Annotated in this window: 117 protein-coding genes, 1 tRNA gene and 2 pseudogenes (2 of these 120 running past the window's edge); 45 read left to right on the forward strand and 75 right to left on the reverse strand. The window is 59.5% G+C overall.

From position 1 onward, the window contains the following. The 6 genes from Q8M73_09015 to Q8M73_09040 all read right to left on the reverse strand — a co-directional run. Positions 1-459, reverse strand: the 5' portion of a protein-coding gene (locus Q8M73_09015; protein MDP2288687.1) for a DUF4097 family beta strand repeat-containing protein. It extends 396 nt beyond the left edge of the window; 459 of the gene's 855 nt are visible here — the first part of the coding sequence; it begins with the start codon at positions 457-459; the stop codon falls past the left edge of the window. A gap of 35 nt (positions 460-494) precedes the next feature. Beyond that, positions 495-1001, reverse strand: coding sequence for a hypothetical protein (locus tag Q8M73_09020; protein ID MDP2288688.1), 507 nt, complete (start codon positions 999-1001; stop codon positions 495-497). 199 nt (positions 1002-1200) lie between these two features. Further along, positions 1201-1608, reverse strand: a complete 408-nt coding sequence (locus tag Q8M73_09025) for a hypothetical protein (GenBank protein MDP2288689.1) — start codon at positions 1606-1608, stop codon at positions 1201-1203. A 23-nt stretch (positions 1609-1631) separates the two neighbouring features. Next, positions 1632-2060, reverse strand: coding sequence for an alternative ribosome rescue aminoacyl-tRNA hydrolase ArfB (gene arfB / locus Q8M73_09030; protein ID MDP2288690.1), 429 nt, complete (start codon positions 2058-2060; stop codon positions 1632-1634). Between the two features lie 34 nt (positions 2061-2094). Next, entirely contained in the window at positions 2095-2664 is a 570-nt protein-coding gene (locus tag Q8M73_09035) for a TIGR03086 family metal-binding protein (protein MDP2288691.1), read from the reverse strand. Between the two features lie 69 nt (positions 2665-2733). Further along, a complete protein-coding gene (locus tag Q8M73_09040; GenBank protein MDP2288692.1) occupies positions 2734-3294 on the reverse strand; it encodes a DUF1697 domain-containing protein in 561 nt (186 codons plus the stop codon). 93 nt (positions 3295-3387) lie between these two features. On the opposite strand from Q8M73_09040, the gene Q8M73_09045 reads away from it, so the two are divergent. Continuing rightward, positions 3388-4137 (forward strand): VOC family protein, encoded by a 750-nt coding sequence (locus tag Q8M73_09045; protein ID MDP2288693.1) that lies wholly within the window; start codon positions 3388-3390, stop codon positions 4135-4137. Position 4138: 1 nt separating this feature from the next. Here the strand turns inward: Q8M73_09045 and Q8M73_09050 are convergent, their stop codons facing one another. Beyond that, positions 4139-4684: an NUDIX domain-containing protein gene (locus tag Q8M73_09050; protein ID MDP2288694.1), complete on the reverse strand. Its 546-nt coding sequence runs from the start codon at positions 4682-4684 to the stop codon at positions 4139-4141. Positions 4685-4744: 60 nt separating this feature from the next. On the opposite strand from Q8M73_09050, the gene Q8M73_09055 reads away from it, so the two are divergent. Next, positions 4745-4948: a hypothetical protein gene (locus Q8M73_09055; GenBank protein MDP2288695.1), complete on the forward strand. Its 204-nt coding sequence runs from the start codon at positions 4745-4747 to the stop codon at positions 4946-4948. A gap of 158 nt (positions 4949-5106) precedes the next feature. Further along, the gene (locus Q8M73_09060; protein MDP2288696.1) at positions 5107-5472 is read left to right on the forward strand and encodes an RNA polymerase-binding protein RbpA; all 366 of its coding nucleotides are present in this window, start codon (positions 5107-5109) and stop codon (positions 5470-5472) included. On the opposite strand, the gene Q8M73_09065 is transcribed toward Q8M73_09060, so the two are convergent. The 4 genes from Q8M73_09065 to Q8M73_09080 form a co-directional block, all read right to left on the reverse strand. Next, a complete protein-coding gene (locus tag Q8M73_09065) occupies positions 5469-5921 on the reverse strand; it encodes an FxsA family protein (protein ID MDP2288697.1) in 453 nt (150 codons plus the stop codon). The two genes, Q8M73_09060 and Q8M73_09065, sit on opposite strands and share 4 nt — an antisense overlap. Continuing rightward, entirely contained in the window at positions 5921-6697 is a 777-nt protein-coding gene (locus tag Q8M73_09070; protein MDP2288698.1) for a polyprenol monophosphomannose synthase, read from the reverse strand. The genes Q8M73_09065 and Q8M73_09070 overlap by 1 nt, the downstream gene beginning before the upstream one ends. After that, positions 6694-8211 (reverse strand): apolipoprotein N-acyltransferase, encoded by a 1518-nt coding sequence (gene lnt, locus Q8M73_09075; GenBank protein ID MDP2288699.1) that lies wholly within the window; start codon positions 8209-8211, stop codon positions 6694-6696. The genes Q8M73_09070 and lnt overlap by 4 nt, the downstream gene beginning before the upstream one ends. Positions 8212-8272: 61 nt before the next feature. Beyond that, positions 8273-9391 carry a Xaa-Pro peptidase family protein gene (locus tag Q8M73_09080; GenBank protein MDP2288700.1) on the reverse strand — a complete coding sequence of 373 codons (1119 nt, stop codon included), beginning with the start codon at positions 9389-9391 and terminating at the stop codon, positions 8273-8275. Between the two features lie 39 nt (positions 9392-9430). On the opposite strand from Q8M73_09080, the gene Q8M73_09085 reads away from it, so the two are divergent. After that, positions 9431-10348, forward strand: a complete 918-nt coding sequence (locus Q8M73_09085; protein MDP2288701.1) for a 5'-3' exonuclease — start codon at positions 9431-9433, stop codon at positions 10346-10348. Here the strand turns inward: Q8M73_09085 and Q8M73_09090 are convergent. The 14 genes and pseudogenes from Q8M73_09090 to Q8M73_09155 form a co-directional block, all read right to left on the reverse strand. Next, positions 10345-13053 (reverse strand): DEAD/DEAH box helicase, encoded by a 2709-nt coding sequence (locus Q8M73_09090; GenBank protein MDP2288702.1) that lies wholly within the window; start codon positions 13051-13053, stop codon positions 10345-10347. The genes Q8M73_09085 and Q8M73_09090 overlap by 4 nt on opposite strands. Further along, positions 13037-13870 (reverse strand): twin-arginine translocase subunit TatC, encoded by an 834-nt coding sequence (gene tatC, locus Q8M73_09095; GenBank protein MDP2288703.1) that lies wholly within the window; start codon positions 13868-13870, stop codon positions 13037-13039. The genes Q8M73_09090 and tatC overlap by 17 nt, the downstream gene beginning before the upstream one ends. 8 nt (positions 13871-13878) lie before the next feature. Then, on the reverse strand, positions 13879-14076 hold the full coding sequence (gene tatA / locus Q8M73_09100; protein MDP2288704.1) for a Sec-independent protein translocase subunit TatA: 198 nt from the start codon (positions 14074-14076) through the stop codon (positions 13879-13881). A 27-nt stretch (positions 14077-14103) separates the two neighbouring features. Further along, positions 14104-15021: a WYL domain-containing protein gene (locus tag Q8M73_09105; GenBank protein ID MDP2288705.1), complete on the reverse strand. Its 918-nt coding sequence runs from the start codon at positions 15019-15021 to the stop codon at positions 14104-14106. Next, entirely contained in the window at positions 15018-15980 is a 963-nt protein-coding gene (locus tag Q8M73_09110) for a WYL domain-containing protein (protein ID MDP2288706.1), read from the reverse strand. Before Q8M73_09110 ends, Q8M73_09105 begins: the two co-directional genes overlap by 4 nt. Positions 15981-15986: 6 nt before the next feature. Next, a complete protein-coding gene (locus Q8M73_09115) occupies positions 15987-16346 on the reverse strand; it encodes an FKBP-type peptidyl-prolyl cis-trans isomerase (GenBank protein MDP2288707.1) in 360 nt (119 codons plus the stop codon). Positions 16347-16355: 9 nt separating this feature from the next. Beyond that, positions 16356-16943, reverse strand: coding sequence for an FKBP-type peptidyl-prolyl cis-trans isomerase (locus Q8M73_09120; GenBank protein MDP2288708.1), 588 nt, complete (start codon positions 16941-16943; stop codon positions 16356-16358). Positions 16944-16983: 40 nt separating this feature from the next. Continuing rightward, on the reverse strand, positions 16984-18348 hold the full coding sequence (pafA, locus tag Q8M73_09125) for a Pup--protein ligase (protein ID MDP2288709.1): 1365 nt from the start codon (positions 18346-18348) through the stop codon (positions 16984-16986). 9 nt (positions 18349-18357) lie between these two features. Beyond that, entirely contained in the window at positions 18358-19047 is a 690-nt protein-coding gene (gene prcA, locus Q8M73_09130; protein ID MDP2288710.1) for a proteasome subunit alpha, read from the reverse strand. Beyond that, the gene (gene prcB / locus Q8M73_09135; protein MDP2288711.1) at positions 19044-19892 is read right to left on the reverse strand and encodes a proteasome subunit beta; all 849 of its coding nucleotides are present in this window, start codon (positions 19890-19892) and stop codon (positions 19044-19046) included. Before prcB ends, prcA begins: the two co-directional genes overlap by 4 nt. After that, entirely contained in the window at positions 19889-20095 is a 207-nt protein-coding gene (locus Q8M73_09140) for a ubiquitin-like protein Pup (GenBank protein ID MDP2288712.1), read from the reverse strand. The genes prcB and Q8M73_09140 overlap by 4 nt, the downstream gene beginning before the upstream one ends. A 25-nt stretch (positions 20096-20120) precedes the next feature. Then, positions 20121-21638 (reverse strand): depupylase/deamidase Dop, encoded by a 1518-nt coding sequence (gene dop, locus Q8M73_09145; protein MDP2288713.1) that lies wholly within the window; start codon positions 21636-21638, stop codon positions 20121-20123. Between the two features lie 24 nt (positions 21639-21662). Then, positions 21663-23264: pseudogene (gene arc / locus Q8M73_09150) on the reverse strand (proteasome ATPase). A gap of 87 nt (positions 23265-23351) precedes the next feature. After that, a complete protein-coding gene (locus Q8M73_09155; GenBank protein MDP2288714.1) occupies positions 23352-24272 on the reverse strand; it encodes a tRNA (adenine-N1)-methyltransferase in 921 nt (306 codons plus the stop codon). Between the two features lie 41 nt (positions 24273-24313). On the opposite strand from Q8M73_09155, the gene Q8M73_09160 reads away from it, so the two are divergent. Next, the gene (locus Q8M73_09160) at positions 24314-25189 is read left to right on the forward strand and encodes a PD-(D/E)XK nuclease family protein (GenBank protein MDP2288715.1); all 876 of its coding nucleotides are present in this window, start codon (positions 24314-24316) and stop codon (positions 25187-25189) included. Here Q8M73_09160 and Q8M73_09165 read toward each other — a convergent pair. Next, positions 25186-25845, reverse strand: coding sequence for an HAD family hydrolase (locus tag Q8M73_09165; GenBank protein ID MDP2288716.1), 660 nt, complete (start codon positions 25843-25845; stop codon positions 25186-25188). The two genes, Q8M73_09160 and Q8M73_09165, sit on opposite strands and share 4 nt — an antisense overlap. Positions 25846-26027: 182 nt before the next feature. Between Q8M73_09165 and Q8M73_09170 the strand changes: the two are divergent. Further along, positions 26028-26861 (forward strand): annotated as a pseudogene (locus Q8M73_09170) (PAC2 family protein). A 14-nt stretch (positions 26862-26875) separates the two neighbouring features. On the opposite strand, the gene pgi reads toward Q8M73_09170, so the two are convergent. After that, positions 26876-28507: a glucose-6-phosphate isomerase gene (gene pgi, locus Q8M73_09175; GenBank protein ID MDP2288717.1), complete on the reverse strand. Its 1632-nt coding sequence runs from the start codon at positions 28505-28507 to the stop codon at positions 26876-26878. Positions 28508-28580: 73 nt separating this feature from the next. Here pgi and gnd point away from each other — a divergent pair, with 73 nt between their 5' ends. Next, positions 28581-29615 carry a decarboxylating 6-phosphogluconate dehydrogenase gene (gene gnd, locus Q8M73_09180; protein ID MDP2288718.1) on the forward strand — a complete coding sequence of 345 codons (1035 nt, stop codon included), beginning with the start codon at positions 28581-28583 and terminating at the stop codon, positions 29613-29615. Here the strand turns inward: gnd and mshC are convergent, their stop codons facing one another. From mshC to Q8M73_09200, 4 genes are read right to left on the reverse strand one after another with little or no spacing between them, the layout of a single operon-like run. Next, positions 29616-30842 carry a cysteine--1-D-myo-inosityl 2-amino-2-deoxy-alpha-D-glucopyranoside ligase gene (gene mshC, locus Q8M73_09185; protein MDP2288719.1) on the reverse strand — a complete coding sequence of 409 codons (1227 nt, stop codon included), beginning with the start codon at positions 30840-30842 and terminating at the stop codon, positions 29616-29618. It lies immediately after the preceding gene. Positions 30843-30875: 33 nt separating this feature from the next. Beyond that, positions 30876-31658, reverse strand: a complete 783-nt coding sequence (locus Q8M73_09190) for an SCO1664 family protein (protein ID MDP2288720.1) — start codon at positions 31656-31658, stop codon at positions 30876-30878. After that, positions 31658-32194, reverse strand: a complete 537-nt coding sequence (locus Q8M73_09195; protein MDP2288721.1) for a DUF3090 domain-containing protein — start codon at positions 32192-32194, stop codon at positions 31658-31660. Before Q8M73_09195 ends, Q8M73_09190 begins: the two co-directional genes overlap by 1 nt. Positions 32195-32229: 35 nt before the next feature. Further along, positions 32230-32913 (reverse strand): histidine phosphatase family protein, encoded by a 684-nt coding sequence (locus Q8M73_09200; GenBank protein MDP2288722.1) that lies wholly within the window; start codon positions 32911-32913, stop codon positions 32230-32232. Between the two features lie 37 nt (positions 32914-32950). Here Q8M73_09200 and Q8M73_09205 point away from each other — a divergent pair, with 37 nt between their 5' ends. After that, positions 32951-33973, forward strand: a complete 1023-nt coding sequence (locus tag Q8M73_09205) for a magnesium and cobalt transport protein CorA (GenBank protein MDP2288723.1) — start codon at positions 32951-32953, stop codon at positions 33971-33973. Here the strand turns inward: Q8M73_09205 and Q8M73_09210 are convergent. Both Q8M73_09210 and Q8M73_09215 read right to left on the reverse strand, forming a co-directional pair. Continuing rightward, complete coding sequence (locus Q8M73_09210; protein MDP2288724.1) at positions 33970-34800, reverse strand: undecaprenyl-diphosphate phosphatase; 831 nt, start codon at positions 34798-34800, stop codon at positions 33970-33972. The two genes, Q8M73_09205 and Q8M73_09210, sit on opposite strands and share 4 nt — an antisense overlap. Continuing rightward, positions 34797-35846, reverse strand: a complete 1050-nt coding sequence (locus tag Q8M73_09215; protein ID MDP2288725.1) for an LLM class F420-dependent oxidoreductase — start codon at positions 35844-35846, stop codon at positions 34797-34799. Before Q8M73_09215 ends, Q8M73_09210 begins: the two co-directional genes overlap by 4 nt. Before the next feature lie 79 nt (positions 35847-35925). Between Q8M73_09215 and Q8M73_09220 the strand changes: the two genes are divergently transcribed. Together Q8M73_09220 and Q8M73_09225 are read left to right on the forward strand one after the other, a co-directional pair. Then, positions 35926-36909 (forward strand): aldo/keto reductase, encoded by a 984-nt coding sequence (locus Q8M73_09220; protein MDP2288726.1) that lies wholly within the window; start codon positions 35926-35928, stop codon positions 36907-36909. Positions 36910-36918: 9 nt separating this feature from the next. Next, a complete protein-coding gene (locus Q8M73_09225) occupies positions 36919-37125 on the forward strand; it encodes a DUF5703 family protein (protein MDP2288727.1) in 207 nt (68 codons plus the stop codon). A 166-nt stretch (positions 37126-37291) separates the two neighbouring features. On the opposite strand, the gene Q8M73_09230 is transcribed toward Q8M73_09225, so the two are convergent. Then, positions 37292-38599, reverse strand: coding sequence for a M20/M25/M40 family metallo-hydrolase (locus Q8M73_09230; GenBank protein MDP2288728.1), 1308 nt, complete (start codon positions 38597-38599; stop codon positions 37292-37294). A gap of 89 nt (positions 38600-38688) precedes the next feature. Here Q8M73_09230 and Q8M73_09235 point away from each other — a divergent pair. Continuing rightward, positions 38689-38774 (forward strand) — tRNA-Leu (locus Q8M73_09235). A 91-nt stretch (positions 38775-38865) separates the two neighbouring features. Here Q8M73_09235 and Q8M73_09240 read toward each other — a convergent pair. Continuing rightward, a complete protein-coding gene (locus Q8M73_09240; protein MDP2288729.1) occupies positions 38866-39195 on the reverse strand; it encodes a hypothetical protein in 330 nt (109 codons plus the stop codon). A gap of 262 nt (positions 39196-39457) precedes the next feature. Between Q8M73_09240 and Q8M73_09245 the strand changes: the two genes are divergently transcribed. Further along, a complete protein-coding gene (locus tag Q8M73_09245; protein MDP2288730.1) occupies positions 39458-39901 on the forward strand; it encodes a hypothetical protein in 444 nt (147 codons plus the stop codon). A gap of 50 nt (positions 39902-39951) precedes the next feature. On the opposite strand, the gene Q8M73_09250 is transcribed toward Q8M73_09245, so the two are convergent. Continuing rightward, positions 39952-40926, reverse strand: a complete 975-nt coding sequence (locus tag Q8M73_09250; protein ID MDP2288731.1) for an NAD(P)-dependent alcohol dehydrogenase — start codon at positions 40924-40926, stop codon at positions 39952-39954. A 226-nt stretch (positions 40927-41152) separates the two neighbouring features. On the opposite strand from Q8M73_09250, the gene metH reads away from it, so the two are divergent. Next, positions 41153-44884, forward strand: a complete 3732-nt coding sequence (gene metH, locus Q8M73_09255) for a methionine synthase (GenBank protein MDP2288732.1) — start codon at positions 41153-41155, stop codon at positions 44882-44884. A 98-nt stretch (positions 44885-44982) separates the two neighbouring features. Here metH and Q8M73_09260 read toward each other — a convergent pair whose 3' ends face one another. Beyond that, entirely contained in the window at positions 44983-45987 is a 1005-nt protein-coding gene (locus Q8M73_09260; GenBank protein MDP2288733.1) for a DUF2889 domain-containing protein, read from the reverse strand. 81 nt (positions 45988-46068) lie between these two features. Between Q8M73_09260 and Q8M73_09265 the strand changes: the two genes are divergently transcribed. The 5 genes from Q8M73_09265 to Q8M73_09285 all read left to right on the forward strand — a co-directional run bounded on the left by Q8M73_09265 (position 46069) and on the right by Q8M73_09285 (position 53421). Continuing rightward, complete coding sequence (locus tag Q8M73_09265) at positions 46069-47193, forward strand: GntG family PLP-dependent aldolase (protein MDP2288734.1); 1125 nt, start codon at positions 46069-46071, stop codon at positions 47191-47193. Between the two features lie 172 nt (positions 47194-47365). After that, positions 47366-47761 carry a hypothetical protein gene (locus Q8M73_09270; GenBank protein ID MDP2288735.1) on the forward strand — a complete coding sequence of 132 codons (396 nt, stop codon included), beginning with the start codon at positions 47366-47368 and terminating at the stop codon, positions 47759-47761. A 41-nt stretch (positions 47762-47802) separates the two neighbouring features. Continuing rightward, a complete protein-coding gene (locus Q8M73_09275) occupies positions 47803-48507 on the forward strand; it encodes an SOS response-associated peptidase (protein MDP2288736.1) in 705 nt (234 codons plus the stop codon). A gap of 262 nt (positions 48508-48769) precedes the next feature. Next, a complete protein-coding gene (gene dnaE / locus Q8M73_09280) occupies positions 48770-52258 on the forward strand; it encodes a DNA polymerase III subunit alpha (protein ID MDP2288737.1) in 3489 nt (1162 codons plus the stop codon). 98 nt (positions 52259-52356) lie between these two features. Next, positions 52357-53421, forward strand: coding sequence for a diguanylate cyclase (locus Q8M73_09285; protein MDP2288738.1), 1065 nt, complete (start codon positions 52357-52359; stop codon positions 53419-53421). On the opposite strand, the gene Q8M73_09290 is transcribed toward Q8M73_09285, so the two are convergent. Further along, positions 53418-53879: a hypothetical protein gene (locus tag Q8M73_09290; GenBank protein ID MDP2288739.1), complete on the reverse strand. Its 462-nt coding sequence runs from the start codon at positions 53877-53879 to the stop codon at positions 53418-53420. The two genes, Q8M73_09285 and Q8M73_09290, sit on opposite strands and share 4 nt — an antisense overlap. A 220-nt stretch (positions 53880-54099) precedes the next feature. Here Q8M73_09290 and Q8M73_09295 point away from each other — a divergent pair, with 220 nt between their 5' ends. Further along, positions 54100-54783, forward strand: coding sequence for a helix-turn-helix domain-containing protein (locus tag Q8M73_09295; GenBank protein MDP2288740.1), 684 nt, complete (start codon positions 54100-54102; stop codon positions 54781-54783). Between the two features lie 17 nt (positions 54784-54800). Here Q8M73_09295 and Q8M73_09300 read toward each other — a convergent pair whose 3' ends face one another. Genes Q8M73_09300 through Q8M73_09315 form a run of 4 tightly spaced genes read right to left on the reverse strand, consistent with a single transcriptional unit; the run spans position 54801 to position 58085 of the window. Continuing rightward, positions 54801-55301 (reverse strand): hypothetical protein, encoded by a 501-nt coding sequence (locus Q8M73_09300; GenBank protein ID MDP2288741.1) that lies wholly within the window; start codon positions 55299-55301, stop codon positions 54801-54803. Positions 55302-55335: 34 nt separating this feature from the next. Further along, positions 55336-55668, reverse strand: a complete 333-nt coding sequence (locus Q8M73_09305) for a cupin domain-containing protein (GenBank protein MDP2288742.1) — start codon at positions 55666-55668, stop codon at positions 55336-55338. Between the two features lie 26 nt (positions 55669-55694). Beyond that, complete coding sequence (locus Q8M73_09310; GenBank protein MDP2288743.1) at positions 55695-56912, reverse strand: CoA transferase; 1218 nt, start codon at positions 56910-56912, stop codon at positions 55695-55697. A 15-nt stretch (positions 56913-56927) separates the two neighbouring features. After that, positions 56928-58085: a CoA transferase gene (locus Q8M73_09315; protein ID MDP2288744.1), complete on the reverse strand. Its 1158-nt coding sequence runs from the start codon at positions 58083-58085 to the stop codon at positions 56928-56930. A gap of 375 nt (positions 58086-58460) precedes the next feature. Between Q8M73_09315 and Q8M73_09320 the strand changes: the two genes are divergently transcribed. After that, complete coding sequence (locus Q8M73_09320; GenBank protein ID MDP2288745.1) at positions 58461-58664, forward strand: cold-shock protein; 204 nt, start codon at positions 58461-58463, stop codon at positions 58662-58664. Between the two features lie 73 nt (positions 58665-58737). On the opposite strand, the gene Q8M73_09325 is transcribed toward Q8M73_09320, so the two are convergent. Further along, positions 58738-61395, reverse strand: coding sequence for a glucosidase (locus tag Q8M73_09325; GenBank protein MDP2288746.1), 2658 nt, complete (start codon positions 61393-61395; stop codon positions 58738-58740). A 142-nt stretch (positions 61396-61537) separates the two neighbouring features. Between Q8M73_09325 and Q8M73_09330 the strand changes: the two genes are divergently transcribed. Next, positions 61538-62335, forward strand: coding sequence for a glutamate--tRNA ligase family protein (locus Q8M73_09330; GenBank protein MDP2288747.1), 798 nt, complete (start codon positions 61538-61540; stop codon positions 62333-62335). On the opposite strand, the gene Q8M73_09335 is transcribed toward Q8M73_09330, so the two are convergent. Then, a complete protein-coding gene (locus Q8M73_09335) occupies positions 62322-62732 on the reverse strand; it encodes a protease inhibitor I42 family protein (protein MDP2288748.1) in 411 nt (136 codons plus the stop codon). The genes Q8M73_09330 and Q8M73_09335 overlap by 14 nt on opposite strands. Before the next feature lie 126 nt (positions 62733-62858). On the opposite strand from Q8M73_09335, the gene Q8M73_09340 reads away from it, so the two are divergent. Then, positions 62859-63236, forward strand: a complete 378-nt coding sequence (locus Q8M73_09340) for a hypothetical protein (protein MDP2288749.1) — start codon at positions 62859-62861, stop codon at positions 63234-63236. 11 nt (positions 63237-63247) lie between these two features. On the opposite strand, the gene Q8M73_09345 is transcribed toward Q8M73_09340, so the two are convergent. Together Q8M73_09345 and Q8M73_09350 are read right to left on the reverse strand one after the other, a co-directional pair. After that, entirely contained in the window at positions 63248-63493 is a 246-nt protein-coding gene (locus Q8M73_09345) for a LapA family protein (GenBank protein MDP2288750.1), read from the reverse strand. A gap of 9 nt (positions 63494-63502) precedes the next feature. Then, positions 63503-64030, reverse strand: coding sequence for a DUF4916 domain-containing protein (locus Q8M73_09350; GenBank protein MDP2288751.1), 528 nt, complete (start codon positions 64028-64030; stop codon positions 63503-63505). A 79-nt stretch (positions 64031-64109) separates the two neighbouring features. Between Q8M73_09350 and msrB the strand changes: the two genes are divergently transcribed. From msrB to Q8M73_09365, 3 genes are read left to right on the forward strand one after another with little or no spacing between them, the layout of a single operon-like run. Next, positions 64110-64550, forward strand: coding sequence for a peptide-methionine (R)-S-oxide reductase MsrB (gene msrB / locus Q8M73_09355; GenBank protein MDP2288752.1), 441 nt, complete (start codon positions 64110-64112; stop codon positions 64548-64550). A gap of 58 nt (positions 64551-64608) precedes the next feature. Beyond that, the gene (locus Q8M73_09360; GenBank protein ID MDP2288753.1) at positions 64609-65202 is read left to right on the forward strand and encodes a DUF3000 domain-containing protein; all 594 of its coding nucleotides are present in this window, start codon (positions 64609-64611) and stop codon (positions 65200-65202) included. Then, positions 65202-66428 (forward strand): ribonuclease D, encoded by a 1227-nt coding sequence (locus Q8M73_09365; protein ID MDP2288754.1) that lies wholly within the window; start codon positions 65202-65204, stop codon positions 66426-66428. Before Q8M73_09360 ends, Q8M73_09365 begins: the two co-directional genes overlap by 1 nt. Here the strand turns inward: Q8M73_09365 and dxs are convergent. From dxs to Q8M73_09390, 5 genes are read right to left on the reverse strand one after another with little or no spacing between them, the layout of a single operon-like run. Beyond that, complete coding sequence (gene dxs, locus Q8M73_09370) at positions 66418-68331, reverse strand: 1-deoxy-D-xylulose-5-phosphate synthase (protein MDP2288755.1); 1914 nt, start codon at positions 68329-68331, stop codon at positions 66418-66420. The two genes, Q8M73_09365 and dxs, sit on opposite strands and share 11 nt — an antisense overlap. Then, positions 68328-68696, reverse strand: a complete 369-nt coding sequence (locus Q8M73_09375) for a hypothetical protein (GenBank protein ID MDP2288756.1) — start codon at positions 68694-68696, stop codon at positions 68328-68330. The genes dxs and Q8M73_09375 overlap by 4 nt, the downstream gene beginning before the upstream one ends. 2 nt (positions 68697-68698) lie before the next feature. Further along, positions 68699-71356: an aconitate hydratase AcnA gene (gene acnA / locus Q8M73_09380; GenBank protein ID MDP2288757.1), complete on the reverse strand. Its 2658-nt coding sequence runs from the start codon at positions 71354-71356 to the stop codon at positions 68699-68701. A gap of 21 nt (positions 71357-71377) precedes the next feature. Then, entirely contained in the window at positions 71378-72619 is a 1242-nt protein-coding gene (locus Q8M73_09385) for a TRAM domain-containing protein (GenBank protein ID MDP2288758.1), read from the reverse strand. Position 72620: 1 nt separating this feature from the next. Then, positions 72621-74558 (reverse strand): APC family permease, encoded by a 1938-nt coding sequence (locus tag Q8M73_09390; GenBank protein ID MDP2288759.1) that lies wholly within the window; start codon positions 74556-74558, stop codon positions 72621-72623. 37 nt (positions 74559-74595) lie between these two features. Here Q8M73_09390 and Q8M73_09395 point away from each other — a divergent pair, with 37 nt between their 5' ends. After that, on the forward strand, positions 74596-75258 hold the full coding sequence (locus Q8M73_09395; protein MDP2288760.1) for a TrkA family potassium uptake protein: 663 nt from the start codon (positions 74596-74598) through the stop codon (positions 75256-75258). Beyond that, the gene (locus tag Q8M73_09400) at positions 75259-75918 is read left to right on the forward strand and encodes a TrkA family potassium uptake protein (protein MDP2288761.1); all 660 of its coding nucleotides are present in this window, start codon (positions 75259-75261) and stop codon (positions 75916-75918) included. An 8-nt stretch (positions 75919-75926) separates the two neighbouring features. Here the strand turns inward: Q8M73_09400 and Q8M73_09405 are convergent, their stop codons facing one another. The 4 genes from Q8M73_09405 to dut are packed head-to-tail and all read right to left on the reverse strand — an operon-like array spanning position 75927 to position 78026. Next, positions 75927-76595 carry a DUF3159 domain-containing protein gene (locus tag Q8M73_09405; GenBank protein MDP2288762.1) on the reverse strand — a complete coding sequence of 223 codons (669 nt, stop codon included), beginning with the start codon at positions 76593-76595 and terminating at the stop codon, positions 75927-75929. Continuing rightward, a complete protein-coding gene (locus Q8M73_09410; GenBank protein ID MDP2288763.1) occupies positions 76595-76960 on the reverse strand; it encodes a DNA-binding protein in 366 nt (121 codons plus the stop codon). Before Q8M73_09410 ends, Q8M73_09405 begins: the two co-directional genes overlap by 1 nt. After that, on the reverse strand, positions 76960-77571 hold the full coding sequence (locus tag Q8M73_09415) for a DUF3710 domain-containing protein (protein MDP2288764.1): 612 nt from the start codon (positions 77569-77571) through the stop codon (positions 76960-76962). The genes Q8M73_09410 and Q8M73_09415 overlap by 1 nt, the downstream gene beginning before the upstream one ends. After that, positions 77568-78026: a dUTP diphosphatase gene (gene dut, locus Q8M73_09420; protein MDP2288765.1), complete on the reverse strand. Its 459-nt coding sequence runs from the start codon at positions 78024-78026 to the stop codon at positions 77568-77570. The genes Q8M73_09415 and dut overlap by 4 nt, the downstream gene beginning before the upstream one ends. Positions 78027-78082: 56 nt before the next feature. On the opposite strand from dut, the gene Q8M73_09425 reads away from it, so the two are divergent. Both Q8M73_09425 and Q8M73_09430 read left to right on the forward strand, forming a co-directional pair. Next, complete coding sequence (locus tag Q8M73_09425; protein MDP2288766.1) at positions 78083-78538, forward strand: DUF3093 domain-containing protein; 456 nt, start codon at positions 78083-78085, stop codon at positions 78536-78538. A gap of 29 nt (positions 78539-78567) precedes the next feature. After that, a complete protein-coding gene (locus Q8M73_09430; GenBank protein ID MDP2288767.1) occupies positions 78568-78840 on the forward strand; it encodes a DUF4235 domain-containing protein in 273 nt (90 codons plus the stop codon). Here Q8M73_09430 and Q8M73_09435 read toward each other — a convergent pair. Continuing rightward, positions 78837-79133, reverse strand: a complete 297-nt coding sequence (locus tag Q8M73_09435) for a DUF4193 domain-containing protein (GenBank protein ID MDP2288768.1) — start codon at positions 79131-79133, stop codon at positions 78837-78839. The genes Q8M73_09430 and Q8M73_09435 overlap by 4 nt on opposite strands. Before the next feature lie 85 nt (positions 79134-79218). Here Q8M73_09435 and Q8M73_09440 point away from each other — a divergent pair, with 85 nt between their 5' ends. Continuing rightward, positions 79219-79770, forward strand: coding sequence for a gamma carbonic anhydrase family protein (locus Q8M73_09440; protein MDP2288769.1), 552 nt, complete (start codon positions 79219-79221; stop codon positions 79768-79770). A 12-nt stretch (positions 79771-79782) separates the two neighbouring features. Here Q8M73_09440 and Q8M73_09445 read toward each other — a convergent pair whose 3' ends face one another. Further along, positions 79783-80610 carry an inositol monophosphatase family protein gene (locus Q8M73_09445; GenBank protein MDP2288770.1) on the reverse strand — a complete coding sequence of 276 codons (828 nt, stop codon included), beginning with the start codon at positions 80608-80610 and terminating at the stop codon, positions 79783-79785. A 65-nt stretch (positions 80611-80675) separates the two neighbouring features. Here Q8M73_09445 and Q8M73_09450 point away from each other — a divergent pair, with 65 nt between their 5' ends. Beyond that, positions 80676-81860, forward strand: coding sequence for an MFS transporter (locus tag Q8M73_09450; protein ID MDP2288771.1), 1185 nt, complete (start codon positions 80676-80678; stop codon positions 81858-81860). Then, on the forward strand, positions 81817-82599 hold the full coding sequence (sepH, locus tag Q8M73_09455) for a septation protein SepH (GenBank protein ID MDP2288772.1): 783 nt from the start codon (positions 81817-81819) through the stop codon (positions 82597-82599). Before Q8M73_09450 ends, sepH begins: the two co-directional genes overlap by 44 nt. A 24-nt stretch (positions 82600-82623) precedes the next feature. Here sepH and Q8M73_09460 read toward each other — a convergent pair whose 3' ends face one another. From Q8M73_09460 to Q8M73_09470, 3 genes are read right to left on the reverse strand one after another with little or no spacing between them, the layout of a single operon-like run. Then, positions 82624-83733: an alkaline phosphatase family protein gene (locus Q8M73_09460; GenBank protein ID MDP2288773.1), complete on the reverse strand. Its 1110-nt coding sequence runs from the start codon at positions 83731-83733 to the stop codon at positions 82624-82626. Then, on the reverse strand, positions 83730-84308 hold the full coding sequence (locus Q8M73_09465; protein MDP2288774.1) for a DUF5998 family protein: 579 nt from the start codon (positions 84306-84308) through the stop codon (positions 83730-83732). The genes Q8M73_09460 and Q8M73_09465 overlap by 4 nt, the downstream gene beginning before the upstream one ends. Before the next feature lie 4 nt (positions 84309-84312). Then, complete coding sequence (locus tag Q8M73_09470) at positions 84313-86703, reverse strand: GNAT family N-acetyltransferase (GenBank protein ID MDP2288775.1); 2391 nt, start codon at positions 86701-86703, stop codon at positions 84313-84315. A 144-nt stretch (positions 86704-86847) separates the two neighbouring features. On the opposite strand from Q8M73_09470, the gene Q8M73_09475 reads away from it, so the two are divergent. Both Q8M73_09475 and Q8M73_09480 read left to right on the forward strand, forming a co-directional pair. After that, positions 86848-89292: a DNA topoisomerase IV subunit A gene (locus Q8M73_09475; GenBank protein MDP2288776.1), complete on the forward strand. Its 2445-nt coding sequence runs from the start codon at positions 86848-86850 to the stop codon at positions 89290-89292. After that, positions 89289-90251 carry a sucrase ferredoxin gene (locus Q8M73_09480; GenBank protein ID MDP2288777.1) on the forward strand — a complete coding sequence of 321 codons (963 nt, stop codon included), beginning with the start codon at positions 89289-89291 and terminating at the stop codon, positions 90249-90251. Before Q8M73_09475 ends, Q8M73_09480 begins: the two co-directional genes overlap by 4 nt. Before the next feature lie 14 nt (positions 90252-90265). Here Q8M73_09480 and Q8M73_09485 read toward each other — a convergent pair whose 3' ends face one another. Then, on the reverse strand, positions 90266-91585 hold the full coding sequence (locus tag Q8M73_09485) for an FAD-dependent oxidoreductase (GenBank protein MDP2288778.1): 1320 nt from the start codon (positions 91583-91585) through the stop codon (positions 90266-90268). On the opposite strand from Q8M73_09485, the gene Q8M73_09490 reads away from it, so the two are divergent. Beyond that, the gene (locus tag Q8M73_09490; protein ID MDP2288779.1) at positions 91584-91838 is read left to right on the forward strand and encodes a 4-oxalocrotonate tautomerase family protein; all 255 of its coding nucleotides are present in this window, start codon (positions 91584-91586) and stop codon (positions 91836-91838) included. The two genes, Q8M73_09485 and Q8M73_09490, sit on opposite strands and share 2 nt — an antisense overlap. On the opposite strand, the gene Q8M73_09495 is transcribed toward Q8M73_09490, so the two are convergent. After that, the gene (locus Q8M73_09495) at positions 91835-92371 is read right to left on the reverse strand and encodes a carbonic anhydrase (GenBank protein MDP2288780.1); all 537 of its coding nucleotides are present in this window, start codon (positions 92369-92371) and stop codon (positions 91835-91837) included. The genes Q8M73_09490 and Q8M73_09495 overlap by 4 nt on opposite strands. Positions 92372-92387: 16 nt before the next feature. Further along, entirely contained in the window at positions 92388-94448 is a 2061-nt protein-coding gene (locus tag Q8M73_09500) for a DNA topoisomerase IV subunit B (GenBank protein MDP2288781.1), read from the reverse strand. A gap of 209 nt (positions 94449-94657) precedes the next feature. Here Q8M73_09500 and Q8M73_09505 point away from each other — a divergent pair, with 209 nt between their 5' ends. Beyond that, a complete protein-coding gene (locus Q8M73_09505; protein MDP2288782.1) occupies positions 94658-94879 on the forward strand; it encodes a hypothetical protein in 222 nt (73 codons plus the stop codon). A gap of 188 nt (positions 94880-95067) precedes the next feature. Continuing rightward, complete coding sequence (locus Q8M73_09510; protein ID MDP2288783.1) at positions 95068-95403, forward strand: hypothetical protein; 336 nt, start codon at positions 95068-95070, stop codon at positions 95401-95403. On the opposite strand, the gene Q8M73_09515 is transcribed toward Q8M73_09510, so the two are convergent. The 6 genes from Q8M73_09515 to Q8M73_09540 all read right to left on the reverse strand — a co-directional run bounded on the left by Q8M73_09515 (position 95351) and on the right by Q8M73_09540 (position 100902). Then, positions 95351-95695: a hypothetical protein gene (locus tag Q8M73_09515; GenBank protein MDP2288784.1), complete on the reverse strand. Its 345-nt coding sequence runs from the start codon at positions 95693-95695 to the stop codon at positions 95351-95353. The two genes, Q8M73_09510 and Q8M73_09515, sit on opposite strands and share 53 nt — an antisense overlap. A 64-nt stretch (positions 95696-95759) precedes the next feature. Then, complete coding sequence (locus Q8M73_09520; GenBank protein ID MDP2288785.1) at positions 95760-96032, reverse strand: hypothetical protein; 273 nt, start codon at positions 96030-96032, stop codon at positions 95760-95762. Positions 96033-96145: 113 nt separating this feature from the next. Continuing rightward, on the reverse strand, positions 96146-97621 hold the full coding sequence (locus tag Q8M73_09525; GenBank protein MDP2288786.1) for an RNA polymerase sigma factor: 1476 nt from the start codon (positions 97619-97621) through the stop codon (positions 96146-96148). Positions 97622-97747: 126 nt separating this feature from the next. Next, the gene (locus Q8M73_09530; GenBank protein ID MDP2288787.1) at positions 97748-98542 is read right to left on the reverse strand and encodes a PKD domain-containing protein; all 795 of its coding nucleotides are present in this window, start codon (positions 98540-98542) and stop codon (positions 97748-97750) included. 63 nt (positions 98543-98605) lie between these two features. Continuing rightward, positions 98606-99628: a DUF4192 domain-containing protein gene (locus Q8M73_09535; GenBank protein MDP2288788.1), complete on the reverse strand. Its 1023-nt coding sequence runs from the start codon at positions 99626-99628 to the stop codon at positions 98606-98608. A gap of 209 nt (positions 99629-99837) precedes the next feature. Then, positions 99838-100902, reverse strand: a complete 1065-nt coding sequence (locus Q8M73_09540; protein ID MDP2288789.1) for a YbhN family protein — start codon at positions 100900-100902, stop codon at positions 99838-99840. 75 nt (positions 100903-100977) lie between these two features. On the opposite strand from Q8M73_09540, the gene Q8M73_09545 reads away from it, so the two are divergent. Together Q8M73_09545 and Q8M73_09550 are read left to right on the forward strand one after the other, a co-directional pair. Beyond that, positions 100978-101613 carry a VOC family protein gene (locus tag Q8M73_09545; protein ID MDP2288790.1) on the forward strand — a complete coding sequence of 212 codons (636 nt, stop codon included), beginning with the start codon at positions 100978-100980 and terminating at the stop codon, positions 101611-101613. A 69-nt stretch (positions 101614-101682) separates the two neighbouring features. After that, positions 101683-102771 (forward strand): AI-2E family transporter, encoded by a 1089-nt coding sequence (locus Q8M73_09550; protein MDP2288791.1) that lies wholly within the window; start codon positions 101683-101685, stop codon positions 102769-102771. Here Q8M73_09550 and Q8M73_09555 read toward each other — a convergent pair. Continuing rightward, positions 102768-103175, reverse strand: a complete 408-nt coding sequence (locus tag Q8M73_09555; protein ID MDP2288792.1) for a DUF3293 domain-containing protein — start codon at positions 103173-103175, stop codon at positions 102768-102770. The two genes, Q8M73_09550 and Q8M73_09555, sit on opposite strands and share 4 nt — an antisense overlap. A 154-nt stretch (positions 103176-103329) precedes the next feature. On the opposite strand from Q8M73_09555, the gene Q8M73_09560 reads away from it, so the two are divergent. Next, complete coding sequence (locus tag Q8M73_09560) at positions 103330-105474, forward strand: hypothetical protein (GenBank protein ID MDP2288793.1); 2145 nt, start codon at positions 103330-103332, stop codon at positions 105472-105474. On the opposite strand, the gene Q8M73_09565 is transcribed toward Q8M73_09560, so the two are convergent. The 4 genes from Q8M73_09565 to Q8M73_09580 all read right to left on the reverse strand — a co-directional run bounded on the left by Q8M73_09565 (position 105471) and on the right by Q8M73_09580 (position 109324). After that, positions 105471-106427 carry an alpha/beta hydrolase gene (locus Q8M73_09565; GenBank protein ID MDP2288794.1) on the reverse strand — a complete coding sequence of 319 codons (957 nt, stop codon included), beginning with the start codon at positions 106425-106427 and terminating at the stop codon, positions 105471-105473. The two genes, Q8M73_09560 and Q8M73_09565, sit on opposite strands and share 4 nt — an antisense overlap. A gap of 52 nt (positions 106428-106479) precedes the next feature. Continuing rightward, positions 106480-107514: an aldo/keto reductase gene (locus Q8M73_09570; GenBank protein ID MDP2288795.1), complete on the reverse strand. Its 1035-nt coding sequence runs from the start codon at positions 107512-107514 to the stop codon at positions 106480-106482. Between the two features lie 65 nt (positions 107515-107579). After that, the gene (locus tag Q8M73_09575; protein ID MDP2288796.1) at positions 107580-108413 is read right to left on the reverse strand and encodes an ABC transporter permease; all 834 of its coding nucleotides are present in this window, start codon (positions 108411-108413) and stop codon (positions 107580-107582) included. Then, positions 108410-109324, reverse strand: a complete 915-nt coding sequence (locus tag Q8M73_09580; protein MDP2288797.1) for an ABC transporter ATP-binding protein — start codon at positions 109322-109324, stop codon at positions 108410-108412. Before Q8M73_09580 ends, Q8M73_09575 begins: the two co-directional genes overlap by 4 nt. Before the next feature lie 157 nt (positions 109325-109481). Here Q8M73_09580 and Q8M73_09585 point away from each other — a divergent pair, with 157 nt between their 5' ends. From Q8M73_09585 to Q8M73_09605, 5 genes are read left to right on the forward strand one after another with little or no spacing between them, the layout of a single operon-like run. Next, positions 109482-111173 carry an efflux RND transporter periplasmic adaptor subunit gene (locus tag Q8M73_09585; protein MDP2288798.1) on the forward strand — a complete coding sequence of 564 codons (1692 nt, stop codon included), beginning with the start codon at positions 109482-109484 and terminating at the stop codon, positions 111171-111173. Continuing rightward, entirely contained in the window at positions 111170-111880 is a 711-nt protein-coding gene (locus Q8M73_09590; GenBank protein MDP2288799.1) for an ABC transporter ATP-binding protein, read from the forward strand. The genes Q8M73_09585 and Q8M73_09590 overlap by 4 nt, the downstream gene beginning before the upstream one ends. Beyond that, positions 111877-113088 (forward strand): ABC transporter permease, encoded by a 1212-nt coding sequence (locus tag Q8M73_09595; GenBank protein ID MDP2288800.1) that lies wholly within the window; start codon positions 111877-111879, stop codon positions 113086-113088. The genes Q8M73_09590 and Q8M73_09595 overlap by 4 nt, the downstream gene beginning before the upstream one ends. Further along, positions 113081-113635, forward strand: coding sequence for a hypothetical protein (locus Q8M73_09600; GenBank protein MDP2288801.1), 555 nt, complete (start codon positions 113081-113083; stop codon positions 113633-113635). Before Q8M73_09595 ends, Q8M73_09600 begins: the two co-directional genes overlap by 8 nt. Then, on the forward strand, positions 113632-114231 hold the full coding sequence (locus tag Q8M73_09605) for a hypothetical protein (protein ID MDP2288802.1): 600 nt from the start codon (positions 113632-113634) through the stop codon (positions 114229-114231). The genes Q8M73_09600 and Q8M73_09605 overlap by 4 nt, the downstream gene beginning before the upstream one ends. A gap of 13 nt (positions 114232-114244) precedes the next feature. On the opposite strand, the gene Q8M73_09610 is transcribed toward Q8M73_09605, so the two are convergent. Then, positions 114245-114246: a 2-nt sliver of a thiolase family protein gene (locus Q8M73_09610; protein ID MDP2288803.1), read on the reverse strand. It continues 1135 nt past the right edge of the window; a 2-nt sliver of its 1137-nt coding sequence is all that appears in the window; its start codon lies off the right edge, out of view; its stop codon straddles the right edge of the window (only 2 of its three bases are visible, at positions 114245-114246).

A 114246-nucleotide genomic window follows, 5' to 3' on the forward strand; every position in this document is an offset into this window, starting at 1 on the left:
CACGCCGGTCCCCGTGGAGACCTTTGCGTCTCCGACGATGTGATCTGCGAACACATCACCCATACCGGACTTCACGATGAGTGAGCCGACATGATCAATGCGAACCTCGCCCATCCCAGTTCTGATCTCAGTGCCAGTGAGTTGGCCCTCGCAATGCACGGCGCCCATTCCAGTGACGGCTTTGAGCGAGGATCCACTTGGCAGTTGGATCTCCACGATGAGCGCCCCATCGTTCTTGCTGGTGAATCGGCGCCAAGTCTTGACGGCGCGCACTGTCAATGCCGAACCGGCATATTCGACGGTCGCGTCCCTAGCGGCCTGCACATCCGCAGGCCGAGATTCGTCTCGGGGATGAACCAGGACCACGGTGTCGAATCGATCGCTGGCTGTGATGGTGATGTCCCCCATTCCTACTTCAATGTTTGCAGAGATCGGATTGGGTGTCTGGAATGTTGGCATGCTGCTACCTCTTCCTGGATGTTGATGGTGGGCCACTAGCGGACCCATCCGGTGAAGGACTGTCCGGAACTTGCCGGCGCTATCGCTGGGCGAGGTGACCCGCTGCTTGCATTTGTGATCACTCGAACAAGCCAGGCGTTGACCGAAAGGGTCTCGCGGCCGGCTGCCTCCTCAATGCGCTGCTTGAGCTGTTCAGACAGCCGCAGAGTCACGCGCGCTGGAGTGCCGTCCTCGCTGTCACCTGCCAGAGCCATTTCGCCGGCGGCAGATTCAGAATGTGGAGACCACGATTGGGCAGGAGCCGGCACCATCACGGTGAACTCGGGCTCGCGGCCCCGCAATCGCACCTCAACGGAACCTGGCGCCAGATCGATCGTGATCTCCTGAGCCGCCGCGCTCAGCACCTCCAGCAGCATCAGATGAACGGCCGAATCAATACCGGCGGTCATTCGTTCAGCAACAGCCCGGCCGTCAGGCCCGCTGAGTTCTGCTGAGGTCAGCAGCTGATCCCGAAGCTCGTCTATGAAGGGTTGAAGATGCATGACGTCATTATGACACTATAGTGATGTCATTGTCAACAACATTGACGTCACTCCCCCTGTGATATCTCCAATAAGGAGTCTCCATTGGATTCCCTGAGCCTGCAGTCCACGCATCATGGCCTGGGAATGTGCAGCGGCCAGGCTGCGCGAGCGCGCCCGTGCTGGGTGCAGGATTCTTCTCTTGCGCAGGAGGTCATTGCTAGGACTTGGCTCGCACTCGGTTGTTGCGGGGATTGTGCTCGAGCTCGACTAGCCCCAACTCCTCGAGCAAGGGTGGCAAGTACATGCCAAAGCGACCGCGATAGCCCTTGCGCAATCCATACCAGCCGCCCACTGGATTGTCGGCTGATCGACCCCACGCCTCAACTGTTCCCTCTGCAGCCTCCTTGTTCTCGTCGGCCGCACCCAAGGCGATCCAATCGCCATGTGCAAGCAGCATCGCGTGCAGATCCGCAATTGCGCTCGCCTGGTACTTCAAGGTTGTCGATCCGACCACGCACACCAGTTCGGCAGGGTCAACTGAGTCGTCGCGGTACATCGTGTAGGCAGAAGATCCAGGCGCGGTCGTCAGCTGCCAAGGATCCTGCGCAGTGCCTGTTCCCGTCACGGTGCACACCTCTCCGCAAGGATCTAATCGCGCTCCCCGACGTTGCGCAGCCTTTTGGTCTGACCGCGGTTCTTCTTGGCACTGATGCGTCGCTCCTGTGAGGCACGTGTTGGTCGTGTTGCGCGCCGCGCCTTGGGATCTGGAGCTACCGCCGCAGCCATTGTCGACACCAGGCGTTCCTCTGCGAGGCGTCGATTCTGCAACTGTGATCGTTGTTCTGACGCAGCGATTACCAGGCAGCCGTCAGTCAGGCGAGACGCGAGGCGTCGCACAGCGCGAGTGCGCATGAATGGCGACAGGCTGCGCGAATTCGCAACATCAAAGATCAACTGCACTCGCGAATCTGTGGTGTTGACACTCTGCCCTCCCGGGCCCGAAGACCGAGAGAACTTCCAGGACAACTCGGCCCGGGGAATCGAGAGATTCACGTTGATGAAGAGTTCGTCGTCCACTCAGCAAGCATTGCGCATGCTGTGTGAAGTGGCGCTACGGGCGGCGCCCAAGCATGTCCAGGAGCCGCATCTGCAAGGGCGCATCCTCGGCAACCGCCCCGCTGGGGCCTTCACCGAATACGCCGGTGGCAACGAGATGCCCAGCGGTCGGCGACAGGGTTTCCCAGAGACTGGAAACAATCATCGGGTTGAGTTCGAGCTCGCCGCCAGTTGCCCGGGCAAGGTCCCAGGCGTGGATGGTGAGATCTACCAAGCGGAATCCGAACAACCGCGCGCCAGGCAGATCACCCGCGGGGTGCGGAACAATCTTCTCGAATGCTCCGGGCGCCGCAAACGCTCCCCGTTGCGCAGCTGCGCTCTCGTCGAATGCCTTCAGTGGGTCTGTGTCAGCCTCCGAAGCTGCCATCGCTGCGATGCCCTCTTCCCGGGATCCTCCGCCCAGCAGCACCACCGACATCCGATTGGCGCCGATGACGTGATCGATCAGCGCTCGCACAGACCAATCCCCAAGATCGGTGGGCAACTCCCACTGAGCGGGAGTGATGGGCGCCAAACGCGCACGAAACTCAAGGCTGGCTGCGTCAAGGGGGGCAAGTTGATCCATGCGTTGACACTAATCAGTCATCCGCCCGGAATATGAGGATTCATGAGTTCTGTCATCCCTTGCGTGCGACTAGCTCCCATTGCTGGCCATCTCCAGCAGGGTGTTCGCCGTATTCCAGTTACGCGCAGTGCCACCGATCTTCGGGCTGGATATTTGCCGCGCAAATTTGCTCGTGCCAATACCGTCGGGCGTGTACAGGTAGATGAAACGTCCCATCACCTCCGCGAAATCCTCGCAGCCGGTGGTTTGCGCCTCAGCGACCGCAGCATCGATCTGCGCTATCCGCTGTGCCTCGACATTCTTCTCGAACACGATGCAGTGCAGCGCTTTGGCAGGTGCACCCTGTGGAACGGGCCATTGGTTGATCGCTCGAGCCAACTCCTCAGTAGAGAGCGCAACTGTCGGCACCTTGAGGCCGAACTCCGATGCGATGGTCTCTTCCACGAGGGAGGCGACCTTGGCTGGGCTCAGTTTGGACTTGCAGATCACATTGCCAGACTGGATGTACGTGCGGACGTCCTTGAGTCCGGCTTCAGTCAGGACCTCGCGCAATGAAGCCATGGGTAATTTGTTGCTGCCTGCGACATTGACGGCCCGTAGCAGCACAATCACCACACCCTCAGCAGCCACTTGAGCACCTCTCTTAGCGTCAATCTCGGTGTGCAATTCGCCCCGCAGATGGCGGGCTCGGTGACACACTTGCTCCCTCTCGAAGGAGCTTGCATGTCTGTCTACACGATTTCGCACATCAACATCAATGTGGCCGATCTTGATGCCTCTGTGCACTTCTATATTGATGATCTCGGACTCAATCTCGTGCGTCGCGTGGGTGCGCCCTCGGAGAGCAAGGACGTTCCGAGCAGCGAAACCGCAATCATCAACACCGGCGAGCGAGGAGTCAGCCTTGAGAACATTCAATATGACCTCGGCGCTCTTGAATCCTCGGTTCCGCCCACGGCGCCATCACTGGGAGTCATCGGCTTGCATCTGGAGTTGACCAGACGCGAGCTTGATGGATCCCAACTGGTGGATCCCGATGGCGTGCTCGTTGGGGTCAGCGCGTCTGATCGCAACCGCATTGCAGGGGTCGATCTGCTCGTGGCGAATGTGGACGAGACAAGACGACACTGGAAGCAGTCACTTGATCTGCAGTTTCTGGATGCGCCCGAAGGCAGCGACTACGACGCATTTGTCGAAGTACGCAGTTCGCAGGATCAATTCCGGATCACGATCAAGCAAGCCGACCTCCCGGCCGAGCACACGTCGGGCTATCAGCTGGGAGCTCGGAGGTTGGCCTTCACTGTCGATGATGTCGAGCAGTCATACTCGCGCGCGATGGCTGATGGCGCTCGATCAGAGTCCGCTCCTGCTCAATTTGAACTGGGCCCAGTCAAAATGATCGCCGGACTGTGGTTTGACCCCAATGGCGTGGTGCTGCAAGGCCTGCAATTCATCAAGGAACCGAAGGTCTGAGTCAGGACAGCTCGTCGATGATGGCGAACAACTGTGGAAGCACTTCGGCGAAGGCCTCGTATGTGGCCAACTCAGCAATCTCCTCGCGCGTGAACCAGCCGGCGGCCTGATTCTCCCAATGCAGTTCCGACGGCGGTGAGAACTTCTCTCGCACCTCAACTACCACGGTTGTATACGCCCAGGTCTCGTGCACGTGCTGCGCGTGGTCTCCCAGCACGATGATGTCGATGTCCAGTTCTATCTCTTCCTGAAATTCGCGCAGGGCACCTTGAACAGGGGTCTCCCCCGCTTCCAGCGCTCCCCCTGGCAGAGCCCACTGGCTGCGTCCGCCTTCGACGTTGTCGCCCCGTTGGGCCAGGAAGAATGACTCGTAACCATCGGCATCCACGTGCCGAATGAAGATCCCCGACGCTCCGTGGAGCCCCCAACGGCGCTGTCCATCGGGGAAGAAGACAAAGCCATCCCCGCTGCCGCCCCATGGGACCGGCACATAGACCGGTGTGTCCTTTTGCACTGCCTCGGCAGCAAACTGCTGGTGCCAATCCACGACAGGAGCCTAGGACCTGGGCAGGCCGTTTGTGTCAGGCTCAGACGATACGGTTCATGCATGGCTGCCCGTCGCTCCCGGAGTCTGGTGCTGGCCTTTGTCGCAACAAGCATTCTTTTGGTCTGGAATCTGTTTCACGACCGTTTTCTCGGATCCTTGGTAGCAACTCTTGTGTGCTTCGCCTTGGCGGGGTCCTTTGGGGCGCAAGCTATTCGTCTTGCCTGGCTCTCTCCCAAAGCTGAGGCTGCCACTCCTCGTTTGTAACGATTTCTTGATCGTTTCTTTACGTAATCGTGATGGTCTTATCGCACGTCGCGCGGAATATTGAGAGTGCGCAGATGTTGAACTCAATTGGAACCAATGCAGTGGCATCTGCGTCAGATGCTCAACAGTTTGGGCCATGAGAGCGAAGGAGCACGACGATGAACGAGACTTCAATGCGCGGTTCGCGAATTGGTGCGCTGAGCTATGAAAACGACCTCCATGTCGTTCCACCTGCAACGACTCCGCTGCAGTACGTATGCCCAGAGGGACACATCACCGTCGTTCCATTCTCGATCGAAGCCGAGGATATCCCCCGCACGTGGGGTTGCCGTTGCGGCCGGGAAGCGACAGCTTCCAGTGAGCTGGACAACATGGCCTCAACGGACGTCAAGGAAGCACGTTATGTGCGCACCCATTGGGACATGCTGCTTGAGCGTCGTTCTATAGCCGAACTGGAAGAACTTCTCAACGAGCGTCTTGCTCTTCTGCACGGACACGAGATACCGGTTCTGAAATCTGCTTAGCCGTCTCGCTCAACTGAGCGGGTATTGAAGGGGTCGTCATTCTCATGAATGACGACCCCTTCAACGATGTCACCACTGCCACCCCAGCTACGAACACGCCAATTCATTCCACCTGATGGCGTATTGAGATTGGTGAATGGTGCCGCAAGACGTGCTTGCACTCCGGGCACGAACAGCAGCAGGGCAGCGATATCGGTCCAAAATCCGGGGATCATGAACAGCACTCCACTCAGCATGCGGAAGGTGATGGCCCGGCTTGGCGCCGCACTCCTTTTGGCTGCAGCCAGCGCAGCTCGTCCCGCGTTGCGAAAGACCATCCAGCCGATCGGTATGCCGATGAAGGAGATGAACAGTGCCCATCCCCAGCCAAACCAAGTGACGAAGAAGAAGAAGGTGACGATCTCCAGCAATGGATAGCCGAAGATCACCAGGCGACGCAGGAAGGCCATTACTTCCCTCGTTCAGCGGCCGCACGCCTTCGCTGGGCCTTACGTCGCAAGCGCGTCACGCGATCATCGAAACCCCAGACAGTTACCCGCCAAAGCGCTTCAACCACGATGCGCTGACTCATCTTGCTGGTGCCTGCCGTGCGTTCCACAAAGGTGATGGGCACCTCTTTGACTCGGAGCTTTCGCTGGGTCGCTCGCCAGGCGAGGTCTACCTGGAAGCAATAGCCCTGAGAGGCGACTTCATGGAGATCCAGTTGGCGTAGCGCGTCAGCCCGGAAGGCTCGATAGCCACCGGTGGTGTCATGAATTGGGATCCCCAAGAGGATGCGCGAATACAGACTGCCGCCACGCGAGAGCAATTCGCGGCCCTTTGACCAATTCTCAACCTCGCCCCCATCAACCCAGCGTGAACCAAGAACCAGGTCGGCATCTTGCAAGGCATCCAGGAGGTCTGGCAGCTGTTCAGGCTGATGCGAACCGTCAGCGTCCATCTCCACCACGACGTCGAATCCCTCTTGCAGGGCCCATGCAAAGCCAGCCAGATAGGCAGCGCCGAGGCCTTCCTTGCCAAGCCGGTGCATGACATGGACCTGCGCGTCCAACGAGGCAATCTCTTGGGCGAGTTCACCGGTGCCATCGGGCGAATTGTCATCCACGATCAGGATTTCCGCGCTCGCAACACTTGCACGAACGCGAGCCACGATGGGCCTGACAGTGTCGATCTCATTGAAGGTGGGGATGATGACCAGAATGCGGCCAAGGTCCTCGATGCTCATTCCGCCAGCCTATGTCGGCTTTGAACCCGCAGTCTGCCGACCCGCACCATCAGGAAAAGCGCCAAGATCACACTCGCCCAAGCCCAGACGGCGGCCAGCGGACGACCGATCGCAGCGCTTGGGTTCTGAGTCCCGCGCAGTGCCACCTCCTGTACGGCTGAACCCACCTCACCTTCACCAATCTGCGTAGTGATGCTTCCATCTGGAGCTATGAACGCACTCACGCCGGTGGTAGCAGCAACCACAACACTTCGGCCAGTTTCCAGGGCTCGAAAGCGTTCGATCTGCAATTGCTGAATCGGCTGCGAAGTGCCTTCGTATGTCGCGTTGTTGGTCTGGACCGTCAAGACACGAGCACCACCATCGATGAGCGGATCGATGACAGTGTTGTAAGCGATCTCAAAGCAGATCACGTCGCCTATCTGCAGGCCATTGATGTCGAACAGTCCAGGCGTGCTGCCAGCAGCAAAATCCCTCGTGATGCGTGCAAAGCGATCAAAGAGATGAGCAATTGTTGAGCGGAAGGGAATGTACTCGCCAAAGGGCACGGGGTGCGTCTTGCTGTACGCCTGCCCCGGTCCGGTCAGTGGATCCCAGAGGATGCCCTGGTTCCAAACAGAAGTCGGATCTCCGGGCACATTCACGATCGCTCCCACGAGTACGGGCGTATCGATTGCGCGCACACTTGTGCCAATTGCCGCGGCCGCGGCCATGTCCACATACGGGTCAAGGTCAGACGCATTCTCAGGCCACAGCACGAAGTCGGGCTTCTCCTGCACCCCAAGGGCCACGTCTCTTGCCAGCAGCATCGTCTGCCGCACGTGATTGTCGAGCACTGCCCTGCGGACGTCCATCGCGCCAAGCCCGCTCTGCGGGGTTCCGCCCTGCACCACGGCAATGCGCGCAGTGGCCGGGCCACCAACACGGTCACCTTGGGTAGGCGGAGTGAGCAGTAGCGGAAGCATCACGATGGCTACCGCGAGACCACCCCAGCCAAGAGCGCCTTTCAGATCTCCGCGGTGAATACCCAATGCGAGCGCAACGACTGCACTGGCGCACAACACGATCGCGCCACTTGTGCCCAGTGCGCCAGTGATCATCGAGAGTCGGCCAAAGCTGGTGTCCACCTGCGCGAATGCAAGATTTCCCCAGGGAAAGCCTCCAAAGGGAAAGGTGCCACGAAGCCACTCCTGAGCAACCCACATGCCTGCCACCCAGAGCGGCCAGGCCGGCAGCCTGCTGAGCAAAGCGATACCCGCGCCCATCAGCGCGAAGTAGCTGGCGCAGACAAGTGACAGCAATATCCAGGCATCAATGCCCACAATGGTGAGCCAGTGCAAGAGCATGAGGAAGAAGACGCTCGCGGAGATGAAAGCCAGCACGGCTGCTCGCACGGGGCTCGAGCCCACCAAGACTCCTACGAGCACTGCTACTGCCGGTAGCGCCATCCAGCCCACGGCCATGGGCGGGAATGCCAAACTCAGCGCTGCGCCACTGATGACGGCCAGTAGCACACGAGTGGCGAAGTCGAGATGCTTGTGTGAGCGGTGATCTAGCGCAACTTGCGAGGCTTGACTAGTCGACAATGACGAGTTCGCGTGTCTGATTGTTCATCGATTCCACACCGCTTTCCGTGCACACGACGATGTCTTCAATGCGTGCGCCAAATCGACCTTGGTCGTAGAAACCTGGCTCGATACTGAAGGCCATGCCTGGTTCGAGTGCCAGCGAATTGCCCTGCATGATGTAAGGCTCCTCGTGCGTCTGCATGCCGATGCCGTGACCCGTGCGATGGATGAATTGTTCGCCCAGACCAGCTTCCGACAGTCGATCGCGGGCTGCGCTGTCGATCTGTGCGCACGTCACTCCGGGAGCTGCCAGGGACGATGCTTGATGTTGCGCTTGGAACAGCTGTGCGTACTTCTCCAGGTATTCGGTCCCCGGATCGCCCACCGAGTACATGCGGGTGCAGTCGCTGCAGTATCCGTCGGGCATAGTGCCGCCGATATCGACCACCACCGAATCGCCATGCTCAATAACCCGGTCGGAAAGCTCATGGTGTGGGCTGGCTCCATTGGGACCCGCCGCGACAATGACAAAGTCCACACTGACATGTCCGACGGCGATGATGAGCTCGGCTATGTCACGCCCCACTTCACGTTCGGTACGGCCAGCCCGCAAGAGGCTTGGCACACGCGCATGAACGAGATCGATTGCTGCACCGGCTCGTCGCAGAGCGTCAATCTCACGGGAGTCCTTGCGCATCCTGATGGGCTCAATCAGCGGTCCGGCAGCGGTCTGTGCTGCATCGGGCATTGCATCGCGCATGCGCAGGACCTTGGAAGCCCACATATGGTCATCGATGGCAACGCGTCTCGCCGACGGAATGAGATCTGCTACCCGGGCGTAGGAGTTCTCCATCTCATTGCACCCGATGATCGGGATCCCCATCGTGCCGATCGGGCTCACTAATGCTGCGGGCACTTCAAGAGATGGCACGACGATGACTGGATCGCCATCGGCCGGCAGCACCAGGCATGTCAGTCGTTCGAGCGCTTTGGCGTCGTAACCGGTGAGATAGCGAAGATCGGCACCCGGCGTCACAAGTACGGCGTCGATGCCAGCCTGTCGTGCGGCCGTTCGAACGCGATCCATGCGCGAGATGAAGTCGGCGGGACCGAAGCTTGCTTCCATCAGCACAATCTAAGGCATACCTGCTGCCAAGATGCTGTCATGCGCACTGGTCCGGTCCTGCTGCTTGACTCAGCCTCCCTGTACTACCGAAGCTTCTACGCTTTGCCTGACTCCATGAAGGCGCCGGACGGACGTCCGCATCAGGCGCTACGCGGCTTCTTGTCCATGCTGAACGCTTTTCATGAGCAATTCTCGCCTTCAGGCATCGTGGCCTGTTGGGATGCCGACTGGCGACCTGAGTGGCGGGTTGAGTTGATGCCCTCGTACAAGGCCCACCGAGTGGCGCGAGTGATGCCGGATGGCAGCTGGCAGGAAGAAGAGCCTGATGAGCTGACTCCCCAAGCACAGGCACTGGCTGAACTGCTGGACGCTGCGGGAATCGCCCGCGTAGGCCTCGCTGACTATGAGGCCGACGATGTGCTGGCCAGTCTCGCCTCATCGATTCCAGGACCGATCGTTGTCATCTCAGGTGATCGCGACCTGGTGCAGCTTGTCGACGACGCTGCAAAGACACAGGTGTTCCTCGCCGTGAACGGTGGTATGCCCAAATGGCCCTTGCTTGATGCGCAAGGTGTGGTCGCTCGCTATGGAGTGCGGGCCGACCAGTACGTCGACCTGGCCATCATGCGCGGAGATCCGTCCGACGGTATCCCTGGAGTGCCGGGTATCGGCCAGAAGACAGCTTCGGCTCTGCTGCATGAATACGGGAGCCTTGACGGGATTCTCGACGCTGCCAAGGGCCCAGCAAAATCACCTCTGACTCCTCGCATCCAAGGTCTGCTGCTGGAGCATGCTGACGAGGTGCGCACTGCACGAACAGTGGCTACTGCTGTCCGCGATCTCCACGTGCAAGTTGATCCTGCGGTTCCCGAACGAGCCAGGGATGGCGTCGGAGTTGCAAGGATCGTTGAGCAGTGGGGACTGCAACGATTCATCCCCGACTGGTTCCCGGCTTAGACCTTTGCGACCGAGGCAACGACCCCCCGATTGACCAGATCTGCAGCTTTTGCAGCAGTGAATCGAAGTGGATGATCAGTTGGCACGGCCTGAGAGATTTGACCCAGCAGGTCGATGACCTGACGAGACCAGCGAACGAAGTCGCCGGCTGTCAGATCCTCGCGAGTCAGGATTGAATACAAACTGTTGCCCTGACACCAGCGGTAGACCGGCCACACAAAGCCGGAATCCATCATTCTCGTGGCGTGCAGGCCGTGCCCGGCTTCAATCTCATGGATGTCGGACCACATGCTCTGCATCTCTTCAAAAGCCGAGCGGATCGGACCATTGGGGACCTTGGGCGCATCGTCCTCTGAACTGCGCGCCTCGAAGACCAATGTTGAGCACACAGCTGCCAGCTCGGCGGGGGTGAGCTGATCCCATGTGCCTGAGCGAAGACACATGGCGGTCAGGAGGTCTGCCTCGGTGTACAAGCCCATCAAGAGTTGTCCCTCTTCAGTGACTTTGGCCTGGTCGTCCGCTGAGGTCAGGTAGTCAAGTTCCACGAGCACTTCACAGATTCGATCGAAGTGGCGCGCGATTGAATTTGTGCGACCTTCAACTCGGCGCTCCAGCTCGTGGATCTCTCGCTGCGCGCGGTGGTAGCGCTCTGCCCAGCGCGCGTGCTGCTCGCGGTCATTGCATCCGTGACATTCGTGCTGACGCAATTGAGAACGTAGCTGTGTCACCAGCTCGTCCTCATTGCGCACATGCTTGTGCTTGGCCCCTCCAGCGCGATCGCCAGCAATTTCTCGCAGCGAAGAGGCAAGATCGCGTCGCGACTGGGCATTGCGAGCCGAGAAGGTCTTGGGGATGCGGAGTCTGCCGACGATTTCAAACAGCGGATTGACTTCAAGGCTGGAGATTCTCAGCACCTGTCGTTCTGAAGTCAGCACCAATGGCCGCGGATCGGATGCATTGCCGTCAAAACCGGTATCCAGTACTACTGCCGGCCCGGCTCGCCTTCCGGCGGGAATGATGATCACATCCCCTGGCTTCAGTGATCGCAGAATGTCGCTGGCGCTCTCGCGGCGCTGCGCTGCAGCTGATCGGTTGACATCTTTTTCGCGCCGCGAGATCTGCTCCCGCAAGGCGGAGTACTCGACAAAGTCGCCCAGGTGGCAAGCCATCGCATCGCGGTAGCCGTCCAGACCTTCCTCCAGACGACGAATCTGAGTAGCAAGTCCGACAACAGAACGATCAGCCTGGAACTGCGAGAAGGATGTTTCCAGTACCTCTCTGGCCGTGTGGCGTCCTAGACGCGAGACAAGATTGACAGCCATGTTGTACGAGGGCTGAAAGGAGGATCGCAAGGGATAGGTACGTGTGGATGCCAGACCGGCTACTGCCCGAGGGTCAAGGCCCTCCTGCCACAGCACTACTCCATGGCCCTCAATATCGATGCCACGTCTACCTGCGCGACCGGTGAGTTGGGTGTACTCCCCCGGGGTCAGCTCAACGTGGGTCTCGCCATTCCACTTGACCAATTTCTCCAAGACCACGGAGCGCGCGGGCATGTTGATACCCAAGGCCAGAGTCTCAGTTGCGAACACCACCTTGATGTAGCCCCGTTGGAACAGCGTCTCAACAACTTCCTTGAATGCAGGGAGCAGACCGGCGTGGTGCTCGGCAATGCCTCGCTCCAGTCCGTCCAGCCAGTCATCAAAACCCAAGGCCAAGAGATCGTCATCAGGAAGATGTCGCGTTGCCTCAAGTGCATACTCGCGCACTTCATCGCGCTCATGCTTGGAGTTCAATCGCAATCCCGCGGCTAGACATTGCTGAACCGCATCATCACAACCCTTGCGACTGAACAGGAAGTAGATAGCCGGGAGCAGTCCGGCGCCCTCCAATTGCGAGACAACATCACTTCGATACGGCGTCAAACCGTTGCGTCTGCGTGCATTGCGATCGGGCCGTCCGCCTTTGCGTCCGGGATCCCGACCCAGCCGCTCGAGTTCAGGATTGACTACTTCTTGCGCATCGTCGACGAAGAGGTCGTACATCCGGTGCCCAGCGATCACGTGCTGCCACAAGGGAACCGGGCGATGCTCTTCAACAATGATGTCGGTTTCGCCTCGGACGGTGGAAAGCCAGGCGCCAAACTCCTCAGCGTTGCTCACTGTGGCAGACAGCGCGGCAATGCTTACTGACTGAGGGAGGTGAATCATCACCTCCTCCCAGACTGCACCACGAAAGCGATCAGCCAGATAGTGCACTTCGTCCATCACCACGTAAGAGAGGTTGTTCAGGGTGCTGGATTGCGCGTAGAGCATGTTGCGGAGAACTTCCGTGGTCATCACAACAATCGACGCTTCACTGTTGATCGACGTGTCGCCGGTCAACAGACCGATGTGCTCAGTGCCGAAATGATCGACCAGGTCGTGGTACTTCTGATTTGAGAGCGCCTTGATTGGCGTGGTGTAGAAGCACTTGCGGCCTGCCTGAAGCGCCAGATAGACAGCGAATTCACCGACTACGGTCTTGCCAGCGCCGGTTGGCGCTGCGACCAGCACGCTGCGTCCGCGCTCCAAGCTCGCGCATGCTTCCCGTTGGAAATCGTCGAGACCAAATGAGTAGTCCGCTGCAAAGGCCTGCATGAGTGGTGTCCGGGCACGTTCGCGCGAGGCGGCATATCGCTCTGCAGGACTACTCGTCATTGTCATCCAGATTCAGCGGTGAGATCTCATCATCGCCCAAGTCGGAGAAATCGCCATTGCGGGCGCGCTTGCGCGCGCGCCTTTTGTCATTCAGAAGCGAGAAGCAGATCGCAAACGTCACCAACAGCAGAATTGGGCCCGCAAGCAGACTCATGTTGATCGGATCTCCGGTGGGCGTGGCAACTGCCGCGAAGATGAAAATAATGAAAATGATCCAACGCCACCAGCCCAACAGGCGCTTGCCGGTGAGGATTCCGGCCATGTTCAAGGCAATCAGCACCAAGGGGGCCAAGAAGCCCACGCAGAAGACGAGCACCATGCGTAAGAAGAATGACAAGTAGCGATCCACGGACACGATGTTGGCGACGCCATCGGGCGTGAAGCCAAACAGGAGGTCCAAGCCAATTGGCAACACCGAATACGCGACGAAGACTCCCGCTAGGACAAGCGGAAATGCGACCGCCACGAAGCCAAGCGCCCAGCGGCGCTCATGCTTGTGCAATCCGGGGGTGATGAAGCGCCACAGTTGGTAGAGCCACACGGGTGCGCTCAGCAGCAGACCTGCGACCGCGGCAACCTGCAGCTGGAGCACGAAGGGGTCGGCTACCCCCGTCAAAGCCAAAGTGATCTCTCGACCCTGTTCCTTTGCTTCGGCAACGACGTCGTTGAAAGGCGCGCTGATCCAGGCAAACAACTGGGGATAGAAAAACCAGCCAATGACCATGCCAATGATCACGGCAATTGCTGACTTCACCGTGCGCGAACGCAGTTCGCGAAGGTGCTCCGTCAGCGGCATTGCCACTGATCGGTCGGTACGGGACATCCAGGCGGCTACTCGTCAGTCGTCTTCTTGACTGCAGCATCCTCAGGGGTCGGGTCAGATTCGGTGAGGCCCTTTGTTTCAGCCTTGAAGATGCGCAGGGAGCGGCCAAGTCCACGAGCTGCATCGGGAAGGCGCTTAGCCCCAAACAGCAAGGCGATGACCAAGACGATGATCAGGATCTCAGGTGCGCCAAAACTCTTGAACATCAACCAGTCCTTCGTAGGGGAATATGGTCAAGAGTACGACGAGAGGGCCGCGAGTGCTGCATCCGCCACCCACTGTCTGGCTTCTTGAGGGGAGATGACCTGCATCTGCCCCGCAAGTGACAGTACGACCCGGTTGAGCCATTCCAGGTCCTGATACGCCAGTTCAGCCTCAAAGCGCCCGTCGGTCAACTCCACGACGTTCGTCAAGGGATAGATGTCCAAGGCCCAGCGACTGCTGGGAGCAATGCGTACCTGCGCTGTGAGTACTTTGGCCGAAGCAGTGGTGCCGGGGCTTTCAGAGGTGTCGGACTCCCCCAGTTCGGCGGACAAAATGCGATCGACCCTGAATGTTCGTATCGCCTCAGCCCGCTGGCAGTAGGCCTCGAGATAGAGCCGGCCTTCAGTGGTGACGATCTGTTTGGGGTGCACGACTCGCTCGGTCACCGCGTCGTCTGTTCGCGCCGCGTACACGATGTGAAGGGTCCGCTTGTCTGTCAGGGCAGTATCAATGGCATCGAGCACTGCTGTTGTCACACCGCTTTCCACCATGACGCCAGCTGAAGCAGCCGGAGCGCCCAAGGCCACTTCCAGGCGAGAGATCACCTTGTGCAAGGTGGCTCTATCATGCGTTCCCGGAACCTGGAGCAGCAGTCGCAGCGCCACAAGCAGGGACATGATCTCGTCACCGCTCAAGCGCAGCGGACGATCCAACGTCTGCGGATCGATGACATGAATGCGACCGTCATCCCAGAACTGGATGTCAACCAGTTGATCTGGTCCGTGACCCGGAAGTCCACACACGACCAAGAGCCACAGGTCCTTCTCGCACTGTTCAACTGAGATGCCAAAGTGCTCAGCGGCTTCCTTGATACTGACGCCGTCGTGAGCGACCAGCCACGGAACCATGGTCATCAAGCGTGACAGGCGCGAACCGGAATCGCTCATGCGTTCGCCCCCGCGTGGGATTCCACGACAGTCATCAGTGCCTGCATGACCTTGGTGCGGACGTCGGGCGGTTCAAGGACTGCAACGCCTGCCCCTGCCGCACACAGTTGCGAGATCAGGACATCCTCAGAGATTGCCGTGACCAAGAGCTCAACATCCTGAAAGGGATCGCCTGAGAAGTCATTTGCTGCCCGCAATTGAGCTCCCTGGCCCGCCTTGATCAGCACTCGTGCCCGCGCGGGATTCTCGGCTTCAGCGCCTCGCACAATCTCTGCCAGATCAATGCCATTGGGCCGGCCATGCTCGATTGGGCGAGCTGTGAGCGTGACGGATCCGCTGATGCGTGAGACCCGAAACGTGCGTCGCTCATCTCGATCCAGGTCGTGCCCCACGAGATACCACTGGCCGTCGTGGGCAATGACTCCCCAAGGGTCCAAGCTGCGCAGAACCGCTTGCTCATCTTGCCTACCGCGGTAGTCAAACGTCACAACCCTCTGCTCACGCAGTGCAGCCATAAGCGGAAGCAGGGCCGCATCGGTTGCTGTCATGCGGACGTCATTGAATTCGCGCAATTCAGGGGCATCGCCCGAAATTGACTCAATCTTGCGAAGGGCCGTGATGGCTGGGGCTTCAAGCACGGCTGCCTGCCAGGTGGCAGCCGCCAGCGCAATGACAGCAAGCTCATCAGCATCGAAGGTGAGCTCTTCATTCGTCAATTGGCGACGGATGACATAGCCCTCAACATCACCACTGGCATCCAGCACCGTCTCAACGGGAATGCCCATGCTGCGCAGCGCATCCTTGTCGCGCTCGAACATGCGTTCAAAGGCCACTTCTGATGCATCACCGCTATACCCGGCCACGGCGCGCCGGATCTCGGATCTGGGCACTGGCCTCGGCGATCCGAGCAAGCAGAACACCACATTGAGCAAACGCTCAGTGCGATCGACACGAGCCAAGGGTGCCTAGCCGACGTTCAGCAGGTCGATGACGAAGACCAGAGTCTGGCCAGCCAGGCGATGTCCGCCTGATTCGCCGTAGGCAAGAGCCGGTGGAATGACCAACTGGCGGCGTCCCCCGACTTTCATTCCGGGGATGCCTTCCTGCCAGCCCGCAATCAGACCGTTCAGGGGAAAGGTGATCGACTCGCCACGATCCCAGGAGGAGTCAAACTGCTCTCCGGAGGTGAATTCCACCCCCAGATAGTGCACTTCTACTCGACCACCGGGGACAGCCTCTGCGCCATCACCGACAATCAGATCAGTGATGACCAAGGTCGTGGGCGCGGGCCCTTCAATGAAGTCAATTTCCGGCTTCTGCGTCATGCCTCAACCCTAGTTCTCGATGGAGATCAACTGGACAACAAAGGCCAGCGATTCATCAGGCAGGATGCCACTGCCCGCTGGTGGGTTGGATCCATATCCGGCGGCGCCCGGAATGATCAGCAGGCGCTCCTCCCCCAGCTTCATGCCGGGCATGCCCTGTCCCCAGCCGGGAATCAATTGACTCAGTGGGTACGTGATCGGAGCACCATTGGCCCATGAGGAATCGAACTGCTGCTGGCTGACCAGACCAACGCCGCAGTAATTGAAGGTGATGGTGTCGGTGGCTGTCATGGCCTGCCCCTTGCCGGAACTCAGAGTCTTGGCGATGACCTCGGTGGCTGCCGGAAGTGCCGGTGCCACAGTGATGACTGGTGCGAGATCAGTGTCTTCAACAGTGACGCCCGCAACAGTGGTGCCACGCGTTGGCGCAGACTCTGAATCAACTGGGCTGCCACCAGTGATCGCGCACTGAGAGGTCACGTAGCTGCTGCCGCTGACTGGTGCTGCTGGACTGGAAGCATCTGACGGGCTGGCTTCTTGAGAAGAACAGGCCGCCAATAGGAGCCCCGCGGCCAGAAGGATCGCATATTTACGCATGGCGTGAGCCTAGTATGACGACTGGACTGCTCACCGTGCCCTACATCAAAGCGATGAGCCTCTCAACACGTTCATCTACGGCTGTGAACGGGTCTTTGCACAGCACCGTCCGTTGCGCTTGGTCATTGAGCTTCAGGTGAACCCAGTCAACGGTGTAGTCCCGATGATTTTCCTGCGCACTCTTGATGAAGTCGCCCCGCAATTTTGCTCTCGTGTTCTGCGGAGGAATCGACTTGGCTTCAAAGACTTCCAAATCCTTGGAGATCCGGTTGACCATCCCGCGCCGTTCGAGCAGGTAGAACAGTCCTCGATTGCGGGTGATGTCGTGATAGGCCAAATCGATCTGCGCAATGCGTGGGGAGTCAAGGCCCAGATCATGCTTATCCATATAGCGATCGATCAGTTTCTTCTTGATGACCCAATCCACATCACGATCCAGAGCATCAAGATCGCCCGCTTCCAAAGCGATGAGCGACTTTTCCCACAGAGCGAGCACCTGACGATGTATTGGATCCTCACGCAAGCCACGGCTGTCTGCGAAGTCGCTGGCCTTCTCGTAGTACTCCGATTGAATCTGGATAGCTGTGAGATCCCTGCCGGTGCTGAGTTTCACCTCCGTCTTGCAAGTGGAGTCGTGGCTGATCTCGCGGATCGATCGAATGGGGTTTTCAAGGCTCATGTCGCGCATCACCACGCCACCTTCAAGCATGCGCAAGACCAGGTCCACGATGCCGACCTTGAGCATTGTGGTCATCTCACTCATGTTGGAATCACCGACGATTACGTGCAGGCGTCGATAAAGCTCTGCGTCAGCGTGCGGCTCGTCTCTGGTATTGATGATTGGCCGCGAGCGCGTGGTGGCGCTGGAAAGGCCCTCCCAGATGTGATCGGCACGCTGGCTCAGCGCATAGATCGGGCCGCGCGGAGTCTGTAGCACTTTGCCTGCCCCGGTAACGATCTGGCGAGTGATGAAGAAGGGAATCAGACGCTCAGCAAGCCTGGCAAAATCACCATGACGCTCCACGAGGTAGTTCTCATGGCAGCCGTAGGAGTTGCCGCCGGAGTCAGTGTTGTTCTTGAACAGGTAGATGTCTCCATTGATGCCTTCGGCGCGAAGACGCTCCTCGCCGTCGTAGACAAGGCCCTCAAGAATGCGATCACCTGCGCGGTCATGAGTGATGAGCAGTGGAACGCTGTCGCACTCAGGTGTTGCGTATTCAGGGTGACTGCCGACATCCAGATAGAGCCGAGAGCCGTTGCGCAAGAAGACATTGCTGCTGCGGCCCCATGAGACAACTCGACGAAACAGGTAGCGGGCCACTTCGTCAGGGCTGAGTCGACGCTGTCCTTGAAAAGTGCAGGTCACTCCGAATTCGGTCTCTAGTCCGAAGATCCTGCGGTTCATCTGCCCACACTAGGCCAGAAGAGTGTCCAGACGACTGCCATTGATGCGTACAAAGGTCCGGCGCGGGCGGGTGCGATCAAGCACAGCAACTTCCAGTGCTGCCGGCTCAAGTGTGCGAGATTCTTCAGCGCCGAATTCGCCGAGCAATCGCACTGCGAGCTTCAAGGAGTCGGCGAGTGACATTCCGGCGTGCCATTGCTCCTCCAGAGCTGATGTGATGCTCTCTGCCTGGCCACCCATCGCGACGTAGCCCTGCTCGTCGGCTACCGAACCGTCGAAAGTGAGCCGGTAGAGCTGATCCTCGCTGGAGTCCTCGCCAATCTCGGCCACCACGATCTCGACTTCATAGGGCTTGGGCATCTCGGTGAAGATCGTGCCGAGAGTCTGGGCGTAGGCATTGGCGAGGCTGCGTCCGGTGACATCGCGCCGGTCGTAGGAGTAACCGCGCATATCTGCAAGTCGCACACCGGCAACTCGGAGATTCTCGAATTCGTTGTATTTTCCGACGGCCGCGAAGCCGATGCGGTCATAGATCTCGCTGATCTTGTGCAGCGCACGCGAAGGATTCTCAGCGACGAAAAGCACACCATCTGAATACTCGACAACGATGACGCTGCGCCCACGGGCGATCCCCTTGCGGGCGTAATCGGCCTTGTCCTTGATGATCTGCTCGGGCGCGACATAGAAGGGCATACTCACTGTGCATCCTCCATTGGCACGAGAGGCCCATCTGGGCGTCGTTGACGTGCTTGAACAATGGTGGTCACATATGCGGCGAGCTCGTCCTCTTGGAGCAGGCGCACCCCCACCGCATCAGTCACTGCGATGACCGGGAAGATCCCGCGAGCCAGATCAGGACCGCCCGTTGCACTGTCGTCATCTGCTGCGTCGTACAGAGCCTCAAGGGCGACCATGATTGCCTGCTCGGCCGACATGTTCTCGCGATACATCTTCTTCATCGAGTTCTTGGCGAAGAATCCACCCGATCCCACAGAGTGATAGTCGTGCTCTTCATAGCGACCGCCGGTGACGTCATACGAGAAGATCCGTCCGCGTTCGCGATCAAGGTCATAGCCGGCGAACATTGGCACGACCGCCAGCCCCTGCATCGCCATACCGAGGTTGCCGCGCAGAAGCCCAGACAGTCGATTGGCCTTGCCGTCCAGGCTCAGCTGCACGCCCTCGATCTTCTCGTAATGCTCAAGTTCAACCTGAAAGAGGCGAACAAGCTCAAGTGCAATACCGGCAGCTCCCGCGATGCCGATGGTTGAATGCTCATCAGCCTGAAAGACTTTCTCGATATCGCGTTGAGAGATCACATTGCCCATAGTCGCGCGACGATCGCCCGCCATGATCGCGCCAAAGCTGCCGCGCAAGGCCACGATTGTGGTGGCATGAGGTGCAAGGGTGCTGGAGTCCACAGCAGGATTCAGTAGCAAACGCGCACTGAGTACGTCAGGCGCAAGGTCGGCAAGAAAATCAGCAAACGAGGGCGAGCCTGAGCGAAGGTAAGCCGCCGGCAGCAGGCCACCACCCGAAGTCACTGACCACCCTTTTGCACGAAGGACTTCACGAAGTCTTCGGCATTGACTTCAAGCACGTCATCGATCTCATCCAGCATTGAATCAACTTCAGCATCAAGGGCAGCCTTGCGTTCTGTCGCGGCCGCATTCGAGGACACCTGTTCTTCGGGTACGTCCTGCGCAGGCCGTGCGGACTTGCGTTCGGCGTTCTCGCGTTGAGGCATTTGTCTAGGTTACCTGTTCAGGTGACTAAGCACCCAGCAACTCGACCAGTTCTGAGGCATTTGCTGCGTTGGCAAGCAGTTCGCCAACCAGGGCCTGAGTGCCCTTGGTGGGCTCCATCGTGGGTACCCGTATCAGAGTTTCCTTGCCAGGCAGGTCAAAGATCAGGGAGTCCCAAGACGCTGCGGAAATCTCATCGGGAAAACGGCGCAGGCATTCGCCGCGGAAATAGGCGCGGGTGTCAGTGGGTGGATGGAATTGAGCGTGCTCGATCTCCGAGTCGGTCAGCATGCGCACGAGTTGACCGCGCTCTTCCAAGCGCAAGGCCAGACCTTTGTCAGGTCGAATATCGGCGTACTGCAGATCGATCGCCTGCAGCTTCGCTGATGACCACTCGAGGTCACCACGGGTGCGATACGCCTCCATCAGCCGGTACTTGGCGACCCAATCCAGCACGTCGGCACATTCCATCGGTTCTTCCTCAAGGCGATCAAGCACCCGACCCCATTGAAGAAGGACATCGACTGTCTCCTCGTCAATATCGTCGGCAAAACTTGAATCGCAGAATTTTGATGCAAGGTTCCAGAACTCTCGCTGCATCTCCAACGCTGTCCAGTTGCGCCCATTCGTGAGAGGCACCCGCTTTTGCAGAGTGATGTCGTGGCTGACCGCATACATGGATCGGACAGCTTCCGTCGGCGTCATGTCCTTGTCGCTCAAGAAGCCGCTTTCCAGCATGCTGAGCACCAGCGAGGTCGTGCCCATCTTCAGGTAGGTAGCGGTATCGCTCATGTTTGCATCGCCCACAATCACGTGCAGTCGACGAAAACGTTCTGCATCGCAGTGCGGCTCATCGCGCGTATTGATGATCGGCCGCTTGAAAGTGGTCTCTAGACCCACTTCGGTCTCAAAGAAGTCCGCACGCTGGCTGATTTGATACTTGAAATCGCGAGTCTGCTGTCCGACTCCAAGTCGACCAGCACCCGTGAAGATCTGCCGGGAGATGAAGAAGGGTGTCATCCACGCAACGATCGAGGAGAACTCCGTCGATCGATTCATGAGGTAGTTCTCATGGCAACCGTACGAGGCGCCCTTGTTGTCGGTGTTGTTCTTGTACAACAGGATCGGCAGGTCAACCCCATCGGTAGTGGTGTACTGGGCGGCCCGATACATGATCGCGGCACCTGCTCGGTCCCAGAGCGCTGCGTCGCGCGGACCCGTGACCTCAGGCGACGAATACTCCGGATGCGCGTGATCAACGTAGAAGCGCGCACCATTGGTCAAGATGACATTGGCCATGCCCATGTCATCATCAGTCAACTGCGACGGGTCGGCTTCGGATCGGCTCATATCAAAGCCACGAGCATCACGCAGAGGCGCTTCCTCGGAGTAGTCCCACTTGGGATTTCGCTGCCGTCCACGAATGTTGTTGCGTGCGTAGGCATTGACCAGCCGAGTGGACGTGGCCATTGCGTTCATGATGCGCACGCCTGGCACGGTGATGCCGTACTCAGTCTCAATGCCCATGATCCGATGCACGGTCATGTGGCACTCACTTTCTGCGCAACCTCACAGGTACTGGCCGGTATTGGCAACCGTAGCGATGGAACGACCGGCTTCGTTGCCCTTCTTACCCTGCACCAAGGTACGGATGAAGACGATGCGCTCGCCCTTCTTGCCAGAGATTCGGGCCCAGTCATCCGGATTCGTCGTATTGGGAAGGTCCTCATTCTCACGGAACTCATCGAGGCAGGCATCAATGAGATGCTGCACACGGATGCCCTTCTCGCCAGTGTCGAGGAAGGCCTTGATCGAGGCCTTCTTGGCCCGAGCCACGATGTTCTCAATCATGGCTCCGGAGTTGAAATCCTTGAAGTAGAGGATCTCCTTGTCGCCATTGGCGTAGGTGACCTCAAGGAAACGATTCTCGTCGGATTCGGCATAGATCATTTCGACTGCGCGTTGGATCATCGCCGCACACGCAGCGGGGATATCGCCATCGTGCGCCGCCACATCTTCTGGGTGGATCGGCAGTTCTGGCACAAAGTACTTGCTGAAGATCTCGCGCGCTGCTTCGGCGTCTGGCCGCGCAATCTTGATCTTCACGTCCAAGCGCCCCGGGCGCAGGATCGCTGGATCAATCATGTCCTCGCGATTGGAGGCGCCAATCACAATGACGTTCTCAAGCCTCTCCACGCCGTCAATCTCACTGAGCAATTGCGGCACGATGGTGTTCTCAACATCGCTGGACACACCTGAACCACGGGTGCGGAACAGTGAGTCCATCTCGTCAAAGAACACGATGACCGGCATGCCCTCTGAGGCCTTTTCGCGAGCACGCTGGAAGACCAGGCGGATATGTCGTTCTGTCTCACCCACGTACTTGTTGAGCAGTTCAGGACCCTTGATATTCAAGAAGAAGGAGCGACCCTCTTCCGTGCCATTGCGCTCGGCAACCTTCTTCGCAAGGGAATTGGCCACAGCTTTTGCGATGAGCGTCTTTCCACAACCGGGCGGGCCGTAGAGCAGGATTCCCTTGGGTGCTTTCAATTGGTGCTCGGTGTATAGCTCTGCATGCAAGAAGGGCAACTCGACCGCATCCCGGATCGATTCGATCTGCTCCCCCAGGCCGCCAATATCCTCATAACGAATATCGGGCACTTCTTCGAGCACTAGCTCTTCGACTTCGGATTTGGGGACGCGCTCAGTGACGTAACCCGAGCGGGTGTCCAGCAGAAGTGAATCGCCAGCGCGAAGTTTGATCGTCAGCAAGGGCTCGGCCAGTCGTACGACCCGCTCATCATCTGATCGACCAACGACAAGGGCGCGAGTTCCATTGTCGATGAGTTCCTTCAGCATCACTATCTCGCCGACATCCTCAAAGTCGCGAACACCAATGATGGTCATCGAGTCGCTGAGCATGATTTCCTGACCCGGAACCAGTGTGCTCAGATCAATGCCAGGACCCACAGGCACGTGCATCTTCCTGCCGGCCGAGAGCACATCTGCGGTGTATTCATCAACAGCGCGCAGGAAGGTTCCGTAGCCGGCAGGCGGCATCGCGAGTCGATCAAGCTCACCCTTGAGATTGACGATCTGCTCGCGAGCTTCGCGCAGGGTGCTGATCAGTCTGGTGTTGTGATCCTTGTGCGCAATGAGATCACCTCGAAGGCGAGTCAGGGCAGATTCCAAAGCAATGACACGCTCGATTTCGGGCGTATTCGGGTCCGTCATTGCCCCTCCTTCGCATTGCTCGTCCTACGACTCTAACTCTTTGTCTGTTAATTCGGAGTTCGCGGCGTGTTGCGAACCTGGTCCGGTGTAGTCCTCGCCATAGGCGCCCGGCGCTGGACGGCGGCGCCGAGTTGGCAGCACCGCGCCGGGAGCAAGACGTCGTGCGGTGACAAGAAAGCCGGTGTGGCCATTCATTCGATGATCAGGGCGTACCGATAGACCGTCCAAATGCCAAGTGCGCAACATCGACTCCTCGGCGCGCGGCTCTGTCCACACCCCAGCTACCCGCATGGTCTCCACGAGCTTGGAGAGTTGAGTCGTCGTCGCGACGTAGCCCACGAGGATTCCCCCCGGAGCCAGCGCCGATGCGACAGTGTCCAGGCACTCCCATGGCGCCAGCATGTCCAGCACCACTGCATCAAGATCGCGCTCCTGGAGGGCAAAGGTCAGATCTCCCAGAATGAGCGTCCACTGCTGCGGGCGGGCTCCAAACCACGTATCAACATTGGCCTCGGCGATGGCGGCAAACTCTTCACGCCGTTCATAGCTATAGACCATTCCGGCAGGCCCCACGGCCTTGAGCAACGAGCAGGTCAGCGCGCCAGAGCCAACCCCAGCCTCGGCAACTCGGTCACCAGGATGCAGATTCATCAGGCCCACAATTCGCGCTGCATCCTTGGGGTAGACCACGGTGGCGCCACGGGGCATGGAGAGCACAAAGTCGTCCAGCAGGGGACGCAGCACCAAATATGGCGAGCCACCGGAGGCGTTCAGCACTGAGCCTGACTCCTGCCCGATGATGTCGTCATGCGGCAGACCCCCGCGATGACTGTGAAAAACCTTGCCCGGGGTCAATGTGATGGTGTGCAGCTTTCCCTTGGGATCGGTCAGTTGTGCGAGATCGCCTTCGCGGAATGGTCCCTTGCGGTGCACTGCATTCGACATTCAAGCAAGCGTAGTCACCCCTGCGGCCTACAGTGGGCCGCGTGAGTCAGGCCTTCCCGCGTGCGTTGTCCCCTTCGCGAGCCAATGACTTTCAGACGTGCCCACTGCTGTTTCGATTGCGCAGCATCGATCGCATCCCTGAACTGCCTTCCGCAGCCGCAGTGCGCGGAACTTTGGTGCACGAGGTTCTTGAGCGAATGTTCGACCTGCCGGCCAGCGGACGTTCCATTGACGCCACCAAGACCCTGGTTTCGCAGGCGTGGCTGCGTCTTGCCGCCGCTGACGAGCCCGCAGCACACGCACTTCTCGTCGATGCCAAGCTCGACCCCTCGACTGCAAGCCCCGATCACTACGCCGCGACCATGGTCAAGATGATCCAACCGCTGTTGGAGACCTACTTCACTCTGGAAGATCCTTCCCGACTTGAGCCTCACGCTCGCGAGGTCGCCATCTCAGTTGAGATAGCCGAGGGCTTCAGCATTCGCGGCTTCATCGATCGCGTCGACAAGGCCCCGGCCGGCCAGATTCGCATTGTTGATTACAAGACCGGGCAGGCGCCACGCGCCGGTTTTGAATCCAAGCCCATGTTTCAGATGCGCTTCTATGCCTTGGCTTGGTGGCGCCTGACCGGCGAGATTCCCGCGATGCTCCAGCTGCTCTATCTGGGGAGTAAAGAGGCCTTGCGATATGAGCCGGACGAACAGGATCTGCTCAATACCGAGCAGAAGATCCTGTCGATTCGAGCCCGCATCCAGTCAGCAGTCAACGAAGGCTTCGCACCAACACCATCAAAGCTGTGCTCGTGGTGCTCCTATCAACACCTGTGCCCGGCCTACGGTGGCACTCCACCTGAACTTCCCAGTCAGGACACCTGGGAATCCATCGCCTTTGAAAGCGCCCAGGGCGAGGAGTCCTAGTCCAGTAATTGCCAAAGACCCCGAAGGCTCATGCCTTCTAGGCTGGCGATCTGCGCGATACCAGCATCTGCCTCAATCTCAGCAATATGCGGAATCGCCACCACCCGACAGCCAGCGGCCAGTGCTGACTGCACGCCTGTCGGCGAATCCTCAAGTGCAAGGCAGTCCTTCGCCGCGAATCCGAGTCGCCGCGCAGCCTCTTGGTAGGGCTCTGGATGCGGCTTGGTGTGCTCTACCTCATCGCCACCAATAGTCAGGGTGAAGGCCTTTCGCCCCAGATCGTGGTCAATTGCCCATTCCACTGCGTCGATCAGGCGACGCCAAGAGGCCGTCACCAGCGCAGTCGGAATGCCAAGACTGAGCGTTTCGTCGACCAATGAGCGGGCGCCGGGTCGCCACTGGAGCGGGGTGGTTCGAAGGAGTTCCTCCATCGTGGACAACAGCATCTCCATCGCCTCGGCGGCGCTCATCGTCGAGGTCACTCGTGCCAACATGTAGTCGATCACGCGTTCAAGCGGACCGCCCAGGCACTCACGCTGATCAGCTTCGCTCCAGCTACCTCCGAGCGCTGCCATCACGATGTGCTCGGCCTCAAGCCAGAGATGCTCTGAGTCAATGAGCGTGCCATCCATATCGAAGAGCACGGCGCTTGGCATCACGTGTTGGAGAACCGGACCTCAGAGTGGTGCACGGTGCCCAATGCAAAACACGCCATCACTACTCTTGTGGAGAGGGCCTCAATAGGGCTTGCGTGCGACGAAGGAGCCATGATGACCAACTCTACTGACCAGCACTCTGGCCCTGGTCTGTTGCTGGTCACTCGGACGGGGGGCTGGCAATGATTGAGTTCGACGGTTTGCCCGAACTCAAGGAGCCCATTCTCCTTGCCGCGTTCGAAGGATGGAATGACGCCGGAGAGTCTGCCTCCTCAGCCATTGAATATCTTCGCGAAATCTGGGATGCCCAACTTCTTGCCGAATTCGACTCCGAGGACTACTACGACTACCAGGTGAACAGGCCGCTGGTGTCGACCGATGAAGCCGGGGTGCGCCAGATTGCTTGGCCCGCGACTCGTGTGTACACCGCACAGATTCCCGGAGCCAAGCGCGATGTTGTTCTTGTCCAAGGCATTGAACCAAACATGCGTTGGCAGCAATTCGTACGGGAGATTCTCGGCCTGTGCGCTGAGTTGGATGTGCGACTGGTCGCAACCCTCGGCGCGATGCTCACTGACACGCCGCACACCCGGCCGGTACCAATTCACGGCACCAGCACGGATGCACAACTGCAGGCCGAACTTGGTGTTGAGACATCGACCTATGAAGGACCTACTGGAATTGTTGGAGTCCTCCAGCACGCCTGCGCCAACTTCGGCATACCGGCTGTTTCCCTGTGGGCCTCAGTTCCCCACTACGTGAGCCAGCCTCCCAACCCCAAGGCAACTCTTGCACTCATCCAGAAGGTGGAGGACGTGCTGGACGTCTCCATCACTGTGACTGAGTTGATCGAGGATGCGCGGGCTTGGGAGATGGGCGTGGACGAACTGGCCTCCGAGGATGACGAGGTGGCCGAGTACGTGCGGCAGCTCGAGGAGGCTCGCGATGCTGCCGACCTTCCCGAAGCAAGCGGTGAGGCCATCGCTCGCGAATTCGAGCGCTACTTGCGTCGACGCGGTACCGATACTCGCTAGCGCAAGCTGAGATACCTCTGCATATCGGCCAAGGTTGCCGAGTCAATGGACTGGTCATCGGCTTTGCCGGCGACCAGCTCGTGCAAGATCCCCATGGCAACTTTCTTGCCCAGTTCAACTCCCCATTGATCAAATGAGTTGATGCCCCAAATGGCTCCTTGCACAAAGACGCTGTGTTCATACAGTGCAATGAGCGCTCCCAGCGTGAATGGGTTCAGTTCGCGAGTCATGAACACAGTCGTGGGGCGATTGCCTGGCATCACCTTGTGCGGGACCAACTCGTCAGCAGTTCCGTCTGCGGCAACCTCTTGCGCCGTTCGCCCCAGGGACAAGACAGATGCCTGCGCCAGAGCGTTGGCAACCAACATGTCCTGTTGAGTTCCCAAGTTTTTCGGAGACTGCGCGAAGACGATCAGATCGCAGGCAACTGTGCTGGTGCCCTGGTGCAGCATCTGATAGAAGGAATGCTGACCATTGGTACCGGGCTCCCCCCAGTAGATTCCGCCGGTGTTGTAGGACACCGAAGCCCCATCGCGACGCACACTCTTGCCGTTGCTCTCCATCGTCAACTGCTGAAGATAGGCAGGGAATCGGGCAAGGTACTGGGAGTACGGCAGCACGGCTGTGGTGGGCACCGAGAGAAAGTCACGGTTCCACACAGAGATCAACCCCATCATCAATGGCAGGTTCTGCGAAGTTGCGGCCGTACGGAAGTGCTCATCCATTGCATGGAAGCCACTCAGCAGGTCACTGAAATGCGCAGACCCGATCGCGATCATCGTGGACAGGCCAATTGCACTGTCCATCGAATAGCGCCCGCCGACCCAGTCCCAGAAGCCGTACATATGACCCGTGTCGATACCGAACTTGGACACCTCGTCGGCATTGGTCGACACCGCTACGAAGTGCTTGGCAACCGCGGGATCACCAAGTTCAGCAACCAACCAGGCGCGAGCGGCGCTGGCGTTGGTCATGGTTTCAAGAGTGGTGAAAGTCTTGGAGGCCACGATGAACAAAGTGGTGTCCGGACGCAGAGGTGCGAGCACTTCGCCTATGTCACAAGGATCCACATTCGACACGAAATGACAGGTGATGCCCAGGTCGCGGTAGTGCTGCATAGCGATGTATGCCATCGCCGGGCCTAGATCTGAACCACCAATGCCGATGTTGACCACATCAGTAATGGCCTTGCCAGTAGCTCCGGTCCAAGTACCCGATCGAACTTCCTCCGCAAACTGACCCATGCGATCAAGCACCGCGTGCACTTCGGCAACAACATCAACTCCGTCGACGACCAGCGTGGCGTCGCGCGGCAGACGCAATGCCGTGTGCAGGACAGCGCGGTCCTCGCTGGTGTTGATGTGCTTGCCGTCGAACATCGCATCGCGCAGTTCCAAGACGCCAACCTGCGAAGCCAATTCGTGCAGCGCACCAACGACATCCGAGTCCACGCGTTGGCGCGAGAAGTCACCGAAGATGCCAGCGGCCTCCAAGGTGTACTTCCTGGGTCGATCACTGTCGTCAACGATCAATTCACGAATTGTTCCGGCACCGACAGTGGTGCTCAGAGCTTCCAAACTCATCCAAGCCGAACAGGTGCGAGGATCGATCGCGGCTACTTTGTTCATGTGTGGAACCTTCCACTAACCTCATCGAAATACGACCTCGGACAGACCGATGTCTAGTGGTTCAGGAGGCAACATGGCAACCTCACGCCCAGTAACCCTCGGCATGGTCGGACTCGGTCGGATGGGTGCAAATCTGGTGCGTCGTGCCATGCGCGACGGGCACTCATGTGTGGTGTTCGATCAATCACCAGAATCCGTTCAGACACTTGTAGCCGACGGTGCGACGGGGTCCAGTGATCTTGCTGATCTGGTCGCCAAGCTGCCAACGCCACGGACCGTCTGGGTGATGGTCCCCGCCGGAGCCATCACTGAGTCCGTCATCACTGAATTGATCGGTCTACTGGAGCCAGGCGATGCTTTGATCGACGGCGGTAACTCCTACTACCGCGATGACATTCACCATTCTCAGCGATGCGCAGAGAAGGGCATCGACTTCATAGATGTCGGCACTTCTGGCGGCGTCTATGGCCTCGAACGCGGTTATTGCCTGATGATCGGTGGCGCAGATGGAACCGTTGACCGGCTCTCAGGACTGTGGGACACCATCGCACCTGGCTTTGAATCGGCCGAGCGCACGCCCGGGCTCACTGGCGACCCGACACCGGCGGAGCGAGGCTGGCTGCACTGCGGACCCAGCGGCGCCGGCCACTTTGTGAAGATGGTGCACAACGGCATCGAGTATGGCTTGATGTCTGCCTATGCCGAAGGACTGAACATCCTCAAGCACGCGAATGCCGGCAAGGCATCGCGTGACGCTGATGCAGAGACGGCTCCCCTTTCAAATCCGGAGTACTACCAGTTCGATCTCGACATTCCGGCTATCGCCGAGGTCTGGAGACGTGGAAGCGTCGTTGGATCCTGGCTGCTGGATCTGACCGCACTCGCGTTGTCAAAGTCCTCTGAGCTTGAAGAGTTCAGCGGACGGGTGTCAGACAGCGGTGAGGGTCGATGGACGGCAATTGCAAGCATTGAGGAGGGCGTCCCTACCCCCGTGCTGACTGCTGCACTGCAGGAGCGCTTCTATTCTCAGAGTTCCGCGCTTTTTGGCGATCGAATCCTCAGTGCCATGCGTAAAGAATTCGGCGGACACGATGAGAAGAAGGCCTGACTACAACTGAACGCCCAGCAATGCGTTCACAGTTGCACGCATCAAGGTCGGAGCGCTCGCATCCGTGCCAGTTCCAGCTGCAGACGACATGGCCCACGCGTCAATGGCGTCGATTGCTTCGGGTGTTCGAAGATCGTTGCTGAGATGTTCGCGCACTCGTTGGAGCACAGGAGCAAAGTCGTGCCCTTGAGCCTGATCGGCTGCTGCCCGCCACAATGCCAGACGATCCTCGGCTCCGCTGAGCCCGTTCTCGGTCCAAGCCCAATCACTGCGGTAGTGATGCGCGAGCAAAGCCAGTCTCAGAGCCATCGGATCATGGCCCTGATGGCGCAACTGCGAGACGAAGACGAGATTGCCACGCGACTTGCTCATCTTGTGTCCCTGCCAGCCGACCATGCCGGCGTGCACGTAGTGCTGAGCGAACGGGGCCTGCCCAGTCAGCACTTGGGCCTCTGACGCTCCCATTTCATGGTGCGGGAACGCCAAGTCGCTGCCACCCCCCTGCACATCAATCATCGGTCCAAGATGATCAAGGGCGATCGCAACGCATTCGATGTGCCAGCCGGGTCGTCCATGACCCAACTTGGTATTCCATGCCGGTTCATCTGGGCGGGCGTCCTGCCAGACCAAACAGTCAAGCGGGTGCCGCTTCCCAGGCCGATCAGGATCGCCGCCACGTTCGGCGAAGATACTGAGCATCTCCTCATGGTCAAGATTCGTCACCGCACCGAACAGCGGATCTGCGTAGACGGAGAAGTAGAGATCGTCATCGACTGCGTACACGCTGCCCTTTGCCTGCAGTGCGATGACGTGCTCAGCTACTGAAGGGATCGCTTCGACTGCACCGATGTACTCCCGGGGCGGAATCACATGAAGGCTGAACATGTCCTCTCGGAACAACGCCGTCTCACGTTCGGCGATCGCCTGCCAGTCCTCTCCGCGTTCGAGGGCTCTCTCAAGCAGTGGGTCGTCGATATCGGTGACGTTCTGGACGTAGTGCACCTCGTGGCCAGCATCCAGCCACATGCGATAGACCAAGTCGAATGCCACATACGTTGCCGCATGGCCCATGTGCGTGGCGTCGTACGGGGTGATGCCGCAGACATACATGCGCGCGACAGGGCCCGGAGTCGTGAGCCGGACCGCCTGGGCAGCTGTGTCGAACAGGCTGAGTGGGAGCCCTGTTCCTGGCAACTGTGAAATGAGGGGTTGCTGCCACGATTGCACTTGGTCACCTTAGCCAGTGCTTTTGATCCTGTCTCAGTAGAGGGGCCATGGGACAGCCGGCCAATACGTCGGAGGCTGCGGGAACTTTTTTGTCCGCAGGAGATCTCGAAATCGATCAGCGCAGGCATCGAGTTCATAGGGCAACAGCCATGGCGACAGCGCGCTTTCCAAACTGTCCCATTGTGCGAATGCCAGATCGACATCCACGAGGTAGTCCTCAGGAACCCTCTGGCCCGACCAACCCCACAACACTGTGCGCAATTTGGGCTCATCATTGAACGTCAGGCCGTGATCAATCCCCCACAGTTTCTGCCGTTCGTCGATCAGCAGGTGGCCGGCCTTGCGATCAGCATTGTTCATGAGAATATCGAGCACAGCCATCTGTTGAAGATCGGCGCGATCGGCATGCATGAGATGCACTGCATCTCCGTACTGACTTTCTCCTGTCAGCACATGGCGCCATCCCTCACGCACCACTTTGGACGAAACCACATCCACGAGGTCGTCCGCCTCGGCTTCATCGATCCACAGCTGACACATGCCAGCACCATGAGGCCCGTCGTCGCGCCAGACTGTGATCGGGATGAGATCCCAACCCAACTGCAGATTCAGTTCATAGGCAGCTACCTCACGCGCAGCCAAGGTTCCTTCAGGAAAATCCCAGAGTGGGCGCTCGCCACGCACCGGCTTATACACGCATTTCAGTTCTGAACCTGAGCCATAGGGAACTGTGCAGAACAAGGTCGCATTTGATGCACCTGCGAGGCGCCCATGAATTTCGAGCTCCCCCAGTGCGAGGCATTCTGCGATGAGCATTAGGTCTGTCGCCGAAATCCGTTGGCTCGCGGACAGATATGTCCGTTGGGATCAAGCGGCTGACTGCAGAAGGGGCACGCGGGTCGCCCCGAGGCCACCATGGTGCGGGCCCTTTGCATAAATGCACGCACTTGATCGGCAGTGAGGCGCACACGCAGGGTGTCAACGCCTTCCTCGTCGTCTTCGCCCATTTCGGGCACCTCGTCCTCAGTGACCGCGTAGGCCTCAACGACCATCTTCTGGGACTCATCATCCCAGCCCAAAGCCATCGTGCCGACGCGAAATTCCTCGAAGATCGGCAATTCAAGAGGCTTGTCGTCAATGACCGAGGGCATCGGCAGGTTCGTTCCGTGCAGGACGGAAAGGATCTGCTCCATTCGGTCCGCCAGCGCGGCCACCTGCTGCTTCTCCAGCACCACGCTCACCACACGGTTGCCTGTTCGTGCTTGAAGGAAGAAGGTGCGCTCCCCCGGCATTCCGACTGTTCCAACCACAAATCTCTCTGGATCGGCGAAGTCGAAGAGTTGGCGAGTCACCGTTTGACCCTATCTGGCGCGCAACTGACCGTGCGTCATCCGGCGCCACCACCAACGACTGCATCACCCTTGCGAGCCCGGCGCGATTTCTTCTTCGGAATCAAGCGTGACAGATCGCTTCCGGTGTCATTGATGTGGATGGCAAAGGGCCTGCGGGGGGTGTATTCGATGACACTGATGGAGCACGGATCGATCTGCACTCGTTGAAACAGATCAAGGTGTGCCCCGAGGGCATCGCTGACGATCGCCTTGATCACATCTCCGTGACTGACCATGACGTACATGCCGTCCGCGCCGATCTTGGAATTCCAATGATGGACGGACTCGATGGCACGATGAGCCATCTGGGTAATCGATTCGCCTTCTGGCCCCGGGAAGTGCGCTGCACTCGGCTGGCTCTGCACGACCTTCCACAACGGTTCCTTGGCCAGTTCGCTCAGCGGGCGGCCGGTCCAATCGCCGTAGCGACATTCACCGATGCGCTCATCGACCTCCATTGGGATGTCGCGTTCGCCAATGATGGCTTCAGCCGTTTCGACAGTTCGTTCCAGCGGCGATGTGACCACTGTTGAGATTGGCAGGTCGGTCAGCCGGAGCGCTGCCTTGGCAGCCTGCTCTATCCCGACCTCATCCAGATGAACTCCTGGACTCCAACCAGCGAGGATCCCTTCGCGATTCGCGGGGGTCCGGCCATGTCGAACCAGGATCAGCGTGGTCATGCACATAGTCTCGCAGTGATCCCCCACAATGTGATCCGTGATCCGGGGAATGGGCGTCTACAGTCCTGACGGCGTTGTGCCGATCGATGACATTCGAAGCTGGCAGCAGCCAGGCGATGGACATCCAGCTCCCAAACTTGAAGGTCTGCGTCAACGCTGCGACGACAATCCAGAGTCCTTCGTTTGGCTGGGTCTGTTTGAGCCAACCAAGGACGAACTCGACATGATCACGCGTGTCTTTGAACTGTCGCATCTGCAGGTGGAAGACGCCGCCAACCCCAACCAACGTGCGAAATTTGACTTTGACGATGACGGCCATGGACTAGCGGTCATCAAAGTCCTGGACTACTACGAGCCGAGTTCGGACGTGAACACCGGCCAAATCGCCGTGTTCGTCGGTTCCTGGTTCGTCATCACAGTCCGCTTCGGCCAGGTGGGTGACCTTCAGGGATTGCGCCAACGCTTGGAGAAGTCACCCAACCTCCGCTCAATGGGTCCCGTTTCTGTCCTCTATGCCGTCTTCGACAAAGTGGTCGACGAGTACATCGCCGTTTCCGACGAAGTCGCAAACGACGTGGAAGAACTTGAGCAGGCCGTCTTCCAACCGGGCAGGCGTGTTGAGTACGCCGACCGGATCTATCGCCTCAAGCGCGAGAACGTCGAGATACGACGAGCTGTCAATCCGCTCGTTGTGGTTGCTCATGACTTCATGGAGGATGGCATCGCCTGGATCCCGGTGGACTTCCGTGCCTACTTTCGCGATGTCGGCGAGCACCTCATGCGCGTTCATGATGCCGTAGAAGGCACAGACACCATGCTGCTCACGATGCTGATGGCTGCCACCTCGCAGCAGGATCTGCAGCAGAACAAGGACATGCGCAAGATCAGCGCGTGGGTGGCAATTGCCGCTGTGCCAACGATGATCGCGGGCATTTACGGCATGAACTTCGACAATCTGCCCGAGCTGCACTGGAAGTATGGCTACTTCATGGTGATGGGGCTGATGGCCACCGCCTGCGGATTGCTCTATCGCGCATTTCGAAAGAGCGGCTGGCTCTAAGCAGTCAGGACGCCTACCCACAGCAGCAGGATCACGCCGAAGCCAAGCAGGATTCGGTAGATCACGAATGGCAGGAACGTCTTGGTGATGACCCAACGCAACAGCCACGAGATCACTGCGATGCCAACGAAGAACGCGATGACGGCTGCGAGCAGGGTTGGACCCCAAGCGGCTGTCTCATCGCCGCCGATTTTGGTCATTTCATAGAAGCCCGAGGCCAGCACTGCGGGTATGGCCAGCAGAAACGAATAGCGCGCAGCGGATTCGCGGGTGTAGCCCAAGGCAAGGCCCGTGGAGATCGTGGCCCCCGAGCGTGAAACCCCAGGGATCAAGGCCAGGGCTTGGCCCAGACCAAAGAGCAGACCATCACGCTTGTTCAGCTCAGTCAGATCGTGTCGTCGGGATCCCAGCGCGTCGGCAAAGGCGAGTACGACACCGAAGATGATGAGCATCGATGCGACCAGCCAGAGATTGCGTGCAGCTGTTTCGATCTGGCTTGAGAAGGTAACGCCAAGAATCGAGATCGGGATGGTGCCAACGATGATGTACCAGCCCATTCGGGCATCAAGTTCGCTTCGCAGCCTTGTGTCACGCAGTGATCGAAACCACGTGACAAGAATCCGCGCAATGTCATTTCTGAAATAGACGATGACAGCGAGTTCGGTGCCGATCTGCGTCACGGCAGTGAATGCCGCACCTGGGTCTCCCCAGCCGAAGAGCTGGGAGACGATCAGTACGTGCGCGGTAGAGGAGATCGGGATGAATTCGGTGAGTCCCTGCACGAGACCGAGAACGATCGCCTCAAACCAGCTGACAGGATCGATCATGTAGCCAACCCTGACAGGTCGAGTACCTCGGCCATTGTTCGGACACTCGCGATTCGCTGTTCAATCGTGGAGCCGACAGCGCTGAAAGTCACATTGGTGACACCTGCTTCGGAGAAGGCGACCAAACGCTCGCAGATGCGCTCCTTGGGGCCAATCAGCGAAACCTGATCAAGGAGTGAGAACGGCAACGCGGCCTGTGCTCCCGCATAGTCCTTGGCCATGTAGCGATCCTGAATCTCCTTGGCCTCACGCTCATAGCCCATGCGCTGCACCAGTTGGTTGTAGAAGTTCTTGTCTCGACTGCCCATGCCACCGATGTACAGCGCCGAGCCAGCGCGCAGTTGATCGGCGCAGGCCTCAAGGTCATCACCTATCACCACTGATGTTGAGGCGACAACATCAAAGTCGTCCATCGACTTGCCGGCAGCCAACCGCGCCTCGCGCACAACGCCCAGAGTGTGCTCAGCATGCTCCGGGGAGAAGTAGACGGAGAGCCAGCCATCGGCTATTTCACCGACCATGGCCAAGGATTGCGGTCCGATGGCTGCGAGGTAGATCGGCAGATGCTCACGGACGGGATGAATAGTGAGGGTGAGAGCCTTCCCAGGGCCGTTCGGGAGCGGCAGAGTGAAGCACTCCCCTTGGTACTCCACGCGCTCTCGCGCCAGCGCCATCCGCACGATGTCGACATACTCACGAGTGCGCTGAAGTGGTCGATCGAAGGCCACACCGTGCCAGCCTTCGGAAACCTGAGGGCCAGATACTCCCAAGCCCAAGCGAAAGCGACCTCCGGACAAGGTGTCCAGAGTCGCTGCGGTCATCGCAGTGTTGGCTGGCGACCGTCCAGGTATCTGGAAGACGGCAGTGCCGACATCGACCCGAGTCGTCTGCGCCACAACGAAAGCGGCAACAGTGGCTGCATCAGAGCCATACGCCTCGGATGTCCAGACGACGTCGTATCCCAGTCGGTCTGCCTCCTGAGCCAAGACAATGTTCTGCGCATCGTTGCCGGCGCCCCAATAGCCAAGGTGGAGTCCAAGTTTCACGAGAGTCCTTTCACAGTGGCGCCGCGGCCAAGCAGCGAGCCTAACCCCCTGCCAGCAGAGCCACAGGTACCGTTCGAGCATGCAACAACGCCCCCTTGGACGCTCCGGCTTGTGGGTAGGGCGCCTGGCCCTAGGCACCATGACGTGGGGACGCAGCACCGATGAATATGAGGCTCGCGATCAGCTCGCGGCATTCATTGACGCAGGTGGAACGCTGATTGATACCGCCGATGTCTATGTCGACGGAATCTCAGAACAACTGCTGGGCGAGCTGGTCGAGGAGTTCGGCATTCGTGATCAGGTCGTCTTGGCCACCAAGGCTGTCAGCAGCGCTGACACAGATCGGCGCTATGACGCTTCGCGCCATCACCTCATGAAGGCGATCGACACCTCTCTGAAGCGATTGCGCACGGACACGATCGACCTGTGGCAATTGCACGCCTGGGATCCACTGACTCCGATGGAGGAGACCCTCTCGGTCTGTGACGACATCGTGCGCAGCGGCAAGGCTCGCTACATCGGCATTTCGAACTACAGCGGATGGCAGACGGCACGCGCTGCAACCTGGCAACGCGCAATTCCTGGTCGAGCCCCGATTGTCACCGCTCAGATGGAGTACTCGCTGCTCGAACGAGGGATCGAACGCGAAATCGTTCCGGCCGCCCAGGCACTTGGGCTTGGCATCCTTCCCTGGTCTCCACTTGGTCGGGGAGTCCTCACCGGCAAATATCGGCATGGCACTCCGGCAGATTCGCGTGGTGGCAATGCTGACTTTGCTGGTTGGGTGCAGGTCTACATGGATGAGCGAGGACGTCGAATTGTTGATGCTGTAGCCACTGCCGCCGACGGCCTTGGCGCATCGCCAACAGAGGTCGCTCTTGCGTGGCTGCGCGACCGTCCAGGTGTTGTCGCCCCGATTCTCGGCGCACGCAACAACAGCCAGTTGATTGCTGCCCTGGCAAGCGAAGAACTCGAGCTTCCCGAGGAAATCAGTCGCGCACTTGACGAAGTGTCAGCGCCGGCTGCGAGCTATCCCGAAGCAGGTTGGGCCCAGCAGAGGTAGGTTTTGTCAATGGCGATCCGCACGGCTACCACGCAGCAGTGGGAGTACCGCGAGATCGCATTGCCGCGCGGCACCTCGCGCGAAGCCGCACGGCAGCTCATGACGGGCGCCGCTGATACCGGCCACTGGGAGCTTCAACAGTCGAGAGTGTTTCCCGATGGCCGTCGTAAAGTCAGGCTTCGCCGACGGGTGTACCGGGTCGTTCGTACCGCCTAAGGGCACGCAACTACCGCAAGTACTTCTCGCTCAGGCGTGCAAGCGCACACACCAGCCGCGCATCCAACAGCACTTCTTTCAGCTGCTTCTTCGTCACTTTGTTGAGCTGGATCAGGTAAGCGTTGTAGCCATCGAGATCTCGGCGACCTCGTCGATGGTGACCAACTCAGCAACCGCGAAGGAAACGATCAAGCACTTTCACGCCGAACTCAAGTCCTTCGATCGGCACTCGCTCGTCAACTCCATGGAACAGCCGCCAGTAGTCCAGATCCGCCGGCATCTTCAACGGCGAGAAGCCGTAGCACTCGATCTGCAATCCGGCGAAAGACTTGGCATCTGTGCCACCCGAGATCATGTACGGAACAGCGCGCGCTGTTGAATCCTCAGCGCGCAACGCAGCGGCCATCAGATCAAAGAGTCCGGTGTCCAACGGAGCTTCAACAGCAATGCCGGTGTTGATGAACTCGAACTCGACCAACTCACCAGCCAATTCACGAATCGTCTCATCGAACTCCTCTTCGAAGCCCGGCAGATATCGCCCATCAATTTGCGCAGTGGCCTCGCGAGGAATGACATTGGCCTTGTAGCCAGCATCAAGAACTGTCGGATTGGCGGTGTTCTGCAGCGTTGCTCCCACGACATAGGCCAAGGTGCCCAGGCGCGCGTGCAGTTCCTGCTCATTGGCATCGCTCAAGTCGACCTGGAAGGCATCCGACAGCTCATCCAGAAAGCGCTGGACAGTGGGAGTCTTGCGGATCGGCCATTGGTGTTGACCGATACGAGTCACCGCCGCAGCCATCTCCGTGACTGCGTTGTCATGATGAATCATGGAGCCGTGTCCGGCGCGAGCTGCAATGCGCAGCCGCATCCACTTCAGACCCTTTTCAGCCGTCTGGATCGGATACAACCTCAGATCATCATTGACGGTGACGCTGAACCCACCAACCTCTCCGATGGCCTGCGTGACACCCACGAAGAGCTCTGGTCGGTTGGCCACCAACCACAAGGATCCATGTGTTGAACCCGCCTCCTCGTCGGGCAGGAAGGCGAAGACCATGTCGCGTCGGGGACGAAAGCCTGTGCGTCCCCAGTCACGCAGGACAGCCAAAATCATGGCGTCCATGTCCTTCATATCCACGGCCCCACGGCCCCAGATGAACCCGTCCTCAATGAGCCCGCCCAGCGGGGGCATCGACCATTCCGACGCGATCGACGGCACGACATCAAGATGGCCGTGCACCAGAAGCCCTCCGGCAGTGGGATCAGTGCCAGGCACCCGCAGGACAACACATCGCCGAGAGTCACTGCTCGTGACGATGATCTCTGGATCCCAACCGGCCTCGCGCATGCGTTCGGCTACATAGTCCGCAGCCGCTGCCTCACCGACAGTCTCGGCTGATTCACCGAAATTGCTCGTGTCGATGCGGATGAGCTCCTGGGTCAGTGTCACTACATCCGAGGAATCAGCGGCCATGTGAGCATCCTGCCGCGCGATGCAAACCGGGGCGAGACCCACGCCCCGCGAGTTGCAGGTATAGTTCACCGGTCGCTTCACAGCGATGAGTCCGGGTGGCGGAATAGGCAGACGCGCTAGCTTGAGGTGCTAGTTCCCTTTACGGGGAATGGGGGTTCAAGTCCCCCCTCGGACACGCTCTCCCCTCACACTTGTGGGGGGAATTTTGCGTCTCACCACACGTCGCAGCGACGAGGGCGCAACTGGGCCGCTCGACTGGTCCAACCTCAGTCGTCAGCCAGCTCGCGTCCGATCCGGAATGACGTCCACTCTGCTCTCATCAGCAGGTAGCTCGTCAGGACCAGCACCAACGCGCCCTGCACTAGCGCCGCGACTGACACCACGATCGCTGAGAACAAGATCGACATCGCAGCGTTCCCCGTGCCTTGCGAGGCCGCGACCATCGCTGAGATGATGCCGAGCAACAGGATAAAACCCGCGCCGCCCACGAGAACCCAACCGAGAGTCCTTAGCGGCTGAGCCCATCGGATCACGCTGACAGCGTGATCACCGGCACGCAGTGCCGCCTCGTACTCATTGACTTCCACATTCGACATGGCATCCCCCAGTAGCAACTGCCTCGGAAACTATCGCGCGGACAGGCGAGGAGCGGGCGAATCACCCTAAGCGGCCCTGGACTACCCACGACCCGCTTTGCAGGCATGACTCCATTCGCATCGCGGGTCCGTACTCATGCTTTGTGCAGGTGGGCGTGTACCGGAATATCCGCGACTGCCACGACTAGCAGACCTAGGCTCGTGGATCGCGCGTGCATTCCGCCGCCCAATCGGATGAAATGAAATCCCGTAACCTGCACACATGAGCGACCTCAATGAGATCGGCGAGCGTGACGGCTGGCGATGCTGGCTGTGCGATGAACCTGTCGACCCCGAGGCATCCGTCAACGCAGATCGCGGCCCGAGCATTGATGGTGGCTTGTCACCCAAGGGCAAGAAGGCTTCCGCAGCATCCGAGCGTCTCGCACACCGTTCCTGCAACACACGCAAGGGCAAGATCACGCCCGTCGTGCCGTGGTCTTCAGACTTGTTCGTGGTTGATCCGGCCCCGATCGTGTCTACCGTCGATCGGTTGACCCGCAAAGGTGGCAAGGAGGTCGTGGCCCGCTGCCCCAGCCAAGCCGACGCCGATCAGGCGGCCGAGTGGCTCGTTGACCGAGTCTCCCGATTCGCGCCGGACTTGGCAGTGGCAACTGAAGTCCAAGCCGGCGGCGGGCAGTTCCTGCTGGTGCTTCGCGCGCTTTGAACTGCTGATTCGGCGTGACCGCCGAGCTGACGGTAGAACGATTCAGGAGATCAGTCCTCATCAACAATCGTCAACAGGACATTGCCGATCTTCTGGCCAGTCTCGACGTAACGGTAGGCGTCCACGATCTCATCCAATGGATACGCCCTGTCGATGACCGGCTTGAACTGACCTGAGTCGATCAGGCCGCGAAAATACTCAGCAAGTTCCCTGTCGAATGACTGCGGGATGGGCAGCATCGCCTTCTTGGACCGCAACAGCGGAGTTGTCAGTGCCAGGATCGGATTCTGGGCCCAAGGCCCCAAGTCAGTGGTCGCGTAGATGCCACGCGGCTTCAACAACGGCTTGCATTTGCCGAAGGTGCTCTTGCCAACCGCATCGAATACCAGGTCGAATCGTTGCTCGTCTTTGGTGAAGTCCTCGGCCAGGCGATCGATGACTCGATCCGCACCCAATCCCTTGACGAGTTCAATGTGCTGGGTGTCGCAGACTGCAACCACATTGGCGCCCACGACCTTGAGCAATTGCACAGCAGCACTGCCAATGGCTCCCGTGGCTCCGTAGACCAGGACATCGTCGCCGTTGCGGACCCCAGTCTTGCGAATTGAGGCCAAGGCGTAGTGGGAAGCCTCCGTACTGGCTACGGCCTGCGCGAAACTCAGATGAGAGGGAATGGTCGCCAGTGGTCCGTCTTCTGCGATCGACAGGTACTCCGCATGAGCCCCCCATCCGCCCTCGTTGTAGCCGAAGATCCGGTCGCCAACTGCGAATCTTGATACCTGCCCACCGATGCTTTCGATGACCCCTGCGAACTCAGTTCCGAGTACCGTGAACTTGGGCCGCGCGAGTCCGCTGAAGAGTCGAACGATCGCTGGCTTGCCAGACCTGAAGCCACAGTCGGTCCGATTCACGGTGGCGAGGTGGACTTTGATGAGCACGTCATGCTCGCCAGTAATGGGCTCTGGAATATTGCGAACCTGGACGACTTCAGGAGGACCGTAGATGCTGCCGACGGCTGCCTTCACAGGTCCACCTTATTGGCCAGGCAGGGCGATATTCCCTCAGATCATGGGCCCGAAACCGACTGCTCCCTCATTCTGCTGGTGGCAAGCTCACGAGCCGCGTGCTTTGCATCTGAGCGATTCAGGTAGATTGGCTCCCAGCAATCGAGGGGCGCTGCGACGGGCGAACACCCGCCACGCTCGATGTGCGCACGACAGAACAAGGGCGCCTCCGGTCTTGGAGGCGTGAATGTTCGAACCCCAGATTCGTCCTGATGCAACAGATGTCTTGACGCGCCTGCTTAAGGAACGCGTGCTGATTCTCGACGGCGCCATGGGCACCATGATTCAGCGCTATACCTTCGACGAGGCTCACTATCGCGGCGAACGCTTTGCTGACTTTGCAGGAGATCTGCAGGGCAACAACGACCTATTGAGCCTTACACAGCCCGCCACCATCAGCGCCATTCATCGTGAGTACCTGGACGCTGGCGCGGATCTGATCGAGACCAATACCTTCAATGCCCAGCGGATCTCACTCGCGGATTACGCCTTGGAAGACCTCGCCTATGAGTTGAACTACGCGTCAGCTCGTCTGGCTCGAGCACAATGCGATGAAGTCACAGCACTTGATCCCTCACGACCTCGCTTTGTAGCGGGAGCGGTCGGACCCACAACGCGTACTGCGTCCATCTCCCCCGATGTCAATGATCCCGGCGCGCGCAACGTCAGCTACGAGCAGCTCGCAACGGCATATCTCGAACAGGTAAATGGGCTCGTCGATGGCGGTGCAGATCTGCTGCTCGTGGAGACCATCTTCGACACCCTCAATGCCAAGGCCGCGATCTTCGCTATTGAAACTCTGTTCGAGGAACGAGGGCGACGCTGGCCGGTCATGATCTCCGGCACGATCACTGATGCTTCCGGACGCACGCTCTCTGGTCAGGTCACCGAGGCATTCTGGAACTCCATGCGTCACGCCAAACCGCTGCTCATGGGGTTGAACTGCGCTCTTGGTGCTGACGAGATGCGCCCATATCTGGCGGAGATGTCCCGCATCGCTGACTGCTTCGTGTCCTGTTACCCCAACGCCGGCTTGCCCAATGCCTTTGGCGAGTACGACGAGGCCCCTGAGCAGACCGCAGCGATCGTGCGCGAGTTCGCTGAAAGTGGATTGCTCAACCTGCTCGGTGGTTGCTGCGGTACGACACCGGATCACATTGCGCGGATGGCGGAGTCCGTGGCAGGCATCACGCCGCGCATTCCTCCAGTGATCGAACCCGCCTGCCGGCTGTCTGGTCTTGAGCCGCTGACGATTGTTCCTGAGTCACTGTTTGTGAATATTGGTGAGCGCACCAACATCACGGGCTCCGCACGATTCCGCAATCTCATACGCGATGGCGATTACGGCACTGCGCTTTCAGTCGCGCGCCAGCAGGTCGAGAGCGGTGCTCAGATCATCGACATCAACATGGATGAAGGCATGATCGATGGCGTCGCAGCCATGGATCGCTTCGTCAAGCTCGTTGCTTCTGAGCCTGACATCAGCCGCGTACCGCTCATGATCGACTCGTCCAAATTCGAGGTGATCGAAGCTGGGCTGCGTTGTGTTCAAGGCAAGCCGATCGTCAACTCGATCTCCATGAAGGAGGGCGAGGAGAAGTTCCGCCGCGAAGCGATCTTGTGTCGCAAATACGGTGCGGCGGTTGTCGTGATGGCCTTTGACGAACAAGGGCAGGCCGACAACCTCGAGCGTCGCAAGGCGATCTGTCAACGGGCCTACGACATCCTCGTCAACGAGGTTGGCTTCCCCGCTGAAGACATCATCTTCGATCCGAATGTCTTCGCCGTTGCAACTGGCATCGAGGAGCATGCCAATTACGGAGTCGACTTCATCGAGGCAACTCGGTGGATCAAGCAGAACCTGCCCGGCGCCTTGGTATCTGGCGGCGTTTCGAATGTCTCGTTCTCATTCCGCGGCAACAACGCCGTGCGCGAGGCGATCCACAGTGTGTTCCTGTTTCATGCGATTGCTGCTGGCATGGACATGGGCATCGTCAATGCAGGTGCACTGGTTGTATACGACGAGATCGACGCCACTCTTCGCGAGCGCATTGAAGACGTCATCCTGAATCGTCGTGCCGATGCAACTGAGCGACTGCTTGAGATCGCGGCCGACTTCGCTGGAGATGGCATGAAGGTGGAAGGCGCCAACGAAGAATGGCGTGAACTTCCTGTCGATGAGCGCATCACCCACGCCCTGGTCAAGGGCATCGACGATTACGCCGAGACTGACACCGAGGAACTTCGCCTGCTCATCCAAGAGCGTGGCGGCAGGCCCATCGAGGTCATCGAGGGTCCATTGATGGCAGGCATGAATGTGGTCGGCGATCTCTTCGGCGCGGGCAAGATGTTCTTGCCGCAGGTCGTGAAGTCAGCACGCGTGATGAAGAAGGCCGTCGCCTACCTCATCCCCTTCATCGAGGCGGAGAAGCATCCAGATGACGCCGGCCGTAGCAACGGGCTGGTCATCATGGCCACGGTCAAGGGCGACGTGCCCGACATCGGAAAGAACAGCGTCGGTGTGGTGCTTCAGTGCAATAACTATGAGGTGATCGACCTGGGTGTCATGGTGCCGGCGCAGAAGATTCTGGACGCCGCCAAAGAGCACAAGGCGGACATCATTGGCCTGTCTGGTCTCATCACGCCTTCACTGGACGAGATGGTGAATTTCGCCACGGAGATGGAACGACAGGGCTTGGATATTCCATTGCTCATTGGTGGTGCCACCACTTCGCGCGCCCACACCGCTGTGAAGGTCGATCAGAAGTATCACGGTCCGGTCGTCTGGGTGAAGGACGCATCACGTTCTGTGCCCGTTGTCGCCGCGCTGCTGTCGGATGACCAACGCCCGGCATTGCTCGCTGATCTGCAGGTGGACTATGACTCGCTGCGTGAACGCTATGCAGCACGCGCCAATGCGAAGGTCATCCTGCCCATTGACAAGGCACGCGCCAACAAGACAGCGATTGAATGGTCTGGCTACCAACCGCCAAAGCCAGTCACACCAGGCGTGCAGGTGTTCGACGACTACTCCATTGCCGAGCTGCGTGAATACATCGATTGGCAGCCCTTCTTCAATGCCTGGGAGATGAAGGGCAAGTTCCCCGACATCCTCAATAACCCAGCTTCCGGCGAAGCAGCACGAAAGCTCTACGACGATGCGCAGGTGATGCTCGACCAGATCATCAACGAGAAGTGGCTGAAAGCCTCTGGCGTCATCGGCCTGTTTCCGGCCAACACGATCAACGATGACGACATTGAGGTGTATGCGGACGAGTCACGCACCGAGGTGCTCCAGACTCTGCGCGAAGTACGCCAGCAGAGCGAGCATCGCGAGGGAATCCCGCATCGCAGCCTCTCGGACTTTGTCGCGCCCAAGCATTCCGGGCTTGCGGACTACGTCGGTGCCTTTGCCGTCACCGCGGGGCTCGGCAGTGCTGCCAAGGTCATCGAATTCAAGGAAGCGCTCGACGACTACAGCGCGATTCTGTTGGAGTCATTGGCTGATCGCCTTGCAGAGGCTTTTGCTGAGCGGATGCACGAGCGTGTGCGCAAGGAGTTCTGGGGCTACCAGCCTGACGAGCAACTCGACAGCGAGGAACTCATCAAGGAGAAGTACGTCGGCATTCGGCCTGCACCGGGTTACCCGGCCAACCCCGAGCACACCGAGAAGCAGACGATCTGGCAGTTGCTTGATGTCCAGGCCAACACTGGAATCGAACTGACCGAGAGCATGGCCATGTGGCCAGGCGCGGCTGTCAGCGGTCTGTACTTCTCACATCCTCAGTCGCAGTACTTCGTGGTTGGACAGATCGGTCGCGATCAGGTCACCGACTATGCCGCGCGCAAGGGGTGGACCGTCGCGGAGGCTGAGCGCTGGCTGTCGCCGAACCTCGGATACCGAACCGACGACGAGTAGTGCCTGCGGCATCACGCGAGATTCAGCTGCCAGGCTTGGGCATTCCCTGTGAACATCAGGAATGTTGTAGTCCGCATGCTGGGAATCTGCTCGTGGCTCTAGTTCAGGTTTCTTGCCAGAATCGGAATTTCGGCCAAGGACCGCAGCATGTCATTCAGATGGGTGCAGCCCAGAACGCCAGGCAGAGTCCTGATAACAGTGGACCTGAAGTCAGAAACTTCTGTGCCTACCATCCTTGAAATATTGAGCACAGCGGCCGGGCAGGTGTCGAACGGCAGCACTCGTGGTTCTGCACTGACTGAGGTCAGCACCCCGTCCATATCAACGGAGGCGCGCAAGGTGTATTCATGAACGGCGAATCGAACACCGTCGGGATTGATGCCACTGTCCTGGAAGAAGGTATCGACTTGGATCTGTCCATCTTCCAACCACACGTCTATTCGCCGGGCTCTGCGCATCGAAGGACCACGATCATCGGCGGCATGCTCATGCCAGCCCAGTGGATCCGATGTGTCGCGAAGTGGTGGGACCGGCCGGGTCTGCTGGGTGGCCATGATTCCTTCATCGGGTGAGTGATGACTGGATCCAGCTGCGTGGCCGATGCAGATGTCTTCCATCATGTTCAAGGTGCCCTTGAAGACCGGGCGATCTTCGGGCGCAATCCATTCATATCTGATCTGGCCCGAGATCAGTGCGGCGGATGGAACGTCATCCATCAACAGATACAGGGCCGTGCCCTGCTCCTTGTCGTCCGGAATCAACTGACCCATTTTCGTTCGAGATCCGGCTGCTCCGCGCGCTCCGATGAGTTCCTGCAGAGCTGGGCGATCCGGAATCGATGCCAGCGCCACATAGAAGCGTTCGGGCGAGATGTAGGCGGTCACGGTCGCAAGGTCAATGACCCAGGTCTCGCCCACTGAGGTGGTCATCAAATCGCGACAGGTGCCTTCGCAGTGCACGTCGTGATCCAGACCCTTTGGCCAATTCATGTCGACTGTGCTTGTGCGTCGCACAGATCCAAGGCGACGAGGCGGAGTCGGCTGAGATGGGCCAAGGACATCGGCAGTGAGGACACGAGATCCGAAGGGCCACTCAAAAGGCATATAGGAGGATAGGCATGTTCGATTTCTGGCCGTGTAGTTTTCAATGTATTCACCGGGTGAACAACAGGTAGCGTGACCGGCATGAGCTATGGACCTTCAGCGCCGCACATGGTTCAGCCTCGTATCGACTTGCGTTCTGACACCGTCACGCATCCGACTCAAGCCATGCTCGATGCAATGGCAACCGCCCCCCTGGGTGACGATGTGTACGGCGAGGATCCCACTGTCAATGCACTCGAGGCACGCGCCAGTGAGCTGACAGGCAAGCAGGCAGCACTCTTTGTTGCGTCAGGGACTATGGGCAATCTCGTGAGCGTGATGGCGCATGTGCCACGCGGTGGAGAAATGATCGCGCCTTCTGAATCCCACGTGCTTCGCGATGAGGCTGCCAACTATGCAGTCGTCGCCAGTGCTGGCATTCGTCCCATCATTGAGAACTCAACCGGTGAAATGCCCTTGGAGTCGGTGATCTCGTCTATCAATGATCCGGACGATCTCCACGGTGCGCCGACAAGTCTGGTCGTGGTGGAGAACTGTCATGCCCACAGCATGAGTCGTCCCATCTCACCTGGATACATTCGAGCACTTCGACTGACTCTTCCCGATGGCCTGCCGATTCACGTTGATGGAGCTCGAATCTTCAATGCCTCAATTGCCTTGAGCATTCCTGTTGATGAACTGCTGCAGGAAGCTGATTCAGCAATGTTCTGTCTCAGTAAGGGCCTGTCGACGCCTGCCGGCAGCATGGTGGTGGGCTCTGAGGCGTTCATCGCGCGAGCTCGGCGAGCGCGCAAGTTGCTGGGCGGCGGCATGCGGCAGGCAGGAGTGCTTGCCGCGGCCGGTCTCGTCGCGCTCGGCGATGATGAATTCGGGACGATCAAGCGCCTGGCCGATGACCACATGTGCGCCCGGCTACTGGCTGAGGGGCTTTCCGAGCAATCGGGCGTTCTCAGCCCCGGGGGTTGCGCGCAAGCAGAAGGCATCGCGCTTGACCCCAGTCGAGTGATGACGAATTTCGTGCTGTTCAAGGTTGCCGGTGGCCATGCGCGACGCACTGCGTACTTGCAACACCTGCGAGATCAAGGCATCGCGCTCATGGCTTATGACCATGGACAGATACGAGCGGTCACGCATCGCGGTATCGACGAGCAACAGATCCGTGAGGTCATTGCCGCAAGTGCAGACGCCATGACAGCCACGGAGTAGTCACTCGTCCGAATCGTCCATGTCTGTCCATTTCTTGAGGACTTCCATCCCTGCAAACACGCCGAAACACGTGTAACGCAACGTCATCTTGGACTTCGCCGGGTATACGTTCAAAGGCGTTCAGCACCCTCTGAACACCAGCGAACCTCAGGGTTCTCATCGAGGAGTCAGCATGAGTTACGGTCAACCAAGCAGTATTCCTGTCGGTGCTCGGTACTTTGCAGCACTTCTGCTGTTAATTGCAGGGCTGGCGCAGTTCTTCCAAGGTCTTACCGCTGTCGTGCACGACAACTACTACGCAGTCGTGAACAACTACGTCTTCTCCTTCAACATTGCCACCTGGGGTTGGATCCACCTCATTCTTGGCGTCCTGCTCATTCTCTCTGGCGGCTTCGTGCTGGCAGGACAGACGTGGGCGCGGTTGCTGGGTGCGGTTCTGGCTGCGCTCAGCGCAGTATCGCTATTTGCCTGGCTTCCCTACAACCCAGTTGGCACCACCATCCTGATTGCGCTCGATGTCTTCGTCATCTGGGCACTGCTGGCGCACAGTCACCAAAAAACCACATAGTGCGGTCCTTGCACATGACCTGGGCCTGCAAGGCTTAGGTCATGTGCGGGCGCATCATCCTTTCGCAGAGCCAGTCTGAGATCTCCAGTTTTCTGAAGGCGACCCTGTTCCCTGAGCGCCTGCTGGAGCCCGACTACAACCTGACTCCTTCCAAGGATCTCTACATCGTTGTGGACAAGCGCGACGACGAAGGCGCAGTTGAGCGCTCCTTGGAAATCGCGCGTTGGGGCTTGATCCCCTGGTGGGCGAAGGATCCGTCGATCAGCAACAAACTGACCAATGCCCGATCTGAGACGGTGCATGAGAAGCCTTCGTTCCGCGATGCCTACGCCCGTCGTCGCTGCCTCGTGCCGGTCAACGGCTACTACGAGTGGTACGTCTCCTCGCAACTCAACGCAGCCGGCAAGCCGAAGAAACAGCCGTTCTGCATGGAGCATCCAGATGGCGACATCCTGACCATCGCCGGCCTGTATGAGTGGTGGCGTCCGACCCGAACTGACCCTTGGCAGCTGACGTGCACGCTGCTGACTCGCGCTGCTGCGCCGAATCTGGAGCAGATCCACGACCGGATGCCGGTGATCGTTCCCCCGGCCCGCTGGGATTGGTGGCTGGACAACTCCCATCAGGTAGACGTCAACGAGCTGCCACCCGCAGTCGTCGAGCCGCACCCGGTCTCCCCCGCGGTGAATTCATCGAGATCTGAAGGGCCATCGCTGCGCGAGCCCATTGATTTCGACTTCGACTGACGCACTTGCCAACCCCGGGTTGACGACTGTCAGTACTCGGGACTACCTTGCGCTGTGTTCGAACATGTGTTCGATAATTCTGGACTGGCTTCGCGAGTGAGTCCAGGGCTTGCGGTCTCACCGGGCTCGATTCGACCCCGGGCCCGGTGAGGCTCACAGTCCAAGGCGTGGGTCGTGGGTTGAAAACGGGTCGAAGCAGCACGGGTCGAACAATCAGGGTCGAGAGCAGGGTCGAATTCCACCCCATCGACCCGGGAGACCCATGGCACTGCAGTGGCCCCATCTTCGAGTGGCCTCGAGCTACTCAATGCGGTACGGCACAGCAACCCCGCATCGCATTATTGAGCGAGCAGCTGCCGATGGTCACCGGATCATCGCCCTGACCGATCGCGATGGCATCTCTGGTGCAGTGCAGTGGGTGCGCGCCTGCATGAGTGCCGGCATTGCTCCAGTCGTCGGTGTCGATCTCGCTGTGATCCCCACAGTTGTCGACGCCTCTGTTACCCACGTTCCGCGCGGCAGCACCCGGCAGAGGGCCTACGCAGTTGAAGAACTCCCGCGCGTGGTGTTTCTAGCCCTTGGCTCCATTGCCGGTTGGGCCAGCTTGTGTCAGTTGATCTCAGCTGCCCACGCCAATGTCCAGAAGTACAGCACTCCAGTGCTCGAAGCCGCCGATGTGCTGGCTCATCACTCAGGTGTGGTGACCCTGCTTGGCCCTGACTCCGAACTCGGCAGCCATCTGCTGCATGGTCGCTTGCGCGCCGCTGAGCAGACCCTGCTGCACTGGCGTTCGATCACCGGGTCAGGGCTTGCCATTGCCATCGGCAATCACCGCCGCCCGCGTGGACAGGCGTGGTCGGCCTTGCATGCGGCCCGGATGTGGGAGTGGGGGCGCGCGCATGGGGCTCGGGTGATCTTTACGTCCAATGCGCGGTATCTGGATGCTCACGATGCCCGCACTGCCGACATCTTGGACGCCACCCGACGCATGACACGGGTCAAGAGTCTGCGGCTGCTGATGAACAACGGGCAGGCCACTTTGGACTCCCCTGCCGATCTTGACATCCGAGTGCAGGAGGTCGCGCAGCTCGTTGGCATCGCTCCAGCACTCATGCACCGCGATACCTGGTTGTTGATGGAGGCGTGCGCATTGGACCCCGCTCGTGACATCGGGCTTGGTTCAGTCTTTGTTCCGGAGTTCGATGTCATCACTGGCGCGTCTGCAAGCGACGACGTTGCGGCCGCGCAGTCCTTGCTCACTGCGCGCTGCCAGCAGAGCATCCCCTCGCGATATCCCTCGACTGCTGATCACAGTCGCGCTCGCCTTCGTCTCGACGAAGAATTGCAAGCCATCCAGACCCTTGGCTTTGCTGGCTATTTCCTGACCGTGGCTGAAGTGGTGGACCTGATTCGAGAACGCGGAGTACGAGTGGCGGCTCGCGGCTCTGGCGCGGGCAGCCTGGTCACCTATCTCCTTGGCATCAATGACGTTGATCCACTGGCCCATAACCTTGTCTTCGAACGCTTCCTTTCCACCCTGCGCACTGAGCTTCCCGATATCGACATCGATGTTGAGTCAGCGCGACGCCTTGAGGTCTACGACCTGATCTACGAACGCTTCGGCGCCTCCCGGGTGGCCTGCGTTTCGATGATGGAGACCTACAAGGTGCGGCAAGCGATCCGCGATGTAGGTGCGGCGCTGGGCATGGACGCGTCTGACATCGATAACTTCGCAAAGTCCTTTCCACATATTCGCGCGCGTAATGCGCGCTCAGCTCTTGCTGATCTGCCTGAGTTGCAAAGCAGTCAACTCGGAGTGTTAGTGGCTCAAGGCAGACTCGATGGCTTCCTTGATCGAGTTGAAGCACTCGATGGTCTGCCTCGCCTGATGGCACTGCATCCATGCGGAGTGCTGCTCTCTGACACCAGCCTGCTCGAACGCACGCCAATTCAATCCAGCGCAGCGGGCTACCCCATGAGCCAGTTCGACAAGGATGACGTCGAACACATGGGCTTGCTCAAACTCGATGTCCTGGGCGTGCGCATGCAATCCTCAATCGCCTTTGCCCTTGATGAGATCGCTCGCACTCAAGAAGTCGCTGTCGACCTGAGCACTGTGCCCCTTGATGACCCAGCAACCTTTGCGCTCATCCAGTCAACGCGCACCCTTGGCTGCTTCCAGATCGAATCCCCCGGGCAACGAGAACTGATCGGCAAGTTCGCCCCGGAAACCTTCAACGATCTGATCATCGACATCTCGCTGTTTCGTCCAGGACCAGTCAAGAGCGACATGATCACGCCCTTCTTGAAGTCTCGTCATGGCTGGGATCTGCCGCATTTCATTCACCCTGACCTCCAACCCATCCTGCAGGAGACTGAGGGCGTGGTGATCTTCCACGAACAGGTGATGCGCATCGTAGAAGTCATGACGGGTTGCTCACTGGCCGAGGCAGATGAGATCCGCCGCGCAATGAGCACGACCGAGGCCATTGATGCCACGCGTGTGTGGTTCTACCCAAAAGCACTGCAGCGCGGCTACAGCCTTGCCACAGTAGAGGAGATCTGGGAGGTCCTGAAATCCTTTGCCTCCTTTGGATTCTGCAAGGCACATGCCGCTGCGTTCGCATTGCCGACCTATCAATCCGCCTGGTTGAAGACCCACTACCCAGCCGCGTTCTACGCCGGGATTCTCACGCACGATCCCGGGATGTACCCCAAGCGCCTACTGCTGGCTGATGCCCGAAATTTCGGCATCCAGATCCTGGGACTCCACATCAACATCTCCAGTGACAGCTACCAGGTCGAACGCACCCCGCAGGGTGAAGGTGTGCGCATGCCCTTCACCGAGGTCAAGGGCATCAGTGAGGACGAGGTCGCGCGGCTGATCCATGGTCAGCCGTACTCCGGCTTGTCAGATGCCTGGCAGCGCGGCGGCATCAGCCGACCGATCCTTGAACACCTCGTACTGCTGGGTGCTTTCGATGCGCTGTACGGCATCAACATCAATCACCTCACTCGCCCTTCCACTCAAGTCAGCAGACGCGATCTCCTGGTGCACATCGAGCAGATGGCCCGACATCCCGTGCACGTGAGCTCTGGGCAACTCTGCTTGGACACTGCAGGGGATATCAGCGATGTCCCCGTTTCTGGCTGGCCAGAGATCACCCCCAACTGGGCAGTTCGCACCGAGCTGGAACTGCTCGGACTGGATGTCACCAAGCATGTGATGGACAGCTACCGAGCCCTGCTCACTGAACTGGGAGTCACGCCAGCAGCTGATCTGCTCACCTGCCACTCCGAGCAAGAGGTGCTCATTGCTGGCGTGAAGGTCGCTACCCAGACTCCCGCTGTTCGAGGAGGCAAGCGAGTGGTCTTCTTGACCCTTGACGACGGCACTGGCCCCTCTGATGCAACCTTCTTCTCCGACGCTCAAACCCCTTACGCCAACACGGTTTTCCAGTCCTGGATGCTCGTAGTGCGCGGACATGTGCGTCGCACTGGAGCCCGTGGTGTCTCTATTCGCGCAACTGGAGCCTGGGAACTTGGCGCCCTTGACCGTCAGTGGCGTACCGGAGGCATCGATCAGATTCGCGAACGTCTGATGCATGAGAGGGCAGTTCCGGTGGAACAGCGCAGTGGCCGGCCCCATGTATTTCCCACGGGCTACCAGCTCTCGCCATACGCCGATGTCCAGCCCGCCGGCCCGACCGGAAAGCTGTATCACTCAAGCCAGGGCAGCAGTGGTCGGTGACCAACAGTCACTCCATGACAGATTCGATTCTCAATGTCGTCTGTGTCAACATTGGCTCCCTGTCCTCCCGATAGCGCTTCTCCCACAGAGAGTCGACCATGCCGACCTCAACCGACATCAACGCTCCTGCAGAGCTCAGCTCACGAGAGCTCGCTGAGTTCCGCTGGGACGTCGCCAAACGCGAAACCCCATGGATTGCTGGCGCCGGAGCCGCCGTGACCTTTGTGCTGGGCATGCTGAACGCGCTCATCGGCGTCACTCCTTCGTTCAAGGAGAACTCGCCAGTACTCATCGCCTCAGTCATCGTCGCAGCCGTATCGCTCGTCATCGGTCGCGATTGGGTACCCGCGCGCAGCGTTCCTTGGATTACGGCCGCAACTTCGGTCATCCTCGTCTGCTCCCTGCAACTGCAAGAGGGGCTGTATCTGCCGCCGACAGGCTTGGTCTATGCACTCATCGTGATGGGTGCATTCGCGCCTCTGATCTTGGACTACCGGGCTGCTCTCATCGCAGGCATCCCCATGTTGATCGGTTGCGCCTGGGTCGCATCACGCATCACTCCCCCGGCATTTGTCGACTGGTTCATGGTTTCACTTGCCGCGTTCTTCATCGGAATCGTCCTGCTGTGGCTACGCATGCGTGGCATTGACGCGCTTGCCAATGCACTGGCGCATGAGAAGAACCTGGCAAAGATTGACCCGTTGTCGGGCATGCTCAACAGGCGAGGCCTGGAATCACTCACTCCACAGCTGATGAAGCTCGCGGAGTCCCAACAGCAGCCGGTCTTCGCGCTTTTCGTTGATATCGACGGAATGAAAGACGTCAATGACCTACACGGCCACGACTTCGGCGATCAAGTCATCATTGCCACCGCCAATGCGATTGCGGCGGCGGTACGGCCAGACGATCTCATCGCCCGGTGGGGCGGCGATGAATTCGTGATTCTCGGCATCGGCGATCCCTGGCCGCCCGAAGCACTCAATCAGCGCATTGACGCAATCCTCATGCAAGGTGACATCAACGCTCAGAAGTGGCCCGGTGCAGTCACAGTAGGCGGCGCGATTACTGCCCCCACGGTGAGCACCTTCGAAGAGTTGATGCGGCAGGCCGATCGGGACATGTACGCGCGACGCGCACAACACCGATCACACGATGCTTCTTAACTTGCCTCAACGCGGATGGTGTTCGCGGTTTCCAGTAGGAGATCTTCAGGCAGATCGGCCCAACCCACGTGCAGCCGCATCTCCAGGTGCTTGAAGCCATACATCAAGAACTCTGCCGCTGAGCTCACTGGCAATTGATCGGGCATCGTGGCATCAGGAGTGCCCAGCGGCGACGCCTCGTACATCACTGCCTCAAATGCCGTCACCGGAACGGAGAGACCCTGGCTGTAGAGGTCCATTAATGCTGACCTCGTAGTTTTTGCTGGAACCGCCATCGCCGTTACGGACTGCTTGCCGAAATCATTGAAGTCCACATCGACCGCGAGCACCCACCACAACAACGGATCAATGCCCAGCAGAAGCTCAACTCGCGCCAGATCGACGTTATCGCCTGTGATGCTGCCCAACCACTCAGGCTTGTGGTGCGTGGCAGCGGTCTCACGCTCGTGTGAATTCATCGCGCTATCGACCCCTTGACGGTGTGTCGTTGCCGAATGACAGTGCTGCGGCGGGCGCAGTCATGTGCTCAGCAAAGTCCATGTGCAACGTCAAGGCAATTTGCGCTACTCCAAGAGCAGTGTTCAAGGCCGAACCCCAGTCATCTAAATGGAAGTTTCGCTCCAGAACCTAGGCTAACAGAGGTCTTGACCCGACACCTTGTGCCGTTAGCCTTCGACGATGACCGTAACAGCGCAGGCACCTGTATCGCGGAGAGCCGACGCTCATCTAAGGCGAGATGCCGAGTTGAATCGTCGCAAGATTCTTGATGCCGCGCGCGAAGTGTTCGCCGAGCGTGGAGTGGAAGCTCCCCTTGATGAAGTTGCTCGCCATGCCGAGGTCGGCATTGCCACCCTGTATCGCCGATTTCCCACCCGTGATGACCTGATCGTGGCGGCCTTCCAGGAGAAGATGGAAGCCTGGGCCGATGCGGTAGAGCATGCGCTCACTGAACCTGACCCCTGCGTGGCCTTTCCTACCTACATTCGATTGATCTGTGACATGCAGGCGGCTGATCGTGGTTTCACCGATGTCTTGACCATGCGCTTTCCGATGGCCCCCGATATTGAGGCAGCGCGCGATCGCGGAACCGCTGGGTTCATGGAACTGATGCAGCGCACCCAGGCCGCCGGCGGACTGCGATCAGATTTCGCGGCCGAGGATTTCATCTTTCTCCTGATGGCCAATGCCGGCGTGATCAATGCCGCCGGTACAGCAGCCCCCGCGGCCCGCCGGCGACTCATCAGCTATCTGCTTCAGGCATTCGGCGCCGAAGACATCGGTACCTTGCCACCTTCACCGGGACAAGACGCCACCTTGGAAGCCATGCAGCGCATGCCGCATGCCAAGCGCGCTGAGCACTGAGGGCTCCATTTGTTCAATCAGTGATTCAGGAAGATCTTCAGCGTCACCATTGCCAGACCAAGAAATCCCGCCAGCAGAGTTGAGATGACCAGTCGCATGCCGCGAATTCCGGCGTCCCTGCTCATCCGATACCCGAAGGTGAGCAGAAGAGCGATATTGATCGCGAGCGCGATGTTCTCGCCTAACTCAGCACTCAGTCCCAGCAGCGCCGCCACAAGCAGGGCTAGAAGTGGCGCAAAGGTCACAGTGATCAGCGGCAAGCCGTCCTTGGCTATCGCGGCGAACTGCGCTCGAGTGAGTTCGCGGTGCTGGGCTTGACGAGCAGCCATGACGTGAACGTAGGTCTCAGCAATCCAGTAGATGGCCAAGGTGCCGATCACTGTAAGAGCAACAACGACCAGTCGAGCATCAGGACTTGCAGTGGCTAGAACTGCGCACGCAATGATGAGTCCGTAGAGCGCCGACGCACTCTGCCGGCCGGTATTGGGCCGCACTACTTCTACTTCTGGCTCGCTCACGCGCGCATTGTGTCAGCAGCGCGATGGTGCACGGCTACTGAGCCGGAGCGCCACCGTGAGTGCCAGTTGTGATTGTCAGGTGCTCCCAGCTCTGCTCGGCTGCAGCACCGTGCACGTGATACTCCCCAGCCGGACAGATCACCACATCGCCCTGATTCACCACGACACGTTCACCGTCCAGTTCAACAAATCCCTGCCCAGAAACACCGACAATGACTTGTCCCTTGTGATGGCTGTGTGCAGGTGTCTGAGCGCCGGCTGCGACTTTCACAACACCAACATCCAATTCATCGTTGGTGGTGGGGCCTTGAACCCACGTCAGGTCAAGACCTGGGGCGCCAGATGCATGCACACCTTCGGCGCTCAAGAGCTCTGCGGACCGAATGTGCCGCACTACAAAGGCCAGGGGTAGGGCACGCCCTCGGCCGCCTGATAGACAACGCCGCGCTCAATCAATCCATCGATTTCCGACTCCGACCAGCCGAACCTGCTGAGGATCGCCCGACTGTGCTGGCCGAGCATGGGTGGCGGACCGAAATCGCCAGTTGGCGTGTCAGAGAAGTCCATGAGCCGGCCGAACTGGGTCATGTGCCCCAGCATTGGGTGGTCATAGGACGCCACCAGGCCCAAGCGCTCATTGTCGCCGTCATGCAGGACCGCATCCCCATTGCGCGTGTCGACGGCTATCTCGGCAGGCACTCCCTGCGCGTCGAACAACTGTGCCCAGACCAGTGCAGTGCGGGTGTCGAAGGCGGCCTCGAAATGTGGCTCGATCTCAGCGCGGGCAGCTGCCCGCGCGGCAAAGCTCGCAAAGCGCGGATCCGAGCCGAATTCGGGCTTGCCCAGCAGGGCGCAAAGGCTTGCCCACTCCTGCGCGGTGGTCGCCGCGACCTGGATCCAGCCCTCCTGCGTCTTGTAGAGGCGGTAGCAGGGCGAGAGGCCGGTGAGCTCCTTGTCCAGACTTGGACGCGTCGGCGCTGCGGAGCCGTCGGCCAGCAGCGCTAGCTCCGACATGAACATGGCCCCGCCATTCAGCAGCGAGGTCCACACATCCTGTCCCTTGCCCGTCTTCTTGCGGTGATAGAGCGCACTGAGCACGCCCACCACTGATGCGAAGGCATTGGCGGTGTCGCACATGCCGAAGCGGATGTACATCGGCGGGTTGCCGTGCTGGGTGCCACCGGCTTCATACTCCAAGCCGATAACCGCCTGATACAGCGGATCGATCCCACCGCTGATCGACATCGGCCCCTCGTAGCCGTAGGCATAGGTATTGCAGTACACGATCTCCGGATTGCGCGCGGTCACCTGGTCATAGTCGACCCCGAGCCGGGTCGCAGTTCCCTTGGTCATGTTGTGGTGCAGAACATCGGCCTTCTCAGCGAGTCGAAGCACGATCTCCGCGGCCTCGGGCTGCTTGAGATCCAAGGCGAGATCCAGCTTTCCGCGCTGGCAGCCGATGAAGGGTGCTCCGTAGCGCATCGAGTCACCTCGAGTGGGCTCAACCTTGATCACGGTCGCGCCAAGGTCAGAGAGGATCATCGGCGCATAGGGGCCGGCCAGGAACTGGCCGAGGTCAAGAACGAGGACGCCATCAAGTGGTCCGGGCATGTGTGTGTCTCCTGATCAGATCACGCCGTCGGCTGTGAGCCGATCCAGCGTGGAGTCGTCGTAACCGAGTTCCGAGAGGATCTTGCGTGAGTGCTCGCCTACCCCAGGACGACCGCCTTGGACAGCACCGGGGGTTTCTGAGAGCACGGCGGGAATGCCGTACTGCTCCATCTGGCCGAACTCGGGGTCTGCCACCGAGACCACCATGTTGTTGGCACGCGTCTGCGGATAGGCGAAACCCTCGACGGCTGTGAGGATCGGATCGGCCCCGACACCGGCCTCGAAGAACTCCTCGCACAGTTGTGCGCGATCCCGCGTGATGAAGGCCTCCCGCAGGACCTGCTGATGCTCTGCTCGGTACGCCAGATCGGTCATGAAGCGCGCCTGATCGACTGGCGCCACGCCAAGGATCTCCTCCATCGTGCGAGTGGCGACGCGACCGACATTCACGTTGGCATGCATCCATTCACCGTTGGCGCACTCATAGATCGAAACCTGGTGCACTCCGGGTGGGTAGGTCTTAGCCATCACAAGCGAATCGGGGGCGTTCAGGTGCTCCACGTCCTGCCACAGCATCGTGGTGTACGCCAAAACCCCCTGGTAGAGCGAGGTGCTCACCTGCTGGCCCTTGCCGCTGTCCTCACGTGCCGTGAGCGCGGCCAGGATGGCGCTGGCAAGCAGGAAGCAGGCGCCCATGCTCGGGATCTGCATGTGCAGATGCGCCGGTCCTGGCCGCCAGGCTGGCTGCTCGTATTGAGCTCCCGAGCGCGCCTGAACGAGGGCATCCCATCCGGGGCGCGCGGCGTATCGGTGGCCTTCGGGGTAGGCCGGGACTGATGCGTAGATGAGTCGGGGGCAGCGGGCAGAAAGCTCGTCGTAGGACAGGCCAAGTGCTGCCATCGTGCCAGGGGAGAACGCCTCGACCAGGACATCAGCCGTATCGCACAGCTTCAGGAAGGCTTCTTTGCCTTCAGCCTGCTTGAGGTCAAGGACAACTGAGCGGCGGCTGCGATGCCACACCGGCGAACCTGGGGCGTCACGGAATGGGTCGCCGCCGGGCGGCTCCACCTTGATGACATCTGCACCCAGGTCGGCCAGCAGCATGACTCCCAAGGGCCCTGCCACTCCCCAACTCAGATCCAGAATTCGGATTCCGTCCAACGCTCCAGGCATGCCGTACCCCTCACATGACGCTCTCGGTGCCGCGAGTATGCCGGCATGGGAAGGCTTTCGGATGGGTTTGAGCAGAAGACCTCAGGCCCGACTCTGGGACAATCGGGGACCGAGATAATCAGGGATTCAGGAAAATTTCTTCGAAAAGACACCCTGATGTGGCGAGCATGGGGGTCGATAGGGGAGACTATGTTCCTAGGTACAGACATATCAGCACCAAGGTCCTGAGTTGTCCGCCTGATTTTGGCTCCGGCTTCAATTGGCGGGCTTCGCAACATCTGGGCAATTGCACAGAAGTAAGGACGAAGGCGTGAACGTGCTGGCCACGTGTTGGACGACCGTCCGCCACGCTTTTCGTTAAGGAGAATGTGCATTATGGCTCAAGGAACCGTGAAGTGGTTCAACGCTGAAAAGGGCTTCGGCTTCATCGAGCAGGCTGATGGTGGCCCCGATGTTTTCGTCCACTACTCAGCAATCGATTCTGACGGCTACCGCTCGTTGGATGAGAACCAGACCGTGGAGTTCGAGATCACGCAGGGACCAAAGGGTCCTCAGGCCGACAAGGTCCGCGTCGTCTAATTCAGACTTCCTCAATTGCGAAAGGCCCGACAGCGATGTCGGGCCTTTCGTTGTTTCTGGGGGTCTAGTCAGCTCATCGCGAGAAGTCGGTAAATCTGAGATTTCCGCCGTACTGCAGTAGGACAGCCACCAGCGAAGTCCAACCAGTCTGGTGACTGGCGCCCAGCCCATGGCCATCGTCGCCATCGAAGTATTCGTAGAACGGCACGAGATCGCGCCAGTAAGGGTCCTGCTGGAAGTAGTCGTTGTCGCCCAACACTGCCCGCCGGCCAAGGTCATCACGAACGAAGATTGATGAGAGCCGGTTGGCGAGAATGTCGCCAACTTCGGCAAGGGTGACCTCTTGTCCGGAGCCGTCAGGATCGGGCACCGTGAAGGTGTCACCCAGGAAACGTGCGTAGGCGTTCAAGGACTGGAGCAGGAAGAAATTCATCGGGAACCAGATCGGACCTCGCCAGTTGGAATTGCCGCCAAACATCCGAGTTGAGGATTCGGCCGGCATATACGCGACTTCATAGGCATGGCCGTTTGCGTGATAGGTGTACGGATTGGCTTGGTGCGCCTTCGACAATGAACGAACGCCGTAGGGCGAGAAGAACTGATCGGGATCTACCAAGCGGTCCAAGATCGCGGCAAGTCGTTCTTCATGTACCAGTGCGATCAACACGTGCGTGCCGTCTCCGCCCATCGCCCGCAGGCTGACTGCTGGTCCCCCGTAGGCCTCCTTGAGGACTTCCATCCGCTCGGCGATCTCCCGCAACTCACCTTCAGCAGTCAGTGGAATCGAAATTGACGCGAACAGCGGCACCATCGACTGCATCGAGAAGACTTCAAGCGATTGAGCAGAGCCATCGGGAAACTCGATCACGTCGTGATAGAAGTTCGTGCGCTCATTCCAGAAGCTGATGTTCCCAGCCCCCTTTTCGATGGCACTGGCAATCAACCAGCCATCCCAGACCCATCTGCCGAACATCCGGTCATAGCCCGTGTCGATGCGAGCCAACTCCACGGTGATCTCCAGCATCTGCAGGACGAGCGTTGCCATCCACGATGTGCCGTCGATCTGAGCCAGATTGCCGCCGGTCGGTAATGGCTGATCACGATCAAAGACACCAATGTTGTCCATGCCCAGGAAGCCGCCGCCGAATACGCCCCGGTTCTTGTCATCCTTCTGGTTCAGCCACCACATCACGTCCAAGGTGATGGAGCGATAGGCAGCCTTGAGGAAGTCCGCATCGCCATGGCCCTTGGCCTGTCTGTCCAATTGATAGACCTGCCAGGTGGCCCACGCATGCACCGGTGGATTGGTGTCGCCGAACTCCCATTCGTAGGCGGGAATCTGTCCGTGAGGGTGCTGGCAGTAGGAACTCAACAGCAGGAGCACCTGCTCCTTGGCCAGGTCTGGATCGATCATCGCAAGGCTCACGCAGTGGAAGGCAAGATCCCAGGCGGCATACCAGGGGTACTCCCACGCGTCCGGCATCAAGATGACGTCCTTGTTGATCAGATGCTGCCAGTCGGCGTTGCGGCCCTCCCAACGTTCAGCGGGCGGGGTTGGCTGCGTTGGATCTCCTTCAAGCCATCGACGCACGGCATAGTGGTAGAACTGCTTGCACCACAGCAAGCCCGCCAGCGCCTGTCGTTGCACGAGTCGCTCGTCAGTGCTGAGATCGGGGCTTGCCAGCTCTGAATAGAACGCGTCAGCCTCGGCTCGCCTCGCGGCGAACACCTGATCTGCATCATCAAAGGGCAGCTGCAGATCTGCAGTGGCAAAGTGCACGGTGACGGTCAGCGACTCCCCCGCCGCGATGACCTCTTTGATGTGCAGTCCGAGTTTTGATCCGGAGTCGCTGTTGGTGGCATTGAGCTTGCCGTTCACGACTCGATCGTTGATTCCATCCTTGACGTGTGCGCTGGAGTTCTTGGAGCCAAACAAGAGGTGGGCGTTGGTCTGGTTGTTGCAGAAGAGGAACTCTGGGGTTGAACCTGCATCGCTTTGCACGAAGATCCACCGCTCACCGGTGACCTCGTGGCGTGTGAATGCAACCCCTGGTCGCTCCAGGCTGATCGTGGGCGCAACCGCGTCAACTTCCCAATCCCAGGTGTTGCGGTACCAGATCTGCGGAATGACGTGGATCGGCGCTGCCTGCGAGCCACGGTTGGTCACGGTGATGCGGCAGAAGACATCCTCGGGGGTGGACTTGGCATATTCGACTGCCACATCGAAATAGCGATTGGCAAGCCAGTCATCCTTCAGCGCATCGAAGAGCTCGTACTCGCCTTCGGCCTGGCTGCGCCGCGCATTGACCTGGAGAAGATCCTCGTAGGGGAAGGCCACCTGTGGGTACTTGTAGACCATCGAGGCATAGGCATGGGTTGGCAGATTGTCGGTGTAGAACCAGTAGTCCTTGACATCCTCGCCGTGATTGCCCTGCTCATTTGCCAATCCAAAGGGGCGTTCCTTCAAGATGGCGTCCCGCTCATTCCAGAGCGCGAGGCCAAGGCAGATGGTCTGGTCGCGATCGCACCAACCAGCCAGACCGTCCTCATTCCAGCGATAGGCCCGACTTCGAGCCTGCTCGAATGGGAAGTAGCCCCACGCATCGCCGTCGGCGCTGTAGTCCTCACGGACCGTGCCCCACGCCCGCTCGCTGAGGTAGGTCCCCCAGCGTCGCCAATCAGCAGCGCCTGACCGGGCTTCCGCCAGACGATCGCTTTCAGCAGATGACATTGGATTCCTCTCAGATCACCACCCGCACCGTAGCTGGCGATCAACCGCACCATGGCCAATCTTCAGCGGCGAACGGGGTGGCATATTTCGCTCATCCACAATCTGCCTCCGAAGGCATGCCAATCAAGGCATGCTTTCAGATGTGCGTACTCGATTTGCCCCCACACCCAGTGGCTACCTGCACGCGGGAAATCTGGTCAACGCACTTGTGACTTCATGGTTAGCGCGCCAGCACGGTGGTCAACTGGCTCTGCGAATCGACGATGATGATCGAGAGCGATACCGCCCTGAGTACGCCGACTACATATTCACTGCGCTTGAGGCCTTGAAGATCGATTGGCAGATTGGGCCATCGGGTCCTGATGAGTATCTCCAGTGCGATCTGCGCATCCGACACCGATACTTGCGCAATCAGCTGGCGCTCGTGCCAGATGACATGACCTACGCGTGCGAGTGCACTCGCACCTTGCTTGTTGAGAGACCTTGCCCGTGTCGCGATCTGGACTTGACCTTTGTCGAAGGTGAGACCGTGCTTCGGGTAGTTGTCTCTGAGGATTGCGTAGTCCAAGTCAATGGCCTACCGGTCCATGTGAAATCACAACTCGGCGACTTCGTACTCTGGCGGCGCGATGCCATTCCTGCCTATCACTGGGCCAACGTGATTGACGACCGTGACTTAGGGACGACCCATGTGGTGCGCGGTGCTGATCTCACTTCAGCAAGCGCAGCACATATCTACTTGGCACGACTCATCGGTGCTGAAAATGTCGAACACGCGCAATACCTGCATCACGCTCTGGTGAAAGGCGTCGACGGCCGAAAGTTGTCGAAATCCAAATCCGCGGAGTCCTTGCCACCAGCTCTCGATGCCCGGACGATCAAGAGGATTCAGGCACTTGCGGAGGCAGTTGCCGAACCACTGGCCATTACGCCTTCTTGAAATTCAGGGTGACCGTACTGGTCGAGGTCACGGCACCACCAGGAGCAATCAGCGTCCACTTCACCGCAGTGGTACCGGCTTGACTTGGCTTGACCGTGACAACTGAAGTTCCGCCTGACCCAGGCATCGCAGGAGCATCACCGACGTACACCAACTTGGAGACTTTGGACTTGGCAGTGTTCTTGGGCACGGCAATCTCGTAGCGGTAGCCGGTCGTGACATTGGATGGAATCTCAAAGCGAACAGTGCGCAGCGTCTTGAGCGACACAGTTGAGTCCTGATTCGTCTTCAACGAGGAGATCACCAATGGAGCAGGCGAGGCTCCAGCTGCAGGCACGGCCAGCCCAACAGAAACAACAGCGAGCGCTGCGCCAAGTATTCGAAGCTTTCCTGACATCTCTACCTCCAATGGTGTGTTCACAGTATGAACGACTTCAATGAAGTTCGATCAAGTCGACATCGGACTCTGTGCAAAATCGTTGCCAAGGGTTACCGTGAATACAACGAGCAGGAGGTGCAATCCATGAACGCTCATGAGCAACCGTTTACGAGAGCAAATGAGGTCATGCAGGCCACGCAGACCGAACCTGGCGGCGATAGCGCTGATCAAGCGGATCGACTCGCCATGATCATGGAAGCTGAAGCGATTCAGGCCGCACTGCAAGGCGAAACCGGTGAAGGCTCACTTGACGGCTACAGCTATCCCCTTGAGGACACTGAAGAAGTGCTCAGCATGGAAGAAGCAGAAGACGGCAGCAACGATCCACGACACACAGGCGAAGCCACGAGATGGCAGACAGCAGAAGAGTCAGCCATTCACGTCATCGGTACAAAAGTTGAGCGGCCGGTTCTGACTCCAGAAGATGAAACCTTGCTCGGAATCGATCCATACGACGATTGAAAAATCGCCGGTCAATCCTTCTTGGAATCAACTCCGCGCAATTTGCGAATGCCGCCGCGCACCGCACCACCGAGGAACATGCCCAGCACGAACATGATGGTCAGCACCAGCCATAGCGGCATGCTGATATCCCATGACAAGAAGTTGAGCGTCGCGTCTTCTGTATTCTGAGCGATCACGATGACCGCCACCACCAGCACCACGATGCCAATGGCAATGCGCAGATTGAATTTCCTGCCTGTGCTTTCAGGACTCATCAGTTCTCCTTATGGAAGTAGTCCGCAATGGGCCAGCGCCATGCGTACAAGACGGTCTTGACCACCGCTCATCTGCGACTGAAAAGCCATTGACACGGCCTCGGTCGGAGTTACCCAAATCAGGTCAAGTGCATCGAGTGAAGGCGTGGGATCGCCATTGATGGGAACGATGAATGCCAGCGACACCGCATGCTGCCGAGGATCATGGAAACCGGTGATCGCCGGGTCTGGAAAATACTCCACAACGGTGAAGGGCTGCGGAGAGGTCGGCACACTTGGCAGCGCCATCGAGCCCAGATCCTTCTCCAAGTGCCGCATGAGCGCATCACGAATGCGTTCGCCGTACAGCACTCGCCCTGAGACAATCGCCCGACTGATGCTGCCGTCAGGCAGGACACGCAGGAGCAGGCCCACCTCGGTCACCTGACCAAGGGAATCGACACGAACGGGCACGGCATCGATGTAGACCATCGGCAGCCGATCTCTCACTGACTGCAGTTCCGCCTCATCAAGCCAGGCAGACTGCGTATCGAGCATGTCGCTCACGGTGCTCCTCTCCAACGCCAATCATGCCGCTGTAGATGACGAATCCCGTCATTGTCGGTACGTTGCGGCTATGGGAATTCAGCCAAGTCATGCCGAGCCCACCCGTCCCGACGGCAAGCCATTCGCCGTGGCGAAAACCGATGAAGAGTGGGCTGAGCAGCTGTCTCGCGCGGAGTACTACGTCCTGCGGCAGGCAGGTACTGAAGCGCCCTTCCTTGGTGAGTACACCGATACCAAGACAGAGGGCGTCTATACCTGCAAGGCCTGCAACGCTGAGCTCTTTCGCAGCACCACGAAGTTCGACTCGCACTGTGGCTGGCCAAGCTTCTATGCACCCTTGGCAGAAGACCGCGTGCTGTACATCGAGGACTTGAGTCTGGGTGGCAAGCGAACCGAAGTTCGATGTGCCTCCTGTGGCAGTCACTTGGGCCACGTCTTTGAAGGAGAGGGCTATGGCACTCCCACCGATTTGCGCTACTGCATCAATTCCATCGCCCTGCGGCTTGAGTAATTCAGCATCCGGCGCGTCTAACGCCGACCGCGGCGGCATCCGCGAATAGCCTGAAGACATGCGCACGGTGACAGCACACGATCAGGCTTTCGAGGCAGCTGTCGCTCGTATTCGCACCGTCGTGGCCAGACCTGAGTTCCAGCTCGACGAGGCCCCGTCCCCCAGTCGACTGGCTCCTTTCGCGCTGGCCATTACCGCTGAATCAACAGGCGAGCAGGACTTGGCAAGCGGTCGATTCGTGCTTCTCCACGACCCTGATGGCGTCGAGGAGTGGGAGGGCACATTCCGCGCGGTTGTCTTTGTGCGGGCATATCTGGAAGCCGACCTCATTGACGACCCACTTCTCCACGAGGTGGGCTGGAGTTGGCTGATTGAGTCGCTGGAATCCAGCGCGTGTGCCTATGGACAGTTGGGCGGAACCATCACTCGCAACTCCGGTCGATCCTTTGGAACCATGAGTGACCGGCCCGCCGATGGCTATCTTGAGATCCGTGCGTCATGGACGCCTCTGGACGACGCCGAGCCAGCTGCTGAACACATGGATCGTCATGCGCACGCGTGGCTGCGGCTGCTTGATCATGCTGCTGGCCTGCAACCCCTCCCTGAGAACATGCCGCACGTACTTGGTTCTCGAGTGCGGGCTACCCATTAGTGGAAACTGACACTCCCCCTCGCGCGGAACGTGAACCGCGCGACGGTGTTCCGCACATCATCACGACGTCTGAGGCACTCCAGCAGTACGCAGCAGCAGTCGCGTTGGGTCATGGACCTGTTGCTCTGGACGCCGAACGAGCTTCCGGCTTTCGCTACAGCCAGCGCGCCTATCTGATTCAAGTTCGTCGCGAAGGTGCTGGCACAGCGCTCATTGATCCGATTGCCGTCCCTGAACTTTCCGCCCTGGCTGCCGCCATCGCCAATGTCCCTTGGATTCTGCATGCGGCAAATCAAGATCTCCCCTGTCTTGCTGAATTGGGGCTGTACCCCTCGGCGCTGTTTGATACCGAGTTGGCTGGGCGCCTTCTTGGACGCGAACGGGTCAGCCTTGGCGCATTGGTTGAGTCTGAATTGGGCGAGATCCTGGAGAAGGGTCACGGCGCCACCGACTGGTCGATCCGGCCGCTCACCAAGGCTCAACTTCGCTATGCGGCACTTGACGTAGAACTGCTGGTCGAGCTCCGCGAGGTTCTGGAAGCCGAATTGGCCACCTCCGGCAAGCTTGAATTCGCGCAGCAGGAGTTCCTCGCATTGCTGGCATTCACACCCAGAGCACGCGGCGAAGAGCCATGGCGGCGCACATCTGGCATCCATCGCATCCGCAAGGAGCAATCGCTGGCAGTGGTCCGCGAATTGTGGTTCGCTCGGGACCAGATCGCCCAGCGAGAAGACATTGCCTCCGGGCGCATCCTGCCTGATGCAGCGATCGTTGCCGCCGCTGCCGCGATGCCAGTCAGTGCGGAAGCACTTGGTGCGCTTCCCGAATTCTCCGGCCGAGGTCAGACTCGTCGTCGCGCAGATTGGTGGGCGGCGATCGATCGTGCCTTGTCTTCAGATGCCGCATCGTGGCCGGTCACCGCCGCACCTGCCGAAGGTCCTCCGCCGCCACGTACGTGGGCGAACAAGAACCCCGCGGCCGCCGACCGACTCGAACGAGCCCGCGAGGGACTGCGCCTGCTGTCCGAGGAGTGCACGATCCCGGTCGAGAATCTGCTGACCCCGGAGTTAGCCCGCCGGCTGTGTTGGGATCCCCCTGAGCCACTTGCAATCTCAAGTATCCAAGAACAGCTGCGCACCATGGGCGCACGACAATGGCAGATCGAGCTGACGGCACCGATCCTGCTGGAAAGCCTGACTCCTGCTGATTCAGCAACTACTGAGTAGCGTCGTGCCTGTCTGCACGTGCGGGCTCATCAGTGCGAACAGCGACAGTCTCCACGATCATGCGTGAGACATCTTGCGCAGTGATTCCGAGTTCTTTCAGCAGGTCATTGCGCTTGCCATGAGTCAGGAACTCATCGGGAACACCAATATTGCGGACTGGCAGGTCAAGCCCGCAATCTCGTAGGCGCTGACTGACGGCTGCACCTACGCCGCCAGTGCGCATGCCGTCCTCAACGACGATCACAAGTCGGCTCGAACTGGCAAGAGCGACTACGGCCTGTGGAACCGGCTTGACCCATCTGGGGTCCACGACGATGCTGCCAATGCCTTGAGCCTGCAGTCGATCAGCAACCTCGCAGGCCAGATTTGCAAAGGCACCGACACTCACAATCAACACATGCTGATCGCCGTGCTCAGCAAGCACGTCGACCCCCTCGATGGATCGCAAGGCTGGTCGAGGAGCTGGCAACGCCCCCTTGGGAAAGCGAACCACTGTCGGGGCGTCGCTGATATCAAGTGCCTCACGTAGTTCTGCGCGCAGGGTGGCTTCATCGCGAGGCGCTGCGATGCGCAGTCCGGGGACGACCTGCAGAATGGACATGTCCCATACGCCATTGTGGCTCGCGCCATCGTCCCCAGTAACCCCAGCTCGATCCAGCACGAAGGTGACACCAGCCTGATGGAGTGCACAGTCCATCAGCACTTGATCAAAGGCACGGTTGAGAAATGTCGCGTAGAGCGGAACCACTGGATGCATTCCGCCGAAAGCAAGTCCAGCAGCGCTGGTGGCCGCGTGCTGCTCTGCGATGCCGACATCGAAGACTCGATTGGGAAATTCATCGGCGAATGCATTCAAGCCAGTGGGACCCAGCATGGCCGCCGTGATTGCCACCACATCTGGACGAGCACGACCGGCATTCACCAATTCGTCGGAGAACACCCCCGTCCATGTCGGACCTGCAGCAGCCACCGGGATTCCGGTGTCAGGATCAAAGATGCCGATTCCGTGGAAGCGGTCGGCATCATCTGCCTCAGCAGGTGCGTAGCCTCGACCCTTCTCGGTGATCATGTGCACGATCACTGGGCCATCGAAATCCTTGGCCCTGCGCAAGGCGTGCTCCAGCTCGGCTTCATCGTGACCATCAACTGGGCCGATGTACTTCAAGCCCAGATCCTCGAACATTCCTTGCGGCGCCATGATGTCCTTGATGCCCTTTTTCATTCCGTGCAAGGTGCCGTAGAGCGGGTCGCCAACCACAGGGGTGCGAAGCAGTATGCGTTTGCCCCATGACATGAATCGCTCATAACCGCGCGTGGTACGAAGAGTGGAGAGGTGATGCGCCAGACCACCGATGGTTGGTGAGTAGGAGCGCTGATTGTCATTCACAACGATCACGACTTGTCGCTTGGAACCAGCGATGTTGTTGAGTGCTTCCCAGGCCATGCCACCGGTCAGGCCGCCATCTCCGATGACAGCGACCACATGGCGCTTGCCCAGCAGCCCACGAATCTCCCACGCCTTTGCCAGACCATCTGCGTAGGAGAGCGAGGTTGAAGCGTGGGAGTTCTCGACAATGTCATGCGGACTTTCAGCACGGCTTGGATAACCCGAGAGCCCGCCAGACTGCTTGAGCTGGTCGAATCCAGACATCCGCCCGGTCAGGATCTTGTGCACATATGCCTGATGCCCGGTGTCCCAGATGATCGCATCGTCGGGAGATTGGAAGATCCGGTGTAAGGCGATGGTGAGTTCGACGACGCCAAGATTGGGGCCAAGGTGACCACCCGTTGCCGACACCTTGGTAACCAGGAATTCTCGGATCTCACTTGCCAGAATGGGCAGCTGCTCCGGCGAAAGCGCTCGTACATCGCGCGGATCGCGGATGCGTGCCAGCAGACTCACTTGGACATTCTATGACGAGAGCGCAGATCCGACTCATTGAGCAACGCCTGGGAAACAAGATCTAGCTCACGTTGCAGGGCGACCAATCTGGCCCCTTCGGTTGCTATGCCTTGCTGCACGATCTCCAGATCTGAGGCCTGCAAGTGATCGGCGAAGGAAGTGCGAGAGGTGCCATAGGCCTTGCGCACGCCATCCAGAGCCCCACTGACGTAGGCCTGCACATACGCACAAAGCGCTATCGGGTACTGGCGCAATGGGGATTGTCGTAGCGAGGAAGGCCCTTGATCAAGCAGCCAGATCACTGCCTGCTCCTGAAACTCCTCATGCACAGGTGACACCAGGGATCGGGGCCAGCCTGGAGTCATGACTAAAGAAGCGAGCGTAGAACGTACTGGAGGATGCCGCCGTGACGGTAGTAGTCCGCTTCACCAGGGGTGTCAATGCGCACCAAGGCCGTGAACTCCAGCAAGGAACCGTCCTCCTTGACCGCTTCGACCAGCACATCGCGGGGGCTGTCGCCATCATTCAGCGCAGAGATGCCCTTGACGGTGAAACGCTCTTCGCCGCTCAAGCCAAGAGTCTGCGCTGACGTTCCCGGCTGGAACTGCAGTGGGAGCACACCCATGCCGATCAGATTCGAGCGGTGGATGCGTTCGTAGGACTCAGCAATGACAGCCTTGACCCCCAGCAGAGCGGTGCCCTTTGCTGCCCAGTCCCGACTTGAGCCTGATCCGTATTCCTTGCCAGCGAGGATCACCAGCGGAGTGCGGCTCTTGGCATAGTTCATAGCAGCGTCGTAGATGGACGTCGTTGGCTTGTCAGGGTCAGTCAGATCGACGGTGAATCCGCCCTCGACTCCATCAAGCATCTGGTTCTTCAGCCGAATATTGGCGAAGGTGCCACGGATCATCACTTCATGATTGCCACGACGAGATCCGTAGGAGTTGAAGTCAGATCGGCTCACACCATGCTCAGCCAGATACAGCCCTGCAGGGCTGTCTGCTCGAATGTTGCCAGCAGGTGAGATGTGGTCGGTCGTGACGGAATCTCCGAGTACGGCCAGCACGCGAGCACTGGTGATGTCCTGGACCGGGGCGGGGATGCGCCCCATGCCTTCGAAGTACGGGGGCTTGCGCACATAGGTGCTGTCGGGATCCCAGGCGAACAAGTCGCCGACCGGCGTGTGCAGGTTCTGCCAGCGAGCATCGCCAGCGAACACGTCCTTGTAGCGCGAAGAGAACATGTCGGCATCAATTGAGGCCTCGACCACGGCTTCTATCTCTGCCGTGCTTGGCCAGATATCTGCCAAGAACACTGCTTGGCCGTTGGAGTCAATACCGAGGGCTTCCGTGGCGAGGTCGATGTCCATGGTGCCGGCGATGGCGTATGCCACCACGAGCGGTGGAGACGCCAGATAGTTCATCTTGATGTCTGGATTGATGCGTCCTTCAAAGTTGCGATTGCCGCTGAGCACAGCGACAACAGCCAAATCGTGTTCATTCACCGCCGCACTGACCTCAGGGATCAATGGGCCGGAATTGCCGATGCACGTCGTGCATCCGTAGCCGACAGTGTCAAAGCCGAGCTGGTTCAGGTACGGCGTGAGCCCGGACTTGTCGTAGTAGTCGGTGACTACTTTTGAACCAGGTGCAAGTGAAGTCTTCACCCAAGGCGCACGCGAGAGTCCCCGCTCCACAGCCTTCTTCGCAAGCAGGCCAGCGCCGATCATGACGTATGGGTTGGAGGTGTTAGTGCAAGAAGTGATGGCCGCAACAGTGACAGCGCCATGGCCGATCTCAAGGTTCGCGCCTTCGATCGTCACCTCTGCCATTGCCGCAGGTGATGCCGTGAACTCACTCAAGGCCTCCTCGAAGGCAGCCTTCGAATTGGTCAGCAGAACTCGATCCTGCGGGCGCTTGGGTCCGGCAATGGACGGCACCACGGTGCCAAGATCAAGCTCGAGGTACTCGGAGTACACCGGCTCATGCGACGCGTCATGCCACAGGCCCTGCTCCTTGGAGTAGGCCTCCACAAGCGCGATCTGCTCTTCAGATCGTCCGGTTAGACGCAGGTAGGCGATGGTGGTCTCGTCAATGGGGAAGATCGCCGCCGTGCTGCCGTACTCAGGGCTCATATTGCCGATCGTCGCCCGATTTGCAAGCGGTACAGCGCTGACGCCCTCGCCGTAGAACTCCACGAACTTCCCGACCACACCATGGTGACGAAGCATCTCGGTGATCGTGAGCACCAAGTCTGTTGCTGTGGTGCCAGCTGGCATTGCGCCCTTGAGCTTGAAGCCCACGACTCGTGGAATCAGCATGCTGACGGACTGTCCCAGCATCGCGGCCTCGGCTTCGATGCCGCCCACTCCCCAGCCCAGGACACCTAGTCCATTGACCATGGTTGTGTGCGAGTCGGTACCGACCACGGTGTCCGGGTAGGCCTGTCCGCGACGAGCCATGACCACGCGAGCAAGGCTTTCGATATTGACCTGATGCACGATGCCGGTGCCCGGGGGGACCACCTTGAACTCCTCGAAAGCACTCTGGCCCCAGCGAAGGAACTGATAGCGCTCCAGGTTGCGGTCGTACTCGAGATCCACATTCAGAGCTTCAGCATTGGGGCTGGCAAAGAAGTCGACGATCACCGAGTGGTCGATGACAAGTTCAGCGGGCGCAAGGGGCTCAATCTTGGAAGCGTCGCCTCCCAATTCAGCAACTGCTTCGCGCATGGTTGCAAGGTCAACGACGACCGGGACGCCTGTGAAGTCCTGCATGACCACGCGAGCGGGCGTGAATTGGATCTCTTCACTTGGCTCAGCACTGGGGTCCCAGTTGCCAAGGGATGCGATGGTCTCGCGCGTGACGTTTGCGCCATCCTCGGTCCGCAGCAGGTTCTCCAACAGCACTTTGTGCGTGAAGGGAAGCCGCTGGCTGCCTGGGACTGCGGAGATGCGGAAAATCTCGTAGTCATTCGATCCGACCTGGAGATTTCCCCGGGCTCCAAAACTATCCACGCCAGCCACTTCCCTCTCGCTTAACTGCTCTCAACGTATCCGACTGGCCTTGATCGCGTGAACCGGCCCTAGGTCACTGTGCATCCCTGGAACGAACTTTGCGATGCACTCCATGTGATGAGTCATCGGGAAGGCATCAAGCACTGAAAAACCAGTGAGAGCGTATCCAGAACCGATGAGCGAGGCTGCGTCCCGAGCAAAGGCAACGGGATCGCACGCCACATAGACCACCACTCGTGGCCGTGCGCTGGCGATGGCGGCCATCACCTCGACACCGGCACCACGTCGAGGTGGATCAAGTACCACTCCATCGATTCGGCTTGGCCACTGCCACGTCTGCACGTCGGCTTCGACGAAGCTCACCTGCGGCAGGTCTGCCAGGGCACGGCGACCGTCGCGAATGGCACTGCGAAAGCTCTCAACAGCCACTACCTGGCCTTGGACTCCTACCGCTTCGCCAAGAAATGCGCTGATCAGGCCCGCGCCTGCATAAAGATCCAGCCACTGCTCGCCAGTCCCAGGCTCGCCGGCGCCCATGACGTGCTCAACGATTGCCGCGGCGGCACCCGGATGCACCTGCCAGAAATCTGCTCCGCCGATCTCCCACCGCCGGTCACCGACCTGCTGCACGACCTTGGCCTTGCCACTCACCAATTCGCGGTCGGCCCAGACACTTGGCGAACCCACCGAGCCCTGCGTGACTTGGACGCTTCCGACACCTGGCCATTTGTCGTCCGTTACTCCCGCTTGGCTCACCTCCGGTGTTGCCAACAGGCACTCTTGGACTTCAAGAACTCCGTGGCTGCGTGCCGCCAGCAATCCGGCATTGCCACTGCGATCCACGCTCCATCGGACCCGCGTGCGCCAATGCAGACCGTCATCGTCGTTCAACACGATCGCGTGCAGCTCGCCTGGATCCACACCTGCATGTCGAATGAGGGACTCACGTGCGATTGCACCTTTGACTTCTCGCTGGTGGGCAAGATCGACATGTTGGAAATCGCACCCGCCACAGCCACCGGGATGAGCCCAACTACAGGGCGCGACCACCCGATGCTGAGATGACTCAAGAATCTCGATGGCATCGGCACGGAGGAACTTCGAACGCACTTCTGTGATGCGAATCCGCGCCAGTTCTCCAGCCAAGGCGTGGCGGACGAACGCGGTATTGCCCTTTGGAAATGCAAGGCAGTGCCCGCCATGCACCATCGCACCAATTTCGAGGATGAATTCCTCGCCGACCTCGACCTTTTCTTTTGCCGGCCTCACCATGTCAGATGTCCTGGTCGATGGCATCTTCACTAGATGCCAACTGCCAGGGCACGCTTGTGACCATCACGCCAGGAGTGAACAGCAATCGACTCTTCAAGCGCAATGCCGACTGGTTGTGCAGCAGCTGCTCCCACCACCTGCCAACGACGTACTCCGGAATGAACACTGTGACGATGTCATTGGGGTTGTCCGTGCGCAGTTCACGCACATAGGTGATGATGGGCCTGGTGATTTCGCGGTACGGGGAATCAAGAATCTTCAGGGTCACAGGAATCTCGCGATCAGCCCACTCTTCTTGCAATCGCGCGGTGTCGTGATCATCGACGTTGACGGTGATGGCCTCCAGGACCGTTGGACGGCTTGCTCGCGCGTAGGCAAGCGCTCGGAGGGTCGGCTTGTGAATCTTGGACACCAGCACAAGTGCATGCACACGAGAGGGCAGGATGACTCGTTCAGTCTCAGTCGTTGCAAGTTCATTCGCAACGCGGTCGTAGTGGCGCCGAATGGCCTTCATCAGACCGAAGATGACCGGCATGGCAATCACTACGATCCAGGCACCATGCGTGAACTTGGTGAGCAGCACAATCACCAACACGATGCCGGTCAGCACGCAGCCGAAGGAATTGATCGCACGTGAGCGAATCATCTTCGCTCGAGCTTTGCGATCTGTTTCGTGCTTGAGTAAGCGCGTCCAGTGGCGGACCATGCCGATCTGGCTCAACGTGAAGGAAACGAACACTCCAAGGATGTACAGCTGAATCAAAGCCGTCACATCTGCTTGGTAGATGATCATCAGGATCACTGCGAGTCCGGCCAGGCTCAAGATGCCGTTGCTGAAGGCAAGCCGATCGCCGCGAGTGTGCAACTGTCGTGGCAGGTATCCATCCCGCGCCAGGATTGAGCCCAACACCGGGAATCCGTTGAAGGCAGTGTTGGCCGCCAGGGCCAGGATCAGGGCGGTGGCGAGCGAGACCACCAGTACCGCGATCGTGAAATTGCCGAATACCGCATCAGCAACTTGCACGATCACCGTCTTCTGCGTCTGACCAGCAGGCAGTCCAATGAGGTCCGCATCATTCTCGGTCACATGCACATTGGTCTTCAGAGCCAGCCACGTGATGCCAGAGAACATGGCCATCGAGATGGCACCCATCAGGAGCAGAGTTGTAGCAGCGTTCTTTGACTTGGGTGGCTTGAAGGCCGGCACTCCGTTGGCCACCGCCTCGATACCAGTCAGCGCAGTAGTGCCTGAGGAGAAGGCTCGAGCGATCAGGAACACCAGGGCGAACGCGGTGAAGGATCCCTCCGGAATGATCTGCCAAGAGGCGCTCTCAGCCTCCAGATTCGCACCGAAGAGCGTCCGTATGATCGCTGTGCCGATCATGATGAAGATCGAAGCCATGAAGAAGTAGGTCGGAATGGCGAAGAGAGCGCCGGATTCCTTGATGCCTCGAAGATTGAGCAGAGTGATCACCACGATCGCTGCGACCGCCCACCACACATTGTGCGTGTTGATGATCGGGAAGACCGAGCCGAGGTTGGCTATGGCTGAGGCTATCGACACCGCCACTGTCATCACGTAGTCGATGAGCAATGCACTGGCGACCAGCACGCCCCAGTTGGGACCTAGATTGTGCGTGACCACTTCATAGTCGCCACCACCACTTGGGTAGGCGTGCACGGTCTGCCGATATGAGGCGACGACAGTGAAATAGATCAGTACGACGCCAGCAGCTACAAGCGGTCCCCATTCATAGAGAGCAAGCCCGCCGAGAGAGAGCACGAGCAGAATCTCTTGAGTTGCGTAGGCATTGGACGAAAGTGCGTCACTGGCGAATACCGGCAGCGCGATCTTCTTCGAGAGAAAGGTTTCGCCAAGCCGGTCACTTCGCAGCGCTCGACCAAGAATGAGTCGCTTGAATCCGTCTGAGGCTGACACGTCCACGGATGCTACGCGGTGCATGTATCTTCAGCACGTGCACATCGTCATCCTTGGGTGCGGACGCGTGGGGTCCCTTCTGGCACAGCGACTTGACGAGGCTGGCCACTCAGTGGCCATCGTTGATCAGGACGCTGGCGCCTTTCGACGACTCTCGCCGGAATTCGGCGGGCTGACTGTCAAGGGCATCGGATTTGATCGTGAAACCCTCGAAAATGCAGGAATTGAACGAGCTCATGCTTTCGCTGCAGTGAGCAGCGGTGACAACACCAACATCCTCGCCGCGCGAGTGGCCCGCGAGACCTACGGCGTGGACCGAGTGGTTGCCAGAATCTACGACCCTCGTCGAGCCGAGATCTACGAGCGACTCGGCATTCCCACTGTCGCCACGGTGGCTTGGACCTCCAGCCAGATCATGCGGAGAATTCTTCCACTGGGAAGCGAGGAGCTCTTCCGCGATTCCAGTGGCCAGGTGGCGATGGGTGAGATCACTATCGGCAGTCGCTGGATCGGACACCGTTCGAGCGCACTTGAAGCGGCATCAGGCGCGCGCGTGTCATTCATCTCCCGCTATGGCGAGCCGGTGATTCCTACAGCTGACAGCGTGATTCAAGAAGGCGATCACATCTACGCCACATATCAGGTGGCCAAAGTCGAATTGGTCGAACGAGTATTCAACGAAGGCCCCCAGGAGGCATAGATGCGTGTCGCCATAGCAGGAGCCGGAAAAGTTGGTCGTTCGATCGCACGTGAACTCATCGCCAGCGGTCATCATGTGCTGTTGATCGATCGCGACGCGGACCTTGCGCGCCAGGGGGTGGTTGAAGGAGCCGAGATTCTGCTCGCAGACGCCTGTGAGATCTCCACTCTCGACGAGGCAATGCTCTCGCAGTGCCAGGTCGTCGTAGCAGCGACAGGTGATGACAAGGTCAACCTCGTGGTGAGCCTGCTGGCCAAGACTGAATACGGTGTGCCTCGCGTGGTCGCCCGCGTCAATCACCCAAAGAACGAATGGATGTTCGATCAGAGTTGGGGTGTTGACGTCGCGGTGTCCACCCCGCGCATGCTCTCGGCTCTGGTGGAAGAGGCCGTCAGCATTGGTGACCTTGTTCGGTTGTTCTCATTTCGCCAAGGTGAAGCCAACCTTGTTGAGATCACCTTGTCGGTCGACTCCCCTGTTGCCGGTCAGCGCGTCGGGGACCAGCCATGGCCGCCAGACACTGCGCTTGTCGCCATTGTGCGGGGGCAACGCGTCATCAGCCCGTCTGCCGATGATCCGCTGGATCCAGGTGATGAACTGCTCTTCGTTGCCTCGCCTGACCAAGAGCCAGCTCTGCAGAAGCTTCTCGGGCACCTGTAGCCCACTGATCAGTCGGCGCTTGCCCGCATCGCTCGATACGTGGGAGCCAACAGTCGATAGGTGAAATACGCGGCTCCAAGAAACAGCGGCCACCCCATCACGACCTTGACAATGCCGAGTGCAGTGACATTGCCCGCGAAGTACAGCGGCGCTTGCACGACGAGTCGGCCAAAGAACACGCCTACCCAGATCCAACTGGCTGCAGCCAGGACTCGCCGCTGAACAAGATCCTTGCGCCAACTCGTGCCCTTGCCCGTGAAGAACCCTAGGAAGACCCCAATCAGGGGCCAACTCACCAGGATGGAGACGAGAAAGGCCATGCCGTAGGCCAGGTTCGTCAGCATTCCGATGAAGTAGAAGTTCTCAGCTCTTCCGGTGTATTTGGCAAATCCGGCAGAGATCAGCACCCCCGCAAACCCGGCTGCAATCTGCTGCAGGGGTTCGTGTCGGACCAATCGCCACAGGACTATGGCTCCCGCTGCAATGAGGGCCGCCGCCAGTGAGGTGCCCAGATTCTGGTTCGTGACCAAGTAGGCAACGACAAAGACGATGGTCGGCAATCCTGAGTCGATGATGCCGCGCCAGCCGCCGATGGCTCGTTCAAGCAGTACGGACTCGGCGCGAAGGTCGGCCGCAGTCTCATGCGAAGGCGAGGGTGCAGTTTCCTCGTGACTCATTACTGCGATGGCTTCAACTGGTATCGCGGGTTGTAGATAGTCTTACTGCCATCGATATTGGTCATGCGTCCTGTGATCGTCATGCGTCGCCCGGCCACAATCCCCGGGATTGTTCGGCGTCCCATCCAGATGATCTTGGTCGCACCTGAGCCGTCATAGAGCTCAATCTCGAATGAGGGGGCCTTGTCCTTGGGAAGGATGGTGACGTATCTGACTGTGCCAGCCAAGCTGACAAGCTCCCCGGCATTGCAGGCGCCGATGGCGCTGCAGGCTTCAGGTTCGCCTTTGAGCTGCTCGAGCAGATCAGCGGCTTCGGACTCTTCTCGAGAGCGCAGAAACTTTGCCCACGGACCTTTACTGGTCATCAGCGAATCTCCGTTATCTCTAGTCCGCGTTCGGGCGGCAGCAGGACTGGCGAATCCTCCTCAGTCGCATCTCCATCATCTACCTCGGGAAGCTGCAGAGGAAGAGGATTGCCTACCGGCATCGCCTCATTTCCACGCACGACTACCAGCCCACGTAAGGCAGACTCAAGCACCTCCGCTGATGCCCCCGGCCGAGATGCCGAACCCAGAAACACTGCCCGAATGAACCAGCGAGGTCCCTCGATTCCCACAAAACGCGCTGGCTGGAGGCCTTGCTCGGCAGGCACTTGAGCCCGCAGTTCCATGCCGAAGGGGCCATCTGCCTCCTCGACGAGTCCATTGGCTGCATTGATGGACGATGCGATCTGCTTGCGGGTCTCTTCCCACAGTCCGCCCGATTTGGGGGCTGCGAACACCTGGATCTGCACTCCGGCGTCTGAAGTAGCAAGAGTCACCAGCGCAACTGCCCCGGTGGCATCGTCCACCTGCACCTGGACGTCCACGCCCGCAGTCGATGTGATCAGCAGGCTTCCCAGATCGAGTCGCTCGGTGCCGTCCCACTCGACTTCTGATTCGTCCCAGGGTCCGTCCGCGCGAAATTCGTCTGTCACGCGTCCACCGTAGTGGCCTGCACACCCGTAGAGCCGAAGCCACCCTCCCCACGGTGGCTGCCCGGCAATTGCGCCACCTCGACAAGTGCAACCCGGGCCACCAGCTGAATGACAAGTTGGGCGATGCGATCGCCTCGCTTCAAGGAGATCGTTTCGCGCGGATCCAGATTGATGAGAATGACACCGATCTCACCTCGATAGCCGGCATCGATCACGCCAGGTGCATTGACCATGCCCAAGCCACGCTTCAAAGCCAGTCCACTGCGCGGATGAACGAAGGCGGCGTACCCCGCAGGCAAGGCGATGGAGATTCCCGTGGGCACAAGAGCGCGTTGCCCAGGGGGAAGAGTCACGTCGACTCGCGCTCGCAGATCCAGCCCCGCATCGCCGGGATGCTCGTAGCTCGGAATCGGCAGCTCAGAGTCCAGTCGGGTGATGAGCACCTCAACATCCATGAAGCGCGACTCTACTGACCGCGTGCCGCTTGGCGGCTGTGCCTAGGCTCAGGCTCGTGAATTCGTCCTATCGCGAGCGACTCCTGCCAAAGTGGTGGGTCTTCGTCTTCATCGCATCATTGATTGCGATGCTGAGCATCGCCTACGGCTCAGCAATCAGCGCGCTCGTGGGATGGATCATGTTCATCGCACTCTCGGTTCTCGTTGGCGTGGGGATCTTCACCAGCTCGCCCGTTATTGAAGTCAGCGACGTCCTTGCGGTGGATCACGCGCGGCTTCCCATGGCTTGTGTAGGCGAAGTCGCTGTGTTGGACTCGATGCAAACGCGTGAAGTTCGCAATCGTCGCACCGAAGCACTCAATTTTGTGCTGGTGAAGACCTGGGCTGCTTCTGAATCAGTCCTTATCAAAGTGACAGACCCAGACGATCCGCACCCAGCGTGGCTGATCAGCACTCGCCACCCTGGCGAGTTGACTGCTGCGATCAATGCCAGAGCCACATCCGCTGGATAGCGCACAGCACTATCTGCCAGAGTGTGCCCATGAGTAGGCAGCAGAGCGACGAACTGGAAGTTCAACCGAATCCAGTCATGCACTTGATCGCACCGATCACCGCAATTGCCGCAACGATGGTCATGCGCAAAGTACTCACGTCTGCGTACGCTCGCAGAACCGGCAATGACGCTCCCGATCCACGAGATCCTGACGTGCCCCTGGGCCGTGCCCTGGTATGGGCCGTGGGTATCGCCGCATCTGCAGCTGCCGTAGAGCTCGTGGTCTTTCGCCTGATGAACCGCGGCGGCAGTTCAAGCTAAGAACAGTCGCTGCAGACTGGGCCGTCCTTGCCCTCATGCGCAAGTTGGCTGCGGTGGTGCACCAGAAAGCACTTCGAGCAGGTGAACTCGTCGGCCTGGCGTGGAAGTACCCGGATCGTCAGACTCTCATCAGAAAGATCGGCGCCAGGGAGTTCCAGATTCTCAGCGGCTTCAGCTTCGTCAATGTCGATAGCGCCCGAATTCTTCTCAGCACGTTGCGCTTTCAGGTCCTCTAGGGATTCCTCGGCCAGTTCTTCATCGGTCTTGCGCGGTGCGTCATAGTCGGTAGCCATCGCTCTGCCTTTCTCTTGGCCGCAGAACAACAGCGGCGCGGAGATTGTGCCTCATGACTTTGTGAAACTTCTGAGAGGACAAGCCATGCTGATTGTGCTGCGCGCTAGCCTGCTGAGCATGCCGATCTACGCACTTGGTGAACTCACCCCTGAAATTGATCCAACCGCCTTCATCCATCCAGATGCCGTGATCATCGGCAATGTCCACATAGGCCCGGAGTCAAGTGTGTGGCCCGGTGCAGTGCTTCGCGCTGACTACGGATCCATCACCATCGGCGCGCAGACCTCGATCCAAGATGGCACGGTCATTCACTGCACGCTGGAGGAGCCCACCACCATCGGTGATCGATGCACCATTGGGCACAACGTGCACATCGAAGGCGCCCTTATTCACGATGACTGCCTCATCGGATCTGGCTCGATCGTGCTCAACGGATCAGTGATCGGCCCTCGGGCGCTCATCGGCGCGGGTGCCCTGGTGCCGATGCGCAAGGTTGTGCCGGCGCAGGCCCGGGCCGTTGGTGTGCCATGCGTCATCAAAGAAGATGCCGTGGACGGAGTGCCAAATGAAGATGGCACCCAAGGCTACGTGGCAAATGGAAAGCGCTATCTGGCCGAACTGCGCCGCCTGAGCTAGCCGATCAGGGCGCTAGCCGTGTGCTTTGCGAAGCGCCGCCCGGAAGGATTCCGCAATCGCCGGAACTGCCGTCACCATCGTCTCCTCGTAGACACTGTCGCCCCATAGCCCGGACACCGATGCCCCTGCCTCGCTGGCGATGAGCGAGCCGGCCGCAACATCCCAGCGTGAAAGTCCGCGTTCGTAGTAGCCATCAAATCGGCCCCTGGCCAGCCAGCAGAAGTCGATTGCGGCGCCGCCCATGCGCCGAAAGTCGCGCACTTGACCGGCCAGAGCGAGCATCACTGCAGCTTGCTCCTGCCGGCGCTGCGCTGAGTAGCCAAATCCAGTTGCCACCATGGCCATCCCCAGGTCACTGCAATCAGCAACATGCAACTGCTCAACCAAATCCGGATCCGTGAGCGCGTGATGAACCAGCCAGGCTCCTGCGCCAGCTATGCCGATGAAGGCCTCGTCGAATTCAGGTGCCACAACGATGCCGATGACCGACGCGTTGTTGATCTCCGCTGCCACCGAAACTGACCACATGGGGATCCGGTACAGGTAGTTCACCGTTCCATCCAATGGATCCACTACCCAGCGCACACCTGAGCTTCCGATGCGTTCACCACCCTCTTCGCCCAGAAACCCGTCGTCAGGTCGCGCGCCAAGCAGGCGTTCCACCAGCATTTGCTCAGCACCACGATCCATCTCAGTCACCGCATCAACGGCAGTCGATTTGCTGTCGACCAAGAGCCCATCTGGCCGCTCATCTCGCAGGAACAGCGCGGCCTCGGTGGCTGCCTGCCAGGCCACCGGCAGCAAGGGGTGCTTGCGAAGGAGTACGGCGAGCAGGTTCATGCGCCCAATCATGGTCGGTTCACCCCTGGGTGCAGTCAGCCCGCCGCGGCAGTAGCGTGAGTGAGATGTTGGCTTCCTACCGCGAGGTGCTGCGGACCCCGGGAGCCATGCGGTTTTCAGCTGCAGCCTTCATTGCGCGCATGCCATCAGCCATTGTCATGCTGGCGATCGTGCTCTACGTATCAGAGAGCACTGGCTCCTACGCTCAGGCTGGCGCGCTCGCTGCTGCATTCCAGATCGCCGCGGCTGGCGGCGGGCTCGTCTCAAGTCGCATCATGGATCGCCGCGGACAGCGGGCAACGCTGCCCCTGCTCGCACTCGTTCACGTGATCGGGCTGCTCATGTTCATCCTCAGCCACGACAATCTCGCAATGCAGGCCATCGGGGTCGTGCTTGCTGGCGCTGCGTACCCACCCATGGGTTCAGTCGTGCGATCGCGTTGGGCGTTTGTCCTTCGTGACTCCCCCGATCGCTTGCGCACGGGATTCGCCTGGGAGAGCGTGCTCGATGAGTTGATCTTCACGATTGGCCCGCTCGTCACCGCTGTGATGGCCGTTCAACTGGGATATGCGTGGCCATTTGTCGTTGCGTGCGTTCTCACCGTGACCGGCTGCCTGCTCCTGGCGCACGAGCATGCAACACAACCAGCGATACAGGTCGAGCATCACGAGTTGGGCAATGCTCTTCACCAGAAGGGCATGTGGCGCCTGCCGCTGATCGGGGCGTGTTTCGGCTGGGTATTTGGCAGTTATGAAGTGTCCATAGTTGCGTTCACTGCCGAACAGGGCATGGCTGGCTGGAGCGGACTGGTACTTGGACTCTGGGCAGCCGGCTCTGGTCTTGGCGGTCTGTGGTTTGGGCAGCGGGCCTGGAAATCCACTCTTCAGCAGCAGCTGGTGGTCTGCACATTCATTCTTGGCATCGTCTTGATCCCGGCAATATTTGTGCGCTCCGTCCCAGTGCTCGCCATCACTACGTTTATCGCGGGCGCGGCGATCTCCCCTGGGCTGATTTCGACATTTGCGCTGGTCGAACGACTTGTCCCTTCGGTTCTGCTCACTGAGGCACTCACATGGACCAACTCCGGAATGATTCTGGGCTACGCAGCAGGCACTGCTCTCTCGGGACTGTTCATCGATTCTCTTGGCACATCGGTCAGCTTTGTGCTGCCTGTTCTTGGCGCATGGATTGCCAGCCTGCTAGCCCTTGGTCCGACACCGGCAACGCGAACATCACCGGCTGCGCCGTGAAGCGCTATGTTGTGCCTTTGGATTCGCATGTGAGGAGAAGGCCCTGGAACCGCTGAGCCCCAGAGAGATCCAGGCTCGAGTGCGGGCGGGTGCGGATCCAGAGGTCATTGCAGCCGAAACGGGATGGCCGATCGACAAGGTCATGCGCTATGCCGGACCGCCACTTGCCGAACGCAGTTACGTGGCCGGACAAGCTCTGAGTACCGAATTACGCCGCACAGGCAAGTCGGTCTCTTTGGCAGACACCGTCGCGCAGGCCATTGCTCCGGACCGATATCCGCCGGCAAACATCATGTGGGACTCCTACCGGCGCGAAGATGGCAAATGGATCGTCATTGCTGCGCTGCCCAAGTGGAAGCACGGCACCCAGGCGCAGTGGAGCTATGACCACGAGGGTCACAATCTGCACCCGCTGGACGATGTCGCCCGTCGCCTCATGGGCGTTGCCCCCGAAGGCGAGCTCGATTTCATCACCGAGACTCCAATCGCAGTGCTCGTCCAAGAAGCTGAAGTGGAAATTGTCGAGGACACCCGACCGCGACTGGTTGCCGTACCAGCCCTTGAGGCACAAGAGCCCGAGCAGCACCACACCTTGATGCTTCCCATCCCTGTCGAAGAACCAAACGTCACTCCGGCTCCTGCCGCGGCCAAGAAGGCCGTCAAGGGCAAGGGGAAGCGGGCAAGCATTCCGACGTGGGATGAAATCCTGTTCGGGACGAGCAGGAACGACGACCTCTAGAGCTCGAGGATCTCTGGTCTTCGGTCAGATCTGCGTCACCAAGCACGGAATCTCCCACTCGTCACTGCTGATCGAGCCGTGCTGACCCTTGAGCGCAGAGACTGTCTTGTCCAAGGCGGCCGTCAGCGCGACATCGGATCGCGCGAAGACGATGACATCGCCGATGCGTTCAGCGATTTCATCGATTGTCAGACCCATCACTCCGCTGGAGAGCAGTTCTTCCTTCTCGACAACTTGCGCCTTGTCTCCGAGGGCCTGCTGCCAGCGAAGAGCCACTTGTGTGGCTTGCCCAGGCTTTGCGTAGACGTGCCTGGCACGTGGTTCACCCGCAACCAGCCAGACGCCGTCGGTGAATTCTGATCCCACGTCAACGGCCACGCGGGTATTGCAATTGACCATTCCGTGGTCTGAAGTCACGATCATCGCCGAATTGCGCGGCAGTGTGCTGCGCAGCGCTTCCACGAGTTGATCCACTCGCACGAGTGCCTGGAGCCACTCCTTGCTCCCTACGCCAAACTCGTGGCCAATTCGATCGAGTTCGGGCCAGTACACGTAGGTGAAGGATCGAAGGCTCGTGGCAGTCGCCGCCAGCACGCCTCGCACCCGCTGGACGGCGTCCTCGGCAGCCTCGTATGCCCCTCCGCGCAGGACCGCCCGTGTCAGTCCACTGTTGCGATAGGCCTCCGGTGCCACCGTGGTGACATGAATACCAGCGCCGGCCATCAACTCCAGCATTGTTGGCTCGGGCTGGATGGCAAGGGCTGGAATGCCAGACGCCCAGTGCAGCGGCACCAGGACATCCTCAAACTCGGGGACCCAGAACGAGGCTCCCACAAGCCCATGGGCTCCAGGCATCTCCCCGGTGCCAAAGGAGCCGAGCGCCACAGGCGTTGTCGAGGGGATCGTGGTGGCTGCTCGTGGACCACTCATCGAAGCCAGTACCGGAGCACTTGATGCGAAGTCACGCAATTGCTCTGCGCCAAGTCCGTCAATCAAGCAGCAGATGACGTGTTGCGGCTCACCTATCGCTATGACATCGGTATATCCGCGTACGCCAAGGGCAGCAGCAACAGAGGGCAGGATCTGCGACAGGCAGACTTCGCCAGGCGCGTCCGGCAGGGCGCTACTCGTCAACGCAGTCGCGCAGCCGTTGCCTGTGACAGCGCAGAAGCAAAGGCCAGGGCCTGCTCGACTACATCGGCTCCGTCTGCCACCTGTGACACGCGAACAGACAGATCGTCGTTGCTGGACGTGCCCGTGTAGCCATGGTCAGCCTCGCATTGAGGATCACCACAGCTGGCTGGTTCGAGTTCAATGCGCGACACCGCTCCCCAGCCGATGGTGATGACAACTTCGGCGGCACCGCCACCGGGAAGGTGCGTCGCTGGCTCGCTCACAACCCGAGTGACCACGACTGAATCGACCCGTTCCAAACGGACCGCCTCAGTAGAAGCAGTGGCGAAGGAGACCGGGTGATGCTCATCTGCTGGATGCTCGTCAGTGTGTCCCACGATCAACCGCGTCGGGGTGAGCGCAAGCACGGTGACATGACGACGCAGTTCATCGTGATCAAAAGTCGCTTCGTGATGCACGAGATAGGCCTGCAGTGACTCACCTGCCAGAGCCGTGTCTAGGGCGTCGGCAACCAGGTCGGGGTAATAGCCACTTCGCTGAATATCTGTGCGCAGGCGTTGATCAAGATTGGACACTCGATCATCCTGCCATGCGACGCATGCGTGGGTCGAAGACCTGCGGATTCGGATCCAAGGTAATTGAAACAGATGCTGAACGCTGATCGCCGACGAAGCGCAGATCGGCCAGACTCACCAACGAGATCTCCGGAGCCCACTCAGGCAGCCAGCTCAAATGGTAGAGGTAGTCCGTATAAGCAGAAGAAAGCTGTTCTCCACCGACTAGCGGAAACGCGCGCATCGACGCAACAGCATCGGCCGCGTGATTGGGGTGCATGGGAGCCAGACGATAGACAATGTCGTCCAGAACCGAAGCAATCGGATCTGCGACGCCAACTCCGCAGACAGGCCCAAATTGCGGATCCACCACCAGAGTCAAAGTGCAGCCTCGCCCGACCAGTCCAGCGGCCGGAATCGCCTGCAGGGGCAAACCTGCGGCAGCCAGAAGTGCGCGGGCATCGCGATCAGAAAGATGCTGCTCGCCCCGTTGCAGAGCCGAGGCGATAATGGCCTCAATTGCTCCCACATCCACCGACTGCGGTGGCTCCGGATCATCGGCCAAGGTCTCGCGCCAATGCTCAAAACTCTGCAGGGAGCCAAGTGCACTGATGGCGTGTTCGACATCCAGGAAGGTCGGCACACCGTCGGCAATGCGGAAGCTTGAGTTGGAGTCCTGCATGACTGCAAGCACCGGCTTTGCCACGGCTCGACCTTCTTCGAGCATCATTTCGCGGATCTCTCGATCGCGACTCCCGCTGGTACCTGGCGTGTGGATCAGGAGCAGCGCATCTACCCGATCCTCTTCCAGCACTGTGCGCACGGCCGACCGATAGCCCTCAGGGTCCTGCACTGTTGGCAAGGTGATCGGACCCGCCGCCAAGTCGCATCCGATGCGATGCGCGGCATTGCCTGCCAGCACCATGAGCGCCTCGCTGTTGCCGACAACTGCGATACCCGTGCCTGCTGGCAGGGGTTGGCTGCCCAGAACACCAGCCAGATTCAGCATCTCGTCAATGGAGTCAAGCACGATCGGGCCAGATGCCTGCAGGATGTCGTCGATTGCATGCTGGCTCAACCGAGTTCGTTCTGCACGGTGCCCCGAAGGCAGATTGAGGCCAGCGCCACCGATCTGCACCATCAGCACTGGCTTGGTCGCAGATATTCGACGAACGAGACGGGCGAACTTTCGTGGATTACCAAAGCTCTCCAGATACAGAAGAATCGTGCGGGTGCGTTCATCTGACTCCCAGTACTGCAGAAGGTCGTTGCCAGACACGTCGGCTCGATTCCCAGCCGAGACGAAGGCACTGAGCCCGAGTCCACGCTGCTCGAGCCGGCTCAGGATTGATCCGCCCAAAGCTCCGGACTGACTGAAGAAGCCAATGGACCCATCACTGGGCATGGACGGCGCCAGCGAGGCATTCATGCTGGCGTTCGGATCCGTGTTGATGAGGCCAAGTGCATTCGGCCCCACCAATCGAATCCCGTGTGCGCGGCAGAAGGCCAGGAGATTGGCCTGAAGGCGCTTGCCATCGGCACCCCCATCGCCAAAGCCACGACTCACAACGATGAGTCCAGAGATTCCAGCCAGAGCCGCATCGGCCACAGCTGCCGCAACCTGGCGAGCCGGAACGGCCACGATTGCCAGATCAACATGCCCAACATCGCGCAAGGTGGTGCGGCACTCAAGGCCAAGAACAGATGGCGAGGTGGGATGCACCGGGATGATCTGGCCCTTGTAACCGCCTTGGATCAAGTTGCCGACCAATTGGCGACCTACATTGTTCGGTCGATCAGAAGCGCCGATGACAGCAACTGAAGTGGGAGTCATCAGCAATTGCACGCTGCGTGCTTCGGCCCGGTGCTCGCGCGCCAGCGAGACGGCTCTGCTTTGCTCCGTTGATGCCACAGCGAAACTGATCGCCAGTACGTGATCCTCATAGCGCTGAGCAATCGTGTAGCCGGCCTCCTTGAACGTGTTGATCATCTTGCGGTTCTCTGGCAGCACTTCGGCAACAAAGCGAGATATCCCGCGGTCACGAGCGGCTGCTGCGAGGTGCTCAAGGAACACCGACCCAAGACCGCGACCTTGGTATTCATCGCGAATATTGAAGGCGATCTCCGCATCACTTTCGTTGACGCGGTCGTAGCGACCCACGCCGATAATCTCGTCATTGACGATCGCCACAAAGGCCACCCGATCCACGTAGTCCACATGCGTGAAGTGGTGGAGCTCACGATCGGACAGGGAGGGCTTGGTTGTGAAGAAGCGAAAGTAGATCGTCTCGGGAGACAGGCTCTGGTGAAATTCCTGCAGGCGTTCGACGTCGCCCGGTGTGATCGGACGCAGGTGCACGGGACGCCCGTTGGACAGCACGACATCGGCTTCCCACTCAATCGGGTATTCCGCCATCACCGTCCCCCTGCCATGCCCTCATTCTGGTCGGTCACCCAGGCGGTACCCCAATCACCGCCAGACACGTCGGACACCTCCCAATGACAGGTGGCAGCCCGCTCTGCCGGTAACGTCAACTGTCAGCTTCAGAAGGGCTCGAACATGGCACGCCGCTCATCCCGCTCCACCCCGCCAGGGCATGGGCGCATCATCGATGTGGATGTGGCTGCCGAAATGCAGTCGTCTTTTCTTGAATATGCCTATTCGGTCATCTACTCGCGCGCGCTGCCTGACGCTCGCGATGGCCTGAAGCCCGTTCAGCGTCGAATTCTCTTCCAGATGGGCCAAATGGGACTGCGCCCGGATCGCGGGCACGTCAAGAGTGCTCGAGTTGTGGGCGAGGTCATGGGGCGGCTGCACCCGCACGGGGATTCCGCGATCTACGACGCCCTCGTGCGCATGGCTCAACCTTTCTCCCTGCGACTTCCGATGATCGATGGCCATGGCAACTTCGGCTCACCTGATGATGGTCCGGCGGCCATGCGTTACACCGAGGCTCGCTTGGCTCCTGCCGCCTTGTCGATGACCGCGACCATCGACGAGGACACGGTGGATTTCACGGCCAATTACGACGGCCGCGAGACTGAACCTGTCGTGCTTCCGGCCGCGATCCCCAACCTGCTCGTCAATGGTGCTTCGGGCATTGCCGTTGGGATGGCGACCAATCTCGTGCCGCACAACCTCACAGAGGTGATCGGGGCGGCACGGCATCTGCTGGCGCATCCCAATGCTGAGCTCGCCGAAATCATGCGATTCATTCCAGGCCCTGACCTGCCCGGTGGCGGAGTCATCGTCGGACTCGACGGGGTTCGTGAGGCCTATGCGACCGGACGCGGGAGCTTCCGCGTTCGCGCTCGCACGCGCATTGAGCAGGTAAGCCCTCGCCGCCAGGGCATTGTCGTCACTGAGCTTCCGCTGAACATAGGTCCGGAGCGGATCATCGAGCGGATGAAGGATCTGGTTCAGTCAAAGAAGCTGCAGGGCATCTCCGATGCTGCGGATCTCACTGACGGGGATTCCGGCCTCAATCTGGTCATCGAGATCAAGAACGGCTTCAACCCAGATGCCGTCCTGGAGCAACTGTTCAAGCTCACTCCGATGGAAGACCAAGTCAGTGTCAATGCCGTTGCCCTTGTCGATGGCCAGCCCCGCACTCTCGGGCTCATCGAGCTACTCCAGGTCTTCTTGGACCACCGCATTGACGTCGTCCGTCGACGCAGCGTGTATCGACGTCGCAAGGCTCAGGATCGGCTGCATCTTGTCGAGGGCCTACTGATTGCGATTATCGATATCGACGAAGTCATCCAGTTGATTCGAGAATCCGACGATGCTGCTGCTGCACGTGAACGCATGATGCAGGTCTTTGATCTCAGCCTCGAGCAGACCAACTACATCCTTGACATGCCCCTGCGTCGTCTTACCAAGTTCTCGCGAATCGAACTCGAGACTGAAGCAGATGAGCATCGCACTGCCATCGCCGCCCTCACGCAGATACTTGAAGATGAGAAGGAACTGCGTTCACTGGTCTCTGCTGAACTCCAAGAGGTAGTGCAGGAGCATGCGACTCCTCGCCGCACCCTGCTCATGGAATCGGCCGCTGTTCCGGCCGCAACTGCAATGCCTCTGGAAGTTGATGACGCTCCGTGCATCGTGCTGCTTTCCAGCGCTGGCCTGCTTGCGCGCACTGCTCCCATCGATCTGGGCCACACTGAGGAGTCCGCACGATCTCAGCACGATGTCATCGTGAGTGCCTGTGTCTCAACAACGCGCGGCGAGATTGGCGTGGTGACCAGCAGCGGTCGGATCTGGCGCCTCTCGGTTGTGGATCTGCCAAATCTGCCACCTGTGCATGGTTGGCCCGCGCTCAGCGCCGGAGCGCCTGTTGGCGCATTTCTTGATCTGCCCAGCGGCGAGCAAGTGCTGGCCCTGACCACCCTTGACGAAACTGGCGGCCTGTTTCTGGCAACCGCCCAAGGCAAGGTCAAGCGAGTGGTGCCCGAGGCCTTGAGCAAGCCTTCATGGGAGGTCATCCGACTGGACGACGACGACCGTGTGGTCGGTGCTGCACGTATGGACGACAGTGCAGCCGAACAGCAGGACGTCGTCCTGATCGCTGACGATGCCCAAGTCCTGCGCTTTCCTGCCACCGCCATCCGCCCCACTGGCAGGGCAGCCGGTGCGATGGCCGGCATCAAGCTCTCCCCCGGCTCCGCAGTGATCGCGGCCTTCGCTGTGGATCGAGCGCGTGCGGCAGTCCTGGTCACGGTCGCCGGATCCTCTTCAGCTCTGCCCGGTACCGATGCCGGCACGGTCAAGGTGAGCGATCTGGGCGAAATCCCAACGAAGGGTCGTGGCACGGGCGGAGTCCGCAGTCATCGCTTCAGGTCGGGTGAAGATGCGCTTCAACTGGGCTGGGCTGGCGCTGCCCCGGCACGCGCCGCCAGCGCCTCTGGAGTGCCAATCGATCTGCCCACAAGTGTGGCCCGACGTGACGCCACAGGCACGCCCGGTAGCCTGCCGATCGCCGCACTAGGAGGACCACTATGACCCTTGCCTGCTCTGCCCAGTCCCTGGCAGTGGAAGAGCCATTGGCTGGCACTGCTCCGGTGGTCTCGTGCTACATCGTGATCGAGCAGCCCGGCGCCTGGGGCCGCGAGGCTCTACTGGAAAGCAGTTTCCCTCTCGAATTGGGCAAGGAGTTGCTGGACAGGACGATGGGGACGCACGTGAAGTTCCTGCTGGCCAGGCATGCCGACCGCCTTGAGCGCGACGGCAACACCGATCACAACATCTGGATCTCGCACACCGCACCGGGACTGCGCGGCATGCGGCACGGGCTGGTCACCGATCTCAACGTGATCGCTGACTGGGACTTCGCGGCGATCGCAGAAGGCAACCTCCCACCCTTTGGCCACTCGCGGACTTCCAACGTCACCTTTGTCTGCACCCATGGCGCGCGAGACGCCTGTTGCGCCCTGCTCGGTCGATCGGTCTATGAGGATCTGCTGTCCTCCGTGCCTGTCGAAGAGCGCGCATCGGTGTGGGAGGTAAGCCACATTGGCGGTCATCGCTTTGCGCCCACGATGCTCTCCTTGCCGGGAGGCTCAGTGCACGGTCGCCTCGATGCGGCCGCAGCAATGGAAATGCACACAGAGGCGGCCCATGGCCGAGTCCTGCTTGCCGGATTCCGAGGACGTAGCGCCTATCCCGCACCGCTGCAGGTCGCTGGCATCGCTGTACGCAACGCATTCAATGTCCTTGAACAAGATGCCCTGGACGTGCTGCGCATCGTCAGCGGCAAGGCGGTCCCGGCGCCGACAAGTGTGGTCTTCATTGACGATCAGATGGAAACCGAAGTCCGTCACGTTGACGGACGGACTTGGCGGGTGACCGTTCAGCGAGCACAACTGCCAGGCGTACGCGCCGAATCGTGCACAAAGCTGCCTGAGTCGGTCTTTGTCTGGAACGTACGCGATCTCCAGCAGACAGCCAACTGGCTGCGCTGAGCCCTACAGGTGAATTATGCCTGTTCAGCAATCGAGAGCATGGTTCCACGATCTGCAATCGTGACTCGCTCGATGCCGAACTCCTGACCAAGGTCGCGCTCCGCCTGGTCAATGGCCCGCCACCCTGCCGTCGTCACGGGCACCACACCACGTGAACTCAACAGACTGTCGAATTCGCCGACGCCGGTAGCCGAGACGAAACCAGCATCGGCATCAGCAAAGAGCTGATGGACCGTGGCTACGGCATCCTTCTTGTTGGTGCCGATGATGCCTGACGGGCCGCGCTTGACCCAGCCTGCGGTGTACAGGCCGTGCGTGACACGACCTTCCGCATGCACCACGGTTCCGGTGGCCTCATCGAAGGGAACCCCTGGGAGCCCGACCCCGCGATAGCCGATGCTGCGCACGATGAACTCAGCCGGGATGTCGAACAATTCACCAGTGCCGCTGACTTGACCACCGGCATCGAAGTGAGTGCGCTCCACCACCATGGCTTCGGCCGATCCATTGCCCTTGACCTCGATCGGTCGGGCCATGAAGTGCAAGTGCAGGATCTTGCCCGACGGTGCTGGTCGGTCCATCCAGCCGCGAATGACCTCAAGATTGCGCGCCACGGCGCGATCACCGGTGCTCCATCCCGTTTCCTGGTCCAGTCCCGCAGGATCCACCTGGATCCCAGTTGCCTCAAGTTCGCCCAGTTCCTTGAGTTCCTTGGTGGTGAACGTTGCCTGCGCAGGTCCTCTACGACCGACGATGTGAATGTCGCTGAGGTTCGCACTGGCAAGAGTTGCTCGCACATGCGCTGGCATATCAGTGGTGCTCAACTCCGCAGGCGTCTTGGCCAGCACTCGAGCAACGTCGACAGCGACATTGCCCAGTCCGACCACGACAGCGTGCTTCACCGTTGGCAACCAGGACTCAAAGAAGGCTCGATCGGCATCAGGGTGCCCGCAATACCAAGCGACAAAGTCAGTGGCCCCTATGCAGCCGCGCAGATCCTCGCCGGGAACGCCCATGTGACGATCAGAGGAGGATCCGTACGTGAGGATCACCGCGTCGTACTGCTCCTGCAGCTCGTGCACGTGAACATCGACACCAACGGTGACATTGCCCAGAAATCGAACTCCAGGCTGATCCAGAATGCGGTCAAGGTTGTCGCGCACCGAGCGAATGCTGAAGTGATCCGGGGCCACGCCATATCGCACGAGCCCGAAGGGGGCTGGCAGTCGGTCGATGACGTCTACCGTCGCTCGGCCGGATTCGGCCAAAGCTGCGGCTGCGTACATGCCAGCTGGACCAGATCCCACGACGGCGATGCGTAGTGGTGACTGCATGAAGGACCCCTGTCAGTTCGATACGGTGCGTGTCTCAATCGATCAGGGAGACTACATGCCCTTCATTCAGGTCACGATGCTCGAAGGCCGTACCGTCGAGCAGAAGAAGGAACTGATAAGCAAGCTCAACAGCGCTGCCGCCGAAGTTCTTGGTGGCGATCCCAGTCGGATCCGGATCGCGCTGTACGAGGTCTCTGGCGATGACTGGGGCATTGGCGGAGAGACCATCAATGCCCTGAACGCTGGCAGCTAAGCCGCTTTGGGAATCAGCCTTCCCGTGTGCACGTCATAGACCGCCCCGCCCACAATCAGACCCTTGGGGAGCAATGGGTGCGATCTGATCCGCAACAGGTCGGTGATCAAGGCCGTTTCCTGATTGTCGACCGTGCGAAATTCCACACTGCGAGTATCCACCCCGAAATCACGTTCAATGGCCTCGTGAATCTGCGACTCGGTGGCATTGGCCATCCGGCAATCGGTGTGCGGCATCACGAGAACACGATTCACACCGAGCAGGTACGTCGCCAGGATCAGGGTGCGCAGGACGTCGTCAGTGACGCGCGCACCTGCATTTCGCAGGATCTTGACATCGCCAGCGGACATGCCCAGCAGCCCCAGCGGATTGACGCGCGAATCTATGCATGTGACCACAGCAAGGCCCTTGGCCGCTCGACCGCTCAGATTCGATCCAGTGAAACTCGCAGCGAACTCGGTATTGGCGGAGATGACATCGGCGAAAGCCTCTGCGGGAAATGCTCGGACGTCGTCCGAATCGTAGATTGGCATGTCCGAAATCTAGCGCCTAGGCGTCGATGCGGTCTCGATCTAGGCCAGCTGCCCCGTCGACGATGAATTCCTTCCGAGGGGCAACGTCGTTGCCCATCAGCAGATCAAAGACATCGATGGCAGCAGTTGCATCGTGCATCGTGATGCGTCGCAATGTTCGATGTGCTGGGTCCATCGTGGTTTCTCGCAACTGAGCCGAGTCCATCTCGCCCAAGCCCTTGTAGCGCTGAATCGGGTCCTTGATCTTGCGTCCGCGCTTCTCTGCGTCAGCAATCACCGTTCGCATTTCGGCATCGGAGTAGGTGTAGATGATGTCGTTGGCCTTGCTTCCGGCATTGATGATCTCGACGCGATGCAGCGGCGGCACCGCAGCGAATACCCGACCGTGTTCGAGCATTGGCTTCAAGTAGGCATGAATCAGCGTGAGCAAAAGGCAGCGAATATGCGCGCCGTCGACATCGGCGTCCGACATCAGAATGATCTTTCCGTAGCGCGCTTGCTCGATGTCAAAGGATCGACCCGAGCCAGCACCGATGACCTGGATGATCGACGCACATTCAGAGTTCTTGAGCATGTCGGACAGCGAGGACTTTTGAACGTTGAGGATCTTCCCGCGAATTGGGAGCAACGCCTGGAAGTCAGAGTTGCGAGCCGACTTGGCGGTGCCAAGGGCACTGTCACCTTCGACGATGAACAGCTCACTGTGCTCGACGTCATCGGACCGGCAGTCAACAAGCTTCGCCGGGAGCGCGGAGGATTCAAGAGCGGTCTTGCGTCGCTGCGTATCGCGGTGTGCCCGAGCTGAAACACGGGCCCGCATGGCATTGGCGGCCTTCTCCAGCACCGCCTTGGTGGCGGCCTTGTCGCCACGCGGTGGGGTGGTGAACCACTTGGTCAATTCCTTGGCGACGACATTGCCGACGATGCGACTTGCAGCAGGCGTGCCCAGTATCTCCTTGGTCTGACCTTCGAACTGCGGCTCGGCAAGCCGCACAGCGACCACGGCTGTCAGCCCCTCAAAGACATCGTCCTTGGCAACATTGTCTTCACCGGCACGCAGTGTCTTGCTGGCGCGCAGCTGATCGTTGAAGACCTTGGTGATGGCTCGCTCAAATCCGGCCACATGGGTACCACCCTTGGGCGTGGCAATCACGTTGACGAAGGAGCGCAGAAGCGAGTCGTAGCCCGTGTCCCAACGCAGAGCGATATCCACGACGAGTTCGCGTTCGACTTCCTGAGGCGACATGTGACCCCTGTCGTCGATCACCGGCACCGTTTCGTGGAAGTGGCCTTGGCCCAGGAGTCGGAGCGTCGGCGACACAGACTCCCCTGCGCTCAACGACTCGACGTACTCGCCGATGCCACCCTTGTGCTGAAAGCTCTCTTCATAGACATCTTCGGGATCACGCAGATCGTGCAGGGCGATGGTCAGGCCCGGAACGAGGAAGGTGCTTTGCATCGCCCGATCACGCAGGGCCAGGCGGTCGTAGTCGGCATCCTTGGTGAACACCTGTCGATCAGCCCACCATCGAATACGCGTGCCGGTCTTCTTCAGTGGGGCCTTGCCTATGACAGCCAGCCCCGACCTCTTGTTGAATTCAGCATCAGGACCGGGTCCGTCAAATACCCCGGTGACTCCGCGCTTGAATGTGGCCAAGTGCACCTTGCCGCCCCGGTCGACTTCAACATCGAGGCGAATCGACAGCGCGTTGACGACTGAGGCACCCACGCCATGCAAGCCCCCTGAGGCTGCATACGAGCCACCACCGAACTTGCCACCCGCGTGCAATTTGGTCATGACCACCTCGACCCCGGTGAGCCGCGTCTTGCGCTCAATGTCGACCGGGATTCCGCGACCATCATCATGAACTTCAGCTGAACCATCAGGATGCAATGTGATGTCGATCAACTTGCAATGACCGGCGAGCGCCTCGTCCACTGCGTTGTCCACGATCTCCCAAAGGCAGTGCATGAGCCCTCGACCATCGTTTGAACCGATGTACATACCGGGGCGTTTGCGTACTGCATCAAGGCCTTCGAGTACTGCAAGATCCTTGGCGGAATAGGTCGAAGACACATCGACAACTTACTCGCGGCACACCGCCGTACCGTGATGCCACGAATGAACGCGCGTTCACATGTGACCCACATAACAATTCGGTTTCGCTTTAGGTGAACGACCCCGGCGTGGCATCGCGGGAATAAGTTATGCGTGTAAGACTGTTATCCACATTGCATAGGCATTGCTGCAGCAGTAGTAGTGCTAGAGACAAGTTGGAGGTTCTGATGGCCACCACAATGACAGCGCCGGCGCTGGCCGCAACTGACCGTTGCGATCGTTGCAACTCCCAAGCCTACGTTCGAGTAGTGCTGCCAGGTGGATCTGACTTGCTCTTTTGCGGACATCACTGGAACCGCCATGAAGACGCATTGCGTCCGCAGGCGATTGAAGTACTTGACGAAACCCACAGGCTAGATCTCGCAGCGCACAACAGCGACGATCGCTAACTGATCGCAAAGCAAAGGGCCCCGAGAATCTTCTCGGGGCCCTTTGTGCGTTTCTATTCGTCCAGGTAGTCGCGCAGTAGGGACCACTACGGCGCTGTGCTTGGGATTGATCTCCTCAGAGGCCTCTAAACGCTGTGCGCGAACTATGTGCGACTAGCAATTACCCCTATGAGCGAGAGGTGCTACCAATGACCGTAACCGATATCAACAAGACCAGAGAAACCAAGATCAGCCAGGCTGAGAAGGACTACTGGGTTCGCACATTCAGCTCGTGCCCTGAGTGGTGCGATTCTGCAACTCACGCGGAACTAAAGATCGACACCGTGCCAGGAGAGAGGTTCAAACTTCATCAGATCGAGCTGGCGAAATTTGCTACTGAATTCGCCACACTGATCTCCAAGGCGTCTGCGCTGGTCACCTCGATCCAACGCGCCTACGAAGACAAGGACACCGGGGTCGACCAGCGGCTCACTACCGGAGCGAATCCCACGGGCTCGGGTAGGCGCGGCACTTGCCGCGCATGAACGTGTGGACCTCCTCGAGGCCAAGCAGGTTGCCCCACTCGGGGTACGAGCTGGCGACCTCGTTGCGGAACTTCTGCGTCTCCTCCCTGCCGCTAGCGACCATGCCGTTGTGCCACCAGCAGATCTCCTCGAGGGTCGTCGGGGACAGCGAGTTCCAGTACTTGTTGAGATTGGACATAACGGTCGGCTGGTCGGGCGGGCTGAACCCTTCGGACGCGCTCGACGAGGTGGACGTCTGCGCACAGGCAGTGAGCGACAGGGCCAGGAAGGCCGCTGCTGCGATCTTCTTCATCAGGTCCCCCGTCACTGTGCTGGCACTCCCGTGCGGAGGCCATGAATTGAAACTATAGAAGCCCTCAGCGGCGGCCCACTTGCTCAAGCGACGAAGTGAGAGTTGGCGGCTGGCAATGGTGGTACTGGAGTTGCCACGGTCCTTGAGTGCATTGGCGAAGCGGTTGACTGGTTGCCGCATTGAGGTCATTGGGGATGCCCTCAAGCGCCGACCAGTCAATGAAGCCCCGTACACCATCGGAGTAGGTCTTGACTGTTTGCGCGGATTTCCCCTCAGCGCACAGGTGGATCACCCACTCGTCAAGCATTTCATCGAGCTCCACACGGGCCTCCGACACGCTGGGCACCTTGAATAGCTTGACTAGGTGCGCTGTGCATCTTCGCGTAGCGCCACGTACATACAGAAACCCCTTGCGACACAAGGGGTTTCTGAAGGCAAGAGGAGTTCGGTTTAGTCCAGGTAGTCGCGCAGCACCTGTGAACGCGAAGGGTGACGCAGCTTGGACATCGTCTTGCTTTCTATCTGACGGATGCGCTCACGAGTAACGCCGTAGACCTTGCCGATCTCATCAAGAGTCTTGGGCTGACCATCAGTCAGGCCAAAGCGCATACGCACCACGCCCGCTTCACGATCAGACAGGGTGTCAAGGACTGACTCCAACTGCTCCTGCAGCAAGGTGAACGAAACCGCGTCAGAAGGAACGATGGCTTCGGAGTCCTCGATGAGGTCACCGAACTCACTATCACCCTCTTCACCCAATGGGGTGTGCAGCGAGATGGGCTCGCGACCGTATTTCTGAACCTCCACGACCTTTTCGGGGGTCATGTCCAGTTCCTTGGCGAGTTCTTCCGGAGTGGGCTCGCGACCAAGATCCTGCAGCATCTGGCGCTGGACGCGTGCCAATTTATTGATGACTTCGACCATGTGCACGGGAATGCGGATGGTACGTGCCTGATCGGCCATGGCGCGGGTGATGGCTTGACGAATCCACCAGGTGGCATAGGTCGAGAACTTGTAGCCCTTGGTGTAGTCGAACTTCTCAACTGCTCGGATCAGACCCAGATTGCCCTCCTGGATCAGATCCAAGAAGAGCATGCCGCGACCGGTGTAGCGCTTGGCCAGCGAAACCACCAGACGAAGGTTGGCTTCCAGCAGGTGGTTCTTGGCCCGGCGACCGTCTTCGGCAATCCAGAGCAGATCCCGCTCGAACTTCTTTTCCAGCTTCTTGGGGTCTGCGAGCTTCTCCTCAGCGAAGAGTCCGGCTTCAATGCGCTTGGCCAGCTCGACCTCCTGCTCGGCATTGAGCAGCGGAACCTTGCCGATCTGCTTGAGGTAGTCCTTGACCGGGTCGGCGGTAGCGCCTGCGACGGTGACGGTCTGGACGGGCTCGTCGGTGTCATCGACATCGGAGATGACGAAGCCCTTTTCCTCATCGGCGCCGGCTGGAGCCGCTTCGGTTTCCGAGTCGCCATCGACTTCGGCCAGATCCTCAGCGAGTTCAGCCTCAAGCTCAACCTCGAGCTCGGCAACCACGACCAGTGCAGCAGGATCAACGTCTTCAACGTCAATGGCCACCAGTCCATCTTCAGTCTCAATGACCTCTACGAGTTCTTCGTCGTCAATAGCTACGGCCGCGCCCTTCTTGGCGGCGGGCTTTGCCGGCTTGGCTGGCGCGGCAGCTTTCTTGGCCGCGGGCTTTGCCGGCTTGGCTGGCGCGGCAGCCTTCTTGGCCGCGGGCTTTGCCGGCGCTGCTGCCTTCTTGGCAGCTGGCTTGGCGGGCGCGGCGGCGGGCTTGGCGGCGGCCTTCTTGGCCGCCGGCTTTGCCGGCGCTGCGGCCTTCTTGATCGGGGTTACCTTGGCAGGCGCTGCTTTCTTGGCAGGGGCTGCTGGCGTGCTGGCTGTGGTCTTCTTGGTAGCGGTGGCCATGTTCAGGTTCAATGCCTTTCATCAACCGATCTCCACGACAAGAGCCCGTGTCAAGCCTTTGCAGACTTGGACGGGCCGTGGTCCATTGATTGTGCCATATATCCGAACAGATCTCTGCAACACCTCCTAGCTCAATACGGCCCGGCCTTGGCCGACCTGAATTCGGGCGCTTGCGAGCTGGGTCACCGAGCCTTCGACCGCGAATGGTCCTTGCCCGTCAACGGTGTAGGTGGCGGTCCACGTCGTGCGCAGGTGGACCATGAAGACACCCGCCCTTCGATAGACATGGGAGACCGTTCGATCCGGATATCGGCTGCCGGGGCTGGAGGTTTCCAGCGCGCCACCGTCACCGAAGTCCCAATGCCAGCGCGCCACCGGCGAGAGTTGGATCTGCTGGGAACCGATGCGGTGGGTGGAGCGCTCAGCCGTGGCCGGCTGACCCGAGGTGAACAGGGTTGGCACCTGCGGCAGCACGCCTTGGGATGGCTGGCTGCTGATGTGGGCAGCAGGAATCGACCTGACAAAGCTCTCGTGCAACTCCTGAGCTGACGGGCGGTCAACTGCGCCGCGCGCAGAACTCACGCAGCCAAGCCCACGATCCAGCCAAGTCAGCCCGTAGTCGAGGGAGAACCACATTCGGCGCTGCTCCTGACCGGCTGGGCAGCCCGCTATCACCCGCCCGCAGCCGATCGCATTGAACTCTGAGGAACAGGGATCGGCAGCCATCCACATGCAATTGGTGCAGGAATGGTGACTACCGCCTGAGGCGCCGCCACCGGTGGAGTTGGAGCCGGACTGCCCTGATCCGACGAACTGGTCGTTGGCGTCGTCGCCACTGATGTCCAGGGCCATCGCCGGGGAAGCACTGGCGGCCAGCAGCAGCACGAGAAGCGCAGGAATCAGCCGAGTTCTCCAGGACATGCCTAGACGGTATGCAGCAACCATGCTCCAGAGAAGTCGCCCGATGGCGGCTGTGGACAAGTGCTAGCACAGGCCATATCTGCAGTGCTCATAGCTGAGGTGCTCCATGGTTTCCTGCCACGTCCGAGGTGGCAGCCCGTTGGAAAGCGCCGTGGCCACGAGTTGTGCCAGTCCGTACTCAGGCTCATCCTGCAAGGCAATGTCCAGTGCCGCACTGGCGCGCACGCCGTCGCCCGCCAGCCACGCGCAGATCGAAGCGACCGTCGCCGAAGGGGCTCGTCGACCTTCGGGCAGCACCCGCACCAGCACCCGCAAGCCCAGCAGACTGGTGGCGGCATCCAATTGCTTGGCCACATGCCAGAGCACCGAATCGCGCACCCTGATATCTGTCAGCCCGCTCGCCAGATCCACATACTCCCTTGGCAGGACGGACCCGGCCTTGAATGCCGCAAGCAAGCGAGGAATGACGTCGTCGCGCCACTGTTCCAGATCCTGCGCAGGCATCTCGCTGAGTTCACTGGCCTTACGATCCAGCGCCTCAACAGCGACCCGCGGAGCCCCCTCGTCGGCGACAAACTCCGCGCAGACCTCGGCACGATCTGCAGCAAAGGACCACCCCGAGAACATGAAGTCGTCGCTGACTTCAGCCGCGATCAGCTGGTCAAATGGCTGCACACCAACTGGTCCCTCGGCACACTCGGCGTCAAGTGCACACCAGCCGTCCTCCAACACGATGATGGCATCCAGCACTTCAGTGCCACCGCCCGTGAGCGCCTGGCCTATAGCGGCCAGCGGCACTGCACTGAGGTCGATTTGGTCCTGATGATGAAACTCTGGGTAGCCGATCAGAACGACTCCCTGCGCGTTGACATGGCGCGCAGCGCGTACGACGGATGAGGCCCATTCCTGGATCTGCTGTTCGCCGACGAGCTCAGGCCAGTCCACGCGTTGAGTCAGGGCAATCGCACCCGAATGAATCCACACAATGACAACACTGGCGCGTGGTCGAAAGCCAAGAAGAAAGGGAATCGCAGCCATCAAGTGCTCTGGACTGCGCAAGACCGGAACTGGAATCTGAGCGTTCATGCAGCGCAAACTGTCATCGCAGAAGTGCCAAGAACAGTGTGCCCAGCGCGCTGTGGACACCAGGTGATTCAACAGTGCCTGTGCATGAGTGGAAGTTCACGATGCGGCACAAAAAAAGCACTTGGTCGTCGAAGGCTTCCCCTCCCGCGACGACCAAGCAAGGCACACATTAGGGGGCTAGGCACAGCCCGCAATCACCGACACGCCGCTTATGCGGCGCTGCCAGAAGTTGATGCGAATGTCTGTCCGGCCTTCTTTGACCAGGACGCCAAGGCGATGACACCGATCACAATCTGTGGCACAAAAGAACAGGCGCGCCAGACCAAGTCAGCTGCCGTGGCCGTGCCTTCTGGCACTCCGAAACTCACAAGCAAAGCGATCATCGCTGCGTCCACTGTGCCAAGCCCACCAGGGGTGATCGGGATCATCAGGCCCAGCTGACTGATGGCGAAGGCTGCAAACACCAACAGGAATGGCGTTCCAGGCTCATCCCATCCTTCGATACCTCGCAAAGCCACATACAGGATCAGGAACTGAGTGAATGACACGGCAACTTGAGCAAGGGTCAGCGCTGCCCAGCGACGCTTGAGCACGCCATACATGCTCTGGCGGAAGCTGGTCAGGGGTCCAACAAGATCGAGCTCCTTGACCGCCTTGATACGCTTGCGGAATGGCCCGATGATCTTGTTGCCGAGCTTTCCGATCCAGATGGCGGCCGGTTCAGACCTCATGACCAAGGTGAAACCCAAAATGGCGCCAATGAGCAGCGCCAGACCAATGAGCCCGCCAAGGATGTAGGAGTTGCCGTCCTCGCCTGCGATCGTGATGGCCAGCACGCCAAGAATCGGAAAGCCCAAGGTGACAAAAGTGCTCCAAATACTGACCGCGGTGATCGCAGAAGTTGCTGCGGCCGGGGCGATCTTGTACGAGGCGAGCATCCCGTATTGGAATGCCAGGCCGACCGCGCCGCCGCCGGGCACCCCATTGCTGATGGCAAAGGCGGCTTGATTGATCTGCTCTGATGGCCAGAATCGCAAGCCAGGTGTGGCAGCCATGAACGGGAAGCCGTAACACGTCAGATAGACCACAACGCTGATGAAGACCGCAACCAGGGCCCATATCGACATCGACTTCAGTGCTTCCCAGGCCTGGTCGTAACTGCCGATCTGCGGAATCACCTTCCAGAAGATGATCACGATGAAGAACAAGCCGACTGCGCCAAGAATGAGCGACTTCTTCTTATCCAGCTGAGAAGAAGGGGCCGGCGAGGACATGGGGCTAAGGCTCCCACATCGGGCATATCGGGGGGCCGTGTCTGGACCGAAACCTGCATTAGGCAGGATGCAGACATGCGGCTAGATCACATCTCATACGCCTGCACGGCAAGCGAACTGCCAGACGTTGTTCAACGCATTGGTTCAGACCTCGCGGCAACCTTTCGCGATGGTGGCCGGCATCCGCAATTTGGCACTCGCAACTTCATTCTTCCGATGGCCAATGGCTGCTACATCGAGGTGGTCTCGGCACTTGATCACCCAGCAGCCGACAAGGCGCCATTTGGCCGAGCAGTGAATCACTGCGCGACCAATGGCGGTGGCTGGATGAGTTGGGCGATCTCGGTCGACGACATCAAGCCCTATGAAGAACGACTTGGTCGCGAAGCCGCTCCTGGGCATCGGATCCTGCCTGACGGACAGAAGCTTGAATGGAAGCAACTGGGCGTGCTGAACGTCATGGAGAACCCGCAGTTGCCATTCTTCGTTGAATGGTCCAGCTCACAGGGCATGCACCCATCATCAGGTGCCGGCAATGTCACCGTGGAGCGCATTGAGATTGCGGGCGACCCCCACACCGTCAGCGCCTACATCGGCGAGAACTTCATGGACGTGATGGATGGCGTGTACGTCGAATGGGTTGAGGCCGAAAGCCCAGGCATCATCGCGGTCACCTTTTCAACACCAAACGGCACAGTTCGAATCGACTGATCACAACACGGCGCGTCATCTCCGCCGCGTGGGCTAGCCTGCGTGCCCTAGCACAGTGAGGGGTTCACGTTGAGCGGGCAAGAGAACATCCCAGACACCCTGCGCACACTGGCAGGCTTCACCTGGCGCCTCCTTGTTCTTGTCGCCGGCATCGCCTTCATTCTCTATATCTTCAACGGGATCTTCCCTGTGGTGTTCGCATTGTTCTTTGCGATGCTCGTGACGGCCTGGACCTCACCTGTGATGCACCTCTACAACCGGCTCCTGCCCAAAGTGCTGTCGATGATTCTGGCCCTGATCACCATCACTGCAATCGTCCTTCTCATTCTGGCCACAGTCATCAACGCCACGATCCACGAAGGACCAAAACTCGTCGATTCGATCACGGCCGGCTTTGCAGAGATTGAAACCTGGATGAAGACCGGGCCACTGAAGCTCTCGGATTCGCAGTTCTCCAATCTGCTTGAAGAGTTGCAGAGTTGGGGTACTGGAGTGCTCAAGACCATCGCCGGTGATGCCTTCGGCGCGCTTGGGTCCATTGGCACCCTCATCATCGCGGGCTCTGTGTTCATCTTTGGAGTGATCTTCTTCCTGATGTCACCGGCAAAGATCTGGGACTGGCTGATGAGTTGGATGCCCGTGCAGCTGCGCGAGCATGTGGACACCTCAGGAAGGATCGCCTGGGACTCCATTGCCGGATACACCCGAGGCATTGTGGTGATCGCCCTCCTGGACGGACTGCTCGTCTACATCGGGCTGCTGATTCTCCAAGTCCCCCTGGCTCCCGCGCTGGCCGCTGTGGTCTTCCTGGGGGCATTCATCCCGGTTATTGGCGCGCCCATTGCCACCTTCTTCGCTGCCATCGTCGCCCTGGCCGAGAACGGACCCCTCACGGCAGCCCTTGTCGTGCTCTTGACGATCCTGGTGGGCAGTTTCGACGGCGATGTCATGCAGCCGCTCGTCATGGGCAAGGCGGTCAACCTGCATCCCCTGGCCATCGTGGTAGCCATCGCTGCCGGCAGCATCGCGCTGGGCATCGTGGGCGCACTGATCGCCGTCCCCATCGCCGGTGCTATCTACGGCGTGGCTCGCTACGTGACTGGACGAGACCCCGATCATCCGTACACCCCGACCCCGAAATTCCAGGACTCGGCCTAGCCAGGCAGACAGGAGACCACTGTCCGCTCCCCTTGCGCGCAATAGGCATAGATCGCGAATTGCTCAAACTGCGCAGCCAGACTCTGACCCACACTGATCGGCATATCCCACACGAGAAATGCTGGCTCCCGGAATTGGCCATCGGGCGAAGAGCATTCCGCCGGCCAGACCTCATAGTCCATCGTCTGCAAAATGCTCCGCATCTGCTCATTGCGCGCCACATTCACCTCAAGGTCTGGACGCGCAAATCCAGGGTTCCAGGCAGTCATCACCACGCACGCTTGGCCGCGCATCGCCGCGAACAACGCGGGGTCACTCCACCCGAGTTCGAGACAGGCCTGAGGCTCTAAGGCGCTCACGATGGACGCCTGATACTCGGCGAAGAGCTCCTCCTGAGTCTGCACTGTCTGACCCCTCCTCGATCTCCCTGAAGTTCACCCAATTGCTGAATTGAAGAATTGCCTCCCGTTCACCATTGAGCATTGTGTCTCTGGCAGACTGTTGGCCCCAAACAACGGCATCACCCAGGTGTGAACAGTCAGCACAACAGGAGGTGGAGTGGACGAGGCGCTACGACTCGAGCAGTCGCACGTCGACCACTGCTACTCGCTGCTCGCCAGCTATGTGAGCCATCTGGAAGACCGCATCAACACCACCTCCTCTGCCCTGAGCACCGGCACAGGACAAGACGACCTTGAGCGTGAAGCCATGCTCGACAACCTTGTCTCCCAGCTTCGCGCTGCGCGCACTTCAGACACCCGACTGTGCTTTGGACGCATCGATGGCAGCTCCGGCAGCTATCACATCGGACGCATCGGACTGCGCGATGCTGACGGCGAACCGGAACTGATCGACTGGCGAGCGCCAAACGCAGCGGCCTTCTATCAAGCCACCTTCGCCAATCCCTTGGGCGTGCAGTTGCGCCGACGCATCGTCACACGCGAACGCACAGTGACGCACGTCGAGGACGAGGTGCTGAACGATCCGACCCTGACAGAATCCAGGGCAGCAGCGGCCGCCCTGGATGCTCCTCGCGAGGGCCGGATGGGCGACATCATCGCAACGATCGCGGCTGATCAGGACTCGATCATCCGCAGCCCTTTGAACCAGCTGACCGTGGTGCAAGGCGGGCCGGGAACGGGCAAGACAGTTGTCGCCTTGCACCGCGCTGCTTGGCTGCTCTACACCTTCCGCGAGAAATTGGCGCGCGACGGAGTGCTCGTCGTTGGCCCCTCCCCCACGTTCCTGCACTACATCGACCAGGTGCTGCCAAGCCTGGGCGAAACTGATGTCGTCCTGCTTACTCCTGGCCAGTTGTATCCCGGGATCGATGCGCGGCGACATGACGTCGACGAGGTTGCAGCGATCAAGGGTGACGCGCGGATGGCCCAAGTCATCGCCAATGCCGTACGCCAGCGTCGACGCATTCCAAAACACGATTTCACCATCACGATGGAAGATCGCTCCACAGTGATGATCACCGCGAAACAACTGCATGATGCTGAGCGCGCAGTTGCCCGCAATGCCAGTTTCCACGGCGGTCGTGACACTTTCCTTCTTCGCGCCCTTGACCATCTGGCTGCCTATCGGGCGCGTCAACATGGCGAGGATGCAAGTGACCCCGAGGTCCGACGCGATCAGGTGAGCGAACTTGTGGAGGATCGCAATATCCGCCGCGAACTCAACCTGATGTGGATGCCGATTGCGCCGGAATTGCTCGTCCGCCGACTGTTGACCGACGTCGATCGCCTCAGGGCTGCGACCGCTTCAGTGCTGACAGCTCAGGAGACCTTGTTGATTCTCAAGGATCCCGACGCAGCCTGGACCATCGATGATGTGCCGCTCATTGACGAGGCCGCGGAACTTCTTGGTCCGTGGGATCCAGACGAGGCGCGTTCCAATGCGCGCGAGTCAGCCGAACGTCGCCATGAACTTGCGCATGCAGAGCAAGCGATCAGCAATACCGACATGGGTGGCTGGATTGATGCTGCCGGTCTGGTGGGACGCATGTACAGCGCAAGCGAGCGCCGCTCAGTTGCCGAACTGGCATCCGCTGATCGCAGCTGGGTCTACGGACACATCGTGGTTGACGAGGCACAGGAACTCTCGCGGATGGCCTGGCGAGTGCTCTCCCGACGCGCCACTCGCAAATCGATGACGATCGTCGGCGATGTGCAGCAGACCAGTCACCCGGCCGGGGCGCGCAATTGGGAAGAAGCGCTCGGCGATATCCGCGGCACCATGGACCTGCACGTACTCACGGTCACCTACCGCATCACCGAGCAGATTGCCGTCAAGGCCACCGAACTGCTGACTGCTGCAGGTGGCGATGCGCCTGAATTGCATCCAGTGCGCGAGGGCGCCGATGTCCAAGTGCACGACATCACGCCCGAGCAGCTGGCCGAGCTGGTCACCAAGACAGTGGCCAACATCCCTGGTCGCGCCGCTGTGATTGCCCCTGATGATCAGATCGACGAGCTGTCAGCGCAGTTGCTTGCTGCCAGTGACGAGTTCGGCATCGGCGACAAGGCTCTGGATGCCCCGATTGCGATCCTCTCCGCTCGCGACACAAAGGGACTCGAATTTGACGTGGTGTTTGTGATTGATCCCGCCGCAATGGGATCGCAGACCAAACGAGGTGCCGACCTGTATGTCGCTGCCACCCGGGCAACGCAGGTCATGCATCTGGTGAACTGGCTCTAGCTCTGTGAACTTTGCTCGCCGAGGTGCTTGAGCAGGAATTCTCCGCGCTGCACGAAGGCCTTGTCCGCAAGATCACTCATTGAGGCTTCGAAGCCATGCGGAGCACCGCGCCGCAGATGGAACTCAACGCTCACACCAGCGGCTTCTAGGGACTTGGCGTACAGCTCATCCTCTTCGCGGAACAGATCAAGAGTGCCCACCTCGATGTAGGTCGGCGGCAGACCTTCGAGGGCCTTGGCTCGCGCGGGTGCCGCATAAGGCGAGACATCTGGAGTTCCTGCCTTGCCCTTGAGCAGGCAGTTCCAACTGGTGATGTTGTCCGCCACACTCCACGTCAGAAATCGCGCAGCAATCGGGCCGGCCTTGTCGGTGCGGTCATCGAGCATCGGATAGACCAAGACCTGGCAGGCAACCGGGTGCTCGCCCATATCGCGCAGACGCAGCACCACCCCCGCCGCTATGGCTCCACCAGAACTGTGTCCCACAATGCCAATGCGCGAGCGATCCAGATTGAGTTCGCCGGCATGCGAATAGGCCCAGGCGATGGCCTCAGCCACGTCATCTCGCTGCGCCGGGTAGGTGTGCTCAGGAGCCAATCGGTAACCGACCGACAGGGCAGGTATCCCGGTCAGTTCCACATAGCGCGCAACCGTGGCATTGCTGGCGTCAATGGATCCCATGATCATGCCGCCACCGTGCACAAAGACCACCAGAGCACGGCTCGTGGAGCCCTTCTTGCGGTACACCCGCGCAGGAATGCGCTGGCCGTGCCGACCGGTGACAGTGATGTCGGTCGTGGCGATCGTGTCGGGAACCTTCATTCCCTCAGAGACTGGACCGAACATCTTCTCGGCATTGGCACGGCGACCCTGCCAATCCCCTACGGGCAGATCCGAGCCGCCCCTCAGGTCAAAGGCAGACCTCAGCGACTTGGAGAGCTCAGTGATCCTCACACGCCGATGTTAGGCCATCAGGCGCGGTGTCCTGATGACCTACATGCCCGACTCAGCGTCGGCGATTGTCTCGTTTGAAGGCTGGGTTGGGCGCAAAGTTGGTCATGCCTGCCGCATCGGTCCCCACAGGGACGATCTTGTCGATCGCATCCAGGGTTCCCCAGTCCAGCGTCACATCGGCCGCCGCAATGGCGTCATCCAACTGCGATCGAGTACGAGGACCGATGATCGTGGAGGTGATTGCCGGGTGCGCGTCGACAAATCCATAGGACATCTGCGTAAGCGTCAGACCCGCTTGCTTGGCCACCTCATCGAGCTCCTCGATGAGGTCGTAGCGAGCTTCAAGCACCTCAGGGTTGTCGCCCATGCGAGCCAACTTGGCGAATCGTCCGGTGCCGCCGTAGCGAGAGTCTGCTGGCATGCCCACTTCTCGCCGGTATTTTCCGGTAAGCCAGCCACCAGCCAAGGGACTCCACGGGATGACCGCCATGTTGTGGCGCGCGGCCGTTGGCAGTACAGCAGTTTCGATCCCGCGAGAGAAGATTGAATACTGCGGCTGTTCACATACAAAGCGCTGAACGTTGCGTCGACGTGAAGCCCATTGCGCTTCCACAATCCATTCGGCTGGGTAGGTGGAGGAGCCGAGGTAGCGCACTTTGCCCTGCTGAACGAGGTATGAAAGCCCATCCATGATCTCTTCGATATCGGTTGACCAGTCAAGGCGATGCACTTGGTACAGATCGATGTAGTCAGTGTTGAGGCGGCGCAGGCTCTCCTCACAGGCCTGAATCACCCAGCGGCGGGAGCTGCCACGCCGATTGAGTCCCTCACCCATGGGGTTGAAGCACTTGGTTGCCACGATCACGTCATCACGGCGACCTGCAAGTGCCTTGCCGACTATGACCTCGCTCTCACCTTCGGAGTACGTGTCTGCGGTGTCCACGAAGTTGATGCCCGATTCAAGGGCGTGATGAATCTGGCCGATGCAGTCCTCGTGATCGGTGTTGCTATTGCTGCCGTACATCATCGCGCCAAGGCACTGGCTGCTGACTTCGATGCCCGTGGTGGCCAACTTCCGATAACGCATGCGAGAACTCCAAATGGTCAGGTGTGGTTGGTGCGGAGACGATCAGGTTACAAGCCGAACAGGAGTCAGGCGTCTCTTCGCACCAGAAGGATCCCGGCGATCGCCAAACTCAGAACTACCCAGGCGGTGTACACCGCGATGCCTGGTCCGATCGACAGCATGTCAGCTCGCTGTTGCACTTCGGTGAATGGTGCCGCCGCGTTTGACGGCAGGAACTTCAGCACTATTCGCCACGACTCAGGAAGCAGCGCAGTCAGCAAGGCGGGGAGGATCAAGACTCCGCCGATGACCGTTGCGATCGCTCCAGGCATGGATCGCATGGCCATGCCAAGTGCCAAGCCGATGATGGCCAAGCCAGTGATATTTGCAGCTGTACCGAACAGGACTCGCTGCGCATCAGGATCAGTGAATGCCACCGTCTCCGAACCCGCAGCACTGAGCACCGCCATGCCCAGGAAGAAGGCGCCGAAGGCAGCGATCAAGGTCACCGGAATCACAAAGATCACAAGAGCAATCGTCTTGGCCCACAGCACACTGAGTCTCTTGGGCACAAAGGACAATGTGGTGCGGATCATTCCGCTTCCGTACTCGCGTGCGCCAGACAGCACGCCAAACACCGACATGACCAGCACAGCAAATCCGCCACCTGCGAGCACTGTTGTTACGGGGTCCAGCACAAAGGTCTGCGGCGGTCCGTTGCTGCCGTCGTCGATCTGGCCAGTTGTCGAAAGCGCAGCCAGCGCGCCGAAGGCAACGAACAGGCCCAGCATCGTGATCAACATGATCCAGGTCGAACGCAGGGTGCGCAGTTTGAGAATCTCAGATTTCAGAACCCGAACAAAGGTCAGCTTCAGCTGCTGACCATCCGTCACATACCTCGGTGAAGTATCAGTGCTCATGCTGCAGCTCCGTCGGTGTGAAATTCCACTGAGTCCTTGGTCAGTTCCATGAAGGCCTCTTCCAACGAGGCACTCAAGGGCGTGAGTTCGTGCAGCACAAGTCCGGCTGCAAATGCCTCCTGACCAATTTCGGCCGAATCCATACCGGAGAGCACAAGGACGTTTGGTTCGATCAGCTCGCTGCTGGTCACTCGTCCCTCCAGCAGGGACTGCAACTGCGCGGCGGCGGGTGCCACGACTCGGACTCGATTTGCTGAGGATGCGGCAATGAACTCGCGCATGGTGGTGTCAGCCATGATGCGTCCGCGACCAATGATGATGAGTTGATCGGCAATGAGTTCCATCTCGGTCATGAGGTGGGAGGACAAGAAGACAGTGCGCCCTTCATTGGCCAACTGGCGCAGCAGATTGCGAATCCACAGCACTCCATCTGGATCCAGGCCGTTGACCGGTTCATCGAGCATGACCATGCGGGGATCTCCAAGCAGTGCCACTGCTATTCCGAGGCGTTGACCCATGCCAAGTGAGAAACCACCGGCCTTGGATCGCGCGACTGCAGTGAGCCCCACGAGCGCAAGCACTTCATCGACTCGCTTGTCGCTGATGCCCGAGGTCGAAGCAAGGGTCCGCAGGTGATTGCGCGCGGACCGCGCCTTGTCGAATCCCTTGGCTTCAAGCAGTGCGCCAATTTCTGCCACTGGGGTGCGTGCCGCCTTGTACGGCTGGCCATTGATCAGCACTGATCCGCTGTTGGGCTTGTCGAGTCCAAGAATCATGCGCATGGTTGTGGATTTGCCAGCGCCATTTGGACCAAGAAATCCAGTTACCACACCTGGATTGACGTTGAAGCTGACATCGTCCACTGCAGTGACCTTGCCGTAGCGCTTGGTCAGGTTCCTGACTTCAATCACTTCGCCCCCCATCGACCGAACTCACATGACGATAGTCCACGTTCATCTGACCTTCTACTTACGCGCTTCTGTCATTGGGCCGCACATTGATCAAACGCTTACCAAGCCCAAACCGAAGGCGCCATGACTGCTGAACTTTGCTGGCAAGACTGCATTCATGACTCGACGACTCACCACACTCTTTGGCCGATCGCATTGGTTGAACTTCGGTCTGGTCGCCCTTCTTGTGCTCCTGCTTGCCGGCGGTTGGTATCTCATCTTTGCTCCAAAATCCACGGCCGCAGATGCACGCACCGCAACGGTCACCACCGGGACCGTGACATCAACAGTCACAGCGTCAGGAACGGTTGAGTCCTCTGCCAACTACGAACTGAGCTTCGTCAGCAACGGCATCGTCACTGCAGTCGACGTCAAGGCGGGAGACAAGGTCAAGGCCGGTAAGGCCCTCGTGCGCATCGACAGCTCTACTGCTGCACAGCAATTGGCCAGCGCCAGGAGCAGCTACGCACAGTCGCTCACCAGCCTTCAACAGAGCAAGCTCACACTCGAGGCTGCCGAGAAGACTGTCAACGACGCACTTGCCACTGCTGCAGCGAACGCCACGAGTTACCAGCAGACCGTCGACAAGGCCAAACTCGATCTTGACTTGGCGACCGCAGGCGCGTCCGAGCAGTGCTTCAACCCAGCCAGCCAGCCCAATCCCACCGACTGCGCCAACAGTCAGGCCTGGGCCACTCTGCGCAATGCCGAGGCAGCCATCACCAGCGCCCAGTTGGACCAGAAGAAGGCCCAGGATCAGGCAGCACTGAATATGAATGGCTATAACGCTGCCATCAGCCAAGCGCTCACTGCTGATGCGCAGGTCAACGCAAACAACGCCAGAGACAAGGGGGTGTTGTCTGACCAGGCCGCCATCAACGCTGCCTCAACAAACTTGTTCAAGGCCAATGTCGCGCTGCTTGCTGCCAAGGACACGCTCACGCGGGCAGTCACCAGCGCGCAGCAGGCATTCAACACTGCCGTGCTGAACCAGCAGAAGGGCATCACGCATGACGCCCAGACAGTGAGCAAGGCGCGTCAGACACTCGTGAGCACTCGCGCCTCATCGCAGGCTCCCAAAGCAATCGGAGTCGACAGTGTCGCGGCAGCAAATGCGGACGCATCGCAAGCCCAGCTCGCCAATGCAGAGAAGGCCTACGCGCAGACGACCCTGCGTGCTCCAGTCTCGGGAACTATCGGCGCCGTGAATGCCTCGGTCGGCCAGAGCTCGGCTGGCTCCAGTGCCGGCACATCTGTCATCACCCTTGTCGGCAAGGGCAAGCTGGATGTAGCAGCCAACTTCAACGAAGCCGATGCGGCGAAGGTGACCGCGGGAATGTCGGCAACCATCACCTTCACTGCGCTGCCCGAAGCATCAGCCACCGGCAAGGTGATATCCGTCAGTCCGGTGAGCTCCACGAGCAACGGGCTGACGACCTACCCGGTTGTCATCTCCATTGATTCAGCACCAAAGGGTGTGCGCGCCGGCATGACAGCGAATGTCGCGGTCACCACTTCACAGGCAAGCAATGTGCTGGTCGTGCCGAGCACCGCAATCAACTCCCTCGGTGGCTCAAGCACGGTCACAGTGAAGAAGGGCGAGCAGGAGACAGTCGTCCAAGTGGTCGTCGGTGTGAAGGGCGACAGCACAACGGAGATCACCAACGGACTGAGCGCGGGCGACATCATCGTGCTTCCCACCGCATCCGCCAGCAACTCTGGATTCCCTGCAGGCGGCATTCCAGGTGGACGCTCGGGCGTGGGCTCCCTCACTGGTGGCGGCGGCCCGGTCGGAGGTCCCCCGCAATGACCGAACTCAACATTGATGGCCATCCGGTCATTGCCTTGCACAACGTTACAAAGCACTACGGCCTCGGCGAGGCACAAGTGCGCGCGCTGGACAGCATTGACTTGACCATCCATCGAGGCGAATTCGTAGCCATCATGGGCGCTTCGGGTTCGGGCAAGTCGACCTTGATGAACATCGTGGGCGCCCTCGACATCGCCACAGCCGGGACCTATGAACTGGATGGCATCAATATCGATCGCCTGAGCGATGACGCACTCTCGGTGGTTCGCAATCGAAAGATCGGATTCGTCTTTCAGTCGTTCAATCTGATTCCACGCACCACCGCTCTTGCCAATGTCGAGTTGCCATTGGCCTACCGCGGCATGGAGCCAAGGCAGAGGCGAAGGCGAGCCCTCGCTGCTTTGGACTCGGTAGGTCTCGGAGATCGCGCAGATCACGGTCCAACGCAATTGTCTGGCGGACAGCAGCAGCGAGTGGCCATTGCGCGAGCATTGGTCACCAATCCGTCACTGGTCCTGGCTGACGAACCGACGGGCAACCTGGATTCACACTCAACCGCAGACGTGCTGGACCTTCTGGACCTCACGCATCAACGCGGAAACACCATTGTGCTGATCACCCACGAGGAGGACGTTGCTGCGCGAGCCGAACGTGTCATTCATCTCGTGGACGGCCGCATCTCCAGTGATGAACGAGTCCAGAAATGATGATTCGCGAATCCTTCAGCCAGGGGCTCACTGGCGTTCTGCAGAACAAGCTACGGTCCAGCCTTACTGTTCTGGGAATCCTCATTGGTGTTGCTGCTGTCATCGTGCTGCTAGCGGTCGGCAACGGCTCATCAAAGGCGGTGGCTGCCAGCATTGAGAAACTCGGAACCAACTCCATATCAGTCATCCATGGAACGTTCCGTGTGCCGGGCGGTTCAAGCAGCAGCATCCAAAAGGATCTCACCGTTGACGATGCGATCGCCCTCACCGACACAGCCAACGCTCCGAGCGTGAAGAGCGCCTCGCCGGTGAAGCGTGCCGGCAGCGTCAGCTGCGCCTACGGGGGAACCAGCCACAGCACCTCGATCACCGGCACTTGGCCCTCCTACTTTGAGACGTCCAACAGCAAGGTCACCAACGGCAACTACTTCAGCAATGAAGACGTCACAGCAGGAAGTCGCGTCATCGTGGTCGGGCAGAGCGTGGTCGATCAGGTGTACGGAACAGTCGATCCCGTCGGCACAACGCTGACATGTGCTGGTGTCCCCTTCACTGTGGTGGGGATTCTGGAGAAGAAAGGTGGCTCGGGCTTTCAGGATCCCGATGACGTGGCCATTGCGCCGCTGACCACTGTCCAGCGCCAACTGACGGGCTACGGCAGCCTGGATTCGATCACCGCTGAAGCCATTTCCTCGGATGCATCGGACGCCGCGCAGTCCGAGATCTCGACGATTCTGGATTCACGTCACGGCACGAGTGCGACCAACCGTGATTACCAAGTCATCAATCAGGCGAGCCTGTTGACGACGTCTAGCAGCAGCAATTCAGTATTCACCGTGCTGCTTGGAGCGGTGGCCGCGATCAGTCTGCTCGTCGGCGGCATTGGCATCACCAACATCATGCTCGTTTCCGTCACTGAGAGGACCCGCGAGATTGGCATTCGCAAAGCCATCGGCGCCAATCGCTTCGCGATCCTTTCTCAGTTTCTTGTTGAGGCGACCTTGCTCTCGGTCATCGGCGGGGCCGCCGGTGTTGTCGTCGCACTTGTGATTTCACAGTTCCAAATAGCTGGCGTACAGCCAGTGATCATGCCGATCTCAGTGTTAGGAGCCTTCATCGTGTCCGTCGCCATCGGCTTGTTCTTCGGAAGCTATCCGGCCAATAGGGCCGCACAGATGCGCCCGATCGAAGCACTACGTCATGAGTGAGGAGATGGCTCAAGTGCAGCCATTGGAGAGCATCCAAGAAGACGACTTGCGCGATCTCATTGCGCAGCAGGAGCGCGGACCCATTCCGCGTGGCACCAGGCTTCTCTTAGGCGCAATCGGGCTCGTCATCGCCTTCTTTGCTGGGTCATTCGTGCAGCAGCACTTCGGCACCAGCTCTGGCAGTTCAGGATTTCCCGGTGGCAACTTTCCTGCCGGGATTGCTGCCGGGCGCTTCCCGGCGGCCGGTGGGCTTCCCGGCGGATCCACCGCGGGGCAAGCCGGTGGAGTGACTGTCGGCTCGATCACTCTTGTCGATGGCACGCACCTTTACGTCACGACATCAACAGGCAGGATCGTCAAAGTCGACATCTCCTCGAGCACAGCGATCTCGGCGCAGACCACTGTCAAAGCAAGCCAGTTGAAGCCAGGCCAGCAGGTCATCGTCAGAGGAGAGACGGGCGCCGACGGAACTGTCGATGCCACCACGATCACGCAGGGCACTGTCCCAGGAGCTCTTGCGACTACAGGAAACGGAGCAAGTCAATGAATGTGACCCGAGCCATCATTGTGCCTTTGGGAATCTTGGGTATTGCAGTAACTCTCGCGGCCTGTGGTTCCAGCTCTGACGCCGGAGTTACGAGTGCGGATGCTCCCGCGGTGACCAGCTCGCAGGCCCCGGATCCTTCTGCAACTTCAAATGGTGCTCCCGCTGCCCCCGTTCCGCAGGGCACAGCGGATCGCGAGGAGTTGCGCAGCTGTCTTGCCGCCAAGGGCATCACTTTGCCGAATCGCACAGGCGATGGCGCGCCGCCCACAGGTGCACCCAATGGAGCACCGCCGGCGGGGCAAGGTGCTGGCCCCGGCCTGCCTGATGGCATTGATCAGCAGGCCTTCCAAGATGCAATGCAAGCCTGTGGCGCAAACTTCAGTGGCGGGTTTCCCGGTGGTGCTGGGGCCGCGGGCGGCCCAGGTTCCACAGCATTTGAGGCCTACCGTTCGTGTCTTGATGACCACGGAGTCTCGCTGCCCAACACAGCTGGCTCCCGACCAAACTTGGATCAGAGTGATCCTGAGGTCTCAGCGGCGATGAAGACGTGTGCCCCACTGATGCCAAGTCGCCAGACCGCACCTGCCGCGAACTGAACCAGTGTCGGTGTC

The organism is Actinomycetota bacterium (genome assembly GCA_030684515.1).
In the GTDB taxonomy this organism is placed as follows: Bacteria; Actinomycetota; Actinomycetes; order S36-B12; family S36-B12; genus UBA11398.

Coding starts and splice junctions, on each gene's coding strand:
- Q8M73_09495 (MDP2288780.1), bottom strand. CDS start 92,371: ATGCCAATCTACGATTCGGACGACGTCCGAGCATTTCCCGCAGAGGCT.
- Q8M73_09585 (MDP2288798.1), top strand. CDS start 109,482: ATGACTCGACGACTCACCACACTCTTTGGCCGATCGCATTGGTTGAAC.
- Q8M73_09475 (MDP2288776.1), top strand. CDS start 86,848: ATGGCACGCCGCTCATCCCGCTCCACCCCGCCAGGGCATGGGCGCATC.
- Q8M73_09085 (MDP2288701.1), top strand. CDS start 9,431: ATGCGCACTGGTCCGGTCCTGCTGCTTGACTCAGCCTCCCTGTACTAC.
- Q8M73_09290 (MDP2288739.1), bottom strand. CDS start 53,879: ATGAATTCACACGAGCGTGAGACCGCTGCCACGCACCACAAGCCTGAG.
- Q8M73_09535 (MDP2288788.1), bottom strand. CDS start 99,628: ATGAACGCTCAGATTCCAGTTCCGGTCTTGCGCAGTCCAGAGCACTTG.
- Q8M73_09155 (MDP2288714.1), bottom strand. CDS start 24,272: ATGTCGAATGCAGTGCACCGCAAGGGACCATTCCGCGAAGGCGATCTC.
- Q8M73_09545 (MDP2288790.1), top strand. CDS start 100,978: ATGCGGCTAGATCACATCTCATACGCCTGCACGGCAAGCGAACTGCCA.
- Q8M73_09445 (MDP2288770.1), bottom strand. CDS start 80,610: ATGAACCTGCTCGCCGTACTCCTTCGCAAGCACCCCTTGCTGCCGGTG.
- Q8M73_09430 (MDP2288767.1), top strand. CDS start 78,568: ATGAGTAGGCAGCAGAGCGACGAACTGGAAGTTCAACCGAATCCAGTC.
- Q8M73_09360 (MDP2288753.1), top strand. CDS start 64,609: ATGCGCACGGTGACAGCACACGATCAGGCTTTCGAGGCAGCTGTCGCT.
- Q8M73_09035 (MDP2288691.1), bottom strand. CDS start 2,664: ATGGATCAACTTGCCCCCCTTGACGCAGCCAGCCTTGAGTTTCGTGCG.
- Q8M73_09270 (MDP2288735.1), top strand. CDS start 47,366: ATGAGTTACGGTCAACCAAGCAGTATTCCTGTCGGTGCTCGGTACTTT.
- Q8M73_09485 (MDP2288778.1), bottom strand. CDS start 91,585: ATGCAGTCACCACTACGCATCGCCGTCGTGGGATCTGGTCCAGCTGGC.
- Q8M73_09510 (MDP2288783.1), top strand. CDS start 95,068: ATGACCGTAACCGATATCAACAAGACCAGAGAAACCAAGATCAGCCAG.
- Q8M73_09090 (MDP2288702.1), bottom strand. CDS start 13,053: ATGACAATGACGAGTAGTCCTGCAGAGCGATATGCCGCCTCGCGCGAA.
- Q8M73_09575 (MDP2288796.1), bottom strand. CDS start 108,413: ATGAGCACTGATACTTCACCGAGGTATGTGACGGATGGTCAGCAGCTG.
- Q8M73_09540 (MDP2288789.1), bottom strand. CDS start 100,902: ATGTCCTCGCCGGCCCCTTCTTCTCAGCTGGATAAGAAGAAGTCGCTC.
- Q8M73_09045 (MDP2288693.1), top strand. CDS start 3,388: ATGTCTGTCTACACGATTTCGCACATCAACATCAATGTGGCCGATCTT.
- metH (MDP2288732.1), top strand. CDS start 41,153: ATGTTCGAACCCCAGATTCGTCCTGATGCAACAGATGTCTTGACGCGC.
- Q8M73_09295 (MDP2288740.1), top strand. CDS start 54,100: ATGACCGTAACAGCGCAGGCACCTGTATCGCGGAGAGCCGACGCTCAT.
- Q8M73_09435 (MDP2288768.1), bottom strand. CDS start 79,133: ATGGCTACCGACTATGACGCACCGCGCAAGACCGATGAAGAACTGGCC.
- Q8M73_09350 (MDP2288751.1), bottom strand. CDS start 64,030: ATGCTCGATACGCAGTCTGCCTGGCTTGATGAGGCGGAACTGCAGTCA.
- Q8M73_09450 (MDP2288771.1), top strand. CDS start 80,676: ATGTTGGCTTCCTACCGCGAGGTGCTGCGGACCCCGGGAGCCATGCGG.
- Q8M73_09140 (MDP2288712.1), bottom strand. CDS start 20,095: ATGCCTCAACGCGAGAACGCCGAACGCAAGTCCGCACGGCCTGCGCAG.
- Q8M73_09115 (MDP2288707.1), bottom strand. CDS start 16,346: ATGACGCAGAAGCCGGAAATTGACTTCATTGAAGGGCCCGCGCCCACG.
- Q8M73_09525 (MDP2288786.1), bottom strand. CDS start 97,621: ATGGCCACCGCTACCAAGAAGACCACAGCCAGCACGCCAGCAGCCCCT.
- Q8M73_09595 (MDP2288800.1), top strand. CDS start 111,877: ATGATGATTCGCGAATCCTTCAGCCAGGGGCTCACTGGCGTTCTGCAG.
- Q8M73_09275 (MDP2288736.1), top strand. CDS start 47,803: ATGTGCGGGCGCATCATCCTTTCGCAGAGCCAGTCTGAGATCTCCAGT.
- Q8M73_09505 (MDP2288782.1), top strand. CDS start 94,658: ATGGCCACCACAATGACAGCGCCGGCGCTGGCCGCAACTGACCGTTGC.
- Q8M73_09260 (MDP2288733.1), bottom strand. CDS start 45,987: ATGCCTTTTGAGTGGCCCTTCGGATCTCGTGTCCTCACTGCCGATGTC.
- Q8M73_09020 (MDP2288688.1), bottom strand. CDS start 1,001: ATGCATCTTCAACCCTTCATAGACGAGCTTCGGGATCAGCTGCTGACC.
- Q8M73_09120 (MDP2288708.1), bottom strand. CDS start 16,943: ATGCGTAAATATGCGATCCTTCTGGCCGCGGGGCTCCTATTGGCGGCC.
- Q8M73_09240 (MDP2288729.1), bottom strand. CDS start 39,195: ATGTCGAATGTGGAAGTCAATGAGTACGAGGCGGCACTGCGTGCCGGT.
- tatA (MDP2288704.1), bottom strand. CDS start 14,076: ATGTTCAAGAGTTTTGGCGCACCTGAGATCCTGATCATCGTCTTGGTC.
- Q8M73_09605 (MDP2288802.1), top strand. CDS start 113,632: ATGAATGTGACCCGAGCCATCATTGTGCCTTTGGGAATCTTGGGTATT.
- pgi (MDP2288717.1), bottom strand. CDS start 28,507: ATGAACAAAGTAGCCGCGATCGATCCTCGCACCTGTTCGGCTTGGATG.
- Q8M73_09600 (MDP2288801.1), top strand. CDS start 113,081: ATGAGTGAGGAGATGGCTCAAGTGCAGCCATTGGAGAGCATCCAAGAA.
- Q8M73_09320 (MDP2288745.1), top strand. CDS start 58,461: ATGGCTCAAGGAACCGTGAAGTGGTTCAACGCTGAAAAGGGCTTCGGC.
- dut (MDP2288765.1), bottom strand. CDS start 78,026: ATGGATGTTGAGGTGCTCATCACCCGACTGGACTCTGAGCTGCCGATT.
- Q8M73_09335 (MDP2288748.1), bottom strand. CDS start 62,732: ATGTCAGGAAAGCTTCGAATACTTGGCGCAGCGCTCGCTGTTGTTTCT.
- Q8M73_09105 (MDP2288705.1), bottom strand. CDS start 15,021: ATGAGCGATTCCGGTTCGCGCCTGTCACGCTTGATGACCATGGTTCCG.
- Q8M73_09065 (MDP2288697.1), bottom strand. CDS start 5,921: ATGGCCTTCCTGCGTCGCCTGGTGATCTTCGGCTATCCATTGCTGGAG.
- Q8M73_09315 (MDP2288744.1), bottom strand. CDS start 58,085: ATGCCTGGAGCGTTGGACGGAATCCGAATTCTGGATCTGAGTTGGGGA.
- Q8M73_09225 (MDP2288727.1), top strand. CDS start 36,919: ATGGCGATCCGCACGGCTACCACGCAGCAGTGGGAGTACCGCGAGATC.
- Q8M73_09480 (MDP2288777.1), top strand. CDS start 89,289: ATGACCCTTGCCTGCTCTGCCCAGTCCCTGGCAGTGGAAGAGCCATTG.
- Q8M73_09385 (MDP2288758.1), bottom strand. CDS start 72,619: ATGGTGAGGCCGGCAAAAGAAAAGGTCGAGGTCGGCGAGGAATTCATC.
- gnd (MDP2288718.1), top strand. CDS start 28,581: ATGGCAACCTCACGCCCAGTAACCCTCGGCATGGTCGGACTCGGTCGG.
- msrB (MDP2288752.1), top strand. CDS start 64,110: ATGGGAATTCAGCCAAGTCATGCCGAGCCCACCCGTCCCGACGGCAAG.
- Q8M73_09070 (MDP2288698.1), bottom strand. CDS start 6,697: ATGAGCATCGAGGACCTTGGCCGCATTCTGGTCATCATCCCCACCTTC.
- Q8M73_09060 (MDP2288696.1), top strand. CDS start 5,107: ATGAACGAGACTTCAATGCGCGGTTCGCGAATTGGTGCGCTGAGCTAT.
- Q8M73_09470 (MDP2288775.1), bottom strand. CDS start 86,703: ATGGCGGAATACCCGATTGAGTGGGAAGCCGATGTCGTGCTGTCCAAC.
- pafA (MDP2288709.1), bottom strand. CDS start 18,348: ATGAACCGCAGGATCTTCGGACTAGAGACCGAATTCGGAGTGACCTGC.
- Q8M73_09310 (MDP2288743.1), bottom strand. CDS start 56,912: ATGCCCGGACCACTTGATGGCGTCCTCGTTCTTGACCTCGGCCAGTTC.
- Q8M73_09265 (MDP2288734.1), top strand. CDS start 46,069: ATGAGCTATGGACCTTCAGCGCCGCACATGGTTCAGCCTCGTATCGAC.
- Q8M73_09200 (MDP2288722.1), bottom strand. CDS start 32,913: ATGACCACGCTGATCCTGGTTCGACATGGCCGGACCCCCGCGAATCGC.
- Q8M73_09340 (MDP2288749.1), top strand. CDS start 62,859: ATGAACGCTCATGAGCAACCGTTTACGAGAGCAAATGAGGTCATGCAG.
- Q8M73_09190 (MDP2288720.1), bottom strand. CDS start 31,658: ATGCTCATCGCAGAATGCCTCGCACTGGGGGAGCTCGAAATTCATGGG.
- Q8M73_09405 (MDP2288762.1), bottom strand. CDS start 76,595: ATGAGTCACGAGGAAACTGCACCCTCGCCTTCGCATGAGACTGCGGCC.
- Q8M73_09245 (MDP2288730.1), top strand. CDS start 39,458: ATGAGCGACCTCAATGAGATCGGCGAGCGTGACGGCTGGCGATGCTGG.
- Q8M73_09400 (MDP2288761.1), top strand. CDS start 75,259: ATGCGTGTCGCCATAGCAGGAGCCGGAAAAGTTGGTCGTTCGATCGCA.
- Q8M73_09570 (MDP2288795.1), bottom strand. CDS start 107,514: ATGCGTTATCGGAAGTTGGCCACCACGGGCATCGAAGTCAGCAGCCAG.
- Q8M73_09490 (MDP2288779.1), top strand. CDS start 91,584: ATGAAGGACCCCTGTCAGTTCGATACGGTGCGTGTCTCAATCGATCAG.
- Q8M73_09325 (MDP2288746.1), bottom strand. CDS start 61,395: ATGTCATCTGCTGAAAGCGATCGTCTGGCGGAAGCCCGGTCAGGCGCT.
- Q8M73_09230 (MDP2288728.1), bottom strand. CDS start 38,599: ATGGCCGCTGATTCCTCGGATGTAGTGACACTGACCCAGGAGCTCATC.
- dnaE (MDP2288737.1), top strand. CDS start 48,770: ATGGCACTGCAGTGGCCCCATCTTCGAGTGGCCTCGAGCTACTCAATG.
- Q8M73_09590 (MDP2288799.1), top strand. CDS start 111,170: ATGACCGAACTCAACATTGATGGCCATCCGGTCATTGCCTTGCACAAC.
- Q8M73_09530 (MDP2288787.1), bottom strand. CDS start 98,542: ATGTCCTGGAGAACTCGGCTGATTCCTGCGCTTCTCGTGCTGCTGCTG.
- Q8M73_09375 (MDP2288756.1), bottom strand. CDS start 68,696: ATGACTCCAGGCTGGCCCCGATCCCTGGTGTCACCTGTGCATGAGGAG.
- Q8M73_09285 (MDP2288738.1), top strand. CDS start 52,357: ATGCCGACCTCAACCGACATCAACGCTCCTGCAGAGCTCAGCTCACGA.
- Q8M73_09055 (MDP2288695.1), top strand. CDS start 4,745: ATGGCTGCCCGTCGCTCCCGGAGTCTGGTGCTGGCCTTTGTCGCAACA.
- Q8M73_09515 (MDP2288784.1), bottom strand. CDS start 95,695: ATGAAGAAGATCGCAGCAGCGGCCTTCCTGGCCCTGTCGCTCACTGCC.
- tatC (MDP2288703.1), bottom strand. CDS start 13,870: ATGTCCCGTACCGACCGATCAGTGGCAATGCCGCTGACGGAGCACCTT.
- Q8M73_09410 (MDP2288763.1), bottom strand. CDS start 76,960: ATGACCAGTAAAGGTCCGTGGGCAAAGTTTCTGCGCTCTCGAGAAGAG.
- dop (MDP2288713.1), bottom strand. CDS start 21,638: ATGACCGTGCATCGGATCATGGGCATTGAGACTGAGTACGGCATCACC.
- Q8M73_09345 (MDP2288750.1), bottom strand. CDS start 63,493: ATGAGTCCTGAAAGCACAGGCAGGAAATTCAATCTGCGCATTGCCATT.
- Q8M73_09220 (MDP2288726.1), top strand. CDS start 35,926: ATGCAACAACGCCCCCTTGGACGCTCCGGCTTGTGGGTAGGGCGCCTG.
- Q8M73_09165 (MDP2288716.1), bottom strand. CDS start 25,845: ATGCCAAGCGCCGTGCTCTTCGATATGGATGGCACGCTCATTGACTCA.
- Q8M73_09210 (MDP2288724.1), bottom strand. CDS start 34,800: ATGATCGATCCTGTCAGCTGGTTTGAGGCGATCGTTCTCGGTCTCGTG.
- Q8M73_09080 (MDP2288700.1), bottom strand. CDS start 9,391: ATGGAAGCAAGCTTCGGTCCCGCCGACTTCATCTCGCGCATGGATCGC.
- Q8M73_09440 (MDP2288769.1), top strand. CDS start 79,219: ATGCTGATTGTGCTGCGCGCTAGCCTGCTGAGCATGCCGATCTACGCA.